This window comes from Motilimonas sp. 1_MG-2023, from assembly GCF_030547455.1.
Classification (GTDB): Bacteria; Pseudomonadota; Gammaproteobacteria; order Enterobacterales; family CBDFNC01; genus Motilimonas.
Window position 1 is genome coordinate 1 of sequence record NZ_JAUOPX010000011.1, and the last position, 115,343, is coordinate 115,343.

106 protein-coding genes, 2 pseudogenes and 1 riboswitch are annotated in these 115,343 nt (G+C 44.0%); of the genes and pseudogenes, 55 read left to right on the top strand and 53 right to left on the bottom strand.

The annotated features are described in order from the left end of the window. Positions 1-240 (top strand): annotated as a pseudogene (locus Q4519_RS07680) (IS66 family transposase); the annotation flags it as partial. Between the two features lie 29 nt (positions 241-269). Here the strand turns inward: Q4519_RS07680 and Q4519_RS07685 are convergent. The 3 genes and pseudogenes from Q4519_RS07685 to Q4519_RS07695 all read right to left on the bottom strand — a co-directional run. Continuing rightward, positions 270-710: pseudogene (locus tag Q4519_RS07685) on the bottom strand (ISAs1 family transposase); the annotation flags it as partial. A gap of 213 nt (positions 711-923) precedes the next feature. Next, positions 924-2,357: a hypothetical protein gene (locus Q4519_RS07690; RefSeq protein ID WP_303511347.1), complete on the bottom strand. Its 1,434-nt coding sequence runs from the start codon at positions 2,355-2,357 to the stop codon at positions 924-926. 221 nt (positions 2,358-2,578) lie between these two features. After that, positions 2,579-2,797, bottom strand: a complete 219-nt coding sequence (locus Q4519_RS07695) for a hypothetical protein (protein ID WP_303511349.1) — start codon at positions 2,795-2,797, stop codon at positions 2,579-2,581. Positions 2,798-3,547: 750 nt separating this feature from the next. Between Q4519_RS07695 and Q4519_RS07700 the strand changes: the two genes are divergently transcribed. After that, on the top strand, positions 3,548-4,717 hold the full coding sequence (locus Q4519_RS07700; RefSeq protein WP_303511351.1) for an MFS transporter: 1,170 nt from the start codon (positions 3,548-3,550) through the stop codon (positions 4,715-4,717). 97 nt (positions 4,718-4,814) lie between these two features. Continuing rightward, a complete protein-coding gene (locus tag Q4519_RS07705; protein WP_303511352.1) occupies positions 4,815-6,020 on the top strand; it encodes an SAM-dependent methyltransferase in 1,206 nt (401 codons plus the stop codon). Between the two features lie 86 nt (positions 6,021-6,106). Here the strand turns inward: Q4519_RS07705 and Q4519_RS07710 are convergent, their stop codons facing one another. The 4 genes from Q4519_RS07710 to Q4519_RS07725 all read right to left on the bottom strand — a co-directional run bounded on the left by Q4519_RS07710 (position 6,107) and on the right by Q4519_RS07725 (position 9,600). After that, a complete protein-coding gene (locus Q4519_RS07710) occupies positions 6,107-7,243 on the bottom strand; it encodes a hypothetical protein (RefSeq protein WP_303511353.1) in 1,137 nt (378 codons plus the stop codon). Between the two features lie 286 nt (positions 7,244-7,529). After that, a complete protein-coding gene (locus Q4519_RS07715; RefSeq protein ID WP_303511354.1) occupies positions 7,530-8,327 on the bottom strand; it encodes a hypothetical protein in 798 nt (265 codons plus the stop codon). Between the two features lie 88 nt (positions 8,328-8,415). Further along, the gene (locus Q4519_RS07720) at positions 8,416-9,012 is read right to left on the bottom strand and encodes an alpha-ketoglutarate-dependent dioxygenase AlkB (protein ID WP_303511355.1); all 597 of its coding nucleotides are present in this window, start codon (positions 9,010-9,012) and stop codon (positions 8,416-8,418) included. 66 nt (positions 9,013-9,078) lie between these two features. Then, positions 9,079-9,600 (bottom strand): hypothetical protein, encoded by a 522-nt coding sequence (locus tag Q4519_RS07725; protein ID WP_303511356.1) that lies wholly within the window; start codon positions 9,598-9,600, stop codon positions 9,079-9,081. Positions 9,601-10,059: 459 nt separating this feature from the next. On the opposite strand from Q4519_RS07725, the gene Q4519_RS07730 reads away from it, so the two are divergent. The 5 genes from Q4519_RS07730 (at position 10,060) to Q4519_RS07750 (ending at position 21,228) form a co-directional block, all read left to right on the top strand. Then, positions 10,060-11,298, top strand: a complete 1,239-nt coding sequence (locus tag Q4519_RS07730; RefSeq protein WP_303511357.1) for a hypothetical protein — start codon at positions 10,060-10,062, stop codon at positions 11,296-11,298. Positions 11,299-11,307: 9 nt separating this feature from the next. Further along, the gene (locus Q4519_RS07735; protein WP_303511358.1) at positions 11,308-12,255 is read left to right on the top strand and encodes a methionyl-tRNA formyltransferase; all 948 of its coding nucleotides are present in this window, start codon (positions 11,308-11,310) and stop codon (positions 12,253-12,255) included. A 149-nt stretch (positions 12,256-12,404) separates the two neighbouring features. Beyond that, positions 12,405-12,881, top strand: coding sequence for a hypothetical protein (locus tag Q4519_RS07740; RefSeq protein WP_303511360.1), 477 nt, complete (start codon positions 12,405-12,407; stop codon positions 12,879-12,881). Positions 12,882-13,028: 147 nt separating this feature from the next. Continuing rightward, on the top strand, positions 13,029-13,646 hold the full coding sequence (locus Q4519_RS07745; protein WP_303511361.1) for a phage tail protein: 618 nt from the start codon (positions 13,029-13,031) through the stop codon (positions 13,644-13,646). 226 nt (positions 13,647-13,872) lie between these two features. Further along, positions 13,873-21,228, top strand: coding sequence for an Ig-like domain-containing protein (locus Q4519_RS07750; RefSeq protein WP_303511363.1), 7,356 nt, complete (start codon positions 13,873-13,875; stop codon positions 21,226-21,228). 66 nt (positions 21,229-21,294) lie between these two features. On the opposite strand, the gene oppF is transcribed toward Q4519_RS07750, so the two are convergent. The 13 genes from oppF to Q4519_RS07815 form a co-directional block, all read right to left on the bottom strand. After that, entirely contained in the window at positions 21,295-22,293 is a 999-nt protein-coding gene (gene oppF, locus Q4519_RS07755) for a murein tripeptide/oligopeptide ABC transporter ATP binding protein OppF (RefSeq protein ID WP_303511365.1), read from the bottom strand. Continuing rightward, complete coding sequence (locus Q4519_RS07760; protein WP_303511366.1) at positions 22,290-23,279, bottom strand: ABC transporter ATP-binding protein; 990 nt, start codon at positions 23,277-23,279, stop codon at positions 22,290-22,292. Before Q4519_RS07760 ends, oppF begins: the two co-directional genes overlap by 4 nt. 9 nt (positions 23,280-23,288) lie before the next feature. Further along, positions 23,289-24,197, bottom strand: a complete 909-nt coding sequence (gene oppC / locus Q4519_RS07765) for an oligopeptide ABC transporter permease OppC (RefSeq protein ID WP_232802383.1) — start codon at positions 24,195-24,197, stop codon at positions 23,289-23,291. Between the two features lie 15 nt (positions 24,198-24,212). Continuing rightward, entirely contained in the window at positions 24,213-25,133 is a 921-nt protein-coding gene (gene oppB, locus Q4519_RS07770; RefSeq protein ID WP_232802381.1) for an oligopeptide ABC transporter permease OppB, read from the bottom strand. Between the two features lie 76 nt (positions 25,134-25,209). Continuing rightward, positions 25,210-26,829 (bottom strand): ABC transporter substrate-binding protein, encoded by a 1,620-nt coding sequence (locus Q4519_RS07775; protein ID WP_303511370.1) that lies wholly within the window; start codon positions 26,827-26,829, stop codon positions 25,210-25,212. Between the two features lie 1,051 nt (positions 26,830-27,880). Further along, on the bottom strand, positions 27,881-28,546 hold the full coding sequence (locus Q4519_RS07780; RefSeq protein ID WP_303511372.1) for an HAD family phosphatase: 666 nt from the start codon (positions 28,544-28,546) through the stop codon (positions 27,881-27,883). 1 nt (position 28,547) lies between these two features. Beyond that, positions 28,548-29,567: an ABC transporter ATP-binding protein gene (locus tag Q4519_RS07785; RefSeq protein WP_303511373.1), complete on the bottom strand. Its 1,020-nt coding sequence runs from the start codon at positions 29,565-29,567 to the stop codon at positions 28,548-28,550. 10 nt (positions 29,568-29,577) lie between these two features. After that, a complete protein-coding gene (locus Q4519_RS07790) occupies positions 29,578-30,393 on the bottom strand; it encodes an ABC transporter permease (RefSeq protein ID WP_303511375.1) in 816 nt (271 codons plus the stop codon). After that, the gene (locus Q4519_RS07795) at positions 30,380-30,544 is read right to left on the bottom strand and encodes a hypothetical protein (RefSeq protein WP_303511377.1); all 165 of its coding nucleotides are present in this window, start codon (positions 30,542-30,544) and stop codon (positions 30,380-30,382) included. The genes Q4519_RS07790 and Q4519_RS07795 overlap by 14 nt, the downstream gene beginning before the upstream one ends. After that, positions 30,531-31,418 (bottom strand): ABC transporter permease subunit, encoded by an 888-nt coding sequence (locus tag Q4519_RS07800; protein ID WP_303511379.1) that lies wholly within the window; start codon positions 31,416-31,418, stop codon positions 30,531-30,533. The genes Q4519_RS07795 and Q4519_RS07800 overlap by 14 nt, the downstream gene beginning before the upstream one ends. After that, complete coding sequence (locus Q4519_RS07805) at positions 31,411-32,232, bottom strand: alkaline phosphatase family protein (RefSeq protein ID WP_303511381.1); 822 nt, start codon at positions 32,230-32,232, stop codon at positions 31,411-31,413. The genes Q4519_RS07800 and Q4519_RS07805 overlap by 8 nt, the downstream gene beginning before the upstream one ends. After that, on the bottom strand, positions 32,229-32,375 hold the full coding sequence (locus Q4519_RS07810; protein WP_303511383.1) for a hypothetical protein: 147 nt from the start codon (positions 32,373-32,375) through the stop codon (positions 32,229-32,231). Before Q4519_RS07810 ends, Q4519_RS07805 begins: the two co-directional genes overlap by 4 nt. Positions 32,376-32,494: 119 nt before the next feature. Then, entirely contained in the window at positions 32,495-33,550 is a 1,056-nt protein-coding gene (locus Q4519_RS07815; protein ID WP_303511384.1) for an ABC transporter substrate-binding protein, read from the bottom strand. 261 nt (positions 33,551-33,811) lie between these two features. On the opposite strand from Q4519_RS07815, the gene Q4519_RS07820 reads away from it, so the two are divergent. Continuing rightward, positions 33,812-34,519, top strand: coding sequence for a UTRA domain-containing protein (locus Q4519_RS07820; protein ID WP_232802343.1), 708 nt, complete (start codon positions 33,812-33,814; stop codon positions 34,517-34,519). Here Q4519_RS07820 and Q4519_RS07825 read toward each other — a convergent pair. Beyond that, the gene (locus Q4519_RS07825; RefSeq protein ID WP_303511387.1) at positions 34,516-35,214 is read right to left on the bottom strand and encodes a DNA alkylation repair protein; all 699 of its coding nucleotides are present in this window, start codon (positions 35,212-35,214) and stop codon (positions 34,516-34,518) included. The two genes, Q4519_RS07820 and Q4519_RS07825, sit on opposite strands and share 4 nt — an antisense overlap. Positions 35,215-35,490: 276 nt before the next feature. Between Q4519_RS07825 and Q4519_RS07830 the strand changes: the two genes are divergently transcribed. From Q4519_RS07830 to Q4519_RS07860, 7 genes are all read left to right on the top strand, one after another. Continuing rightward, positions 35,491-37,827 (top strand): carbohydrate-binding family V/XII, encoded by a 2,337-nt coding sequence (locus Q4519_RS07830; RefSeq protein ID WP_303511389.1) that lies wholly within the window; start codon positions 35,491-35,493, stop codon positions 37,825-37,827. A 199-nt stretch (positions 37,828-38,026) separates the two neighbouring features. After that, a complete protein-coding gene (locus tag Q4519_RS07835; RefSeq protein ID WP_303511391.1) occupies positions 38,027-38,962 on the top strand; it encodes an STM4015 family protein in 936 nt (311 codons plus the stop codon). Then, the gene (locus Q4519_RS07840) at positions 38,962-40,098 is read left to right on the top strand and encodes an STM4014 family protein (protein ID WP_303511392.1); all 1,137 of its coding nucleotides are present in this window, start codon (positions 38,962-38,964) and stop codon (positions 40,096-40,098) included. The genes Q4519_RS07835 and Q4519_RS07840 overlap by 1 nt, the downstream gene beginning before the upstream one ends. Beyond that, the gene (locus Q4519_RS07845; RefSeq protein ID WP_303511393.1) at positions 40,089-40,715 is read left to right on the top strand and encodes an HAD family hydrolase; all 627 of its coding nucleotides are present in this window, start codon (positions 40,089-40,091) and stop codon (positions 40,713-40,715) included. Before Q4519_RS07840 ends, Q4519_RS07845 begins: the two co-directional genes overlap by 10 nt. Further along, on the top strand, positions 40,715-41,578 hold the full coding sequence (locus Q4519_RS07850) for an STM4013/SEN3800 family hydrolase (RefSeq protein WP_303511509.1): 864 nt from the start codon (positions 40,715-40,717) through the stop codon (positions 41,576-41,578). The genes Q4519_RS07845 and Q4519_RS07850 overlap by 1 nt, the downstream gene beginning before the upstream one ends. Before the next feature lie 48 nt (positions 41,579-41,626). Further along, entirely contained in the window at positions 41,627-43,003 is a 1,377-nt protein-coding gene (locus Q4519_RS07855) for an STM4012 family radical SAM protein (protein WP_303511394.1), read from the top strand. Then, entirely contained in the window at positions 43,000-43,857 is an 858-nt protein-coding gene (locus tag Q4519_RS07860; RefSeq protein ID WP_303511395.1) for an STM4011 family radical SAM protein, read from the top strand. Before Q4519_RS07855 ends, Q4519_RS07860 begins: the two co-directional genes overlap by 4 nt. Positions 43,858-43,982: 125 nt before the next feature. Here the strand turns inward: Q4519_RS07860 and Q4519_RS07865 are convergent, their stop codons facing one another. The 4 genes from Q4519_RS07865 to Q4519_RS07880 all read right to left on the bottom strand — a co-directional run bounded on the left by Q4519_RS07865 (position 43,983) and on the right by Q4519_RS07880 (position 46,166). Next, positions 43,983-44,306 (bottom strand): hypothetical protein, encoded by a 324-nt coding sequence (locus Q4519_RS07865; RefSeq protein WP_303511397.1) that lies wholly within the window; start codon positions 44,304-44,306, stop codon positions 43,983-43,985. Between the two features lie 5 nt (positions 44,307-44,311). Further along, positions 44,312-44,956, bottom strand: a complete 645-nt coding sequence (locus Q4519_RS07870) for a hypothetical protein (RefSeq protein WP_303511399.1) — start codon at positions 44,954-44,956, stop codon at positions 44,312-44,314. A 90-nt stretch (positions 44,957-45,046) separates the two neighbouring features. Further along, on the bottom strand, positions 45,047-45,733 hold the full coding sequence (locus Q4519_RS07875; protein ID WP_232802295.1) for a PspA/IM30 family protein: 687 nt from the start codon (positions 45,731-45,733) through the stop codon (positions 45,047-45,049). 19 nt (positions 45,734-45,752) lie between these two features. Then, positions 45,753-46,166, bottom strand: coding sequence for a YjfI family protein (locus tag Q4519_RS07880; RefSeq protein ID WP_232802293.1), 414 nt, complete (start codon positions 46,164-46,166; stop codon positions 45,753-45,755). 238 nt (positions 46,167-46,404) lie between these two features. Between Q4519_RS07880 and glnE the strand changes: the two genes are divergently transcribed. Both glnE and Q4519_RS07890 read left to right on the top strand, forming a co-directional pair. After that, positions 46,405-49,266 carry a bifunctional [glutamate--ammonia ligase]-adenylyl-L-tyrosine phosphorylase/[glutamate--ammonia-ligase] adenylyltransferase gene (gene glnE / locus Q4519_RS07885; protein ID WP_303511403.1) on the top strand — a complete coding sequence of 954 codons (2,862 nt, stop codon included), beginning with the start codon at positions 46,405-46,407 and terminating at the stop codon, positions 49,264-49,266. A gap of 49 nt (positions 49,267-49,315) precedes the next feature. Further along, on the top strand, positions 49,316-49,576 hold the full coding sequence (locus Q4519_RS07890) for a hypothetical protein (protein ID WP_232802283.1): 261 nt from the start codon (positions 49,316-49,318) through the stop codon (positions 49,574-49,576). Between the two features lie 113 nt (positions 49,577-49,689). Here Q4519_RS07890 and lpxL read toward each other — a convergent pair whose 3' ends face one another. Beyond that, on the bottom strand, positions 49,690-50,613 hold the full coding sequence (gene lpxL, locus Q4519_RS07895) for an LpxL/LpxP family Kdo(2)-lipid IV(A) lauroyl/palmitoleoyl acyltransferase (protein WP_303511406.1): 924 nt from the start codon (positions 50,611-50,613) through the stop codon (positions 49,690-49,692). Positions 50,614-50,826: 213 nt separating this feature from the next. Between lpxL and hldE the strand changes: the two genes are divergently transcribed. Continuing rightward, entirely contained in the window at positions 50,827-52,257 is a 1,431-nt protein-coding gene (gene hldE, locus Q4519_RS07900) for a bifunctional D-glycero-beta-D-manno-heptose-7-phosphate kinase/D-glycero-beta-D-manno-heptose 1-phosphate adenylyltransferase HldE (RefSeq protein ID WP_303511408.1), read from the top strand. A gap of 165 nt (positions 52,258-52,422) precedes the next feature. On the opposite strand, the gene tolC is transcribed toward hldE, so the two are convergent. Beyond that, positions 52,423-53,745: an outer membrane channel protein TolC gene (gene tolC, locus Q4519_RS07905; RefSeq protein WP_303511410.1), complete on the bottom strand. Its 1,323-nt coding sequence runs from the start codon at positions 53,743-53,745 to the stop codon at positions 52,423-52,425. Between the two features lie 198 nt (positions 53,746-53,943). Between tolC and nudF the strand changes: the two genes are divergently transcribed. The 21 genes from nudF (at position 53,944) to Q4519_RS08010 (ending at position 75,226) form a co-directional block, all read left to right on the top strand. Continuing rightward, the gene (nudF, locus tag Q4519_RS07910) at positions 53,944-54,576 is read left to right on the top strand and encodes an ADP-ribose diphosphatase (protein WP_303511412.1); all 633 of its coding nucleotides are present in this window, start codon (positions 53,944-53,946) and stop codon (positions 54,574-54,576) included. Continuing rightward, the gene (locus tag Q4519_RS07915) at positions 54,577-55,032 is read left to right on the top strand and encodes a DUF1249 domain-containing protein (protein ID WP_232802257.1); all 456 of its coding nucleotides are present in this window, start codon (positions 54,577-54,579) and stop codon (positions 55,030-55,032) included. Next, a complete protein-coding gene (gene cpdA / locus Q4519_RS07920; RefSeq protein ID WP_303511414.1) occupies positions 55,019-55,846 on the top strand; it encodes a 3',5'-cyclic-AMP phosphodiesterase in 828 nt (275 codons plus the stop codon). Before Q4519_RS07915 ends, cpdA begins: the two co-directional genes overlap by 14 nt. After that, on the top strand, positions 55,846-56,424 hold the full coding sequence (gene yqiA / locus Q4519_RS07925; RefSeq protein WP_232802252.1) for an esterase YqiA: 579 nt from the start codon (positions 55,846-55,848) through the stop codon (positions 56,422-56,424). The genes cpdA and yqiA overlap by 1 nt, the downstream gene beginning before the upstream one ends. 10 nt (positions 56,425-56,434) lie before the next feature. After that, the gene (parE, locus tag Q4519_RS07930) at positions 56,435-58,333 is read left to right on the top strand and encodes a DNA topoisomerase IV subunit B (protein WP_232802250.1); all 1,899 of its coding nucleotides are present in this window, start codon (positions 56,435-56,437) and stop codon (positions 58,331-58,333) included. 328 nt (positions 58,334-58,661) lie between these two features. Then, positions 58,662-61,037 carry a bifunctional diguanylate cyclase/phosphodiesterase gene (locus Q4519_RS07935; RefSeq protein WP_303511416.1) on the top strand — a complete coding sequence of 792 codons (2,376 nt, stop codon included), beginning with the start codon at positions 58,662-58,664 and terminating at the stop codon, positions 61,035-61,037. 46 nt (positions 61,038-61,083) lie between these two features. After that, a complete protein-coding gene (gene parC, locus Q4519_RS07940) occupies positions 61,084-63,390 on the top strand; it encodes a DNA topoisomerase IV subunit A (protein ID WP_232802247.1) in 2,307 nt (768 codons plus the stop codon). Positions 63,391-63,405: 15 nt separating this feature from the next. Then, positions 63,406-64,155 (top strand): 1-acylglycerol-3-phosphate O-acyltransferase, encoded by a 750-nt coding sequence (locus tag Q4519_RS07945; protein ID WP_232802245.1) that lies wholly within the window; start codon positions 63,406-63,408, stop codon positions 64,153-64,155. Continuing rightward, a complete protein-coding gene (gene rraB / locus Q4519_RS07950; RefSeq protein ID WP_303511419.1) occupies positions 64,152-64,523 on the top strand; it encodes a ribonuclease E inhibitor RraB in 372 nt (123 codons plus the stop codon). The genes Q4519_RS07945 and rraB overlap by 4 nt, the downstream gene beginning before the upstream one ends. A gap of 310 nt (positions 64,524-64,833) precedes the next feature. Then, the gene (locus tag Q4519_RS07955) at positions 64,834-65,343 is read left to right on the top strand and encodes a hypothetical protein (RefSeq protein ID WP_303511421.1); all 510 of its coding nucleotides are present in this window, start codon (positions 64,834-64,836) and stop codon (positions 65,341-65,343) included. Positions 65,344-65,367: 24 nt separating this feature from the next. Beyond that, the gene (locus Q4519_RS07960) at positions 65,368-65,991 is read left to right on the top strand and encodes a superoxide dismutase (protein WP_303511423.1); all 624 of its coding nucleotides are present in this window, start codon (positions 65,368-65,370) and stop codon (positions 65,989-65,991) included. Between the two features lie 502 nt (positions 65,992-66,493). Continuing rightward, the gene (glyA, locus tag Q4519_RS07965) at positions 66,494-67,747 is read left to right on the top strand and encodes a serine hydroxymethyltransferase (protein WP_303511425.1); all 1,254 of its coding nucleotides are present in this window, start codon (positions 66,494-66,496) and stop codon (positions 67,745-67,747) included. Between the two features lie 122 nt (positions 67,748-67,869). Then, positions 67,870-68,319, top strand: a complete 450-nt coding sequence (nrdR, locus tag Q4519_RS07970) for a transcriptional regulator NrdR (RefSeq protein WP_232802219.1) — start codon at positions 67,870-67,872, stop codon at positions 68,317-68,319. After that, positions 68,291-69,418: a bifunctional diaminohydroxyphosphoribosylaminopyrimidine deaminase/5-amino-6-(5-phosphoribosylamino)uracil reductase RibD gene (ribD, locus tag Q4519_RS07975; protein WP_303511427.1), complete on the top strand. Its 1,128-nt coding sequence runs from the start codon at positions 68,291-68,293 to the stop codon at positions 69,416-69,418. The genes nrdR and ribD overlap by 29 nt, the downstream gene beginning before the upstream one ends. A 47-nt stretch (positions 69,419-69,465) precedes the next feature. Then, a complete protein-coding gene (locus Q4519_RS07980; protein ID WP_303511429.1) occupies positions 69,466-70,125 on the top strand; it encodes a riboflavin synthase in 660 nt (219 codons plus the stop codon). Between the two features lie 12 nt (positions 70,126-70,137). Continuing rightward, complete coding sequence (ribBA, locus tag Q4519_RS07985) at positions 70,138-71,247, top strand: bifunctional 3,4-dihydroxy-2-butanone-4-phosphate synthase/GTP cyclohydrolase II (protein ID WP_303511431.1); 1,110 nt, start codon at positions 70,138-70,140, stop codon at positions 71,245-71,247. 143 nt (positions 71,248-71,390) lie between these two features. Then, the gene (gene ribE / locus Q4519_RS07990; RefSeq protein ID WP_232802204.1) at positions 71,391-71,858 is read left to right on the top strand and encodes a 6,7-dimethyl-8-ribityllumazine synthase; all 468 of its coding nucleotides are present in this window, start codon (positions 71,391-71,393) and stop codon (positions 71,856-71,858) included. Positions 71,859-71,869: 11 nt separating this feature from the next. Next, complete coding sequence (nusB, locus tag Q4519_RS07995; protein WP_232802202.1) at positions 71,870-72,295, top strand: transcription antitermination factor NusB; 426 nt, start codon at positions 71,870-71,872, stop codon at positions 72,293-72,295. Between the two features lie 59 nt (positions 72,296-72,354). After that, a complete protein-coding gene (gene thiL / locus Q4519_RS08000; RefSeq protein WP_303511434.1) occupies positions 72,355-73,332 on the top strand; it encodes a thiamine-phosphate kinase in 978 nt (325 codons plus the stop codon). Continuing rightward, on the top strand, positions 73,310-73,807 hold the full coding sequence (locus Q4519_RS08005; protein ID WP_232802474.1) for a phosphatidylglycerophosphatase A: 498 nt from the start codon (positions 73,310-73,312) through the stop codon (positions 73,805-73,807). The genes thiL and Q4519_RS08005 overlap by 23 nt, the downstream gene beginning before the upstream one ends. Positions 73,808-73,951: 144 nt before the next feature. Next, positions 73,952-75,226, top strand: coding sequence for a sodium:proton antiporter (locus tag Q4519_RS08010; protein WP_303511436.1), 1,275 nt, complete (start codon positions 73,952-73,954; stop codon positions 75,224-75,226). A gap of 65 nt (positions 75,227-75,291) precedes the next feature. On the opposite strand, the gene Q4519_RS08015 is transcribed toward Q4519_RS08010, so the two are convergent. The 3 genes from Q4519_RS08015 to Q4519_RS08025 all read right to left on the bottom strand — a co-directional run bounded on the left by Q4519_RS08015 (position 75,292) and on the right by Q4519_RS08025 (position 78,831). Beyond that, positions 75,292-75,891 (bottom strand): membrane integrity-associated transporter subunit PqiC, encoded by a 600-nt coding sequence (locus Q4519_RS08015; protein WP_303511437.1) that lies wholly within the window; start codon positions 75,889-75,891, stop codon positions 75,292-75,294. Beyond that, positions 75,891-77,495 (bottom strand): intermembrane transport protein PqiB, encoded by a 1,605-nt coding sequence (gene pqiB, locus Q4519_RS08020; protein ID WP_303511439.1) that lies wholly within the window; start codon positions 77,493-77,495, stop codon positions 75,891-75,893. The genes Q4519_RS08015 and pqiB overlap by 1 nt, the downstream gene beginning before the upstream one ends. A gap of 76 nt (positions 77,496-77,571) precedes the next feature. Then, positions 77,572-78,831: a paraquat-inducible protein A gene (locus tag Q4519_RS08025; protein WP_303511441.1), complete on the bottom strand. Its 1,260-nt coding sequence runs from the start codon at positions 78,829-78,831 to the stop codon at positions 77,572-77,574. A 233-nt stretch (positions 78,832-79,064) separates the two neighbouring features. Here Q4519_RS08025 and Q4519_RS08030 point away from each other — a divergent pair, with 233 nt between their 5' ends. Further along, positions 79,065-79,643 carry a hypothetical protein gene (locus Q4519_RS08030; RefSeq protein WP_232802186.1) on the top strand — a complete coding sequence of 193 codons (579 nt, stop codon included), beginning with the start codon at positions 79,065-79,067 and terminating at the stop codon, positions 79,641-79,643. Positions 79,644-79,707: 64 nt separating this feature from the next. Beyond that, the gene (locus Q4519_RS08035; protein WP_303511443.1) at positions 79,708-81,309 is read left to right on the top strand and encodes an ABC transporter substrate-binding protein; all 1,602 of its coding nucleotides are present in this window, start codon (positions 79,708-79,710) and stop codon (positions 81,307-81,309) included. 47 nt (positions 81,310-81,356) lie between these two features. On the opposite strand, the gene dxs is transcribed toward Q4519_RS08035, so the two are convergent. The 3 genes from dxs to xseB are packed head-to-tail and all read right to left on the bottom strand — an operon-like array spanning position 81,357 to position 84,380. After that, positions 81,357-83,240 carry a 1-deoxy-D-xylulose-5-phosphate synthase gene (dxs, locus tag Q4519_RS08040; protein WP_303511445.1) on the bottom strand — a complete coding sequence of 628 codons (1,884 nt, stop codon included), beginning with the start codon at positions 83,238-83,240 and terminating at the stop codon, positions 81,357-81,359. Between the two features lie 6 nt (positions 83,241-83,246). Then, positions 83,247-84,137 carry a (2E,6E)-farnesyl diphosphate synthase gene (ispA, locus tag Q4519_RS08045; RefSeq protein ID WP_303511447.1) on the bottom strand — a complete coding sequence of 297 codons (891 nt, stop codon included), beginning with the start codon at positions 84,135-84,137 and terminating at the stop codon, positions 83,247-83,249. Between the two features lie 3 nt (positions 84,138-84,140). Then, positions 84,141-84,380: an exodeoxyribonuclease VII small subunit gene (gene xseB / locus Q4519_RS08050; protein WP_232802177.1), complete on the bottom strand. Its 240-nt coding sequence runs from the start codon at positions 84,378-84,380 to the stop codon at positions 84,141-84,143. 215 nt (positions 84,381-84,595) lie between these two features. Here xseB and pomA point away from each other — a divergent pair, with 215 nt between their 5' ends. The 9 genes from pomA (at position 84,596) to Q4519_RS08095 (ending at position 92,059) form a co-directional block, all read left to right on the top strand. Continuing rightward, positions 84,596-85,357, top strand: a complete 762-nt coding sequence (gene pomA, locus Q4519_RS08055; protein WP_303511449.1) for a flagellar motor protein PomA — start codon at positions 84,596-84,598, stop codon at positions 85,355-85,357. A gap of 11 nt (positions 85,358-85,368) precedes the next feature. Continuing rightward, a complete protein-coding gene (locus Q4519_RS08060; RefSeq protein WP_303511452.1) occupies positions 85,369-86,277 on the top strand; it encodes a flagellar motor protein MotB in 909 nt (302 codons plus the stop codon). A 115-nt stretch (positions 86,278-86,392) separates the two neighbouring features. Then, positions 86,393-87,847, top strand: coding sequence for a tRNA uracil 4-sulfurtransferase ThiI (gene thiI, locus Q4519_RS08065; protein ID WP_232802161.1), 1,455 nt, complete (start codon positions 86,393-86,395; stop codon positions 87,845-87,847). Positions 87,848-87,946: 99 nt separating this feature from the next. Next, positions 87,947-88,072: a hypothetical protein gene (locus tag Q4519_RS08070; RefSeq protein ID WP_282561146.1), complete on the top strand. Its 126-nt coding sequence runs from the start codon at positions 87,947-87,949 to the stop codon at positions 88,070-88,072. A gap of 68 nt (positions 88,073-88,140) precedes the next feature. Continuing rightward, a riboswitch (cobalamin riboswitch) is annotated at positions 88,141-88,344 on the top strand. A gap of 65 nt (positions 88,345-88,409) precedes the next feature. Beyond that, on the top strand, positions 88,410-89,210 hold the full coding sequence (locus Q4519_RS08075) for an ABC transporter ATP-binding protein (protein ID WP_232802160.1): 801 nt from the start codon (positions 88,410-88,412) through the stop codon (positions 89,208-89,210). Between the two features lie 8 nt (positions 89,211-89,218). Further along, positions 89,219-90,154, top strand: coding sequence for an ABC transporter substrate-binding protein (locus tag Q4519_RS08080; protein WP_303511457.1), 936 nt, complete (start codon positions 89,219-89,221; stop codon positions 90,152-90,154). A gap of 7 nt (positions 90,155-90,161) precedes the next feature. Then, complete coding sequence (locus tag Q4519_RS08085) at positions 90,162-91,196, top strand: iron ABC transporter permease (protein ID WP_303511459.1); 1,035 nt, start codon at positions 90,162-90,164, stop codon at positions 91,194-91,196. Positions 91,197-91,298: 102 nt separating this feature from the next. After that, positions 91,299-91,625 (top strand): hypothetical protein, encoded by a 327-nt coding sequence (locus tag Q4519_RS08090; protein ID WP_303511462.1) that lies wholly within the window; start codon positions 91,299-91,301, stop codon positions 91,623-91,625. Between the two features lie 74 nt (positions 91,626-91,699). Then, positions 91,700-92,059 carry a hypothetical protein gene (locus Q4519_RS08095; protein ID WP_303511464.1) on the top strand — a complete coding sequence of 120 codons (360 nt, stop codon included), beginning with the start codon at positions 91,700-91,702 and terminating at the stop codon, positions 92,057-92,059. Positions 92,060-92,721: 662 nt separating this feature from the next. Here Q4519_RS08095 and arsJ read toward each other — a convergent pair. The 9 genes from arsJ to Q4519_RS08140 all read right to left on the bottom strand — a co-directional run bounded on the left by arsJ (position 92,722) and on the right by Q4519_RS08140 (position 100,276). Next, complete coding sequence (arsJ, locus tag Q4519_RS08100) at positions 92,722-93,939, bottom strand: organoarsenical effux MFS transporter ArsJ (protein WP_303511466.1); 1,218 nt, start codon at positions 93,937-93,939, stop codon at positions 92,722-92,724. A gap of 9 nt (positions 93,940-93,948) precedes the next feature. Beyond that, positions 93,949-94,959 (bottom strand): ArsJ-associated glyceraldehyde-3-phosphate dehydrogenase, encoded by a 1,011-nt coding sequence (locus Q4519_RS08105; RefSeq protein ID WP_303511468.1) that lies wholly within the window; start codon positions 94,957-94,959, stop codon positions 93,949-93,951. A 2-nt stretch (positions 94,960-94,961) separates the two neighbouring features. Continuing rightward, positions 94,962-95,462 (bottom strand): dual specificity protein phosphatase family protein, encoded by a 501-nt coding sequence (locus Q4519_RS08110; RefSeq protein WP_303511469.1) that lies wholly within the window; start codon positions 95,460-95,462, stop codon positions 94,962-94,964. Continuing rightward, a complete protein-coding gene (locus tag Q4519_RS08115) occupies positions 95,459-95,704 on the bottom strand; it encodes a thioredoxin family protein (RefSeq protein ID WP_287554684.1) in 246 nt (81 codons plus the stop codon). Before Q4519_RS08115 ends, Q4519_RS08110 begins: the two co-directional genes overlap by 4 nt. Before the next feature lie 8 nt (positions 95,705-95,712). Next, positions 95,713-96,708 carry a permease gene (locus Q4519_RS08120; RefSeq protein WP_303511474.1) on the bottom strand — a complete coding sequence of 332 codons (996 nt, stop codon included), beginning with the start codon at positions 96,706-96,708 and terminating at the stop codon, positions 95,713-95,715. Continuing rightward, positions 96,708-97,733: an ACR3 family arsenite efflux transporter gene (gene arsB / locus Q4519_RS08125; RefSeq protein ID WP_303511476.1), complete on the bottom strand. Its 1,026-nt coding sequence runs from the start codon at positions 97,731-97,733 to the stop codon at positions 96,708-96,710. Before arsB ends, Q4519_RS08120 begins: the two co-directional genes overlap by 1 nt. 2 nt (positions 97,734-97,735) lie before the next feature. Then, positions 97,736-98,506, bottom strand: coding sequence for a metalloregulator ArsR/SmtB family transcription factor (locus Q4519_RS08130; RefSeq protein WP_303511478.1), 771 nt, complete (start codon positions 98,504-98,506; stop codon positions 97,736-97,738). A 511-nt stretch (positions 98,507-99,017) separates the two neighbouring features. Next, on the bottom strand, positions 99,018-99,902 hold the full coding sequence (locus Q4519_RS08135; protein WP_303511480.1) for a ketopantoate reductase family protein: 885 nt from the start codon (positions 99,900-99,902) through the stop codon (positions 99,018-99,020). Next, positions 99,899-100,276 carry a VanZ family protein gene (locus Q4519_RS08140; protein WP_303511482.1) on the bottom strand — a complete coding sequence of 126 codons (378 nt, stop codon included), beginning with the start codon at positions 100,274-100,276 and terminating at the stop codon, positions 99,899-99,901. The genes Q4519_RS08135 and Q4519_RS08140 overlap by 4 nt, the downstream gene beginning before the upstream one ends. A 105-nt stretch (positions 100,277-100,381) precedes the next feature. Between Q4519_RS08140 and Q4519_RS08145 the strand changes: the two genes are divergently transcribed. Then, entirely contained in the window at positions 100,382-100,864 is a 483-nt protein-coding gene (locus tag Q4519_RS08145) for a YajQ family cyclic di-GMP-binding protein (RefSeq protein WP_232802154.1), read from the top strand. Between the two features lie 82 nt (positions 100,865-100,946). On the opposite strand, the gene Q4519_RS08150 is transcribed toward Q4519_RS08145, so the two are convergent. The 3 genes from Q4519_RS08150 to tal form a co-directional block, all read right to left on the bottom strand. After that, positions 100,947-101,987 carry a carbohydrate-binding protein gene (locus tag Q4519_RS08150; RefSeq protein WP_303511486.1) on the bottom strand — a complete coding sequence of 347 codons (1,041 nt, stop codon included), beginning with the start codon at positions 101,985-101,987 and terminating at the stop codon, positions 100,947-100,949. Positions 101,988-102,126: 139 nt separating this feature from the next. Then, the gene (locus Q4519_RS08155; protein WP_232802152.1) at positions 102,127-102,300 is read right to left on the bottom strand and encodes a DUF3545 family protein; all 174 of its coding nucleotides are present in this window, start codon (positions 102,298-102,300) and stop codon (positions 102,127-102,129) included. Positions 102,301-102,441: 141 nt separating this feature from the next. Beyond that, complete coding sequence (tal, locus tag Q4519_RS08160; protein WP_303511488.1) at positions 102,442-103,395, bottom strand: transaldolase; 954 nt, start codon at positions 103,393-103,395, stop codon at positions 102,442-102,444. Positions 103,396-103,660: 265 nt separating this feature from the next. Here tal and Q4519_RS08165 point away from each other — a divergent pair, with 265 nt between their 5' ends. Further along, complete coding sequence (locus Q4519_RS08165; protein ID WP_232802150.1) at positions 103,661-105,076, top strand: sodium:alanine symporter family protein; 1,416 nt, start codon at positions 103,661-103,663, stop codon at positions 105,074-105,076. Between the two features lie 237 nt (positions 105,077-105,313). Beyond that, positions 105,314-106,096: an OmpA family protein gene (locus tag Q4519_RS08170; RefSeq protein WP_303511491.1), complete on the top strand. Its 783-nt coding sequence runs from the start codon at positions 105,314-105,316 to the stop codon at positions 106,094-106,096. 85 nt (positions 106,097-106,181) lie between these two features. On the opposite strand, the gene ruvX is transcribed toward Q4519_RS08170, so the two are convergent. The 8 genes from ruvX to Q4519_RS08210 form a co-directional block, all read right to left on the bottom strand. Continuing rightward, positions 106,182-106,604 carry a Holliday junction resolvase RuvX gene (ruvX, locus tag Q4519_RS08175; protein ID WP_232802148.1) on the bottom strand — a complete coding sequence of 141 codons (423 nt, stop codon included), beginning with the start codon at positions 106,602-106,604 and terminating at the stop codon, positions 106,182-106,184. 58 nt (positions 106,605-106,662) lie between these two features. Further along, the gene (locus Q4519_RS08180; RefSeq protein WP_303511511.1) at positions 106,663-107,223 is read right to left on the bottom strand and encodes a YqgE/AlgH family protein; all 561 of its coding nucleotides are present in this window, start codon (positions 107,221-107,223) and stop codon (positions 106,663-106,665) included. Positions 107,224-107,321: 98 nt separating this feature from the next. After that, entirely contained in the window at positions 107,322-108,272 is a 951-nt protein-coding gene (gene gshB, locus Q4519_RS08185; protein WP_232802147.1) for a glutathione synthase, read from the bottom strand. 3 nt (positions 108,273-108,275) lie between these two features. Beyond that, a complete protein-coding gene (rsmE, locus tag Q4519_RS08190; protein WP_303511495.1) occupies positions 108,276-109,013 on the bottom strand; it encodes a 16S rRNA (uracil(1498)-N(3))-methyltransferase in 738 nt (245 codons plus the stop codon). A 40-nt stretch (positions 109,014-109,053) separates the two neighbouring features. Further along, positions 109,054-109,755, bottom strand: coding sequence for an endonuclease (locus Q4519_RS08195; RefSeq protein ID WP_303511497.1), 702 nt, complete (start codon positions 109,753-109,755; stop codon positions 109,054-109,056). Positions 109,756-109,843: 88 nt separating this feature from the next. Continuing rightward, positions 109,844-110,359: a SprT family zinc-dependent metalloprotease gene (locus Q4519_RS08200; protein WP_303511499.1), complete on the bottom strand. Its 516-nt coding sequence runs from the start codon at positions 110,357-110,359 to the stop codon at positions 109,844-109,846. 18 nt (positions 110,360-110,377) lie between these two features. After that, positions 110,378-111,532 carry a methionine adenosyltransferase gene (metK, locus tag Q4519_RS08205; protein ID WP_303511501.1) on the bottom strand — a complete coding sequence of 385 codons (1,155 nt, stop codon included), beginning with the start codon at positions 111,530-111,532 and terminating at the stop codon, positions 110,378-110,380. A gap of 226 nt (positions 111,533-111,758) precedes the next feature. Further along, positions 111,759-113,018, bottom strand: a complete 1,260-nt coding sequence (locus tag Q4519_RS08210; protein ID WP_232802142.1) for a chloride channel protein — start codon at positions 113,016-113,018, stop codon at positions 111,759-111,761. A 304-nt stretch (positions 113,019-113,322) separates the two neighbouring features. Between Q4519_RS08210 and tkt the strand changes: the two genes are divergently transcribed. Beyond that, positions 113,323-115,314 (top strand): transketolase, encoded by a 1,992-nt coding sequence (gene tkt / locus Q4519_RS08215; RefSeq protein ID WP_232802141.1) that lies wholly within the window; start codon positions 113,323-113,325, stop codon positions 115,312-115,314. The last annotated feature ends 29 nt before the right edge of the window (positions 115,315-115,343 follow it).

Genomic DNA, 115,343 nt, shown 5'->3' on the forward strand with positions numbered 1-115,343 from the left:
CGCGGTACGCCGCTGACAAACAATGAAGCCGAGCGGTGCCTGCGCGGCAGCGTTATCATGCGTAAAATTTGCTACGGCACAAACTCAGATCGTGGCGATAAGTTCCGTTCACGCTTGCTATCCGTAATAGAAACGAGCAAGAAGCGGGGTTTAAATGCCCTCAAAATGATTGAAGCGATAGTCACCGCAGTGATGACAAAAGATGAATACCCAGATGTGTTTGGGTTGATATTTGATTAGTCAAGCTGGGGCTGGTGAAAGGTTACGACTTCCTTACCCTTGCTCTTATCTGCTTGTTGATAAAGCATTAAGCCGCTTTCGACATCATAAGCATTAACGACATGGAGAAAACTTTTGCTGCCATCCGTTTTGGTTCCTCGGAGGGTTTTACCATCAATTGCTAGAACCGATTTTTCCGCACGACTGCGTTCTACATTAAGCCATTCAAATAAGGCTTCAAGTAATGCATCGCTATCTAACATACTGATTATATTTGCAATGCAATGACGCTTCGGGATGCCGTTTTCAAACTGCCGGTATTGTCTTAGCCAGTCCAGTTGACTATCACCGAATTCTTGGATAGATTTTCATCCTGTTGCGCCACTAAGTACCGCAGAAAAGACAAGAAAAACAACATCCACTAAATCGTGTTTAACATTAATATCAACACGAGGATCAGGTATGCGGCTTAGGCGTTCAAAAAGAGTCATAGAGTTTACTCAAGAATACAAATAGTGAAGATCAGAGCACTGAAAATAGAGTTAGTTCAATCTATTATAATGATTTGTATTAACGTGAAAAATGTACTCAAAAAACGCTCATCAAGTACAAATTAGCAACGATTAAACCCTACAGTTTGTATTAGATCTCGCCCTGACCCTGGGGTACTTCATAGTGGCATCCATGCGGTAAAGCTTTATTTATTAACGCTTAATCAATACTGCTGTTTTTATTGAATTAAAAGTTTCTTCTGTCTCTATTTCAATATTGCTACATTTTTCAAATAAAGAGTCAATAATGATTTGATGCCCTTCGTGAGAAAATAAAATGGCTTTTCCTTTATCTTTAATTAGTTTACAAATTTCTTCTTCATTATCATTCGGGTTTAATGGATTTATCCTTGCTATAGTTTTTTTCTCGTTATAGTAGTCAAGGTAAACTCTGTAATATGATGTGTTCGCTTTCCAAGTAGTGATTACTGGTATGTCATTTCCCATCTCATGAGTAACCCAAAGTGCCGCATTTTTATAATCCTCATAATTAGGCTCTCTCTCATTGAAATTTTCTAAAAAAGTGATTAGGCAAATTACCAGAGGAAGTGAAAGTAATTTAAATCTTATGGTTATTTCAGATATTGAAATGGCGATTATGAAAAGTAATATACTGGTTGAGAATAGAATGTGTCGATAATGACCGATTCCACTTTTGTAAGATATTAAAAAGCATAGAATGCTTGACATAATGTAAAGAAATAAAAGTTGATTTGTTTTCTTGTTGCTAAACTTGTCTAGAAATAAAATTATAGCAATAGAAGGTAAAGAAATAATTAAAAAAATAGCGGGGAAAATATCCGATGGGAACATCGATTCAGTAAATAAGTTTTGGCTTTCCGCCCAAGCTACTCCTCCTTTTGAAGTTGAGAGTATAGAATGATAGGTCAGAAATAGCCATGGCAGGTAGAGTGTTGGAACTAAAGATAGTTTTAGAAGTTCCTTTCGGTTATTGCGGCAATAATATACCTTCATTAACCAGTACACCCCGCCAACAACCGCGGCATAATAATTAGTAAACCATAGGGCTAATATGACTACGAGTTCAATTTTATTAACTTTTTCTTTTAATAGATAACCATTGTGAATGAATAATGCAACAAATACTGAAAACGTTATACCTAAACTATAGTTTCTTCCTTCTTGTGCATAATCTATATATCTTCCGGCAAAGGCGCATAAAAATATGAAAATAACTCCATGGAATCTGTAATTTTCTCTCCGGTAGAAGTATACGGCTGTAACGATTAGTAATAATGTGCTAGCGATAAGGCTCTGTAGTCTAGACCTTAATTCAGGCTCTTCCAACCAAGAAAAAAGTTTACCTATTAGTTCAAATAACGGTGGATGTTGTTCTGCAGACTTTGCAGTATAAAAACTATCCTCTGGGCTTATTTGTGTTACTAATTTCCTCTCAAAAGAAAAATCTAGCATCGAATGGTAGTCAATCAATCCAATTGAAAATAACTCATCACTCCAAAGAGGCTCTTCAGATATAGTTGAATACTTTATATATGTTGAAGTACTTATCACTAGAATTGTGAATGTTAGGTATAAATAGGAGCTATACCTTTTAAATAATAACATTTTAATATTTTTCCCTGGGTTTAAAGGGAGTATTTTATCGTACAATATTAAATTTTTGTAGTCTTTTAATAGAGCATTTACGAATTGAAAAACTCGCGGAATGTTTAATTTTTTAGCCTTATTTTTTATTAGGAACAACATCAGGGTCGGATCGTACTTTGTTAACAGCTTGTTTTTGAGCTAAATGAGAGTCGAAGTGTGCTCTTGATTAGTTCATGCTCTCACCCTAGGGTCTGTTGATCTTTGATGGTTAATTTTTGTTCGAGAGGGGACACCTTGTCTAAAAGCGTTTTGAGCAAGGCGAGCAGTGTGTAGTTTAGCATTCTAAGTAAATACTGCTTAACGATGGGTAAAACGCTTTTAGCCGAATCCGTAGGACAGCGTTTGTTGGTCATTTCTACTGCGTTAGCGCCTTTTTCGCGTAGTTCACTATGCCACAAAGGTGCTGGCCACAACGAACGTTTTGTATAAATCCCCAACAAATCGCTGAAAAAACCAGCACAAAAGATCAACAGACCCTAGGTTTACGCTGATTTTTTTACTAACGGAATGATAAATAATGAGTTTTATTGTGTTGTGATTAGTGGTATTTCCATTAGTATTTAGTTTTGGGCCTGCCTATATGGTTTTTGCCACATCAGGTGCGAAGGTTGGCGCGCGATGTTCGCAGCCGTTAATGTGCGGCATTGATCTTGTATTTATTACGCAATCAATCCTTGCGTGGCTATTAGTTTTTTGCGCAGTGGGTCATAGCAAGCTCAAGATGCTGAAAAGGTGTTAGGTTTTCAGGATGGAGTTGCTATTCAATTACCTGATGCTAAAGGTAGTGTTGAAGTATTTATTATTTACTAGAGTCGGCTGTGGCAACATTTGGTAGTGCCGCTATTTATGGGCGATTTTATTATTCGCCTTCCTTAATATTTCTACGCATGTGGTTTGGATAAAGACCGGGCAACTGGCCACTCAGCTGGTACTTCAGCACGTAACCAGAAAATTAATAATAGAAGTTATTTTGTTAGCTTACTGTTAGTGTCGTTATGGTTAGTAGTGGGTGATTCATTTTGGTCATAATTTATTGTTTGAATATGCGAAGGTTGAGCGGCATGATAGCGACTATTAGAACTATTAATCGAAGGCTTTTATTTTAGCCAAGATTGAATATACGCCTTTAGGCTGCTGGAGTTTAGTGAATGAATCTTAACATAATGTTGCTGGTACTAGTGCAAGTATTGTTTATGATTGGCAACATGATGTTTGTCGCTTTAGCACCAGTATTAGGCAAAGCACTAGCGGGCAGCATGAGCCTTGCTACTTTGCCGTTGGCGATAAGCATATTAACCATGTTGATCTGCTCTTTTCCCTTGAGCATGGCCATGGGGCGATTTGGCCGTAAGCCGGTTTTTGCCTTTGGCATCGTTGCGAATTTAGCAGCTGGGGTGATTTTTTTCACCGCGGTGAAATTGCAGTTATTTTCACTGTTTTTGCTCGGCAGTGTTGCCTTTGGTCTCTCTATGGCCAGTGCCAATTTTTATCGTTTTGCAGCGATGGAGCTAGTAGAAAAACATCGTCAAGCCTTGGCTATTTCGGCGGTGATGGCCGCTGGCGTGGTTGCTGCTGTGGTGGGGCCAAACCTTGGCGCAGTGACACAACATCTATTCTTTGAGCAAGCATTTGCTAGCTCGGTGCTGCTTTATATTCCTATTTCTATTATTGCGATGGCGTTGCTGCTATTTATTCAATGGCCGCAGTTACAAGCCTCTTCCACCAAGGTCGACTTGCCGTTAGATCTCAAAGGTGAAATTTGGCAGCCAATGTTCACCGCCGCCGTTGCTTATGGTGTCATGGTATTGATCATGAGCGCCACGCCGCTGCATATGTCCCATCATCATTATGATTTTTCAGATACCGCTTGGGTGATCCAGTGGCATTTAATTGGCATGTTTGCGCCGTCATTTTTTGTCAGTGGATTGGTTAAACGCCTTGGCTTAAAAGGCCTGTTGTTACTTGGTGCGCTAGTGCTTGTCGCCTCTTTGTTGGTCAATCTAATTGCACAAAGCCGCACCTTGCTTACCCTTGGTTTATTGTTGCTCGGCATAGGTTGGAACTTTTTATTTTTAGGTGCCAGTCAATGGCTAATGAAGCTATCAGAACATAAAAACGGCGCAAAAGTACAAGGGGTTAACGAGGTGCTAGTGTTCGGCTTCGCCGCTATTGCAACTTTTAGCTCGGGTTGGCTGCTGGCTGAGTTTGGCTGGATCATACTCAACTTAGCGTCATTACCTTTATTGGCGCTACTGCTGGTGGTATTACTAAAGAGTCATGGCTTAAAACCAAATCTGACCGCGGTGGTGAGTGATTAGCGAGCGTGGCAAGTTGACTAATTTACTGCGAGGCAAGATCTTCAAGTGTTAGATCGTGTAGAATGCGCTGTCCAATTTTGATGTAAACGAGATCCCCATGTCGAACGTGAATACTGCTGAGCTTCATCCCTTTGTACAAGAATGTGCCAATGCGATGGCTAACAATCAACTGCAACGCTTGGTGTTTTCAAAATATCGCGGCGACAATAAAGAGCTTAAGCGTATTGCTTTACGGCCTATTGAGCTAAAAAGTCAGCGATTGGTGTCTTGTTTATATGAATATCGCACTAACCACATCACCAAAAATGTTGCGCCAGATGAGGCCATCAGTCTTTGCCAGCAATGGCTAGAAAGCGAATTTTCTAATGCCCACTTGATCACCGATGAATGGGAAATTCAGTTAAGCATTAGCAAAAAGGGCAAAGTGCTGCAAAACAAATACCGCAATAAAAATAGCGCCAAAGTGGGCGCCGTGAGCGAAGCCAATCTAGAAACGTCTCATAACCGCGCGAAGAAACGCTTTGTTGAACAAACTCGCCCCTATTTAAAAGAGTTAGGCATTACCGATGCCAGTGGTGAGATTATTCCGGCCATGTCGCGCAAGTGGAAACAAATCAATAAGTTTATTGAAGTGCTGTCGCGCGCTATTGATAACACTGGCCTCGCCAAGCGTAGCGAAGTACACATTGCTGACTTTGGCTCAGGTAAAGCCTATTTAACCTTTGCCGTGCATGATTACTTTATAGATAAACTGCAAGTACCAACTCAAGTAACGGGGGTTGAGCTGCGTCAAGGCTTAGTGGACTTATGTAATAAAACCGCACAAAAGCTCGATTTAACCGGCATTAAGTTTGAACAAGGCGATGTGCAGCATTTTAAAGCGCAAGGCATCAACATTATGATTGCGCTGCATGCCTGTGACATCGCCACCGATTACGCGTTGCACATGGGCATTCGCACCGGCGCGGAAATCATCATGTGCTCGCCATGTTGTCATAAGCAAATTCGCCCGCAAATGAAGAGTCCACAAACCCTAGCGCCATTATTGCAACATGGTATTCATATGGGCCAAGAAGCAGAAATGGTCACCGATGGCCTGCGTGCGTTGCTACTTGAAGCTCATGGTTATGATACTCAAGTGTTTGAATTTATTTCCCTTGAACACACCAGTAAAAACAAAATGATTCTGGCGCAAAAGCGCAAACAGCCGCGCGATAACACGGCGATATTGCAGCAAATTGCTGACATCAAAGCCTTCTATGGCATTGAAGAACAGTGCCTTGAGAGCTTGTTAAATAATTAGCTTACTTTTTAATGATTTGGTTCGAAATGCGTGGGCCCTTTAGACAAGCAATGTAGTTTGTCTAAAGAGCTGAGATTCGAAGGCGTTTATGCCTTTAATCTTGCGTACAATTTACTCAACCTACTGGTAGCATATTTTTTTATTTTGTCTGTTCGAGAAAGGAAGTTTTCTTCGTTTTCACCGGGGATGATGTTTGAAAGCCCCCTTGCGTGCCTGAACATTTTTTCAGTCGCAGGATCACGGCTTTCTAGTTTAATTTTACCTTTGCCAATGAATCCTTTTGCTTCTTTTTTTAGAGTATTGTAAGCATCAATGATTGATTTTTGCCTAGCTAGCTTAGGTGGCGTTGGCTCTGTACCTCTAAACTTGTGATATCTCGCGACTAAATTCCCTGTCTTGTGCGCCAGCATGGTGGGTGGAGGTGGGATTACATCAACAACATTGAGAAAATTGAACACATGGCCATACATTGGATTGCAAACAATGTAGGAGGCGAGAATGGGTATTTCCATCATGTGGCCTTTAAGCCAAGCGCTAAATTCTTCATCATTATTGAATGTTTCACTTGAGCATGATTTAGCAAATGAAGTGAATTTTTCTTCCATTACCCAAGTATCAAATAAATTTGTAAAAAAGTTAAAAACTGCGATCCCGGCTTTTACCAGTGTTGCTATTGCTCCGCCAACTCCTGCGGTTGCTAGGGTAAGAACAATAGCCCCTGTCGAGCCAAGTGCTATCACACTGTTTTCTTTAACAACATTTAGTAGCTCTTGCCTAATGATGTATATTGCATCTCCCGCTGTGATGCAGGTTGCACTTTGCTGTACTTTCAACGTTGAGTTGTAAGTTATGTATTTAGTTAACGCGGTTTTTATTCCGAGTAAGGCATTTTTTATGTCGCCAGCGGCGGGAGCAAGATCACTTAAGATGCTTTTGACGACTTCGGGCAGCATAGTTAAAATTTTATCAGCTAAATTAACAAAGCTATTGCCAACACTTTGCCCAAAATATGCCTTTAATTTTTCTGCAATGGTTGCGATAAATTCGTTAGCGCTGGTATCAAAATCTTGGTTTACCGTTACTGGCTTGTTTACAGCCTTGTCGGCAAGTTTATATGATGCTTCAATGTATTTTTTGGTTTTATTTAGACCGTCCACGCTCTGTTTAACTTGATCTATTTTTGTAACCCCAACAATTTCCGTTGTTGCAAAGCTACATAGCATATGGCGATACATGGGTGATAGGTTTGGGTTGATACTTTTTTGCTTAAGCTCTAACTCTTGCAGTAAGCCCATTATACGAATCCTTGTAGTCTAGGTGTAATAACAATGATGATTAATTGTTAATATTTACTTGTATGAATCTAGATGAGGACTGCTTATAACTCAACAGAAAGGCGAGAGCATAAATTTTTTTTGAGCAATTTTTTGGTTATGAGCCATAAGCACCGATTTCGGCATCCGCTTTGTGGCTTCCCCATTAATGATAATTGAATATTAACAACTTTACTTATACCGTTTTGGGCAATGAACTATAGGCTATGACCGCCGCATCGCGTTTTGCGACATCGGTGTGATGGCCTTTGCTGACGTATTGCTCGCAGTACTTAACGGGATCGCCCTGATTGACGAGAAACGGATTACTTGAATGAGGCGATAGTACTTGTTGCCAACGCTTTGCGATGTGCGCTGGTGGATTAGGCATCTCTATTAAGGTGACTTTCGACTCTTCAAAGCGGCTGTTAATGGCCACATTTATCATGTCATCATTAGCGGCTGCTAGCCAGCTGGCGCCGTTTTTACCCACGCACAGCAATGGCATATAGGGCGCGAGGGCTGGGCAAACCGTATTGCGATATAACTCAACTTGCCAATAAGAGCGTGCTATTTTGGCAAACTGACTAAAGCTCTTAATCGCAGTAAATTGCGATGAGGCGAGCGGTAATATTTCTACCCTAGGTTTACTCGGATTCACCGTATCGTTGGCGACATCTATGTACCACTTGCCTAGAATGAACGCATTTTGAAAATACTCATCGCGCAGCGACCCCCATGCTTTTTTTAGATCAACACCTTGATTGATATGCTCTCTTAATAGGCTCAACCTGGGTTTAGTGGTGGTGAATATTTCTTGTTGCAATAAGCGGAAAACCTCATCTCTGATTTCTCGACAGCGACCAATGGGATAGGGCTTTTCAGCAAAAAAGGGAAATTGCGGCGCGAGGTTTAAATCCGCGATTAACCGCACTTGTGCTAAGTCTTGGCACAATAGATTAAGTTGCTCTTGAGTCAGTTCGTTATTCGGCATTGGGGTTACTCGTTAATGGATATTCATTCCAGATTATTGAAATAAGATCTTTTTATTCATTATTTTAGGTGAGCTAGTCCCTATCAGGCTAACTAAATTGCCGGAATGAGATGTTAAACCTAGGTCTAGTTGCACCAATACAAGTTGCTTTGTTTCCTTTAGCCAGAGCGTGCTCATAATTATCTTGAAACCCCTGGCCCATTACCAATAGTGAGCCATTTTTAAGGTTTATCTCATATTGCTTTTCGATATCATCTTGGCTGCGAATCAAAAACGCTCGCTCCGCCCCTAAGCTGATAGAAGCAATGACATCGGTGGCACCAAAGGCGGGTAAATCGCTATGAAAACCCAAACTTTCTTCACCATCTGGGTAGTACAAGCACACCGCAACAGAAAACGTGATGCCTGTCAGTTCAGCTATCTGTTGTTGCAGTTGGGTCAGTAAAGAAAACCAAGTGGCGCATCGGCCATGTTGTGAAGGAAAAAGTTGAGATTGCGCTAATTGTGGATCTAAGAAAATCATCCGCCAAGGCAAAATGTGTGTTTCCTTGCCATTGGGTAGCTGAATAACTTCAGGTTGGTTAAGGTCAAGATTTGCTACTAACCAATTAAACAGCGCGCTACTTTGTTTGGGGGACATAAACTGTGAATAGTACTGGGCGTTGCATTTTAAAGGTAACTTCACTGATGACTCCCTTTAAACCAAGATAAAAATTCTTTAAAACTAGAGGGGATAAGCTGTTATGTCCGTCTATGTCGTTGGTAGCTCATGTATCCAGCGATGTTCTCTGATCCATTTTTTCATGATTGGGAAGCCATGTTCAGAACTGGTCATTTCCCATACATCTAGTAAAGGTTGCCCAAAAATCCCCCCATTATCAAAAGCATTGATTAAAGAGTGTGAAGCGCCTTTATAGCCATCATCATGAAAAATAGTTTTCATAGGTAAGTTTAACCGCTTCACCGCTGCGACTGACCAAGCAATTGCCGCTATCTCTTCACCATGCATGGCTTGCTTTTGTCGTCCATTCCTGAGGCCATTTTTATACACATCACCTTGTAATTGAGCTCGGTATATAGGTTCGCAAACCGCGATATGACCGGCTTCGTGAAGAATATCACCAGCATACTTAAGTTTGTCTATATCAATTTGTAAAGCGCCCTGATTAAGGCTCACACCAGGTAAGAATGATTCATTCTCAATGGACGTTAGGGAGAATGGTAAGTTGATCGCGTGCAAAAAATCACAAATCTGAGTTATGGTTTCATTCATCCACTTATCCTTAAATGATTAGGCTGGCGATAAACCAGTGAGCTATAGCCCTATGAGTGAATATCACTTGGTTGTGCTAGTCATGTTTTAGTAAAAGTCTTATCAATGTAGCAAAGTTTCGCCAACACCCTACGATTAGTTGTTTGAAATGCGCTTGCCCACGCGCTTTGGTAGGTGAATAGGTGTTTGATGAAAATTGTTATGAATATGTAAAATTAACTCCACTTTGCTAAATATCACAGCAAATAGTGTTTTCATCATCTATAGCGATAATGGTGTAAATATGATGGCTATCGAAACGTTATGAAATAGAAAAATGATTAGTGTGATTTTATTTTGGTTTTTGTCAATTAAATATTGAGTTATTGTCTTTTTGAACTAGGTTCTTAGTTTTAGTCATCATAAAAGTGACGGCGCTGTTTGGTGCGAATCAAAATGAGTTCTTAAGGATATTTAACCATGGAAGCACAACATCTACAGGTTACTTCGGGGCTGTCGTTCGCAGAGCCTGAAGTTGACGCCTTGCTTAAGCACTCAGTCCGAACGCAGCTTGAATCTTTGTTAACGCAGAAGCTCACAGTTGAACAACGGGTGCAGCAATTACAACAAAGTTTTATTGATGCAACGACATTAGTGCTAAGTGATACAGAAACGCAGCATCAAGTGCTAGTTAAAGCCTTTGAAGCTATGTACGACCAAGCCGTGCAATCAATGGCATTAGCTGGGTTGAGCCAAGCACAGTTAACACGGCAATATGTATCGGCATCGGGTTTAATCATGTCTCCCCACAATTGTAAGCATACCATCAAGGATGTTTATCGCATTAAAGGGTATGCCCGAGGCATTGACCAAGCAATACAAAGTAAATTAAAACATGTGTCTTCAATTACCGTTCTCTATCCCGCATGTGGCCCTTTTGCCCCTTTACTATTGCCTTTATTAAGTTATTACAAAGATAGCCAAAAATTCACTGGACAGCAGATCCAAGTTATTTTGGCTGATGTTCACCCTGGCGCCATTCTGGCACTCACACAATTAGTTAAAGACTTACAACTGGATGAGTACATTCTTTGTATCGAAGAGGTTGACGCCACTGAATATAAACCCAAAGAGTCGATTGATTTACTGGTGTTAGAAGCGATGCAACATGGCTTTACCAAGGAAGGACAGCTCAGTATTGCCAAGCACTTGGTGCAATTTCTGAAAATAGATGGTTGGATGATCCCGCAGAATATTTCGATCCGAGGCATGATGGTCATAGGTGAAACGGAATTTAATCAGCAATGGAAAGAAGTGGAATATAGTCACTCGCTAAATACCGATGCCGATGCACAGCAAGATAGGATCGAACTTGGCGAGCTAATGAGTATAAACAAATCGACGCTGCTCAACATGCAAGAGTTGGAACTGCAAGACGGCGTCAAGGTTATTCCGGCAAGCCAAGTTACCTTGCCCGTTGGCGTTGACGATATGGATAAGCGTATTCTAGCGGTTTATGCTCATATTGATACTTTTGCACAGGAGGGAGTTGGGCAATATGACTCAGGGATCACCCACCCCAGGCCCGATATGACGTTTTATATTGATACCAAGCCTCGTGATGTTGAGCATATTCACTTTGTAGCAAACAGTGGTGATACGGTGCAGTTCTATTATCAGTTAACGGGCTTACCGGGTTTTGTGCCGGTAAAAATATAGGAGCTGATGATGCAAAGATATGCTGTTTTTAGCGGAAGTTGCCAAAGTTTACCCGCCATTCAATACTTGCTGCAAACAAGCCAACTGGCCTGTGTGGTGTTGGTTGATGCTGAGCCGAATCCTGATTTAGTGCAGTTACAACAATGGCTGCAGCATCATCAAGTTACAACACTATCATACAATAAAACCGAAGATTCAGTGCTGGTTGCGCAGCTGGATAGATTGGCAGTTAACCGTGGTTTGATTTACTTATTTCGCCACATCATAAGATCGCCTTTGCTCCAATATTTTAATGATGGACTAGTAAATATACATCCAAGTCCTTTGCCTGAATACAGAGGGCCGCAACCACTATATTGGCAGATAAGAAATGGCGAAACTTTCACAAAACTAACGTTACACAAAGTCTCGGAAGAAGTAGATTGTGGTGATATTGCACTGGATGTTGATATAGAAATACATCCCTTTGATACGACTCACTGCTTATATCAAAAAACAGCTCAAGCCCTACCTTATTTGATTTCACAGTTCTGTCAATTGGATCAAGAAAACAAAATAGAGTGGCGTAAACAAGATCAAGAAGGTTTAAAACAAGCCCCCGCATTACTGCAATCCGATTTATTCATTGACTGGTACACAACCTGTGCTAGTGACATTGTTAATATGGCTAGAGCGGGTAATTTTGATAGTTTGTGTGCGTATTTTCAATTTCGTCAAAGCACATTTCAATTACTGCAAGCCACTAAAGTTGACTGTTCATTGAAAGGGGTTCGTCCCGGTACCATTGTGGAGCTTGATAGTAGCCGGGGCTTAATTGTAAAAACCCATGACGGTGGCGTTAAATTAGATATTGTAGGGTCTTCGCAAGGTTGTTTTGATGGTTATCGATTTGCGCTTTTATTTGGCTTAGAGCCTGGGCAGGTAATTGAAAATATCAACGCTTGTGATGATGCTTAGGCGCTAAGCAGGAGAATGTTAATCCTGATTTATTGGTTTTTTATGGTGGCTTAGTTGAGAAAGATACGATAAATGGTTAAGGCCATTGTAGTTTATCAATTCTGCAGTCTAACTATGCTCTGAACTTAACTTTCAGAAGCGAGATAGATATGAATATTAAGATAGGTTTAACCAACCGTTATGTATATGAGCTGATAGCTTACCCTTTTAACGGTGGTGCATATCCTGACAATGGAGAAAAAATAGCACCACTTGAGGGAAAAGGGGAGCTCACTATAGTCTCTGGAGAAAATGCAATCATTGATGTGCCAGGTATGGGGTCTTTGTTAGTACAATTTTTGGGTGAACAAAAATTAGAGAACTTTCATGATAGAGCTTGTGAAAACCCCAGTGAGTTTGATCAGTATGAACAAATGGCATTACTACGTTACAAAACAACTGAACTTTATTGGCGATTTCCAAGCAGTGACGATGCACAACTTGAGCTAAGCGTGAATGATATTGGTACCGTGTGCTTAGATAAAGTGCTATCAGGAGAAGCTCGGCGTGTTTCACTACCAGAGTTTTTTATACCACCGGTATTTTTGCCTAGTGGCGTTGATGAACAAGAGTCACAGGCAGAGTAGGCGGCTTACATTGTGAATTTGAGTTGTATGTAAGCACACATCGCGATTAGTTCGCGACAGGGTTATGACTGAGAACGAAACTACATTACACACTCTGTTTGTGTTGTTTTGCAACAAGAGTATCAAACAAATTATGAGGAATTAAATATGGCGACTGAACCATTTATTGGCACACTTACTGCTTTCGGCGGTACTTTTACCATTGAAAATTGGGGCATATGCTGGGGGCAGATGCAGGCAATTAGCGAGAACACGGCTTTGTTTTCATTGTTTGGGTCGATGTATGGTGGTGATGCTCGTACTACCTTTGCTTTGCCAGACTTACGAGGTCGTAGCCCCGTTGGTATGGGGCAGATGCCAGGGGGGTATGATTATCGACAGGGAATAAGGATGGGGACAGAGCGTATAAGCTTGGCTACAAGCCAGATGCCAGCGCATTCACATACCGCGGTTTTTACGCCAACAGGTGGTGGGAGTCCTATTGCAGCAAAACTTGAGGTTGCAACTGATAAAGGTACATCGGCAACGCCAAGCACAAGCACTTACCTAGCAGCGGGTAGTGCTAGTAATAACTATGTGGCACCTGGATTAGCTGGGGTTGACTTAGTAGATATACCGGGTCTTACAGTAACTGGTGGTGGCAGTGAGGGTGGAACCGTGACTGTAGGCACAACGGGAGGTTCCGAACCAATTGGAATAATTAATCCCTTGTTACCTCTTAACTGGTTAGTAGCTCTGCAGGGGATTTACCCATCAAGAAGTTAGCACTCACTTTAGTTAAGTTATTAACTAAGGTGCTATTAATAGCGCTAGTAGCAACCATTAACCTGCAATTAGTTTCAGTGAGAAAGTATATCATCGGCATTAGTGGCGATGATATACGTTCAACAGCCTGAACTTTCGCTAAAAGTAAGCACAAATTTTAGGGTCGCCAGTTAGAGTTATGTATGGCAGTCACTAAATGAATGAGTAGATACCGAGGATTTAAACAATGCACTTTGATTTCGCATTTCCCAAGTATGTTAACCCACAGAGTATGTGTGTTAACTATCATAAAATGACAAAACTAGCCTTGTTTATGTCCATCATTTATAGCACTCATGCTGCTGCAGGGACATATAATTTTAGTTCAGTATCCGGTGACGGAACAGCAACGTTAACGACAACGGTAGACGGTATTACATTAACCGCAACACAAGAAGACGGCAATAATATAAATGTTACTTCAGGTTTTTTAGACCCAAGCGCAGCTATTGCAGAGAAAATTTGGACCATTGCCTTTAACTCGCCAGTGAATATCACCCAGTTTCAAATGGGTGAATTTTCTAATCTATCGGTGGGGACTTATATCTTCACACCTGATAGTGGTACAGCGGTCAGTATTGATGCGGATGATCCGGCTATTGTAGGTGCTATTGCTACTTTAACTCCAGGTGATTGGGCATCGGTTAATTCTGTAACAATGAGTTATATCAATCCAGACAACGCAATGGATACTTTTCGTGTAGGACTGGATAATATTCAATTTACTGCTGCCCCAACTGATTCGACTGATCCCACTTTTGATAGTGGCAATTCAACCCCTAATGACGATGCCACAGGTGTGTCTGTCAGTAATAACATTGTTATTGATTTTGATGAGGATATTGCACTGGGTACGGGTAATATTACGGTGCGCGATGTCACAGGTAGCAGTGATACAGAAGTGTTTAATGTGGCCACAGAAAGTGACGGTGCAAATAGCAGCCCTGGCGCGGGGCGTATTGGTATTGTAAACGATAAAGTATATTTAAACCCAACGAGTGACTTAACTGGAAACCGTAATTATGCTATTCGAGTTGATGCAACTGCGATTGATGATACATCGGGTAACAGTTTTGCCGGGATTAGTGACGATACTACATTTAATTTCTCTACAGCCAATACTATTCCAGATGTGGATTTGAACTCAGGCACTGGCGGTAAGGATAATAGCGTGTCGTTTACTGAGGGCAGTGGTGCTTTAAATATCGCTCCAAGTGCTACGGTCACAGAGGCTGATGGCGATACAATAACGACCATTACGGTGAGTTTGACCAATGACCAAGATGGTGCGTCGGAAGGGCTAAATGTAACCGCTGCAGTGCAAGACGCGTTAACGGGTATTTCGGGTTCGTCAGACATTACATTACAAGATACCATCTCTGTGAGTGGGGCAACGGCATCGGCTGCTGAAGTACAGACTTTCTTACAGAACATTAGCTATAACAACACATCTAGCTCACCTAACGAGACAGCGAGAACAGTAACGGTTGTGATAAACGACGGTACTGCAAATAGCACTAGTCGCACGGCGACGATTAGCGTTAGTAATGTTACTTCTGCCAATAGCACCGGCGCTGGCTTTAACACCACAAACGGTACTAATTTATCACCTGCGATTACCTTTACCGACGACAACGAAACATTGGCTATTACTAATACAAGCCATGCTACAGGGTCAACAGCGGATGGTGGAAATGGTACAGACACATTATTTGCTGTGGATAATGTTGATTTGACTGGCCTGACAAGTTTGACTAATTTTGAGACGCTCACACCAGACAACGATGGTGCATTAACGTTAAGCGAATCACAGCATGAAAGCTTTAGTACTATTAATGGCACGGGCGACAACCAATTTACTATAGCTAGTGCGAATGGCGATCAATCGCTAACAGGTGATGCCGATATTGAAACCTATGTGCTTGGCGCAGCGATGACATTTAACGCGGCCACGGCAGCACAAAATGTGACCGGTAGTAGCGGTGACGACACCGTGAATATCGCAGCCTTGACCGCAACGGGTACCTTAAGTGGCGGCACTGGCACGGATACATTGCAACTAAGTAATGGTGCAAATATTAGCGGCGCGACGGTTGCAGCCTTTGAGGCCTTAACGCTTGCCAATGACGCAAGCGTTACAATGACAGAAACGCAGCATGATGGTTTTTCAACGATAACTGCGCCTGGCGCAGAAACGATTACGATCAGTTCAGCAACAGATGGCTTAACCGGCAATAGCGCCATTGAAACCTATGTGTTAGCGACGGCCAATACTTTTACCCTTGGCAGTACCGGGCAGAACTTAACCGGCAGTGGCGGTGATGATACGGTGAATGTCGGCGCCTTAAGCGCAACCGGGACCTTAGCGGGCGGTGTTGGTACCGACACGCTATCGATTGATAATGGCGCTAGCATTGCAGGCGCAACCGTTAGTGGTTTTGAAAACTTGGCGGTGGCCAGCGGTGGTGCGGCGAGCATTGATGCCGCGCAGTTATCTGCCTTCAGTGGCACGATTTCTGGGGCCGGCAGTGAAACCTTAACCATTGCCGGTGATGGCGATATCACCACGGTTTCGGCAATAGAAAGCTACACCTTGGCGGATGACAGCACCAATACGAGAACGGTGACAGTCAGTAATAGCAGCCATTCAGTCACGGGCACATCCACGAGTGATGCAGTGACCTTTGATTTAGGGGCGCTCACTTATACTGGCACCATCAGCGGTGAAAATACGACGTCAGATACACTTTCTCTTAGCTCCGGCGCTGATATTACCGGAGCAACGATTAACAGTGTTGCTAATTTAACCTTGGCTTCGGGCGCATCGGTAGCCATGACTTTAGCTCAGCACGGAAACTTTACCGGTACCCTAACCGCTGCTGGCGTAGAAACTATCAGCTTAAGTGGGGATGGTAATGTCACCACCTTAGCAGCTATTGAAAATTACAATTTGGCTGATGACAGCAGTAATACCCGAACCATTACTGTTGCAAGTGATACAACCAGTGTCACCGCTAACTCAGCTAGCGATGCCGTTACCTTCGCCATTGGTGGCAGCACATTTACCGGCACACTAAGCGGTGAAAATACAGTGGCTGATCGGGTGCAAGTGTCTGATGGCGCTGATATTACAGGGGGAAGCTTTTTTAACATAGGCACCCTTTCTTTGAATAGCGGTGCAACAGTTGCCATTGATTCAGCCAATATTGGTGACTTTACTAGCGCCATAACCGGTGCGAGTGGCAGTGAAACCCTTAAGCTAATGGATGGTGGGACATTTAACTTCTCAGCTACCTCTGTTTCTGCCATAGACGCTATCGCGTTGGGGACGAATAGCGCATCAACCATCACCTTGACAGACAATTTTAATGCCGATGGGCAAACCGTTGCCATTACTAATACCACTGGCAGTGCTATCACCAATGACTTGTCAATTAATGCCTCAGCATTTGTTGGTGATGTACTGTCAATCACTGCCACAGATTTAGGCGGTGACGATACCTTTGTTGGCGGCAGCGGGGCCGATATTATTCGTCCCGGTGCTGGCACCGATACGATGACGGGTAATGCCGGTGGTGATAACTTTATCGGAAGCGCGTCTGATTTATCTGGCGATACTATCGCGGACTTAGCCATTGGCGATCAAATAACCATTACAGGCGTGACTGGACTATCGAGTGCAAATGTACGTTTTAACGGTAGCAGCACATTGGAGGTGGATACCGATGCAACTGATTTTAATATCTCAGAGCTTTCCTTATCTTTAACCAATGCGCCAGCAGCCAGTTTGGCTTATACCGTTGCCGACAGTGGCAGTGATACCGTCATTACCTTTATTGCACCAAATGAGGCGCCCGTATTTAGTAGCTTAAATGGCGGCGCTACCTTTGTTGAAAATGGCTCTGCCGTTAGCATTGATAACGATATGACGGTTGCTGATACTGAATTAGATGCCCTTAATGGCGGCAATGGTAACTATGATGGCGCAACAGTAACCTTAGCGCGCTCTGGTGGGGCGAATAGTCAGGATGTGTTTAGCCATACCGGGCTATTGGGCAGCTTAGTACAAGGCAATACCTTTACATACAATGCAAGCTCGGTAGGAACGGTAACGACAAATTCAGGCGGCACCTTGGTGCTTACCTTTAACAGCAATGCTACCTCAGCCATCGTTGATGGTGTATTACAGTCGATAGGCTATCGTAACAGCTCTGAAGATCCTGCCTCATCCGTTACGCTTAATTTCACCTTTAATGATGGCACCATTGATAGCACGGGCAGTAACCAAGCCGTTGTTAATATTACGGCGCAAAATGAATCGCCAAATGGCCAGAGTCAGACGGTATTGGGGCTAGAGGACGCGCCTGTGAGTTTCCAATTAACTGGCTCGGATGCAGAGCAACAAAGTTTGACGTTTGCAGTAAGCACCCAACCACAACACGGCACTGTGACCTTAAGTGGTAATCAAGGGGTTTACCAGGGGGAGCAAGATTACTTTGGCACTGATAGTTTTACTTATACGGTGAATGATGGTCAATTAAGTTCGAATCCGGCTAAAGTTACGATAAACCTCAGCTCTGTTAACGATGCGCCGACTATTAGCGGAAAGCCAACCCTCGAGATTGATGTTGGTAAGGCTTATAAGTTTGTCCCTGTCGGTTCAGATGTCGATGGAGATAAGTTAACTTTTAGTATCTCAGATCTGCCTAAGTGGGCGAGTTTTGACAGTGTATCAGGTGCTTTAAGTGGTACGCCGAGTCTGGCTAATGTCGGTAAGTATGATGCAATTACCATCAGTGTATCAGATGGCAGCGAGCGAGTTTCACTGCCTGCGTTCGCTATTCGGGTCAACTTTGTTAATAGCGCGCCTATTGCGCGCGACATGCTTTTAACAGCTAAAGAAGATGAAACCATGACGGCGCTTGCGGATGTACAAGATGCTGATGGGCAATCCCTGAGTATTGAAATAGTGCAACCGCCAACAGCGGGCAGTGTCGAGGTTCAAGGTAACTCCTTTGTTTACAAGCCTAATGCAAATGTCTTTGGTCAAGATGGTTTTACCTATCAGGTCAGTGACGGCATTGCAGTAAGTCAGCCTGCCACAGTACGCATTAACGTGTTATCGGTAAACGACCTGCCTCAAGCAAATAACGATGTATTTGAGCTAAATCATGATGACAGCTTACGTTATGAGCTGGATGTACTTGCCAATGATACCGATGCTGATGGTGAGCCGCTCACTATCACTTCTGCGCAAGCGTCAGTAGGTAGCGTTGCGATCGCTAATGGTAAGCTCATTTACCAAGCTAAGGCGAGTACGCAGGGCGAGGTTAAATTGACTTACCGTATTCAAGACAAGGCGCAAGCCAGCAGTCAAGGAACGGTCAGTTTACGCTTTCTCGGTGGCGCTAATGCCGCGCCTACTATTGAGATACCTCAAGATGTACGGGTTAATGCAACGGGATTATTTACCAAAGTCGACTTAGGCGTTGCCAAGGCGACCGACGCGCAAGGCAATGTACTGCCTGTTTCGTTAGTTAATAACACCACCTTGTTTGCCCCCGGTAAGCATTTAGTGCATTGGCAAGCAACGGATAATCAAGGTAGGCAAGTCATTGCGACCCAAGTGGTTGAGGTTGACCCGTTGATTTCCCTGCAAAAAGATACACAAGTGATTGAAGGGGCGAGTATTACCGTTAAGGTTCACTTAAATGGTCTCGCGCCGAGCTACCCTGTGACAGTGCCTTATACCGTGTTGGGCAGCGCTGATAGTGGCGACCATGATTTAAGCGACGGTGAAATCATCATCACGCAAGGATTGGTAGGCGAGGTAACCTTTAATGTGTTTGACGACGCTGTCGCAGAGGGCACCGAGACCATTCAACTGCAATTACTTGATGGCATTAACCTTGGCGCGAAGTCGACGATGACGATCAGCATTGTTGAAGAAAATGTGGCGCCGAAACTACAAGTGGCGGTCACACAAGATGGTCAAACACGACACTTAGTGGTTGCCAACGATCAGTTAGTGACGTTGACCGCGACGGCAACGGACATCAATATTGCTGACCGTGTGGCATTAGATTTCACAGCTAATGGGCCGATCACGCTTATCCCTACCAATGAAGACAGTATTATTACTTTCTCTCCTGCGCAGTTACCGGTTGGCGTTTATAAAATAGCGGTGACTGCAACGGATGATGGTACTCCGAGCTTGATCTCTCGAAGTGATGTTTATATTGAAGTGTTCAGCAGTTTAGTTGCATTGACTGAACAAGATACAGATGGCGACCTGATCCCTGATGATAAAGAGGGCTATGGTGATACCGACAAAGATGGTATTCCTGATTATCTCGATTCGATTAATGAATGTAATGTGTTGCAAGAGCAGGTTGGTGATGCAACGCAATTCTTAGTTGAAGGTGAACCTGGGGGCTGTTTAAGAAAAGGTGCAACGGTGGCGCAAAACCAAACAGGCGGAGCGCAATTACTCGCAAGTGAAACGCCAGTTGATGAAGCCGCGCAGAACACGGGTGGTATATTCGACTTTATCATCACTGAGCTGCCACAAGCGGGAGATGCGATGAGAGTGGTATTGCCGCAACGATTGCCTATCCCAGCCAATGCGGTTTACCGTAAGTATCTCTCTGGCCAGTGGCGCGATTTTGTGAGCACCGCTGAAGATCGGGTGTTTTCATCGCCAGGTGAGGCTGGCTATTGTCCACCTCCGGGTGATGCGGCTTGGGCCGAAGGGTTGACCGAAGGCCATTGGTGTGTGCAATTGCAAATTGTTGATGGTGGCCCTAATGATGATGACGGGGTGATTAACAGCACTATTGTTGACCCCGGTGGCGTGGCGATTATGAGAACAAGTAATAACCTGCCACTGGCGCAAGCCGATGCCGTCAACGTCGCAGCGGGCAATTCCATCACCATTAATGTGTTGGCAAATGATTCGGATGCCGATGGTGATGCGTTAGTCATCACCAGTGCCACCGTTGATTTTGGCTCGGTAAGCATTGTGAGTAATCAGCTACTTTATGTTCCTGCAACCAATTTTGTTGGCCGAGCCACCATTCAATATGGCATCTCAGATCAACAAGGCGGCACGGCGAGCAATACCGTTACAGTTGATGTGGTGGTTAATAATCCGCCTGTAGCCAATGCCGATAGTGCCACCACGACCGATCAAGTCAGTATTGTGATTAATGTGCTGAGTAACGACAGTGATGCCGAAGGTGGTGTGTTGTCAGTGTTGAGCGTTTCAGCGGTGCAAGGGCAAGTAAGTGTGGGCGCTGATGGTACACTGACTTACAGTCCTAAACTGGGTTTTGAAGGTGTCGATATTATTACTTACATCATTCAAGATGAACTTGGCGCAAGGGCTCAGGGAGAGGTGAAAGTATCAGTAACGGTGTATCAAAAGGGAACGGATGGAGGTAAGTCTTCAGGAGGCAGTATAGGGTTTGTCTTCGTGGGGTTAATGCTAGCAGCAGTGGTTATACGCCGTAAGAAACCGTTATGGCCCGTTGATGAGCGATAAACGCTCGCTCTTAGGTCGTAGATAAATAACAGGCGCTAGCAAGTTATCGTTAGCGCCTGTTTTATATTAGCTCACCAACAAACACGCCACTTGGTGTTGTTCATTCCCTTTTAATTGCGGCTTCAACTCACTGCATTGCGGCTGGGCCTGTGGGCAGCGGGTACGAAATACACAGCCTGATGGCGGGTTGATTGGCGAGGGTAAATCGCCCGGCAATAATGCGATGGTTTTATTGCGCTCTTTATCGGGGTCGGGCAGGGGCACGGCCGACATGAGCGCGTGAGTATAGGGATGTTTAGGGTTATTAAACAGCTCATCTGAGGTGGCCAGCTCCACTTCATTGCCTAAATACATCACCAACACGCGATCGGAAATATGTTTCACCACCGATAAATCATGGGCAATAAAGATTAACGATAAACCCATTTCTTTTTGCAACGACTTGAGTAGGTTAACCACTTGCGCCTGAATCGAGACATCCAGTGCCGACACTGGCTCATCACAAATCACCAGCTTTGGCTCTAAGATCAGCGCTCGTGCAATGCCGATACGTTGACACTGACCACCAGAAAACTCATGAGGATAGCGGTTAATTACGTTAGGTAATAAGCATACCTTGTCCATCATCAATTTCACTTTGGCGCGCACTTCTGTTTTGCTTAGCTGCGGAAAGAAAGTTTGCAATGGCTCGGCAATGATATCGCCGACTGTCATGCGTGGGTTAAGGGAAGCCAGAGGATCTTGGAAGATCATTTGAATATCTTGGCGCACTGCGCGCAGCTCTGATTCACTATGACTGGTGAGATCTTGTCCCATCCAAACGATGCTGCCAGCACAAGACTTCACTAAGCCGATAATGGCGCGGGCAAAGGTAGATTTGCCGCAGCCTGACTCGCCAACCACGCCTAAGGTTTCGCCTTGGTAAAGCTTAATGGAAACACCATCAACAGCCTTTAACTGTGCTGGTGGTGTCCAAGGCCAGCCGCCTTTTTGCTTTATTTCAAACTGTACTTTTAAATTTTCTATTTCTAGGATGGCGTTTGCCGCTTCGTTAACTTGTTTCATGCTTCACTCCCAGGAATTGTGGCAATCACTGCTGGTGGATTAAAACAGGCACGTTGGCGACCTGTTGCAAATTCCGTTAAATCGGGTGCGCTTTGCTGACATTGTTCGCTGACAAATTCACAGCGTTGTTGGAACGGGCAGCCCATTGGTAAGCGCAATAAGTTAGGTGGGTTGCCTGGGATGGTTGGCAATATTTCACCTTCAGTATCCAGGCGCGGAATGGCTTTGAGCAAACCTTGAGTGTAAGGGTGGGTTGGGCGATAGAAAATATCGCGCACGCTGCCGTATTCCATGGTGCGCCCAGCGTACATCACTAATACTGAGTCACAAATACCTGCCACCACGCCTAAGTCATGAGTGATCATGATAATAGAAGTGCCAAAGTCGTCTTTTAACTCGTTCAGCAGTGACATTATTTGCGCCTGTACCGTTACATCAAGTGCGGTGGTCGGCTCATCGGCAATCAGCAATTTAGGCTGACATAGCAACGCCATGGCAATCATTACGCGCTGGCGCATACCGCCAGAAAACTCATGAGGATACATTGCCATGCGTTTGTGTGCTTCCGGCATTTTAACCGCATCGAGCATGCGCACGCTGTGATTAAAGGCATCTTGTTTACTCATGCCTTTATGCTTGATCAGCACTTCCATTAGCTGAGTACCCACTTTCATGTAGGGGTTCAGTGAGGTCATGGGATCTTGGAAGATCATCGCAATTTGCTCGGCGCGAATGTTGTTGAGCTGTTTTTCTGGCAAGTTAAGAACTTCTTGGCCTTCAAATTTGGCACTGCCGCTGATTGTGCCATTTTTCGCCAATAAGCCCATTAAGGCAAACGCGGTTTGGCTTTTACCTGAGCCAGACTCACCAACGATACCTAAGGTTTGGCCTTTATCTAGGCTAAAGTTGAGTTTGTTTACCGCGACGACGCTGCCTTCAGGGGTGGCAAATTGTACTTCTAAGTCTTTTACATCTAACAGTTTCATGCTGGCTCCTTAGCGGTCTTTCGGGTCTAAGGCGTCACGTAAACCGTCGCCGACAAAGTTAAAGCAGAACAAGGTAGTGACCATGAATCCTGCGGGAAACAGCAGTTGCCATAAAGCAATTTCCATGGATTGTGAGCCTTCGTTGAGTAGCGCGCCCCAGCTGGTCATGGGCTCTTGTACACCAAGGCCAAGGAAGCTTAAGAAAGATTCAAATAAGATCATACTTGGAACCAGTAAGGTAGCGTAAACCACCACTATTCCTAATACATTGGGTACAATATGACGGGTGATGATCTTCCATTTACTGACGCCACACACATGGGCTGCTTCAATAAACTCTTTGCGTTTTAAACTTAAGGTTTGGCCGCGCACGATACGCGCCATATCGAGCCAAGATACCGCGCCAATGGCAAGGAAAATCAGTAAGATATTACGACCAAAAAAGGTCACCAATAAGATCACAAAAAACATAAACGGAAATGAGTATAAAATTTCCAGCACGCGCATCATTAACTGATCAACGCGGCCACCAATAAAGCCTGAAGTTGCGCCATAGAGGGTGCCGATGATCATGGCAACGACCGCACCAAGTAGGCCGACCATTAAGGATATTTGTCCACCCATCAAGGTGCGCACAAAAAGATCTCGACCCAAGCTATCGGTGCCAAAGTAATGGCCGTTTTCAATACTTGGCCCAACATGCATGGCTGACCAGTCTGTATCATCAAAGGCATATGCACTTAAATGTGGGCCAATAATTACCAGCAGGGTAATACAGGTTAAGATAATCAGACTGACCACTGCTGCTTTGTTACGAAAAAAGCGGCGACGGGCATCTTGCCACAGGCTGCGTCCTTCTATTTCTAAGCTTTCCGCCGCACTTTCAATCGCCTGGCGTTTCTCTTTGGTAACGAACATATTAATACTCCAAGGCTAGTAACGAATTTTCGGATCTATCACTGCGTACAGGATATCGACGATAGCGTTAAAGGTAATGGTTAATGCGCCAACCAAAATGGTTAAGCCAAGTACCATGGAGTAATCACGATTCAGTGCGCCGTTAACAAATAGCTGGCCGATGCCGGGTAAGCCAAATATGGTTTCAATCACCACAGAGCCGGTAATAATACCAACAAACGCAGGGCCTAAATAAGACACCACGGGTAAGATGGAAGGGCGCAGGGCATGGTGAATAACGATGTAGGACATGGACAAACCTTTAGCGCGCGCAGTGCGGATAAAGTTAGAGCTCATCACTTCAATCATGCTGCCGCGCATAATGCGGGCAATTGATGAAATGTAATGCATCATCATGCCAATCACTGGCAGCACCATAAATTGCAATGCGCCACCGTTCCAGCCACCTGCGGGTAGCCATTTTAAACTGATGGAAAACACCAGTACCAACACTGGCGCAAGCACAAAGGAAGGGATAACCACCCCAACCATAGCCCCTGACATCAGAAAGTAGTCAAGCCATGTGTTTTGCTTTAAGGCGGCGAGCGTACCTAAGCTAACACCAAAAAACACCGCTAGCACAAATGCGGTGGCGCCAATTTTGGCTGACACGGGCAGTGCTTGTGCCACTAGCTCGTTGACCGAATAATCTTTATATTTGAACGAAGGGCCTAAGTCACCTTGTACTAGGTTCTTAAGGTAGTTGAAATACTGCTCAATTACTGGTTTGTCGAGGCCGTATTTGGCTTCGATGTTAGCCTTTACTTTAGGTGGGAGTGAGCGCTCACTTGAAAACGGGTTACCCGGTGCAAAGCGCATCAAAAAGAATGACACGGTAATAAGCACCAATAGGGTCGGGATCGCTTCCAGTAAACGTTTAAAAATAAACTTAGTCATCGGATGGCTTCCATTGCTGACACTCAAAAAACCACTCAAGTGAACTTGAGTGGTTTTGTTCCATAGGAGTTAATGGTTATTGTTTGATTAGGTACATATCTTTGCTGTACAGGTTATCCAGTGGGTTGTTTGGGTAACCGCCTAAGTAAGGTTTGACTAAACGGGCGGTAACATACTGGTAGATAGGCGCCACTGGCATGTCTTTACTTAAGATAGTTTCAGCTTGCTGGTAGTAATTAGCACGCTCAGCAGGATCGGTGGTAATACGGCTGTTTGCCATTAACTTGTCGTAGGCTGGACTATTGTATTTACCGTCGTTATTGCCGTTGTCACTTTCCAGCAAACTCAACATTGACGAGGCTTCATTGTAATCGGCAATCCAACCGGCACGAGCAACGCTGAAATTACCTTGTTTTCTTGAATCGAGGTAGGTTTTCCACTCTTGATTTTCAAGTTTGGCTTCAACGCCGAGGCCTTTTTTCCACATTGATGACACTGCAATAGCGACTTTCTTGTGGTTCTCACTGGTGTTGTAGAGCAGTGAGAACTTCAGCGGATTATCCTTGTTGTATCCGGCTTCGGCTAATAATGCTTTCGCTTTAGCATCACGCTCCTTTTGGCTTAACCCTGCCCATTCTTGTGGTGCTGGCTCAAAGCCATCGACTATTTTAGGGGTAAACGAATATGCAGGTGTTTGCCCTTGACCTAACACAAAGTTGGCGATGGCTTCGCGGTTAATGGTGTAAGACAGTGCGGTGCGCACGCGAACATCATCAAACGGCTTTTGCTTGGTGTTAAACTGGTAGTAATAGGTGCCTACATAGCCTGTTACTCGAATTGACTCAGGGTATTCTTTTTTCAGACGCTTGAAGTGCTCTATCGGCATTTCGTAAGTCATGTGAATTTCATCAGCTAAAAAGCGATTCATTTCCGCGTTTTGTGATTGTAGCGGCAGGTAACTTACCTTGTTGATTACGGTGTTGGCATTGTCCCAATATTGTTCATTACGTGACAAGACAATACGCTCGTTCACGGTCCAAGTATCGAGTTTGTAAGCGCCATTACTGACCATATTACCTGGACGGGTCCACTTATCGCCTAACTTTTCTACACTTGCCTTGTGTACTGGATTGGTAGAAGTGTGGTAAAGCATAGAAACAAAGTATGGCAAAGGCTTGTCTAGTTCAATAATCAAGGTGTTATCATCTTTTGCCTTAACCCCAAGCTGCTCTGCTGCTTGGGTGCCCGCGATGATAGCTTTGGCATTTTTAATGGTGGCTTTTTCGAAATACCAAGAATAGGGTGAAGCGGTTGCTGGATTAACAGCGCGCTTAAACGCATATTCAAAATCGTGTGCGGTTACTGGGTCTCCATTTGACCATTTTGCGCCTTGGCGCATGTGGAAAATGTACGTTTTATTATCTGCTGTTTCCCAACTTTCAGCAGCGGCGGGCAGGGTTTCACCATTAGGGCCTGAAGTGACTAAGCCTTCAAATAAATCACGTAACACGTTAGCCTCAGGCACACCTTCTGCTTTATGTGGATCAAGAGTCGCGACTTCTGCGCCATTGCCTTTTACCAGTTCTTGTACGGCTGCGAGTTCAGTTCCTGCTGGTACATCGGCTGCGAGTGCTTGAGAGCTTAAGGCGAATGCTGTTATCACTGAAAATGCGATGAGGGACTGTTTCCGTTTCATGATTATCTCCATATGCTTAGGTTTTTAAGCAATTATTGATATTTGTAAAAATATTATAGGTGATTGCTTAAAATGAATAATTATCTAGTTATGATTGTTTTTGAAAGGTAAATATAGTGATAAACCCTTTCTTTGTAAGTCAATTTACAAAGCATATGGGGTGGAACACAAATATTATTAGAATAAATGATAGCTTGAATGATCAGGATCAAGCTGGCATTGGCGGGGTAATAGCCCCTAGTCGTGGTTAAAGAGTTGGTAAGTGGTTACTAATTAAGGATATGATATTTAATCTAAATTTTGTTTGTAGTAAGAATTTTTTTGTCGCTTAACCGGAAAATATAATGCTGAATTAGGTGGTTTTGCTGACAATTACTTTTATAAATTATTATTCTCTTTGTGATCTCTACTCAATTGGTTTAAGGCATTTTCCTGCGAGCTCTAGTCAGAATGCGAGTTGTTAAGTAAACAGATGTAACGCTCTAAAATTAACTCAATGTCCTGCATCTAGTCGTCTTTGTTAAATAACTATGCTGCTGTGCTCTATAGGTTTAATCGAATTATTGTTGTGCTTTCGGTGGTCGTAATGAAGGCGATTTTTATTAAAATCACCTTGCTTAAGAGCCGACCGGTAGCAAAATATTGGCATAATTTAAGTCGATATTGGTGGCTTAGGCTATGACACTTGAGATAGTGATACAGGGTCGGTTGGTTTTGAGCCTGGTATGCAGTTTATGTATGCCCTGAATTCACCTTGACTGCTGCACCTGCTTCCTTCACTAGTCTGCAGCAATGGAAAGATAACTGCAGTCCAGCGCAAGAGCGCAGTAGTGTCATATCTGGAGAGCTATTTGTGTGGTACGCCAAAGGCTCAACTCGAAGCTCTGATTAAGTAGATAAAAAGCTATATCACCAATATTGATTTGCCTTAATGGCAGAATAATTCCCAAACCCGTTCTTTTTGAGTCAAAAACCGCCTGAGTCATAGGCGGTTTTTACTTATTTGTCTGGGCGGGAGTGACCTCCCTAAGTTGCGTTTTACTAAGAGGATTTAAATGTTTCCCCAATTTAAAATTGGCCATTGCGTGCGCCGGGCATGCTCGGTTAGTTGTTGGCAAGGGTTGACTAAATAGGTTTGATCAGCGTATTCGCACAAGGGTAAATCATTAATCGAGTCGGTAAAGAAATGCACTTCGCCATGGTGTTCCGGCCTGTTGGCTAGCCATTCTTTGATGCGCGTCACTTTGCCTTCTCTGAAACTGGGGATCCCTTGAATTTCGTGGGTATACCTTTGATTGACCACTTTTAGTTCAATACCCATGGCTTGAGAGATACCAATTTCTTGTGCCACCGCCTGCACGATAAAATCGACCGAGGCGGAAATAATTAAGGTGGCGATATTATCGCGGTGCAAATTTTCAATCAGACGCTGAGCCTCGGGGTAGAGCTTAGGCAGCACCCTTTCCTGTACACAGCGCTCGGCAAGCTGATGAACTTGCGCCACGGGCACATCTTTTAATGGCACCATGACAAATTCAAGGTATTGCGCCATATCAAGCGTGCCATTAGCGTATTGACTCATCAGGGCGCGATCGTTGGCGACAAAGTCGGGATCAGTAGCAATGCCGTTATCGGCCAAAAACTCACTCCAAATCATGGCGCAGTCACCATTGATTAAGGTGTCGTCTAAATCAAATACATAGAGTGGCTGAGTCATTTTAGGCGCTCACTGGTTGAATTTCATTAAGGTTAAACAGTAGCTCAAGTTGACTGCCGTTGGCGAGCAATCGCTCTGAAGATCGATTGAGTAAGTCGACTGACAACTCACAATCGTGTACTTCAACTTGATAACGAATAACATTACCCAGTAATTGATGCTGCTTGATCACCCCAAGTTGTGGTGAAGAGATATGGGGCTCGTAGTGGCGACCGGCTTCTTTCACGTAAATGGATTCTGGGCGAATGGCGACCTTATGAGGCGTGTCTAAATTGAACAATTGCTTAGCCGCACTGGCTGACACTAGATTAGTGTTACCCATAAATTGCGCGACAAACTCATTAGCAGGTTGCGTGTAGATTTGCTCTGGTGAGCCTTGTTGCACAATTTTCCCTTGATTCATCAAAAAGATCCGGTCCGATAGGATCATCGCTTCTTCTTGATCGTGAGTGACAAATATTGTGGTGAGGTTGAGCTCGGTTTGAATGTCTCTAATTTGTTGGCGTAAATGCTTACGAATTTTCGCGTCGAGTGCTGATAATGGCTCATCAAGTAATAAAATACGTGGTTTAACCACTAAGGCGCGCGCTAAGGCAACACGCTGGCGCTGGCCACCGGAAAGTTGGTGTGGGTAGTGTTTTTCTTTGCCTTTTAATGCCACTAACTCAATAACCTGCTGCACTTGGCTTTGTATTTCTTGCAGCCCCATGCCTTTCATTTTCAAGCCAAAAGCAATGTTTTCGGCGGTGGTCATATTGGGAAACAAGGCATAAGACTGAAACACCATGCCAATGCCACGCAGCTGCGGCGAATGATGGGTAATGTTTTCACCATTCACCCAAATTTCGCCGCCGTCAACCGGATTTAGCCCGGCCAAGCTGCGCAGCAAGGTGGATTTACCACAGCCACTGGGGCCTAGTAGGGTAACAAACTCGCCTTGCTCGATAGTGAAATGGATATCGTTAAATACGGTATTGTCAGCAAAGTGTTTGGTGAGTTGGGTAACGTTTACGTAGCTCATAGTATTAGGCTCATTCTGAAATGGCGGCTGGTTTGGCGCTGAATCGACTGGCCAACCAAGTGAGAAGAAATACAAACAAGAAATAGGTCATGACTAACGCAGAAGTAAAGTGACCACTGGTTTGACGCATGTTGTATAAGTAAATTTGTAAGGTTTCATAGCGCGTGCCTACCAGTAGGTTGGCAAACACAAACTCGCCGAGTAAAAAAGAGAAGGACAAAAACAGCGAAGCCAATAAGCCTTTTTTAAGGTTCGGCAGTACGATCAACCAAAATGCCTGAAATGTGCTGGCGCCCAGTAAGTGAGCCGCGTCCATTAAATCGTTTAAATGAATAGCACTAAAGCTATTGGCTATCGCGCGATACATAAAGGGCAGGGCAATCGTGAAGTAAGTGCCAATTAAGATCCAAGGCGTGCCGACAATCGGCCAAGCGCTGTCTGCATATAGTTGTAATAACCCCACTGACGACACCACAGGCGGCACAGCAAAGGGCAGCAAAATGAGCAGGTTCATGAGTTTGTCGAGTTTAGGAAAGTAGTAAAACACGACAAAAATGGCAGGGATCACCAAAATAGCACTGAGCGCGAGTGAGGCACTGCAAATTAATAGCGAGCGACCAAACGCGGCTAAAAAGCGTGGATCACTGAGTAATTGGCCATACCAGTTAAAGGTGAACCCATCAGGTAAAATTGTCGCGCCCCAGCTTGATGAAAGGGAATAGACTAAGGTAGCCAAGATAGGCAGTAACATCACGCCGACAATACCGTACACCACGGTTTTATGCCAAATAGCACTGTGATTAGAGTTAACGTTAGCTTTTGGCATGGTAGCTCCTTGCGATTAACCATTGGTTAATAAGGGTAAAAGAAAAAGCGAGGAGCGGCAGTACCGTCACGCCTACCGTGTCGATGCCATAAACCACGGTTTTATGCCACCAAATAGCACTGTGATTAGAATTAACGTTAGCTTTTGGCATGGTAACTCCTTGCGATTAGCCATTGGTTAATAAGGGTAATGAAGGCGAGGATTAACATCAGTACCACGGATATGGCGGCAGCTAAATTCGGCTCAAGAAATAAATCACCTGATACCAAGCTGGCGATGCGCACGGTGACCACGTTGTAATTACCTGATGTTAGCGCGTAAACACTGGCATAAGCGCCAATGGCATTGGCAATTAATATGATCAAGGTACCTAGCAAAGCAGGAGATAGTACGGGCAGTGCGACGCGGCGCCAATATTGCCAGCTGCTTGCGCCAAGTAATGCGGCGGCGTCTTGCCAATCGTCCTTTAGGGCATCAAATGCGGGGTATAGCAGTAGCACTGCCAGTGGTATTTGAAAATACACATACATGGCCAGCAGGCCCCATTGTCCATACAGGTTAAAGCTATCAATCAAGCCATATTGTTTTAATAACAGAGTCAGTGCGCCATTGACTCCCAGAATAATGATAAAGGCGAAGGCCAGTGGCACGCCGGCAAAGTTACTACTCATATTGGTAAAGGCGATCACGCCATCGCGTATTTTGCTGTTGATTCGGCGCAGTGACGACACCAGTAACACCGCGATGGCTAGGCCAATTACGCTCGACCATGTCGCTAACCACAAACTGTTGCGAAAGCCTTGTTGAATAAAAGATGAATTAAAGATTTCGTGGTAATGATCCAGCGACCAACTTTGCTCTACTAAAAAGCTGTTCACTACCACCCACAACATAGGGGCAAGTTGGAATAGGTAAAAGAACACCGCAAAAGGCAGTAAACATAAGCCGGGTTTGAGCAGCTTAAGCCATTTAACTTTAGTTTGTTGGCGTAATCGGGGTTGAGTATTAATGACGCAGCTAGTCATAACGCAAGCTCTCTTTTGGGTAAGGTTTTTGATGGTCAAGGCCGAGTAACTCGCAGCATAAACCGCAAATATCGGTTTGCTTGATATGTGCGCCGTGGTGAGCAAATGCTGAGCCGATCATAAATAAGGGCACTTCGCGCTCTTCGGGGAGTGTTCCGCCGTGGCTGCGGTCATTGTTCATGCCGTGATCACTGGTAACCAGTACTTGATAGCCATCTGCTAGCCAAAGATCAATAAAGTGCGACAACAGTACATCGGCATGGCGTGCACTGTTGCGATATTGCGACGAGTCTAAACCAAATTTGTGGCCGGCATCGTCGATATTCATCGGGTGGATCAACAAAAAGTTTGGCTGATGGCTAAGGCGTAACTGTTCGGCATCTAAAAATACCGCTTCATCAGGGTAATGATCCCATTGGTAAAAGCAGCCGTGTTGGATATTGAGAGTTTCGTCTTGGGTAAAGCGATCGCGAACGGCTTGATAAGGTGCGCGATTGTATAACTCACTGACCCAATGATAGGCCGCTGCGGCAGTGCGCAGGCCTTGGTTTTTAGCCAAACTGAATATGGAGTCGTGTTTAGAGCGTCGAACGATATGATTGCTGACAATGCCGCTGTCAATGGGGCGCACCCCAGTTAACAAGCATTCATATAGTGGCCGTGAGAGTGACGGCAATTCACTTTGAATGGGTGATAGACTAGCGCGCTGTTGCTCAATTAAGCCATTCAAATAACCCATGCAATCATGAGCGACTTGGTAATTGAGTCCATCAAGCACCACTAAGATCACTTTATTGTTCATCTTGTTGTTCATAATTGCTTTCTACTGCTGACGATGTGGCTGATGACAAATTCAATTAAGCCGTTTAAATAGCCAATAATACAATCATGAGCGACTTGGTAATTGAGTCCATCAAGCACGACTAAGATCACTTTATTGCTAATATTATTGTTCATATTGTTATTCATAATTGCATTTCTAATGCGGGCGATGTGACTGATGACGAATGTGTAAAAACAAAAAATTGGCTGCGAGCTGATTGAGCTGCGCAGCCTAGCGTTAGCTGATGGTCACCTTATTGCTGGTGGATCAACACGCTTTCTTGCCATTGACGTGGCAGTTTACGCGCTGACTTTTCCCATGCGCTGAAATCAGATACCGGGTGGACATTGGTGTATTGATTGCTGGCAATTAATTTGTCTTGGATTTCTTTCGGTAAGGTGACATTGTTGCGGATTGGGCGAGCGTAACCTTGAGCGAGGTTAATTTGACCTTGGTCGCTGAAAATGTATTCGCGCGCAAGCTTCGCTGCGTTCGGATTTTTCGCGTATTTATTGATGATAGTGGTGTAACCAGAGATCACTGAGCCATCTTGTGGGATGGTCACGCTAAAGCGGCTGCGGTCAATTTGGTCGCGGTAGTTTAGGGCATTAAAGTCCCATAATACTGCCACTTCTACTTCGCCTTTTTCTAAGTTAGCAATACTTGGGTCGGTGTAAGATAAGCGCCCTTGCTTGGCTAGCTTGGCAAAAAAATCGATAGCAGGATCAAGGTTTGTTTCGTCACCGCCATTGGCAAAAGCAGCCGCTAATACTGCATTGTTAGCTTGCGCAGCAACGCCAACATCACCAATACTGATTTTGTACTTACCAGTTAGTAAGTCGTTCCAAGTGGTTGGCGCTTTTTCGACTAAATTATTATTAGTGATGAAAGAGATGGTGCCAGTGTAAGCCAGTGCCCAGTGGCCATCTTGGTCTTTAGCCCAATCAGGAATCTCGTCCCAAGTACTAGGCTTGTAAGCTTGGGTGACGCCTTTTTTCACTGCGACGCGAGCAAATGCAAAGCCTACATCACCGATATCTGCCGTAGCATTATTTTTTTCGGCTTCGAATTTGGCAATTTCTTGCGCAGAGCTCATATCCGTATCTTGATGCTTAATTGCGTGCATTGCTTCAAGATCGCGCCAAGTGTCTTTCCAGTTCGCCCAGCTGTCAGGCATACCAACGCTGTAAAGTTGCCCTTCTTGTTGTGCTGCTTTGATTAACGCTTCAATTTTTGTATTACTGTCAGCGAATACCGATGTAGATAAAGTGGCCGCCAATAGGGTGGCGCCCGTTAGCAAGGTTTTCATTGTTACATCCTTCTGGACTAGGTCAGTGAGTTCAAAGTTATGCTAAGCATCCAATATGAAAATTTGGTGTAATAAAGTTGACAGTTAGGGTGTTTTTTTATGTCATTTTTATTGCGCTAGTGTGGTTGTTTACAAAGACCATTGTTGTCATTAATTTGTTATCTTAGTGAGTTAGGTTGTCATTTTTGTTTGTTAGATTGGAATAGACCAAACGTGACTTCGATAAATGTTTCTTACTCTCGGAGTGAGAAGACAGATTCCATGCCAGTGACTCAGCTGAGTAAAATAAAGGGATCTTTACGTGAACAAATTACCGCTGGAGAATTAACCGCTCAGCATAAATTGCCTTCGGAGCGAGCGTTAAGCGAATTGTTTTCAACTACCCGGATCACAGTGAAAGACGCCTTAGTCGCCCTTGAAACGGAAGGGGTTATTTATCGAGAAGAACGCCGCGGCTGGTTTGTCTCGCCACCTCGCATTCAATACAACCCGCTTTCGCGTAGTCATTTTCATCAAATGATCCAGCAGCAAAATCGTATTGCGCAAACCCAATTGCTATCAGTACGCAGTGTGATGGCGTCGCAACAATATGCGGTAGCCCTAGAGGTGGATAGGTTAACGCCGATCCATATTGTTGAGCGACTACGCTCAATCGATGGTCGGGCGGTATTGTTTGTGGAAAACTGCTTAATTGCGCGATTATTTCCTGATGTGTTAGAGCAAGACTTGACGGGCTCGCTCACTTATTTATACCAAGAAAAATTCAATTATGTGACTACGCGTTCGCGCTTTGATGTCGTGCCCAGCGCCGCCCCTAGCCATGTTGCTAAGGCGCTTAATTTAGCGGCGGGGCAGCAAGTGCTGAAAATATGCCGAGTGAATTATAAACAAGATGGCGAGCTAATGGATTGTGAGTTTGAATATTGGCGTCCCGATGCGGTGCAAATTTCAATAGATAGCCACGGTTAACGCGTCCCCTTTAAATAGGCTTGTCGTAGTGGTTCATCAAATTTTTCAATAGCGTAGCGCAGCATAGTGCGCGGCATGTTTGTGTAGTGCTGATCTAAAAAAGCTAGCTCAGTTGCTAAATCGCGCTTACCGATTTCACGCAGCATCCAGCCGATGGCTTTATGCATTAAATCATGGGGATGTTGCAATAAGTGCGCGGCTAGGTCTAAGGTGAGCTGATATCGACCTTGTTTGATAAAAGCAAAGCTGCTCATCACGGCAATACGCTGTGACCAAAGCTGCTCACTGTTAGCCAGCGTCCAAAGTAATTGCGTATCTTTATCTAATAGCCAAGTGCCGAGTAAATAGGGCGCTGAGCCATCAACTAGATCCCAGTTATTAACTCCAGCCAAATGCGTTAAATAGAAATCGATGATGGCGTGTTGTGTATCAGTATCGCCTTTTTCAAATTGTAACCGCAGGATGAATAGGGCTAATAAACGTTGCTCATGGATGGGAGACGTAATAAGTATTTCAACTTTATTTAAAGGTAGCTGACGATACTTTTTAGCTAATTGGCGCAGTGGTGGTACGCGAATGCCCCAAAACTGGTCGCCTTCCCCATACCCGCCAGGGAATGCTTTAAAGAACTGCGGAAAAAATGCAGCTTTATCTGGCTCAATATGTTGTTTTAGTTCATTTAATAATACTTTCATTTTACGCCTATCATTCGCACTATTTTGGAGACTTAATATTATTGTGGTTGAATCTGAGTTTGACCACGGTTTGATTATTATTTTTATTATTTGTTGTTTGTTTGTTAATCTTGATCTTAGTTGTCTCGTTACTTGTTACAAGCTCTAAATGGCGAATGAAATGAGCGGATACTGGTGGACATTTCTGACAGTTCAATTATGTAAAGAGCAGTAGCGAGTGATTTTTTCTCATTCCCTCTTTTATGAGTGACATAAAATAATAGATAAGGACTCGCTATGCCAGTTCCACTAAAACCCATACCCAGCAGCTTTCGATATTGTTTAAATATGATGCTCGCTACTTGGTTTTATCTAGCTTCATTTCAAGTGCTAGCTATTGATTGGCCGCAAGACATTAGCGCCGATGAAGGCACGATTGTTGTGTACCAGCCTCAACCGGAAACCTTGACCGGTAATGTGTTACAAGGCCGTGCGGCCATGTCGCTGGAGCTAAATAGTAGTGATGAGCCGATTTTTGGTGCATTTTGGTTTACGGCAAAAATCGACACCGATAGTGACAATGATTTAGCGAACATTCGTGACGTTGAGGTAACGAAGGTCAGCTGGCCTGACTCTCAAGAGAAAGATGAAGCTCGCTTTAGCCAAATTGTTGAGCAATCTGTGGCGCAATCTCAGTTTGACATTTCTTTGTCACGCTTATCGGCCAGCTTGCAAGATGCTGAGCAAGTGAAGAGCAGCTTAGAGCAAATTAAAAATGATGCGCCCAATATTATTTTTAAAGAGCAATTAGCGGTGCTATTGGTGTATGACGGTGAACCTAAGTTTACGCCAATTGAAAATACGTCTTACGAGCGAGTGGTTAATACGCCATTTGCTGTGGCTAAAGATAAATCCAGCAATAAAGTTTATTTGAGTAGCGGTGCCCTTTGGTACGAGGCAGATAATGCATTAGGCCCTTGGCAGCAAACGACCAATCCGCCAGCTGATTTAGTGAAATTAGCGCCTAAATCAGATGAAGCGCCGCCAGTCACTGTACCTGAAATTATTGCGGTTACGTCACCTACCGAGTTGGTCGCAACGCAAGGAAAACCCGATTGGCAAAGCCTTGTGGGTGGTGAATTACTTTACGTGAAAAACACTGAAACAGCTTGGCTGCGAGAGCTTAGTGAAGGGCAGATGTATGTTTTGCTTTCTGGGCGTTGGTATCGCGCTAAATCCAAGGAAGGCCCGTGGACCTTTGTTAGAGCGGATCAATTGCCGAAAAGCTTTCAATCTATTCCTCCTGATTCTGATATTGGCGGCTTACGTGTGTCGGTAGCGGGGACGGAAGAAGCTGATCAAGCTGTGCTTGAAGCACAAGTGCCACAAACCGCAGCGATAAAACGTGCCGATACCACACTAACCGTTGAATACGATGGCAAGCCAAAGTTTGAAGCGATCAAGGGTACTAACGTGGCTTATGCGGTTAACACTGGCGCGCAAGTACTTAAAATTAAAAACCGTTATTACGCGGTTGATAATGGTGTTTGGTTTGTTGCTGATACTGCAACTGGGCCTTGGCAAGTTGCCGATGATATTCCTAATGAGGAAATCGCTCAAATACCACCTAGCTCCCCCGTTTATAACACTACTTATGTGCAAATCTACGACTCCACGCCTGATATTGTGTATGTTGGCTATACCCCTGGCTATCTCTGGTCATTCCCTTATTACGGAGTGCCAGTTTATGGTAGTGGCTGGTACTACCAACCTCACTGGGGAGGAATGTATTACCCAAGACCGCCTACTTGGGGGTTCCATGTCGGTTATAATCCTTGGACAGGCTGGAATTTTGGCGTCACTTGGAGCCGTGGTTTCTTTAGCTTTGGTGCCAGTTGGAGTGCCGGTTGGGGTAATCACTATAGCCCTTGGGGATGTTGTGGTGGCTGGTATGGCGGAGGATATCGTCGTCCACCAGTGGTAATTAATACTGGTAATATTAACATCGGCAATAATATTAATATTGGTAACCGGACTAAAATTAGTAATACGATTGCTAAGGATAAACGCTTTACAAAAAATCGGATTGGCCAAACTAACTTGTACAATCGTGATGCAAACCGAGTGCGCAATGCTGCACCGGCACAAGTTAGTCGTGACTTGAAAAAAGCCCGAGCGAACCGCAGTCGTGAAAATAACGTATTTGCTGATGCCAACGGAAATATAGCCCGGGTGAAGGATAATAAGTGGCAAGATCGTACTAATGGTAGCTGGAAAGAACAGGCGAAAGATTTCGATAAATCTAAATTAGAGAACGTGCAAAAACCGGTGTTAAACGATGCACAAAAATCTAAGCTAGATAATATTGAAAAGCCTCAGCTAAGTAGTGAGCAAAAGGCAAAACTTGATAATCTGCAAAAAACGCAACTGAGTAACGAGCAAAAAATGCAGGTTAAGCAAAAAGTACAGCAACATGATGTGATTGCGCCAGCTGTGCGTGACAAGGTGCAGAATCGAGCACAAACCCGTCCCGCAGTAAATAAGCGCCCAGCGGTTAACCATCAAAGCATGCAACGTGCTAATCGTGCGCGCCAGCAAGGTGTTCATCGAGAAAGGATCCGCCGTCGCCAGTAACCGCCGATATTGAATAAACAAAAACGCCGCTAGAGACAGCGGCGTTTTTTATAGTCTATTACATCTTATTTTTATGGCATCTTAGTTTCATCATTTTTGCTCTCTTTACTGCTTTTCTGACCCAAAATATGTATCTTAGTGTTCTATCAACTCATTGTGTATTTTTTATCTCAAACATATATTTATTTGGAGTGTAACCATGACTATCTCTTCTCATATTGAACGTTTTTATGATTTGCCAATTGAGCCGTTTGACGCCGACAAAGGGGTGCAAAATGCAAATGCTGCGATACGCCTTGAAGTAGATTACGATGCCGCGGAAGATGGCGCTGAAATGATTGATGTACTAGCGCGTTTGATTAACGATCCAAAAGTGAATCAAATCCAAGCTTTGATACTTGGCTGTTGGGAAGAGGCTTATGAAAATGATGCTGGTATATACGTGGACTTTTTGGTTGAGCACGCCGCGGCTTTAAGTGGCTTAAAGGCCATCTTTATTGGTGAAATGACTTATGAAGAAAATGAAATATCCTGGATTAACCAAGGTAACTACAGCCGCTTTTGGGCGGCATTCCCAGCGCTTGAACATTTGCAAATTCGTGGCGCAGAAGGATTAGAATTAGGTGACATCGCCCATTCAAACTTAAAAACCTTGATCATTGAAAGTGGTGGTTTAGGCAGTGATGTGATCGCTGCCGTGGCTAATGCGAAGCTACCCGCACTGGAAACGTTAGGTTTATGGCTCGGTGATGAAAGCTATGGTTGGGATGGTGATATCAGCACGGTGACGCCGCTGATATCGCAACAACTTTTTCCTAAGCTAACCAGTCTTGCATTAAAAAATAGTGAAATTCAAAATGAAATAGTGGCTGAGTTAGTTAAGAGTGACTTATTAGGCCAATTAACCGACATCGACTTGTCGATGGGGATCATGCTCGATGCTGGCGCTGAGCTATTGATAGCGAATCAAGGCTTATTGGCAGGTAAAAAAATAGACGTGTCGGAAAACTTCCTCTCTGCTGAAGTGGTTGAAAAGCTGTTGGCTTCAGGCTTGGATATTCAAGTTAATGATCAAAAAGAAGCTGACGATGATGGTGACGGTGATGTTTACCGCTACGTGTCTGTTGCTGAATAATGTCAACGGCTAAACCACTTTGGATATTAATTTGTAATCCAGAGAACCGTAGGCAGCATTTGTTTCAACAAGCGCTGCCTAACGATGCCGATTATTTGCTGTTAAGCTATTTGGAATTATTACAAACGCCTCATTTACCTTTATTTTTATCGCAGCGATTAAGGTCTTTTTTGGGACGGCCATGGTTGGTGAAAATCGACTCAGCGGGGGAAAATTTCGCGGTTGAAAAGGCGTTATTACAGCGCATTAATCCCAATCAATTTGCTCAACTTGCCAACGACAAGGGGCGTTTTCATCATGTTGATAAGTGGTTTTTAGGTTTTAAAAGCTTACTGACTGAAGTTGCCCATGCCATTGAGCAAATAGCGGATGATGTGAATTCGCGATTACAATATCTGAACTCCCCTCGGGCTATTTTAGCGATGGCGGATAAATGGGAGTGCCAGCAGTATTTACGTCAGCATCAGGTGCCGACGCCTTTGTTGTTTGAGCCAATCAATAACTTACCTGAATTGGTGCAACAAATGCGACAGCGGCGCTGCTATCAAGTGTTTGTAAAAAGCCGTTATGGCTCTTCAGCGTCAGGAGTCATGGCATTAAGGCTAAACCCGAAAACAGGTGATTTAATTGCTAAAACCAGTTTAGAGCGGGTGGTTGATGGTGTTCACTCTCACTTTTATAACTCCCTTAAGGTAAAAACGTATCGCGAGCCAGAACAAATTGCCGAGCTTTTGCAGCAAATTGTTTTGCAGCAAGCTTATGTCGAGGCTTGGGTTCCTAAGCCGCAAATTAATGGGCGCCAGTTTGATTTACGTATCTTGTTGCTTAATGGTAAGGCGGGGCATTACGTGACACGTACCAGCTTAACTCCGATGACTAATTTGCATTTAGGCAATCAACGCGGTGACATATTGGCCCATCATGATGGTGAGCGCATGTTACAGCAAGCATTTGCAGTGGCCGAACAAGCGGCAAGTATTTTTCCTGAAGCGGGTTGCATTGGCGCAGATGTGATTTGTGGTAAGTCGAAGGCGAGGGTGGTTGAAATAAATGGATTTGGTGATTTACTCCCTCGCGTGAGTTATCAAGGGCTCAGTAGTTATCAGGCGCAAGTGAAGGCAATGCAATGTTATTAATTTTTGATTTAGACAATACGCTAATTGATCGTGATAGCGCATTTCAGCAATGCTTAACCGAACTATTTACGACCTTGGGTATTACGCTGGATGAGTCACAGTGGCAAGGAATGTTGCAGCAAGATAATTCGGGTCGCACGCCGCGCGCTGAATTTTGTCAGTATTTGATGGACACTTTTCCAGACTTGCCACAGCAATACGAACAACTTTGGCGTTACTTTGAAATGCTACCCCAATACATCCAGCCAGACTCATCCCTTCAGTCATTATTGGCTTCATTGGGGCAACGCCACTCCTTACATTTGTTAACTAATGGCTCAAGCTTGATGCAACGGGAAAAAATAGCCCAAGCACAGCTAGCGCCTTATTTTAGCAAAATATTTGTTTCGGCTGAGGTGGGCTTACATAAACCCGATCCTGAGGTGTTTCGTCAATGTATGGCTGGTTTTCATGCTCGTGATTGCGTGATGATTGGTGATGATTTTGCGCGGGATATGATCCCAGCGAAAAAATTAGGAATGAAAACTGTGTGGGTTAATGCAGCAGGGCAGGGTGAATCAGATATCGTCGATTATCACCTCTCCCATGTCCTTCAACTAGCAGAGGTGTTTAAGTGATGTACAGTCGCCGTCACGAACAAACGAGTCAGGTAGATGAACCAACGTCATTGAACATGAATCAGATTGTGGGCAGCCACGATATTGTGTTGTTGACCTTAGATACCTTGCGCTTTGATGTGGCGCAAACGTTATTAACTCAAGGCGATCTGCCAGTGTTAGGCCAGTTTATTAGCGCATGGCAACCTAGGCACAGTCCTGGCAGCTTCACTTACGCGGCTCATCACGCTATTTTTAGTGGTTTTTTTCCTACCCCGATAGATGATCCTCTGGCACCAAGGTTAATGGCGGTAGATTTTCACGGTAGCCGCTCTATTGATAAAAACACACAAGTGTTTCAGCAGGCGACAATCGTGGAAGGTTTAGCCGAGCAAGGTTATCAAACGTTGTGCATTGGCGGCGTTGGCTTTTTTAATAAATTGACGCCCCTTGGTCAAACCTTGCCGAATTTGTTTCAGCATAGCTATTGGTCGGAGCAAACAGGAGTAACGGCACCTGACTCAACCGAGCGGCAAATTGATCAAGCCATACATTTGCTCGAACAAGCGCCCGTGGCACAAAAGGCGTTTTTATTCATTAACATTTCGGCGATTCATCAGCCTAATTATTTTTACAGTGCTTGGCATCTTGAACAAGGCTGCAAGGAGGATGATCTGCGCTCTCATGGCGCAGCTTTGTGTTATGTTGATAGCCAGTTACAACGGCTGTTTGATTATTTTAAATCGCGCCGCGACACCTTATTTATATTGTGCTCAGATCACGGTACCTGCTATGGCGAGCAGGGCTATAGCGGCCACCGGCTCGCTCATGAAACTGTATGGACTGTACCTTATGCGCAGTTTATTCAGCGCGCCGCGCAATAAGTATTTTTATTGGGATTATTCCCACGCATTTTATAGGCTTTGAGATTTATGAAGAGTAACCCTGTAACGGCGCAGCCAAGTAGTGCAGCGGCAACTGATTTAGCCCAAATATTAGATGGCCCCGTTTATCAAGCTTATGCCTATTCTTATCCCCATAAAACGGCATATCGCCCGTTTGAAGAGCGGGTGGCGTTAGCTCCTTTATGGCAACAAGAGAAATTAGATGCGCTATTTTTATATGTGCACATTCCTTTTTGTAGTATGCGTTGCGGCTTTTGTAACTTGTTTACCTTAGTTAAGCCTGAAAAAACCTTACCCGATTTATACCTAGATGCGCTTGAGCGGCAAATTAAAGCGTTAACGCCGGTAATAGAGCAAGCGCAGTTTGCTCGCTATGCCATCGGCGGCGGCACGCCAACTTTTTTAACTGAATTACAGTTAGCGCGTTTATTTGATTTAACCGACTTTGCTGGGATGCAGGCCAATACTCCCATTGGGATAGAGACTTCACCTGAAACCATTACGGCGGGTAAAATTCAGCTGCTAACAGAGCGTAACGTTAGCCGTATTAGTATGGGGATCCAATCATTCACTGATCTGGAAGTGAAAAACTTAGCGCGTAAGCAAAATAAGCAAGAGGTGTTTAAGGCGATTGAAACAATACGTCAGTACAGTCAGGCGGATTTGAACCTTGATTTGATCTATGGCATTGCTGGACAAACGGTGAGCTCTTGGCTGCATTCCCTTGAGCAAGCGTTGCAATTTAATCCTGAAGAGCTTTATTTGTATCCGTTATACGTAAGAGAAGCAACGGGCCTTGGCAAGGTGAAGCAGCAAGCGCGTTTTACGCCGGACTTGGCTGATACGGATATGCTGGCTTTGTATCGAACTGGGCGTGACTTTTTGCTCGCTCATGGCTATCAACAAGTGTCGATGCGCATGTTTAGACGTGCCGATCTGACTGAGTTAGATCTGCCTCATTACTCTTGCCAAGAAGACGGCATGCTAGGGTTGGGAGCCGGTGCTCGCTCATATACTCAAACCTTACACTATTCATCGGAATATGCCGTTGGGCGCCATGGCGTTAAAGATATTATTGGGCATTTTACTCAGCAAACCGAGGCAGACTTTAGCCATGCTCACTACGGCATTAAGTTAACGCTTGATGAACGTAAGCGTCGCTTTGTGATGCAATCGTTATTGATTGCTGATGGGTTAAACCTAAGGGAATATGAGCAACGTTTTAAGCGCAGTGCCTTGGTTGATTTTCCAGCATTAACGACATTAATTAATGCTGGCTTAGTGCAGCAGGCTGGGGCATTACTATTGCTTACCGTGGCGGGGTTTGAGCGAGCTGATAGCATTGGCCCTTGGTTTGCTTCACAACAAGTAAAACAAGCCATGAGCGAGTATCAATTGCAATGAGGCTAGATATTACCTATCGCGGCCCGTTAGCCAGTTGCAATTACGATTGTGACTACTGTCCTTTTGCCAAAACGTTTGATGACGCCGCTACTCGGGCGAAAGACAAGTTGGCAATTGAGCGGTTTGTTGCTTGGGTTAGTTCGCGACAAGCTAAGGATAGTTTTAGGCTATTATTTACCCCCTGGGGGGAGGCATTAGTACGCAGTTGGTATCGTCAAGCCTTGGTGACACTGTCGCATCTGGAACATGTTGAAAAAGTAGTGATTCAAACCAATATGAGCGTGGCGATAGATTGGTTAAAGCAGGCTAACCTGAACAAGTTAGCCTTGTGGATCACCTATCACCCTAGTGAAATTAGCTTGGCTGATTTTGTCATGAAAACCCAACAACTTGATCGGTTAGGGGTGAGTTATAGTGTCGGTATAGTTGGCACTAAAGAAAATATACCTAAGGCTAAAGCGCTGCGCGAACAACTGCATCCAGAAGTGTATTTATGGGTGAATGCTTTTAAAGATCAGCTCGATTATTATCTGCCAGATGAACGTGATTTTTATGCCCAGTTGGATCCTTGGTTTCATCTTAATCAGCAAAATTATCCCAGTTTAAATCGTGAATGTCGTGCCAGTGTGACCAGCTTATCCATGGATGGTGAAGGCTATATTCAGCCGTGCCATTTTGTTAAGCAAAGTTTGGGTAATGTTTACCAACAAGAGTTGCATAGTTTATTGAATCAACATTACTTATGTCCGAATCAAAGCTGTGATTGTTACATTGGCTATCGCCACTTGCCGCACCTGAAGCTAGAAAAAGTATACGGCGACGGGTTGTTGGAGCGGATACCAATAAAGGGATAACCACTACTAAAATTATTCTTTGGGAAGGGCGCGAGGTTAGCGTCTTGTTTATTGAAGTATAAAACCAGCGTAGTAAGTAAAATTTTAGCATCCCAGTTAAGCCAAATAAGCATCAAGGTTGATGCTTATTTGTTTGAAAAGGCTGCTAACTCTTCCATTACGCGGCGCTTTATTTCGAGTTGTTGCTCTGCGGCTAAGCCGTAACGTTTACCAAGCTGCTCATAATCTTCTGCGCTAAGAGAAACCGTTAAGCGCGGACGTTTCGGTTTGCGGGTGACGGGTAAATCTAATATATGGCGAATTTGATCTGATGGGCTAATGCCTTCATCTAACGCACTTTTACGGATGCTGTATTGCACTTTTTCATCCATATCAAAAGCCACTTGTACGGCTTTGGCGGCTTTGGCTGATTTTGCCCATTTTTCGGGTAATTTTCTATCTGTCGTCATAATAATTAGTCTTTAGGCCAGAGTTCTGCGATGTCGGTTAAAGGACGTTTTATTGAAAGATATATGTCTGTGTCGCCATTTTCAAATACATATATTTCAATCCAGCGCTGCTCTTGCTCGCCAAACAAAGAAAAGTACTCAAATTGCCGGCCGTGAGATTGGTCTGTATAGGCGGGTGGTTTCGTGCCACGATAATCTTGCTGGTGGTAGTAGCCAACCGTAGCGAAGTCTTGTTGCACATAATTGTTGGCTAAAAAGGCTTGCCATGGGCTGGTTTGAGTTAGTGGCGTAAGACGTGCTTTGCCGGGCTCATCGAAAATTTCGGAAAAGGCATCCATATCAAATAAGGACTCAACATCCGCACGGCGTAATAGTGTGCTGAGAGTGATATGCTGCTGGTCTTTTTCGTCGATGAGTATAAATACCGGCTCGCGGGCTGCACCTTGGCAAATCAATTGCGCTTGCTGGCGATATTGAAACTCTTGGGTATGAACTTCGCGCACTTCAAATTGCTGGTTACGAAATGATTCAGCCAAACCAAAGCTATCACTCATTTTTAGTAAATCACCCACTTGCAGTTGGTGAGGGCGAATCAGTTCACGCCCTACTTTTTCAGCAGGCTTGCCAAATAATTTTTTAAAAATATTCATGTTGTCCTCGCGATCACGTCTGTGCGGCAATACCGCCTAGCATAAACAAAAACAGGCGGCCTAAGCCACCTGTTTTACCGGCTGGTATTATTAGCCTTTATTTTTGAGTCTTTCCAACACAGCGTTAGCGCTGCTTTGTTGCTGACCAATGCCGGCTTCTTTCAGCTTGTCTTTAAGTGACTGGTCACCAGACTCAGCTTGTAGTTGCTCCGCAGCCGCCAACTTGTCATCAAACATCGCTTGCTTTTGCTTAATGCGCTCAAGTGACTCTTTTGCACTTAGTAGGCTAGAGTTGCTTGAAGTAAAGCTGTCGGTGATGGCTGCAGTGGCTTTTTGCACACTGTCGGTGGTTTTCACCATGCTCAATTGACGTTGATAATCAGCCAATTGACGCTCGCTCTTCTTGATTAAATCTTTCAAGCGTAAAGCCGCTTTTTCATAGCTACTGTGAGATGTTGTTTGCTCTTGTAGCTCAACTTCAAGTTGTGCAATTTTTTCAGCCACTTCAAGCGCTAGCGCTTCGTTATTTTGGCTAAGCGCTTGTGCAACATAACCTTCATGCTCTTTAATTTCGCCTTTAACACGCTCTAGCTCACGGCTTGCTTGCATTTGTTTAGCCATGACTTCAGTTAAATCACGTTTTGCTTTGGTGAGGTGGTTTTCCGCATCACGAATTTCTTGTTCAAAAATACGCGTTGAGTTAGCGTCAATAATCTCTTCTCCAACCTCACGTGCGCCACCACGAACGGCAGTAATAATTTTCTTTAAAATACTCATTTGTCACTCCTTCAAGCGTTTATTTGAGGTAGTCAGCCATTTCGGTAATGACTTCCAAACTGTTATCACTCAGTACACTAACTTCATGTTCGATGTCAGCTAATGTTGAGTGCTCTGACAATGCTCCGAAGATCACATATTTGTGTTCAATTCGGGCGAAAGAAGAAAGCGGCATTGGAATATTCATTTCAAGCATGGCTTCCATCATTTCGGCTTTTTTACCTTCGATGACTTCGTCTTCGCCCCATAAGTAGGAAATGCAAAGAATTTGATCACCGGTTACTGATACGAACACCGGAATTTCTTCACGGCCTTGAATGTCCACTCGCAATACATCAACTTCGCCTGCGATGGGAACACAATCAAAAATTAATCCAGTATCAGACTGATCGGTTAATCCATTTAAGTATGTGGCTATCTTATGAATATTCATACGTCTCCTGTGTGACATAATATGTCTGATGAAGTTAACTTTAGAACGCTAGACATAATATGTCAAGCGTCTTGGTGAGTTTTTATTCAAATCAATAAATAATCAATTATGAGCTCACGCTAAAATATCTGTGCCGCTGTGTCAATTTAATTGATTTAACAGCAAATAGCTGGCGATATCTAGCTGAATTGGTAGAGTGAAGAGATTATGCCAAGGTGAAGAAGCAGAGAAGGATTATATGGATCATTTGACACAAGCCGCTGACAACCATCTACAACGTTTAGGAGAGTTGATTGACCTAAATACATTAACCTCGGAGCAAACCTCGCAACTTAGACAAGCCTTTGGCTTAAGCGACTTTATTGCTAGCAGTATTTATAAACAGCCGGAATTACTAGTAGAGTGTTTCGACGGTGGTTTATTCGAGCAAAATAGTCGCTGTGGCAGCATTGCAACGGAGTTAAGTGAACAGTTAGCGGCGTGTCAGGATGAAGCCAAGTTACATACCTTATTAAGGCAGTTTCGTCGTAAGCACATGTTGGTTATCGCTTGGAGAGAATTGCTGGGTAAATCTGATTTATCAGAAAGCTTAGAGCATACCTCTTGCTTAGCTGATGAGCTGATTAGTCAAAGTAGTTTATGGCTTTATAACAAGCAATGTAGCGAATTAGGCGAGCCTAGAAGTGAAGACGATGTGGTGCAGCCTTTTTATATTTTGGCGATGGGTAAGCTGGGTGGTAAGGAGTTAAATTTCTCTTCTGATATCGACCTGATTTTTACTTTTCCCGAGAATGGCGAAACTCATGGCGGTCGCCGAGAACTATCCAATCAGCAATTTTTTATTCGCTTAGGACAACGAGTTATTGCAGCCCTAAACCAAGCGACGGTTGATGGCTTTGTGTTTCGGGTGGATATGCGTTTGCGTCCTTTTGGCGAATCTGGTCCTTTGGTGATGAGTTTTGCCGCGTTTGAAGATTACTATCAAACTCAAGGGCGAGACTGGGAGCGTTATGCCATGGTAAAAGCGCGCGTATTAGGCCCACAAACGCCTTATAAAGACGAGCTTGAAACCATGTTGCGCCCTTTTGTATTTCGCCGTTACATTGATTTCAGCGCGATCCAATCACTGCGTCAAATGAAAGCTATGATCAGTGCCGAGGTGCGCCGTAAAGGCCTTAAAGACAATATTAAATTGGGCGCGGGTGGTATTCGTGAGATCGAGTTTGTGGCCCAAGCGTTTCAGTTGATCCGCGGCGGTCGAGAGCCGTTACTGCAACAAAAGGGATTAAGGCAAACCTTGCGTGCATTAATTACCTTAGATGTGATGCCAGAGGCGCGAGTAAACACGCTACTGGAAAGCTATGATTTTTTACGTCGCACCGAAAATGTGTTGCAACAAATTGATGATAAGCAAACTCAAACGTTACCCGATGATGAGCTCGACAAGCAGCGGTTGATCACTGCACTAGGGTATAAAAATTGGGAGGTTTTCTACCAAGATTTGAATCAGGTGATGAAGCAGGTCAACCAAGAATTTGATTGGGTGGTGGGTGAAAGCGAACAACAAGACTCCGATTTAGACAGCGATATTACTGAGCTGTGGTTACATGATTTAGAAGAAGAAGAAGCATTAACGGTATTGGAAAAATTTGCTCTAAGCGAAGCAGATGCACGAAAATTCTACCGCATTGTGATTGACTTTAAAAAAGAAACACAGCGCCGTGCGGTGGGTCCAAGAGGCCGTGAAAATCTTAAAAAGCTGATGCCTTTACTCACTTGTAAGGCGCTAGCAAAAGATGCGCCAGTGGCATTAATTGAGCGCTTAGTTGAGTTACTTGCTAATGTGATGACACGTACCGCATACCTTGAGCTACTTAATGAAAACCATGGTGCACTGAAACAATTAGTGCGCTTGTGCGATGCCAGTCCACGAATTGCCGCGCAGCTAGCGCGCCACCCGATATTGCTTGATGAGCTGCTTGATCCGCAGCATTTGTATAATCCAACCCCGTTTTTAGAATACAAAAGTGATTTACGCCAATACATGTTGCGCATCCCTGAAGAGGACATGGAGCAACAAATGGAAGGGCTGCGTCAATATAAGCAAATTCAACGCTTGCGTATTTCTGCTGCCGATATAGCTGGGGCGTTACCCTTGATGAAAGTGAGCGATCACTTAACGTACCTTGGCGAAGCCATTATGGAATACGTGGTTAATATTGCTTGGCAGCAAATGATCGAAAAATACGGCGAACCTTCTAATGTTAAAGGGGCTGATCGCCGTGGCTTTGCGGTGATAGGTTACGGTAAGTTAGGTGGCATTGAACTTGGATATGGCTCTGATTTAGATGTGGTGTTCTTACATGATACTGAAGTGTCGGGCTATACCAATGGTAAAAAAGAGATAGATAACAAGCAGTTTTATTTACGCCTTGGTCAGCGCATTTTGCATTTATTCAGTACCCGCACTTCATCCGGTATTTTATATGAAGTGGACATGCGCTTACGTCCTCAAGGTGATTCTGGTTTATTAGTTAGCTCAATGGCAGCATTTGAGCAATACCTAAAACAAAATGCATGGACATGGGAGCATCAAGCCCTCGTGCGCGCGCGTTGTGTGTATGGTGATGCAGAAATAGCCCAAGCCTTTACCGATACGCGGTTGGCTATTTTATCTCAATCTCGTGATGTGACAGCTTTAGCCAAGGATGTGGTGGATATGCGCAATAAAATGCGTGCTCATCTATTGCGCGCCGATGAAACGCAGTTTGATTTAAAACAGTCACCTGGTGGCATGGTTGATATTGAATTTATTGCGCAATTCTTGGTGCTAGCAAACACCCAGCGGCTACCTGAGTTAGCCCATTGGTCTGATAATATCCGTATTTTTGAGACCTGTGTTGAGCAAGGTTTGTTGACCCCGGCACAAGGTGAATTATTGTCGGAAAGCTATTGTCATATTCGTGACGCCGCGCATCGTTTAACTTTGAACCAGCAAACGCGGATTGTGTCAGCCGAGCGCTACAGAGATGATCGCGCTGAGGTTATCGCCTTGTGGGATAGTTTGGTGGCTTGCCATTATCCCACTGATGCCGAATAAATAAATTTAAGTTTGAAGTTATTCACGAAGTAAATATAAGGAAAGTTTAATGCCAAATTATGTGGTCTTATGTAAAGAAGAAGTACTGGTCACGGTAGAGTGCGGGACACAAGATGCGCAGGAGGAGTTTCAGGCGTTGACCGAGCAAGGCTTTCATATTAGCAGTCAGGTGATTGCTGCTGATTCGACAAAAGAAGCATTGTATTTCTATGAAAACGATCCACAACTTTATGCGATTGACCCAAGCAGTAATGTGGTTGTTGATAGTGTTATCGCAGCGTTGGTGTCGCTTGGTGTGCAAGCTATCTAAGTAAGCCAAATTTTGCTGTGAAACATACACTATTCGGCTACGACAGTTTAAGCAGAACTAACCTTAGATAGTGACGATGCACGCTCAAATATGGGCGTGCATACGACTAAAAGCTACTTTTTATATAAAGATGCCTCGCCTTCGGGACGAGTCTTAAAACGGCGGTGTAGCCACATATATTGCTCTGGCGCGCTGCGCACCATGTCTTCAATCACTTTGTTAGTTGTTGCTGCATCGGCAATATCATCCCCCGTCGGGTAATTTTCTAGTGGCGCTTTAAAAATCATTTTATAGCCTTGTCCTTTTGGCAAGCGCTGCGCAAATGATGGGATCACCACAGTGTTTTTAGTGCGAGCAAGAGCTGATGTTCCAGTGACCGTAGCGGCTTTCTCCACAGCAAAAAATGGCACAAAGGCGCAGCGACGATTGCCGTAGTCATGATCGGGTGCGTACCAAATCACTTCACCTTGGCGCAAAGCGCGCACCATGCCGCGAAAGTCACTGCGATCAAGTAAGTTCTTTAAGGCGCGGGTGCGTCCCCAATAGAACCAAAAGTCCTGCAACGGATTATTGTGCTTACGGTAAATACCAATGCCTGGGTGTACCATGCCACCAATACGGCCATTCATTTCTAAGGTTAAAAAATGTGCACCAATGAGAATCACGCCCTTGCCGCCATTAAGAGCATTAAACAAGTGTTCTTTGCCTTCTACGATAAAATGGCGACGCACACGCCAGTCTGGCCAAAACCAAGCCATGCAAATTTCAAATAGCGCGATGCCGGTATTTTCAAAATTTTGCTTTAGCATGTCGGCGCGCACGGCATCGGATAATTCAGGAAAGCATAAAGCGAGATTTTGCTGCGCCACTTTACGGCGAGACTTCATCAGCTTCATGGCTAAACGGCCAAGTTTCGCGCCCAGCCAAAGTTGCAGACGATACGGCAGCAGTGATAAACAAAACATCGCGCTAATGCCAAGCCATACGCCCCAGTATCTAGGGTGGGCAAAGCGAGACTCAAGTTGGGGTTTACTCATATAATCAACTTTATCGGTTTAATGGATCGGCAAAAATAACGCCTTAGTTTAACGAATAATCCCATTTACTTACACGGAATCTTGTTAGTGGGGCCATTGTCGTTTTAGTATTTTGTGGTGTTTTAATGCTCTGAATCTGCTTGTTAGGGGGTGGTGTTAGTTTTTTACTGCCTTATGATACACTTATGGCAGCTAATAGAATGAGAACAAGCAATGAAAATTACGCTCCCTGATTTTGATAACGCCAATGTATTGATTGTTGGTGATGTAATGTTAGATCGCTACTGGCATGGACCAACAGCGCGCATTTCTCCTGAAGCGCCTGTGCCCATCGTTAAGGTTGAGCAAATCGAAGATAGACCAGGTGGTGCGGCTAACGTGGCATTAAACGTGGCAGCATTAGGTGGTAAAGCTAAATTAATCGGTTTAACAGGGCAAGATGAAGCGGCTGAAACCTTAGCCAGAAAATTAGAGAGTATGCACATTAGTGCGGATTTTGAGCGCTTAGCAGGCTTTCCGACTATTACCAAATTACGAGTGATCAGTCGCCACCAACAGTTGATCCGCTTAGACTTTGAAGAAGAATTTCACGAAACGGATCCCAAGCCATTACTTGAGCGTGTGGCACAAAATATTAACTATGCGCCTGTGGTAGTGTTTTCTGATTATGCTAAAGGTGCTTTAGTTGAAGTGGCGCAAATGATTAAAGCGGCTAAAGGCGTGGGCGCGCAAATTCTAGTTGATCCAAAAGGATCTGACTTTGAGAAGTACCGCGGCGCGACACTATTAACGCCTAACTTCTCAGAGTTTGAAGCCGTGGTTGGTCGTTGTAAAACTGACGAACAAATTGTAGAGAAAGGCCTAGCATTGCTAGCCAAGTTCGAGATTAAAGCGATATTAGTTACTCGCAGTGAGCACGGCATGACCTTGATTAAAGATGATCAAACTGTGCTTCATTTACCTGCGCAAGCCAAAGAAGTGTTTGATGTAACAGGTGCTGGGGATACCGTGATTTCGGTGTTGGCTTCTGCGTTGTCGTCTGGCGCAACGATTGAAACCTCTTGTGCCCTTGCTAATGCAGCGGCAGGCGTTGTAGTGGGTAAACTTGGTACTTCAACGGTGAGTTTAATTGAGCTAGCCAATGCTGTTTATAGCCAACAAGAGACAGGCTTTGGTGTGTTATCTGAGCCACAGCTAAAATTGGCAGTGGCCGCCGCGAAAAGTCGTGGTGAAAAAGTGGTGATGACCAATGGTTGTTTTGACATTATTCATGCTGGTCATGTCTCATACTTAAACAGCGCTCGCGAATTGGGCGCACGCTTAATCGTTGCTGTAAACACAGATGAATCAGTACGGGCATTAAAAGGAGAGGGGCGTCCGGTTAATCCCGTTGATCGCCGCATGGCTGTACTTGCAGGCCTTGGCGCAGTTGATTGGGTAGTGCCGTTCAGTGAAGACACGCCGCAGCGTTTAATTGGTGAGGTATTGCCGGATATTTTAGTAAAAGGTGGCGATTATAAAATAGAACAAATTGCGGGCGGTGCCGAAGTATTAGCTAATGGTGGTGAGGTAAAAGTACTGCAATTTGAAGATGGTTGCTCAACCACTGAAATAATCAAAACTATTCGTAACGAGCGAGGCTAAAATTGGTCATTGTAATCGTTGAAGATAGTTGCTCAACCACTGAAATCATCAAAACTATTCGTAACGAGCGAGGCTAAAATTTTTCAATGATTAAAACTAATAGCCATTGAAGGCACACCAATAAAAAACCCGCCGCGGCGGGTTTTTTGTTTCTGACGAACTAACTTAGTTGCTTGTTGGCGACTGCAGGCCAGAATTGATGGTCGCGATATCTATTTCAGATAAATCACCCGCTGCAAATTTAAGGTTAAGCATACTTAGAATGTAATCGTAGCGAGCGTTTGATAATAAGTCTTTCGATTCATAAAGCTTACGAGTGGCATCGAGGACATCAACAATGGTACGAGTGCCCACTTCAAAACCAGCTTCCGTTGCTTTTAATGCACTTTCTGAAGAAACAACTGTTTGTTCATAAGCTTTGATTGTACTGATTGCTGCGCCTACGTTGTTGTAGTTACTGCGAATTTCAGTTTGAACGTTACGGTAAATACGTTCTAACTCTTCGCTCGCAGCAACATAGCTAAATTGCGCTTGTTTGACACGAGACGTTACTGCGCCACCAGTGTAAAGTGGCATATTGAAGTTAACGCCTATGTTGCCGCTACTTAATGAGCCGTCGCTTGGGTTGTTGTTTTTGTAGTTTGAGTTATTTACCCCCACGCCAGCAACAAAATCAACCGTCGGAGAGTTACCCGTTTCAGCTAACTCAATTTGTGTTTTAGCTATGTCTTTGGCAATACGCTGAGTGTGCAGTTGTAAGTTTTCGTTTTCGGCTTTGGTTAGCCAGAGTGCAGAGTTACCTTCTGGCATAATCGGGCTAAAACGCTCGATATTTAGTTCGTTGATTTCACGTACTTCAACTCCCGTTAGCTCACGCAGTGCTTCATAGCTGTTGGTAAGAGCATTGCGCGCTTGAATTTCATTGGCTAAGGTGCGGTCATGCTCCGCTTGCGCTTCATGTACGTCGGTAATTGCAGTTAGGCCAACCTCAAAGCGTTGCTTAGTTTGTTCTAGTTGACGAGCAACAGCACGCTTGTTTGCTTCAACCGCAGATAAAGCGTCTTTTGCACGCAGTACATCAAAGTACGCTTTTGAGGTACGTAGAATCAGTTGCTGTGCTTGGCTGCCGTAAATGGTATCGGCTTGAGTAGCGGCTTTTTCGGTTAAGGTTAATGTGGTCCAGTAATCTTCACGGTAAAGCGCCTGACTTAGTTGAACTTGGCCACCAAGGTCACTTTTGGTGCCGGCATCATTTTTGTTCGTTACAGTGTAACCTGCACTAAGACCTAAACCTATTTGCGGTAATAAGCTGGCGCGGCTTTCGTTTATTTTCTCAAATGCAGAATCGCGGTTGGCCAGTGCTTGTAAGATCAAGGGGTCTTTAGTTTTAGCTTGTTCATAAATTTGTTGAATGTCATCGGCAAGGGCTAAACTACTTAGGCTATATAAACCCACTAAAGTAGCGATACTGAGTAAGGTTCGTTTCATTTCAACTTTTCCTATTTATATCTGAGATAATTAAATGGCCACTGGCTACGATGAATGAAGTGCATGGATGAACCGCTAAACGTTTATCAATGACTTCTCATAGATGCCTGGTCTAAAGCACTATGATAGCGTATCGTTTTGGCTTTAATGTAAGAATTTATTGTTAACAATATCAAGCTTTTCGGGATTAAGTAAATCATGAGTGATAATAATCAGCAAAAAAACACATTTAATCGTAATGATGTGGAGGTTTTAAGCCAAAAAAGCCTATATAAAGGCTTTTTTAAAGCCAATAGCTACCGCTTTAAGCATCGCTTATTTGCCGGAGGTTGGAGTGCTGAAATTGAGCGGGAAGTTTTTGAGCGTGGCCATGCTGCGGCAGTGCTGTTATATGATTTACCTCGTGATAAGTTGGTGTTGGTTGAACAATTTCGTTTTGGCGCATTGGAGACTTGTGACAATCCTTGGCTATTGGAAATGGTGGCGGGCATTATCGAGCCTGGTGAGGCACCGGATGAAGTAGTGCGCAGAGAGGCGGTAGAGGAAGCGGGGGTGACGCCTGGAAGAATGATGCCGATGCTAAGTTATTTAGCTAGCCCAGGTGGTTCAACTGAGCGGCTAGAGTTGTTTTTAGCTGAGGTGGATTCAAGTCAAGCCAGTGGTTTGCATGGCCTTGCTGATGAAGGCGAGGATATTCGGGTGCAAGTGATATCTCGCAGCGGTGCAATGAAACTGTTGCAACAAGGCGTTATAAATAATGCGGCAACTGTGATAGCTTTACAGTGGTTAGCACTAAATTTTGATCAAGTAACAGCAGAATGGGGGTCGTGAGTGGGCATAGTGGTTAAAAAATACACGCCTGATTTATCACGCTTTATGCGCTTATGTGAAACGAATTACCTGCAATTAATTAAACTATTGCCGGCAAGTTTTGCGCGCCGCCAATGTTATTCCTTTTCAGCAGGACAAAATATTGACTATCAGATCGATGTTTTGGAACAAAGCCCTTACACCAGCTTGTTAAGGATGCGTCAGTCATGTGAAAATCAGCCTGATTTTATGACCCCGATCGTCCGTATACGACTTTATCACGATGCAAAACTCGCCGAAGTGTGTGCTAGTCAGCATATTTTTCATTTACAGCCGAAATATGATTACCCGAATGATAAAATGCATCACAAGGATGAAAAGCTTCAAGTGAATTTGTTTTTGGCAGATTGGTTGAAGTTTTGTATTGAACATGGCTATTGCCGCCAACAAATATTCAAAGCTAATGACTCAAAATAAAACCCAGTTAGACGTTGATGCCGATGGGGTATTAACTTTTTTACAAATTACTGATACCCACCTTTTCGGGAAGCCTGAAGGCGAGTTATTAGGTGTGAATACTCGTGACAGCTTTTTAGCTGTAATGGGTGAAGTGGCTGCGCAAAAAAAATCGATTCAGGCGGTATTGGCAACGGGAGACATTTCTCAAGACCACAGCTCTGAATCTTATGCGCTGTTTGCTGAGCAGATGCAAAACCTTTCTGAGCCCTGTTTTTGGTTACCGGGTAACCATGACTTTCAACCAGCGATGATGTCGGCATTTGACCAAGCGGGCATTGCTCCTGCTAAGCAGCTAGTCTCTGAATATTGGCAAGTGATTTTGTTGGATACCCAGGTAATGGGTGTGCCACATGGCCAATTAAGCACCGCGCAGCTAGAAATGTTAAAAACGGCCTTGGACGAATATCCAGAAAAATATGCGTTAGTTTTATTGCATCACCATGCAATACCCGCAGGTTGTGCTTGGCTGGATCAACATGATTTGAAAAATGCCGACGAACTGTTTGATCTATTAGGTCAATACCAACAAGTAAAAGGATTGCTTTGTGGTCATATTCATCAAGAGATGGACCAGCAATACGATCAATTACGTTTGTTGGCCACGCCGTCAACCTGCATTCAATTTAAGCCTAATTCAGATGAGTTTGCTTTAGACAAGCAAGGGCCTGGTTGGCGTTACCTTGCTTTATTGCCAAATGGCAATATTGACACTCAGGTACACAGATTAAATGGTGCTTTTTATTCAGGCGATGCTGACGCCACAGGCTATTAATGCTGGCGCCAGTACTCATCTACATTCACGGCTTTCATAGTTCACCATTGTCGCAGAAAGTGCAACAGATGAAGCAATATGTTGCGCAGCAGCGGCCGGACATTATTTTTGAATGTCCACAAATGCCTTGCTTCCCGCTTCAAGCTTGGGCTCTGATTGAATCCATTGTGGCGCGTTACCCCGGTCATAAGTTAGGCTTCATTGGCAGTTCTTTGGGAGGGTATTTAGTCACTAAAGCGAGCGCTGAGTTTGGCGCTAATGCGGTACTGATTAACCCTGCGGTACGGCCATATGAATTATTAGTGGATTATTTAGGTGAAAATACCCACCCGTACACCGAACAAGTTTATACTCTGACTATTGAACACATGGCAGACCTTAAATCCCTTGAGGTGGAGCCTGTAACGCATCCCGAGCGGCTTTGGCTATTAACGCAGATGGGAGATGAGATACTCGATTATCGGCAAGCTGTGAATAAACATCAACTAAGTAAAACAACCATAGAGCAAGGCGGGGACCATTCTTTTATTGGTTTCGAACGCTATTTGGATCCTGTCCTTCGATTTTTAGATTTGTAACGGAAATTCAATGAGTAATCAGTATAACTCCGAAGCCATAGAAGTATTAAATGGCCTTGAGCCTGTTCGTCGCCGTCCCGGCATGTACACCGACACCCAACGACCGAACCACTTAGGCCAAGAGGTCATTGATAACAGTGTCGATGAAGCTTTAGCGGGTCATGCCAGCAGTATCACGGTGATATTACATGACGATCATTCATTAGAAGTCATCGATGATGGCCGCGGCATGCCAGTGGACATTCACCCAGAAGAGGGGATTTCAGGGGTAGAGTTAATATTTTGTAAACTTCATGCTGGCGGCAAATTTTCGGGGAAAAACTATCAGTTTTCGGGTGGTTTACACGGTGTGGGTATATCTGTTGTTAACGCTCTATCAAAGCGGGTTGAGGTAGCGATACGTCGTGATGGGCAAGTGTATGAAATAGCTTTTGAGAATGGTAACAAAGTTGAAGAGTTAACCATCACCGGCACTTGCGGTAAACGCAATACGGGCACCAGTGTGCATTTTTGGCCAGATGTGAGCTATTTTGATTCCGGAAAGTTCTCCGTTTCGCGTTTACGACATAACTTAAAAGCTAAAGCTGTTTTGTGTCCAGGTTTAAACATTAAGTTTAAGGATAAAGTTAACAAAGACGAGCATGAATGGTGCTACCAAGATGGTTTAACTGATTACTTAATTGAAGCGGTAAAGGAGTGGCCAAGCTTACCAGATACACCATTTGTAGGCGCTTTTTCAGCCAATAGTGAGGCTGCAGACTGGGCTTTGTGTTGGTTGCCGGAAGGCGGTGATTTAATCACAGAAAGCTATGTCAATTTGATCCCTACAGCTCAGGGTGGTACCCACGTTAATGGGTTACGCCAAGGCTTGCTAGAGGCGATGCGTGAGTTTTGTGAATTTAGAAATCTAGTACCACGGGGAGTGAAGCTAACTGCCGATGATATTTGGGATCGGTGTGCTTACATCTTATCCGTTAAGATCCAAGACCCACAGTTTGCTGGCCAAACCAAAGAGCGTTTATCCTCACGTCAATGTGCGGCATTTGTTTCTGGTGTAGTAAAAGACGCATTTAGCTTATGGTTAAACAGCAATACCGATATTGCAGAACAATTAGCGGAAGTGTGCATTAACAACGCGCAGCGCCGTTTACGCCAAAGCAAAAAAATCGCACGTAAAAAAGTCACCCAAGGCCCAGCCTTGCCGGGCAAACTGACTGATTGTTCAAGTCAAGACCCGATGCGCGGTGAGTTATTTTTAGTGGAAGGGGACTCAGCTGGCGGCAGTGCAAAACAAGCTCGGGATCGTGACATTCAAGCCATCATGCCGCTGCGGGGTAAAATTCTTAATACTTGGGAAGTTGAAGCTGGCCAAGTGCTTGCCTCTCAAGAAGTTCATGACATCTCGGTAGCAATCGGTCTCGATCCTGACTCTGAGGATTTATCTGGATTACGCTATGGCAAAATATGTATTTTGGCCGATGCAGACTCAGATGGGCTGCATATTGCAACCTTGCTGTGTGCCTTATTTGTTCGTCATTTTCGCGCGTTGGTTAATGCTGGGCATGTTTATGTTGCCATGCCGCCACTGTATCGTATCGATGTCGGTAAAGACGTGTATTACGCTTTAGATGAAGATGAAAAAAATGGCATATTAGATCGCATTGAAGCCGAGAAAAAGCGAGGCAAAGTCAACGTGCAACGCTTTAAAGGCTTGGGTGAAATGAACCCATTGCAATTGCGTGAAACGACCATGGATCCAAATACTCGTCGTTTAGTGCAATTAACGGTTGATGACGCTGAAGCAACCATGCAATTAATGGATATGCTATTGGCGAAAAAACGTTCCTCTGACCGCCGTGATTGGTTAGAAACTAAAGGTGATATGGCTTCTGCTATTTTTGAGGATTAACAGCTTTTTACCTAACATTCTCTAAATCATAAGAAGGGGAATTCATTCCCCTTTACTTCCCTCCCACGCTATTTTTATCAATTAAAATATCATTAAAAGAACAATTTGCTCAAAACAAATACAAAATAATCAATCACATCATATTATCTTTGTCATTATGGCTAATTCTGTGATTTTGTAGCTATGCAAAGCGTATTGATGTAGCTAGAATTTTTCTATGGTCTGGATTTATTCAACTTGTTTGCCTGCGTATTTCTATGACATTGACAGTCATGATTCTCGTTGCTTATTTCTGGCGAAACATTTATGTGCTTAATAGGGATTGGTTTTGAAGAAAAGCTATAGCTTAGGCTTGGGCAGTAAAGTAATGGGAGTGACCTTTTTGCTCTTATTGCTTATTTTCAGCGGCTACACCTACCTTAATTTAACCAACTTGACTAATTTCTTTCAGTTGGAGCGTCGTGTTGTTTTCAGCTACCAGCAGCATCAAATTTCTACCTACTACGAAGAGCTATATAGCCGAGTCGATTCAGTCGCCAACCAAATAAAATCCAGTAACCGCCTACGAGCAGTAAGACTTGCTAATAATGTTGAACTTAAAGAGATAGTAAAAGAGGTCAGTGGACGTAAATCGTTGCCTATATCGGCATTATTGTTAGTGGATATTGAGGGACAAGTAACGGCCAGCTCAAATGAGATGTTATTAGATGATAAAACCCGAAGTTGGATCGCATTGGCGCAAGTTGAGGATGCCGACAATTGGTTTGTTTATTGCCGTAATTCGTGTCAGCTGTTGGTACGCAGTGAAACTCAATTTGGCTTTGGTGAAAGCCTTATTTTTGTTTTTCCTTATCATCAAATGACGCCGATATCTAAATCAGATGTGCGCAGCTTTCAAATATTGTTAGAAGAAAAGTCTGACCAAGCGCTTAATTTGGTATTCAGTCGACGTATCCGCAATTTTGACTTCAACCAGCTAACTCCTCATTTAAATGTGCCCGATATTCTACAAGGAAAGGGGGATATCAATATAAACGGTAGGATCTACGAGTTTCGTGGTTACCCAATTGAAAATACAAACCTATCTGGTCAAGCTTATTTACTCATTGTTAATGATATAAATGAATTAGCTAATTTGCTACGTAGTGCAACTTACAATAACGTTATTTACGGCTTTGGCGCACTGGTTCTGGCTATCGTTTTATTACTTTATTTGTTGCGTAAACCCTTAAAGCGGATCCGTACTGTTATTCAATCATTGCCTTTATTGGCGACTTCTCGTCATCATGACTTTCGTCATATCGTTGAAGAGCAAGGTAAGCAAGAGCAGTTTGCTGATGAGTCTGACGAGTTAGGTGAAGCTAGTATTTCTTTATCTCACCAATTAGAAACTTTGGAAAGTCAGCTCACTCAACGTGCTAATGAGTTAGAGTGGTTAGTTAATCATGACCCTCTCACTGAACTGCCGAATCGTCGTATGTTTAACACCGAAATAGCTAAGCGACTAAGTAATAATGCCAATGGTTGCTTGTTATTTATGGACTTAGATAATTTTAAATACGTTAACGACATCAGTGGTCATAAAGCGGGCGATACCATGCTCACTCAAGTATCGACCACGTTAGAGCGCTTACTGCCAAGTAACGTATTACTTGCTCGAGTCAGTGGGGATGAGTTTGCGGTATTTTTAAATGATATTGATTTAGCTGCGGCGGAAGTTGTCGGTCAACGTATTTTGCAATTAATTGGTGAAGTGTGCGTGGCTGGGCGTAAAGAAATTCACAAAGCCTCTGCCAGCATAGGTATTGTTGCTTCTCCTGAGCATGGCTCGGATATTTCAGAACTGCTATCCAAAGCAGATATTGCCATGTATCAAGCTAAAGATTTGGGTAAAAACCGTTTAGCGATTTATCACAGCGAAAATGTCGGCACTAAAGTTAACAACGATTGGTACTGGTTGGCGAAAGCGCAGCGCGCCATTGAAGAGCAGTTGCTTACCCTGTATTTTCAACCGTTATTTGATAATCAACGCGAAGAGGTGCGTCACTGGGAAGTATTGCTACGAGTGCGTGACGAAGAAGGCATATTGCGCTCTCCTTATCAGTTGATCTTAGCAGCTGAGAAAAATGGTTATATTTCACAGCTGGATTTGTGGGTGATTAATGCGGCGTTGGACCAACTCATGATTAATCAAGAGCGAGGCATTGAACAGCGGCTCGCCATTAACTTATCAGCCAAGTCATTCAGTGATGAAGCTGTGATCGCGCAAATAAAACAGGCAATGCAAAGGCGTGGTGTACAAGGCAGTCAAATTATTTTTGAAATAACGGAAACAGCGGCATTGTCTAACTTAGTGCAAGCTGTTGAACACATTAATGTTCTTAAGGGATTAGGCTGTGAAATCGCCCTTGATGATTTTGGGGTTGGTTATTCTTCGTTTCATTCGTTAAAATCCCTGCCTTTGGATTACATTAAAATTGACGGCTCGTTTGTTAAAGATTGTCCGAAGCGACCTGATGATCAAGTGTTTATCAAAGCCTTGATTAACATTGCTCACAATTTTGGCCATAAAACGGTTGCCGAGTTTGTAGAAAATAAAGAAATTCATGACATGATGGTTTCCTTCGGAGTGGATTATTCCCAAGGGTATTATATCGGTAAGCCGGTGCCGCCTGACATGGCTTGGCCTGAGCAAGTAAATTAGTTCTTCATCATGCTCTTGCAGTAGTAATTATCTTAAGGAATTCAATATGACTGATGCCGTTGACATGAGTTTAGATGGCGTCGAGCAACTGCCGTTGCGGCAGTTCACCGAACAAGCCTACCTAAACTATTCCATGTACGTCATTATGGACCGCGCATTGCCTCATATTGGCGATGGTTTAAAACCAGTACAACGACGTATTATTTACGCCATGAGCGAACTGGGTCTGTCGGCCAATGCCAAATATAAAAAATCAGCTCGTACTGTGGGTGACGTATTAGGTAAATACCATCCCCATGGTGACAGCGCTTGTTACGAAGCCATGGTACTGATGGCGCAGCCGTTTTCGTACCGCTATCCATTAGTTGATGGACAAGGCAACTGGGGTGCACCTGACGATCCTAAATCGTTTGCAGCAATGCGTTACACCGAAGCGAAATTATCTAAGTTTTCGGAAGTGCTACTGTCAGAGTTAGGTTCGGGTACCTGTGATTGGTCGCCTAACTTTGATGGCACCATGAAAGAGCCTAAGGTTTTACCTGCGCGTTTACCCCATATATTACTCAATGGCATTACTGGTATAGCAGTGGGGATGGCGACTGATATTCCACCTCATAATGTACGGGAGTTAACTCAAGCTTGTTGTGTGTTATTGGAAAACCCAAAAGCCGATATCAACGAGCTAATGACTCATGTGAAAGGGCCTGATTATCCAACCGAAGCGGAAATTATTACGCCGACCCGAGATATTCAAAAAATCTACGAAAGCGGTCGTGGCAGCATTAAAATGCGTGCGGTTTACAGCTATGAGCAAGGTGAGATAATCATTACTGCATTACCTCACCAATGTTCCGGTGGCAAGGTTTTAGAGCAAATTGCAGCGCAAATGCAGGCGAAGAAGCTGCCGATGGTGGCGGATTTACGCGATGAATCGGATCATGAAAACCCAACTCGTTTAGTGATTATCCCACGCTCCAATCGTGTTGATGTTGAGCAATTGATGCAACACCTTTTTGCATCAACGGATTTAGAAAAAAATTACCGCGTTAATTTAAACATGCTGGGCCTAGATAACCGCCCACAAGTGAAAGGTCTGCGCCAGATATTGAGTGAGTGGCTGGTTTATCGCCGAGAAGTAGTGCGCCGTCGCTTGCAACATCGTTTAGATAAAATTTTAGCGCGCTTACACATTTTAGATGGCTTGTTGATTGCTTATCTTAACATTGACGAAGTGATAGAGATCATCCGTAATTTTGATGATCCTAAAGCTGAGTTGATCCGCCGCTTTGGCTTGTCGCCTACTCAAGCCGAATCGATTTTAGAGATAAAATTACGTCAGTTAGCCAAGCTTGAAGAAATTAAGATCCGTGGTGAGCAAGACGAACTTAATATAGAGCGAGAAAAACTGGAACTAACGCTAGGCTCTGAGCGTCGTATGTCAACGCTGCTGAAAAAAGAGTTACTGGCTGATGCGAAAACTTATGGTGATGACCGACGTTCCCCAATCATTGAGCGTCAAGAAGCGAAAGCCCTGTCTGAAAAAGAATTAATGCCAAGTGAAGCGGTCACCGTTGTATTATCAGAAAAAGGCTGGGTGCGCTGTGCTAAAGGCCATGATGTTGACGCCAATGGTTTAAGTTATAAAGCGGGTGATGAATTTTTAGCGCAGGCTAAAGGTCGCAGTAATCAACCTTGTGTCTTCCTTGATAGTGAGGGGCGGGCATTTGCCCTTGAACCTCACACGCTGCCGTCGGCGCGCTCTCAAGGTGAGCCGTTAACGGGGCGTTTTAATTTAAATCCGGGGGCGCACTTTGTTAGTACCTTGATGGCCAATGATCAGGCCCATTATCTTATTTGCTCTGATGCAGGCTATGGTTTTGTCGGCCAGTTTAGTGATATGGTCAGCCGCAATAAAAATGGTAAAGCCTTACTCAACTTGCCTAAAGGGGCCAAAGTGATGGTGCCGTATCCGGTCAATGATTTAGCCAGTGATAGCTGTTTAGCCATTACCAATGAAGGGCGAATGTTGCTCTTCCCGGTAAGCAGTTTACCGCAATTAAGTAAAGGAAAGGGCAATAAGATTATTAGCATTCCAAGTGCTCGGGTATTATCAAGAGAAGAATTTGTCACTCAAATTGCGATAGTGCCACAAGGTGCCAATGTGACCATGTTTGCAGGTAAACGTAAGTTAACCTTAAAACCTAACGATCTTGAGCACTATGCAGGCGAAAGGGGGCGTCGAGGTAACAAGTTGCCACGTGGCTTACAGCGCGTAGACAGTATTGTGATTGAAGCCATTCCTGATGTTGCCGCAGGTGACGCTGGCGTATCGACTAATGAAAGCAATGAATAGGTTATTGGGGTATTTATGTTATTAATTTTAAGAGGTATTTTTTTAAGCCTCTTTTTTATCTTAGTGTCAATTTTTGGCTCGCTGTGGTCGCTATTGCGACCGCGCAACCCAAAGAATTGTTATCGTATTGCAAACTTACTCGCTAAGTCATCTCGCTTTATGGGGATTAACCTCGTTGTACGCATGCCAGAAAATGCCGAAAAAATTGGCCCTGCAGTGCATATAGCTAATCATCAAAATAACTACGACATGGTGACACTCACTGCGGCGGTGCTGCCTAATGTGGTGTCGATCGGCAAAAAGAGTTTAGTTTGGATCCCGTTCTTTGGCCCACTATACTGGCTAACGGGGAATATTTTATTAGATCGAGATAACCGTGGCCGTGCCGTTAATACTATCAATACTGTGGCCAATAAGATTAAACAGGGCCACTTGTCGGTGATGATGTTCCCAGAAGGTACGCGTAGCCGTGGTCGTGGCTTAATGAAGTTTAAAACGGGCGCGTTTCATACTGCCATTCAAGCCGGTGTGCCGATTGTACCCACTGTAGTGTCAGATACCCATGATCAGGTAAAGTGGAATCGCTGGAATAACGGTGAAGTGATTGTTGAAATGCTTGAGCCAATCGATACGACTGGTTATAACAAAGAAAATGTCCGTGAGTTGATGGCTCTTTGCCAGCAGCGTATGGAAGAAAAATACCAAGAAATCAGCGCCGAAGCTCACCGTCATGGTGACGGCGCAATTAAAAGGGATCTCGCATGAGCAGCTTTGAAGAGTTATTAAAAGAGTTTGAATTAGAAAGCCTTGAAACCATCAATGACCTGCTAGAAGATGGCAGTGATCCTGATGCGGAATATATGATAGAGCACCATGTTGCATCCACTGATTTCGATGTGCTGGAAAAAGTGGCTATTGCCTGTTTTAAGAAAGGCTACGAAGTTACTGATCCAGAAGAAGTTGAAACCGAAGATGGCGAAACTATCTTCAGCTTTGACGTGATAGTGGAAATGGAATTGTCACCAGAGGCAATCATGGAAGATGTCAGCGCAATTTTAGCTATCTGTGAATCATTTGACGTGACTTATGATGGCTGGGGCACTTACTTTGAGGGTGATGAAGATCAAAAATAAATTTCTATTCCGCTGAACATTAAAGAACCACGCTTTGAGCGTGGTTTTTTTATGGGTTATCTTATTTCAGTATTAAGTAACCTCAGCTCTGTTAAGCCTAGCGTAGCCAAATAAAGTATGTTTTACAGCAAAATTTCGTTTTCAGGGATGAAAACGCAAAACTTATAGTGACATATAAGCAGCGTTTTTGCAGGAAAGCGTAGTATTTCCCTCATCCAAGACTTGGTTTAAATAAAATGCAAATCTAAATTGTTCTCATTTTCATTAGGGTGTGATACCTTTAGCCTACTTGTCTACTCAGGTGTGAATTATGTCCAGTAAACTATTTTTGCAACAGTCCGCTCGTTATTTTGCTTCGGTGAATGTTGAACAAAGTATTTTGTCGCATTGGCAGCAGGTGATAGTGCAAGGTAATCAAGCCTTCCAAGCCACTCAGTATCAACAAGCCTTGAGCGAATACCAACACGCAGAAAAGCTATCAGCACAAGGTATGACCTTGTTATTACAAACCGAGTTAGCTAAAAATGATCAGAATGAATTTGCTGATTTATTAGCAGCTTGGGTGGTTACGATGCATAACATTGCCGATTGCTTTGTGGCGCAAAATCTTTATCAGCAAGCGGCTTGCCAGCTTTATGCTGCGTATGAAGCAATGTTACGTTTAGCACATCACCACAATATTTTTATTAGTAATACCGCCGCGCGTCATGGTCAAAAATGTTACCAACAATGGCTGATGTTGGAGCCATATGTCATGGTCAAACAACATCATGACCCAGCAATATCATCACTACTGATGGGACAAGTTACACTTCATTAACCTCGCTTAATTTAAGGATTCATAATGGCGTATTTATTACCCGAGCTTGGCTATTCGTATGATGCATTGGAGCCCCATATTGATGCGCGAACTATGGAAATTCATCATACTTTGCATCACCATACTTATGTAAATAATATTAATGCGGCCTTAGCAGACACTGCGTTGGCTGATAAAACCATTGAGGAGGTGTTGTCTCAGTATGAGCAATTGCCACAGGCGCTTAAGCCTGTCGTGCGTGATCACGGCGGTGGTCATGCTAACCACTCCCTGTTTTGGCAAGTGATGTCACCACAAGGTGGTGGTGAACCTGACGGGGAGTTAGCACAAGCAATGGTCGCTGATTTAGGCGGGTTTGATGCTTTCAAAGAGGCTTTTACTCAAGCTGCACTGAAACGCTTTGGCAGTGGTTGGGCATGGCTTTGCGTGACGTCAACGGGACAGTTGTTGGTGGAAAGCTCTCCAAACCAAGATAGCCCACTGATGTGGGGCAATCAGCCTATTTTAGCGTTAGATGTTTGGGAGCATGCGTATTACCTTAAGTATCAAAACCGCCGTCCTGAATATATTAATGCTTTTTATAACGTGGTTGATTGGCCACAGGTTAATCAGCGGTACCTTGCTGCGCGATATACCCACGTTACCTGAAGATACTTGTCCAACGAAAATTTGTGGGCGGTTAGGCAGGGCGCTGATTTGAGGTGTAGTTATTCTAGGTTGAAAATCAGCAACCAAGTTAACAGTCTACAAAATTAGCTATTTGTAAGCTGTTCCTTATGTTCATTTTTTGTTAAAAAGCCTCGCAAGAGACTCAGCCCGACTTCGTTTTTTGCCTCAAACTAAACAGAATGAGAGGCTCTGAATCCTGCATATTGAGGTAGCTTGGGTATAGGTCATAAAGCCCCTTGGGGTGCTTTTTGTTTTAAGCATCACACCACCTTAAAAGTCACTTTCTTTCTGAGTTGTACCTACATAAATTCTCATCGTGAGCACTCTATTAATTCAATTCATTTTTTTGATGAGATTTATTCAACATTTGGGGCTGGGAAATGTGAGCCAGTGCAGGTAAAATACGCAGCTTCAAAACTGAACAAAGTTGTAAACATCGTTGTCAACTCAGTTGTAATTTGCATTTAGTCAGGAGATACGGATGCTTAAGCGTGATATGAACATAGCCGATTATGATCCAGAGTTATGGGAATCCATGACCAATGAAGTGGTTCGTCAAGAAGAACACATTGAATTAATCGCGTCAGAAAACTATACCAGCCCACGTGTAATGGAAGCGCAAGGCAGCCAACTGACTAACAAATACGCTGAAGGTTACCCTTACAAGCGTTACTACGGTGGTTGTGAATATGTTGATATCGCTGAACAATTAGCGATTGACCGTGCTAAAGAGCTGTTTGGTGCTGATTACGCTAACGTGCAGCCGCACGCAGGCTCTCAAGCAAACGCTGCTGTTTACCAAGCGCTGCTTAACCCAGGCGACACTATTTTAGGCATGAGCCTAGCACACGGTGGTCACTTGACTCACGGTGCATCAGTAAGCTCTTCAGGTAAAATCTACAACGCTGTTCAATACGGCATTGACCCTGTAACGGGCAAACTAGATTACGACGAAATCGAGCGCCTAGCGGTTGAGCATAAGCCAAAAATGGTTGTTGCTGGTTTCTCTGCATACTCAGGCATTGTTGATTGGCAACGTTTTCGCGATATCGCAGACAAAGTAGGTGCTTACCTATTTGTTGATATGGCACACGTAGCAGGTCTAGTGGCGGCGGGTCTTTACCCTAACCCAGTGCAAATTGCTGACGTAACCACAACCACAACGCATAAAACATTAGCGGGTCCACGTGGTGGTCTTATCCTTGCTAAAGCTAACGAAGAAATTGAGAAGAAACTAAACTCAGCAGTATTCCCTGGCGGTCAAGGTGGTCCTTTAATGCACGTTATCGCGGCAAAAGCGGTTGCATTTAAAGAAGCGATGGAGCCAGAATTTAAAGCTTACCAGCAAGGCGTTCTAGACAACGCTAAAGCCATGGTTGAAGTATTTAAAGCACGTGGTTTTAAAATTGTTTCTGACGGCACTGACAACCACTTATTCCTTGTTGACCTAATCGACAAAGAATACACAGGTAAAGATGCGGATGCAGCCCTAGGCCGCGCGAACATCACTGTAAACAAAAACTCAGTACCAAACGATCCTCGCTCACCGTTCGTGACTTCTGGTCTACGTATTGGTACACCAGCACTAACACGTCGTGGCGTTAAAGTTGACGACGCGAAAGCATTAGCGGGTTGGATGTGTGACGTACTAGACAACATCAATGACGAGTCGGTTATTGAAGCGGTTAAAGGTAAAGTGGTTGCGCTTTGTAAAGCGAACCCTGTTTACGCTTAATTAATCCAAGATTAGTTTCGCATTATGACTGCAATAGAGGCTGCCCCAAGGGCAGCCTTTTTTTTTATGCAGTAAGTGGTAAACTGAACGCCTGTTTGCTTACTGATTATTAGGGATTTTTGATGCATTGCCCTTTTTGTGGTGTTCAAGACACCAAAGTGATTGATTCCCGCTTGGTGTCTGATGGTCATCAGGTTCGTCGTCGTCGCGAATGTAATCAGTGTAAAGAGCGCTTTACTACCTTTGAATCAGCCGAGTTGGTGATGCCAAGGATCATTAAATCCGATGGCAGCCGCGAGCCGTTTAACGAAGATAAGTTAATGGGTGGCGTGCATCGCGCATTAGAAAAACGTCCCGTTTCTACCGAAGCTGTCGATAAAGCAGTGAATCAAATAATGTCGCAATTACGCGCGACAGGTGAGCGAGAAGTGCCATCAAAAATGCTTGGTGAGCTAGTCATGGAAGCGTTGAAAAATTTAGATAAAGTGGCTTATGTACGCTTTGCTTCTGTGTATCGCTCATTTAAAGACGTGAAAGAATTTGGTGAAGAAATCGCCAAGCTGGAAAAATAACACCTTGTCTGACACTTCTAACCAGACCTTAGAGCGCCGTTTAATGGCGCAAGCCATTGAGCTTGCAGCGACGGGCATTTATACCACAGCTCCTGCGGCTAACTTTGCCGGGGTGTTTACCTTCGCTGGTAACGTGGTCGCAAGCAGCGCCCGAAAAACCTCAATAGAGCCCTGTGCTATTTGCCAGCAAGCACAAGCTTTGCTGCGCTCTGAACAAGATTGCGATACGGTTTATTTAACCTCTGAGCCCAGTCATGAACTAGCACAAATCCTAGTGACGTTAGGCATTAAACAGTTGCAGCTGGCTTGTTTACTTGAGCCTGAGCAAACTGAATGGCGCAACGTATGTGAACAAGGCAATATTGCCGTTGCAATCGGCCTACTTGAATCAGAAGCAAAGGCGCTTAATCATGATTTATGGTTTCGCCGCCAACACGGGCGCCCCTTTGTAAGGCTAAAATTAGCCGCTAGCTTAGATGGTCGCACTGCGTTAAAAAATGGTCAAAGTAAATGGATAACCAGCAGTGAAGCGCGTGCTGATGTGCAGCTGTTTCGCGCCAAAAGCGATGTGATTTTATCGGGCTCAGGCACTGTGGTTGCAGATAATCCCTCATTGAATGTGCGTTGGTCAGAGCTTACCCCACTGCATTCGATAATTAGTCAAGATCAGCTGCGCCAGCCTGCGCGGGTGGTCATTGATAATCGCCAGCAGCTTGATCAGCACTATCAACTATTTGGCTTGCCGGGGGATACTTTTCTGGTGGCCAGTAGCGAGCATAAAAATACCCAAGCCAAGACCCTTGTGATTGCAGAGCAAAATGGCCATGTTTGTTTATCACAATTGATGCTAAAGCTAGCCAAGCTATCATTTAACAGTGTTTGGGTCGAAGCTGGGCAAACATTAGCGGGCGCGCTATTGGCTGAAAATCTGGTTGATGAGTTTATTTTGTATCAAGCGCCGAAACTAATGGGCTCGAGTAGCCGAGGTTTAGTAGACTTACCCGAATATACGCAAATGAGCCAAGTACCAGAGTTAAGCCTTAAGCAAGTTGATTTAATTGGTCCAGACTTAAGATTAATTTGCGTACCCAAACAATAACGAATAGGTGTCGCTACAAGCGGCAATCATTGAAAGACAGGTGAAACATGTTTACTGGAATCGTGGCGGCAGTGGGAAGCATAAGTAAAATTAAACCCACAGGTAAAGACATTAGTTTAACGGTCAATACTGGCAAGCTGGATTTATCAGACGTGCAATTGGGTGACAGTATCGCCACGAATGGTGTGTGTTTAACGGTCACCGACCTTGGGGCAAATAGCTTTAGTGCTGATTTAAGTGTGGAAACCCTTAAATTAAGTAGCTTTGCCCATGCCAAAGTAGGCAGCTTGGTGAACCTAGAAAAAGCCATGATGCCGCAATCTCGTTTTGGTGGCCATATTGTTAGCGGCCATGTTGATGGCGTGGCAACAGTTATTTCTCGGCATGACTTAGGCCGTGCCACAGAGTTTTGGTTAAGCTGTCCACCTGAGTTGGCTAAATATATTGCCCACAAAGGCTCCATTACCGTTGATGGCATTAGCTTAACGGTAAATGAGGTTAATGGTTGTGAGTTTAAGTTGACTATCGTGCCTCACACCAGCGGTGAAACTACTATTACCCATTTTAAAGCGGGCACTCAAGTGAACCTTGAAGTTGACTTAATTGCACGTTATTTAGAGCGTTTATTATTAGGCGATAAAGCCGCAGAAAAGGCACCGTCAGGTGTTACCATGAGTTTGTTAGCAGAGTCAGGTTTCTTAAAATAAGGGAAAGTCGTCATGGCACTTAATACAATAGAAGAAATAATTGAAGACCTTCGCGCCGGTAAAATGGTCATTTTAATGGATGATGAAGACCGTGAAAATGAAGGCGATTTGATCATGGCGGCTGATGCTGTGACCCCAGAAGCCATCAATTTTATGGCGACCTATGGCCGTGGTTTAGTCTGCTTAACTTTGACCGAAGAGCGCTGTGCGCAACTAAAGCTGCCATTAATGGTTGATCACAATAGCGCTGCATTTTCAACTAATTTTACTGTGTCGATTGAAGCAGCTGAGGGCGTAACAACCGGTATCAGTGCTGCCGATCGCGCGGTGACTGTACAAGCCGCAGTGGCACCCAATGCCACTCCTAATGATATTGTTATGCCAGGCCATATTTTCCCACTAAAAGCGCAAAATGGCGGTGTGTTAACCCGCGCGGGTCACACTGAAGCAGGCTGTGATTTAGCGCGCTTAGCCGGCTTTTCGCCAGCGGGTGTCATTGTTGAAATCCTAAATGAAGATGGCACCATGGCGCGTCGTCCTGATCTAGAAGCGTTTGCGAAAAAGCATGACTTAAAATTAGGCACAGTGGCTGACTTAATTGAATACCGTAATAATAACGAAACCACCATAGAGCGCGTAGCACAATGTAAATTGCCGACAGCATATGGCGAGTTTGATTTAGTGACTTACCAAGACACTATCGACAATCAAGCCCACTTTGCATTAGTTAAGGGTGATATTAATGCTAGCGACCCAACGCTGGTTCGCGTGCATTTGCAGAGCGTGATGGGCGATGTGTTATTGTCAGACCGCCAAGCGCCACAAACTTGGCCCTTGGCGCAAGCCATGGCGCGCATCGCCAAAGAAGGTGGTGTACTGGTGGTGCTAGGTAACGAAGAAAGCTCAGCGCAGCTGATTGAGCGTATGAAGCATTACCAAGCTGAAGATGCCGGTGAAACACGTGCTGTCGCTAAACCTCAAGGTGCGAGTCGCCGTGTTGGTGTAGGTTCGCAAATCTTAGCCGATTTGGGCGTGAATAAAATGCGTTTGTTGAGCTCACCGAAAAAATACCACGCGCTTTCAGGCTTTGGTTTAGAAGTGGTGGAATACATTAGCGAGTAAACTAAGCAAAATACTATACCGGTTTCACTTGAGCCTGTTGGCTTGGGTGATTATTTTTATTGAGTAGACGTTTTATGTCTGAAATCTGCGTTTGATCTATGCTAGAATCGCGCCGATTTATAAGTTAAGAAACAGGATCTGAAATGAATGTGATTGAAGGTGTGATTGCGGCGCCAAATGCAAAGGTTGCCATTGTAATTTCTCGCTTTAATAGCTTTATTAATGAAAGCTTACTAGCTGGCGCTCTGGATACGCTTAAGCGTTCAGGTCAAGTGAAAGATGAAAACATCACCGTTGTACGCGTACCGGGTGCAGTTGAATTGCCACTGGCCACTAAACGCGTAGCGGCAAGTAAAAAATACGATGCTATTATTGCATTAGGCTGTGTGATCCGTGGCGGTACCCCGCATTTTGATTTTGTGGCTGGTGAATGTAATAAAGGTTTGGCACAGGTATCAATGGACTATGATGTGCCAGTGGCTTTTGGTGTGTTAACCACTGACACCATTGAACAAGCCATTGAGCGTGCTGGTACCAAGGCGGGTAACAAAGGCAGCGAAGCTGCTTTAGGCGCGTTAGAAATGGTTAATGTTTTAGCTCAGCTAGATTAAGGAATTGCCCTGTGAAACCCGCTGAAAGACGCCGTGCGCGCCAGTTTGCTGTACAAGCTATTTATCAATGGCAAATGACGCAAGCCAACGTAGCCAATATCATTGACCAGTTTTTGATTGATCAAGATTTGGCCAAAACAGATTTAGATTACTTCCGCGATTTAGTGTCGGGTGTAATACAACACTGTGAAGAACTGGATAAAATACTTGCTCCTTATTTAGCGCGAAAGCTAAACGATATGGATCAGGTTGACAAAGCTATATTGCGTTTAGCTATGTTTGAGTTAACCAAGCGTAGTGATATCCCATACAAAGTAGTTATTAACGAAGCGATTGAATTAGCTAAAGATTTTGCTACTGATGAAAGCCATAAATACGTCAATGGTGTATTAGATAAGTACGCAGTTAGTCAAAAAATGCGTCAATCAGACAAATAAGCTGAGCAAAAACAGCTCAATAACAGCCAGCATTTTGCTGGCTTTTTTATGTGGTAGCTATGAGCGAATTTGATTTAATCGATAAGTATTTCTTTCAGCAAGTGACTCAGCGCAAAGATGTGGTACTTGGTATTGGTGATGATTGCGCCTTACTCTGTATGCCGGCAAAGGCACAACTTGCAGTGAGCACTGACACCTTAGTATCGGGCGTACATTTTTTTGCTGACGTCGATCCGCGGGCCTTAGGGCACAAAGCGTTAGCTGTTAATATCAGTGATTTAGCGGCAATGGGCGCGACGCCTGCTTGGGTTTCTTTAGCCATTACCTTACCTGAGTTAGACGAGGCTTGGCTAAGTGAATTTGCGCAGGGCTTTCTAGCCCTAGCTGAGTATTACGGTATGCAGTTAGTTGGCGGCGATACCACTAAAGGACCGTTAAGTATTACCGTCACCGTACACGGCCATGTGCCTGAAGGTACTGCTTTAACGCGTCACCAAGCCAAAGCGGGTGACTGGATCTATGTATCAGGCCAACCCGGCGAAGCGTCGTTAGGCTTGCTGTTGCTACAAGGGTTAGCTGCCAATGGCTTGTCAAAAGACACGCAACAACATTGTATTGATCGCTTACAGCAACCTACGCCAAGGGTGGTCATTGGCACCGCGCTGCGTGGATTAGCATCAGCATGTATTGATATTTCTGATGGCTTGGCACAGGACTTAGGTCATATATTGACCGCTTCTCACTGCGGTGCTGACATTCATCTAGAAAAGTTGCCTCTTAACATCGATATTGTGAACGCCCTTTCATTTGAAGCAGCTTGTCAGCGCTGTTTAGCCGGCGGTGACGATTACGAATTACTGTTTACTGTGCCCGAAGAGCAAAAAAGCCAAATTGAAGTAATCGCGGGTAATGCTGGCGTTCCCCTTACTTGTATCGGGCGTTTAGTGGCAGGGAAGCCTGAGCTAACGCTTAAATTGGACAATCAAAATTACCAGCTACCACTTGCTGGTTGGGATCATTTTAGTGATAAAAAATAGAGCCGATTTGGTAGGGTTGAAACTGAGCAATCCATTACACTTGCTGGCGGTTGGTTTTGGCAGTGGCCTTGCGCCTAAAGCCCCCGGCACTTTTGGCACATTGGCTGCTATTCCTTTTTATTTAGTATTGGCTCAGCTGAGCGTGTCGGTTTATGTGGGTGTGTTGGTGACGGCAACGCTACTGGGTTTTTGGTGTTGCCATCAAACTAGCCGCGACATGGGGGTGCACGATCATAAAGCGATTGTGTGGGATGAGTTTGTTGGCTTTTGGATCACTATGTTGGCTGCGCCAGCAGGTTGGGTTTGGCTGGTTATTGGTTTTGTTTTGTTTCGTTTTTTTGATGTACTTAAACCTTGGCCCATTAGCTGGCTTGATAAACATGTGCATGGTGGTCTTGGAATTATGTTAGATGATGTTTTAGCAGGGGTTGCCGCACTCGCCAGTATGCAGCTATTAGCGATGTATTTAGCATAAAATTTTACAAAGCGCCCTTTTTTCAGGCAGTGATTTAGTTGACAATAGTATTAACTTAATTGAACACAAAATTTACTAGATCTTAACTGCCTCACCCCTTATATTTTGACACCCAGTTAACCATTAATTCACCTGAGGGTGAGTATGCCTATTTATAATACCTTATGTTACTTCGGGCTTGTGGCGATATTGATTGCGTTTGTTAACCATAAAATTGGTAAAATGCAGACCACGATTGCGATCACTGCGGGCTCAATTTTACTGTCACTGATTATTGTTATCGCAGGTCAAAATAGTTGGTTTCATCTCGAGGATGTGGCCGCACAAGTTATTACCGACATTGATTTCGAGAGTTTCCTACTTAAAGGGATTTTAGGTTTCCTACTCTTTGCTGGTGGTTTAGGTATTGAGTTATCCCATATGCGAGACCAAAAATGGGAGATCACAGTACTGGCCCTCGTGGCGACATTAGTGTCGACCTTCTTTATTGGCATTGTGCTTTATTTTGGTTGCCAAGCCATAGGTATTCCGCTTAGTTTTATTTATTGCTTGCTGTTTGGTGCGCTTATTTCACCTACCGATCCCATCGCCGTGCTGGCTATCGTGAAGAAGATGAATGCGCCACAACGAATCTCAACTCAAATTGAAGGTGAGTCACTCTTTAATGATGGTTTTGGCTTAGTTATTTTTGTGACCTTATTTACCATTGCGTTTGGCACTGAAGTGCCAACGGTTAGCAGTGTAGCGGCTTTGTTTGCTCAAGAAGCATTAGGCGGCATTGCTTATGGCTTTGTGCTCGGTTTAATTTTCCACTATTTAATCAGTGCGACTAATGATCACTCAATGGAACTGTTACTGACATTTTGTATTCCAACGGCAGGTTATGTTATTGCCGACCAGCTGCACGTTTCAGGCCCACTAGCGATGGTGGTGGTCGGCATTATTATTGGTAACTGGACCCGTGAAACTGGCTTTTCAAAGGAAAGCCAAGATCATCTAGATCATTTTTGGGAACTGGTAGACGAATTTTTAAACGGGGTGCTATTTCTGTTGATTGGTTTAACGATGCTGACTTTCTCATTCCATAGTGAAGATTGGGTCTTAATGGCACTTGCCATCCCATTGGTGTTAATTGCACGTTATTTAAGTGTTCGTTTTTGCTATTTAGGCTTTAATCGCTTTCGTACTTATAATTCTTTATCGGTAAAAATTCTAACTTGGGGCGGGCTACGTGGCGGTCTGGCGTTAGCCATGGCCATGGCGATACCTGCTGGTGTGATGGTGTTACCCGAAAAAGGCATTGATGTTAGAGAGATTATTTTGGTTATGACCTACTCAGTTGTAGTATTTTCTATCTTAGTCCAAGGCTCCACCATCACTGGTATGATAGAGCGCGCCAAAGTACTGGAAAAATCTTAACTAATCTAAATAATATGAACTAATCAATAACAAAACAGGGCATTTAAGATGCCCTGTTTTTTTAGCTATTGAGCCGCTTGATTGAGTTGTATGGCAATATCACGATTTAATGTTAGCCAGTTCGTTTTTAGTTTTTCAACAATGCCTGGGTAGTCTTTACTGGGTACATCAAGCTGATAATTAAAGCGCTCGTCTTTAATTACTTTGCCATTGGGAGCCACTAAATTCCACTGTCCCGAGGCTACTGCGACCCCTTGTAAGCGGCCTTGAAAGCGATTAACTGAAATCGACAGGATCCAATATTGCTGGTCTGATTCGGGGTAAAACTCTGCACTTTCCACCACACTCCACTGCGGTAAATACAAAGCCATCGCTTCATTGCTCAGTCGATCTAATTGCTGATTTAATGCGCCTGCCCATAAGTGCTGCTCGGCAATATGAACTTGGTTGTCATCGAGCTGCATAACCACGCCATTACTGTTTAAATAATCGGGCAGCTCAACTGGCTTGAGTACCAAGGTACCCTGGCTAGCTGGCGTGACAGCCGCAACCGACAAATCATCAGCGCCTAAGGCATAGTAATGACTCGGTAGCGCTGGTGTTTGACTACATCCTATTAAACTGGCACTAATAATAGTTATGGTGGCTAGATTTAACTTCTTCATTATTTATTCTCCAAGCGAGGGTCGCGTTGGGGTTTTCCATCAAAAATAATAGCGTTAGGTTTGGCACTAATTTTACGTAAGAAGGGTTGTAGCTCACGCAATGATTGCTCTAGGGCACGTACCGTTTGACTGAGATCTTTATGTAATTGTGAATCTTTAGAGTAGCTGCGTAAAGTTTCGTTAGCTTGCACTAAGGTATTATTAAACTCTTTTGGTAGGCTTTGGGTTTCTTCGTTAGTCATCATCCGATCAATGGCACGCATTGATTGTTCGGTTGTTTTTAACAAGGCGTTGGCATTATGGATAGTTGTCTCAATCTCAAGGTTATTAATTTTATCGAGTAATTGGCTTACTTTTTGCTCTAGTTGGTCAAAACCGCCTTTCATGGTTGGAATGATCTTAACCTTTAGCTGCTGGGCTAACTTGAGTTGATTGGGATCGCTGACCGCGTCCTCTTGTACCGAAAGATCGATAAGCCTTGCTCCCGTAAGCAGGTTTGCTGTTTTTAAACGGGCATGAAGACCGCGATTAAGCATCCTATCTATTACTTTATGCCAGTACTCCACGTTGCCATTATTAGTGGTGCGCCAACGATCCAGCTCAATTCTAATTAATACTGGGATCATGTCTTGGAATTCATATTGATAATTGGGCGCCAACTTAAGGTAAGGAATCTCCTTAACTTGTCCGACTTGAATGCCTTTAAATTGCACGGGTGAGCCAACATTTAGGCCAGCAATAGATTCGTCAAAAAACAGTACATATTCAATATAGTTATCGTAAGACTCAGTTAAAATAGTGGCTTCATCGGTGAACAGATAAAATTGACTGTTTTCACTAATGGTTTCGCCAGGCTCCCAACCTGCAGGTAAACCAAATGTGATGCCACCGGTAATCACACTTTCAAGTGAGTCCATTTCAAACTGAATACCTTTAGCATCAAGGTTTAGGGAAACCCCTGGTTTCATCCAAAAACGAGTGTTACTGGTGATTAAGGCATCATAAGGAGAAAAAATAAAAATATCGTATTGAGTCTGGCGACTTTCAATATCATAAGAGACGGTTTCAATTCGCCCCACTTCAAAACCGCGAAAGTTGATAGGCGCGCCATCTGATAATGCTTTATTGGCATTATTGGTTAAACGTAAGCGTAGCCCTTTCGTATCAGAACTGATTAAAGGTGGGTTCTCCATGACCTGGAATTTGCTGATTCGTTTGCTATTACTGCCCGGTTTGAGCTCTAAATAAGCGCCAGAGAACAAGGTACCTAAACCAGATACGCCTGTGGTACCTACTCGTGGTTTAACTACCCAGAATACAGAATCTTCTACCAACATTTTTTCTGCGTGAGGGTCAATTCTTACACTTAAAATGGCTTTGCTGTAATCATCACTTAGCTCAATGGCCTCAACTAAACCAATCTCAACACTGAGGGATTTAACCTTGGTTTTTCCTGCTTCGAGGCCTTCAGCATTGCTGATTTCTAAGTGAATCAAGGAACCTTGACTGGAAATGTGTTGATACAACATCCATCCGCCAATCATCAGCGCCAGTAATGGCACTAGCCAAACTTTAGACATGCGTTCAGGTTTATTTTCTAACACGATTTTTGCTCCACAGAAGAGAATGGGCTTCCGATAAACCGAGGGCAAACGTTAGAGGTTATCTCAAGTTGATTGTTTAACACGATTTTTGCTCCGAAGTGGGTGAGGGATCCCAAATGATGCGAGGATCAAATGAAAGGGCTGATAGCATAGTAAGGCCAACAACCATGGCAAAGGATAAAGCAGCATTGCCTGGATACACTACGACCAAACCATCGAGGTGCACTAAAGCAACTAAAATAGCGACAACGAAAACGTCAATCATTGACCAGCGGCCAATGGTTTCAGTAATACGATATACTTTAAGTTGCATACTGGCGTGTTCTGGCTTGTTTCGTGTTGCAGTACAACATAACCAAGCAATCGCTAGCATTTTAGCTATTGGGATCATAACACTAGCTAAAAATATCACCAATGCTACCGGGTAAGAGCCAAGTTGCCAAAGTAAGATAACGCCGCCGATAATAGTGGAAGGTTCGCTTTGACCTAAAAAGCGCGTATCCATAATAGGAAATACATTAGCTGGAATATAAAATACCGCGGCGGCAATAAGTAATGCTACGGTTTTTTGAATGCTATGTTGAGTTCGAATGGACAATATTGAATGGCATCGGCGACAGCGTGAATCAGCAGTTGGATGAAGTTCTCCGCAATGGTGACAACGTGCTAAGTTGGCATCTTTGGCGGTGGCAGCGCTTTGCTCAATAGTATGTTGGCTAAGGGGGCCGGCATGTTGGTGCCAAAGCCAGTGCATATCAATGCTGAGTAAGGTTTTTAGAAAAGCTAAAGTAAACAAACAAAACGCCCAAAAAGATAAACCAAAGCCAACCTCAGCCATAGACATAATTTTAATCAGAGCAACTAGAATCCCGACTAAAAATACATCTACCATGACCCATGGTTTAATTATCTTTAGCATTTTTAAGCGCCTTATAGCCGCTCTATTAGGAGTGTTTCGCTCCATATTTAGGTGTAATGAAATAATCAGTATTAAGCAAACGAGGGGGAGTAGGGTAAGAGACAAAAATAAAAAAATCGCGATGGGAGTAAAGCCGTTATCGGCTAATGAACTCATTGCTTGATAAAAATAGATTTGCTTGGTCACGCCAGAAGCACTAAAACTCATAAAAGGAAAGCAGTAGGCCAAGGCGAGCATTAATATACTGGTTAGCGCAAAGGCTAAAGGCTGCTCTACTGGCTGTTTCGGTCGACTAGAGACAGTATGATGACAGCGTTGGCATGACAAGCTAGTACCACTATGAATATAAGTGTCAGAGAGTAGAGAATCACATTCTTCGCAAGCTGTTTCGATTTTTTTGATTGGTCTTTCCTTCATCGCGCGCTGTGATTGGTTCTAGTTGTTGATTAGACACAGTATATACCCAAGCAACTTAAATAAGCGAGATTCAACATCAGTGCAGGGTGCTTAGCATAAGATGAATAGCCGTACTCGTGCTCATAGCGCCGATAGCGCCGAGCCCAGCTTATTAAATAAATGATATTGTTTTCTTTGATAGTGAAATGTTATGTATGATAGTTACTTAGGATAGCTTGATTGGAGGGAGGTAAATGACAGAGCAAAAAGCGAGACTACGTACGCGATTAAAGCATGTTAACAATCAAGACTTACTTAATACAGGCTTTTGGATCACCAATGTTTGCATGATAGTCGCGACTATTATTGGCGTTTTTTTAGCATCAAATGAGGGCTTTCGCCAAGCGATGACATTTGATGATATTAATACGACAGAAGCGAATTATTATCTACGCCGTTCAATGTTACTGGAATTAGAAGATAATTTGGTTTTGGTGCAGCAGCGGGTTGATATTTTGCAGCAAGCCCAATACAAGCGATATGATCCCAGTCGAGATGATTTAACCCTCGATCACTATGTTTGGAAGAGTATGCAATACTCGGCAAATACCATGGAAGTGCCTTCGCATTTATTAGCTGGCGTACGACGGTATTATCGCCAAATAGAGCGTATTTGGCGTAAGATGGCGGCGCATCAATTGAGTACGCAACAAGGTCTAGAGCAAGTCATCGCGGCCAACAATGAGGTTGAGCAACATTTAATCCCTGGTATACGCGCTGATTTGAAACAACTAAAGCAAGATTTAGCTGATTATAAGGTTCAGGTTAAGTAGTTCTCATTCCGCTTAAAATATGAATTACAAAGATATGCGAAACAGTTGGAAATAGGAATTGGTAGTGAAAAAATATATTTCCATTATTGGATTGATAAGCTTAATGCTCAGTTATTCGGTGTTTGCCTACGATGCAGAAATCACGTTTGGCGTGAGTCATGATCCTGTTTCATTAGATATTCACGAAAGCTTATCTGAAGATATCGTTCAGTTTTCTCATTTAGTCTTTGATCCGCTCATTCGGCGTAATCAAAAACTGCAGTATGTGCCTCGTTTGGCAGAGAAATGGCGGCGAATTGATCCCTTAACTGTGCGCTTTACATTAAGGTCTAACGTTAAGTTTCATTCAGGTAACCCACTTACTAGCCACGATGTGAAGTGGACCTTAGTGCGTTTAAAAAGCAGTGCTGATTACAAAGGATTATTTGAGCGAGTCGATCATATTAAAATTATTGATGGACTCACTTTTGATTTGATCACAAAAACGCCCTATCCCTTAGTTAATCAACTTGCCAGTTATTTGTTTGTGCTTGATTCCGATTTTTATACCGGTGTTGATGAAAATGGCTTTGATAAGAGCCGAATTGTGAAACAAGGAAATACCTTCGCTGCCACTCATGTATCGGGAACAGGACCTTACCAAGTAGCGCTGCGAGAAAAAGGGATGCAACTTAGATTAGTCCGGTTTCAGGATTATTGGGACCATGAATCATTAGGGAACATAACTAAGTTAACCTTGATCCCGATTAGAGAGCCGGCTACGCGACTTGCAGCCTTACTTTCGGGTGATGTTGACATGATTAGCCCTGTAGCACCAAAGGAGTATATCAGTCTATTAGAGCAACCTAGGTTTACCGCGTTAACTTGGCCTGGAACGACCTTAATTTCTTTACAGTTGAATCAATCGCAAAATGCAGCGTTAAAAGATCGGCGCGTCCGTCAAGCCATTATTTATGCCATTAACAACCAAGGTATCGCCGAACAGCTGATGCAAGGTTTCGCCACATCCGCTTCCCAGCAAAGCCCACCTGGCTATGTAGGCCATAACCCTTATCTCAGTGTACGTTATGACTTAGCCAAAGCACGTCAGTTGATGAAACAAGCTGGTTATGAAAAAGGTCTAAATCTCGCCATGATTGCACCGCAAGGGCGCTATATAAATGATGTAAAAGTCGCGCAGGCTGTGGTGGCAATGCTGCAAAAAATTAATATTAAGGTAACCCTAAACACTTTCCCCATTAATGAGTATTGGCCGGAGTTTGATCGCTGTAATGCCGATATTTTAATGATAGGTTGGCAGTCCGATACCAGAGATAGCGCCAACTTCAGTGAATACCTAACCATGACTCGAAACATTGATACGGGGCGGGGGCAATACAACTGTGGCCATTATTCAAATCCTAAAGTAGATGAGTATGTAATAAAGGCCAACCGTGAAATTGATCCTATGCTAAGGGGACAGCTATTGCGTGAAGTTGAACTCATGCTTTATGAAGATGCCGCATTTGTGCCGTTACATTGGGAAAGGCTAGGTTGGGCAGCAAAGAAAAATATTCGCTTAAAGGATGTGGTTAATCCTGATAACACGCCGTATCTCGGCGATATACAAGTGGATGAGTTTGAAAACCCACCTTCTTTGCCTTTACTGCGATCGAGAAGACAATAAAAAGCCCATTGATTTCAATGGGCTAATCTATGGCAGAGCAAATAAGGCTAAACTAAAGTGTGTGATTTGCCATTAACGAAATTTAAAATACGCGCTAATATCCCTGCGCTATCTAGGCCTAGTTGCTGATAAATTTGCGCTTGAGTGCCTTGCTCAACAAAATAATCAGGAATCCCTAAGTTAAGTACAGGCTTAAGAATTTGCTGTTGTGCCAAGAAAGTAAGCACTGCACTGCCAGATCCGCCTAAAATTGCATTTTCTTCTAAGGTGACAAGGTAGTCATGCTGCGCAGCTAATTCAGTGATTAGCTCTTTATCAAGGGGCTTAACAAAACGCATATCCACTAATGTGGCATCAAGCTCTTCCGCCACACTAATGGCTGAATTGAGTAAAGTACCAAAACATAATATTGCGACTTTTTTACCTTGGCGTTTCACCACCCCTTTGCCTAGGGCTAGGGCCTTCATTTCTAACGTTGCTGTCACGCCAGAGCCACTGCCTCTCGGGTAACGAACCATTGCCGGTTGGTTTAGTTGATAACCGGTGTAAAGCATTTGGCGGCATTCATTCTCGTCACTTGGCGTCATCACTACCATATTGGGAATGGTTTGAATAAAGCTGATGTCAAACGCGCCTTGGTGAGTGGGGCCATCGGCGCCAACGATGCCGGCGCGATCGACAGCAAACAGCACTGGCAAGTTTTGGATAGCAACATCGTGGATCACTTGATCGTAAGCGCGTTGCAAGAAGCTGGAGTAAATAGCGACCACCGGTTTTAAGCCTGCAATAGCGAGGCCAGCCGCTAGGGTTGTCGCATGTTGTTCGGCAATGGCGACATCAAAATATTGCTCTGGAAAACGTTTAGAAAACGCGACCATGCCTGAGCCTTCACGCATCGCTGGGGTAATTCCCATTAATTTGTCATCTTGGGCTGCCATGTCACATAGCCAATCACCAAAAATATGCGAAAAGGTCGGGAGGGCTCCTTTGCTTTTTGGTAATTGGCTTTGGCTAAGGTCAAACTTAGGCACCGCATGGTAACCAATAGGATCTTGTTCCGCTGGGGCGTAACCTTTGCCTTTTTTAGTCATGATATGAAGAAATTGTGGCCCTTTTAAATTGCGCATATTACGCAGGGTTTCCACTAAGCCATTCACATCGTGACCATCAATCGGACCAATGTAATTAAAGCCAAATTCTTCAAATAAGGTGCCCGGCACCACCATGCCTTTAAGGTGCTCTTCAGCGCGTCTTGCTAATTCTTTTATTGGAGGCAGGCCTGAAAGTACTTTTTTACCACCTTCGCGAATGCTGGTGTAAAGCTCACCTGATAATAGCTGTGCGAGATGATTGTTTAATGCGCCCACGTTTTCAGAAATGGACATCTCGTTATCATTTAAGATTACTAGCATATCGTTGTGCAGTGCACCGGCATGATTTAATGCCTCAAATGCCATTCCCGCAGTGAGCGCGCCATCACCAATCACAGAGACAACGCGGCGACCTTTGCCTTCTTTTTCGGCAGCAATGGCAAGGCCTGTTGCTGCGCCAATTGAGGTGGAAGAGTGACCGACACTTAATACGTCATATTCACTTTCTTCACGCCAAGGGAAAGGATGCAAGCCTTTATACTGACGAATGGTATGTAGCTTATCGCGACGACCCGTTAGTATTTTATGGGGGTAGGCTTGATGGCCTACATCCCAAATTAGGTGGTCAAATGGCGTGTTGTAAACGTAATGCAAGGCGACAGTCAGTTCAACCACCCCTAAACCAGACGCAAAGTGGCCACTGCTTTTACTGATTGAGCTCAGTAAAAATTGGCGTAATTCATCGCACAGATCAACTAACTTATCTTTGTGCAATAAGCGTAAGTCTTCTGGGTAATTGGCCATGGCCAATGTTGGGTAATGTTTCAAATCCAGGCTCATAAATGCTTATTTATTTCGTTCAATAATGTAATGCGCGAACAGCTCTAGTAATTCGGTATTGTAATCTAACTTGGCCAAGGCTTGTAGCGACTCTTGGTAAAGAGCTTGGGCTTTTTCTTTTGCGCCGGCTAACCCAAGCAAAGCTGGGTAGGTAGATTTGTTCAGAGCTTGATCTGAGCCTTGTGGCTTGCCTAATGTTTGGGTGTCACTGGTAATGTCTAAAATGTCATCTTGTACTTGAAACGCTAGACCGATGGCTTGAGCAAATTGGTCTAATAAAGCTAGCTCTTGTTGTGTGACATCGGCGTAACTCAGCGCGCCTAACGTGACCGCCGCGCGAATTAATGCACCTGTTTTACCGCTGTGTATACGCTCTAATGCCGCTAAGTCAATTTTCTTGTTTTCTGCTTCCAGATCAAGGGCTTGACCTCCACACATACCACTTAAGCCAGAGGCGTTAGCCAGTACTCTCACCATCGCTAATTGCTGCGCGGGAGTAAAGTTCTCATCGACTTCGGCAATTAATTCAAATGCTAAGGTTTGCAGGGCATCTCCGGCTAAAATAGCGGTGGCTTCATCAAACGCGATATGGCACGTGGGTTGGCCGCGGCGTAACTCATCGTCATCCATGGCAGGTAAATCGTCATGAATAAGAGAGTAGGCATGGATACATTCAATGGCTGCGGCGAGTTTGTCGAGCTTTTCGGGGGCGATATTAAAAATGTTACCCGTGGCATAAACCAAAAAAGGCCGAATGCGTTTGCCACCCTGCATGGTGCCGTAGACCATCGCTTGCTGAAGTGTTTCACTAAGCACTTCACGTTGCTCAAGGGCTCGGGCTAAGCTTGTGTCAACACGGGCTCTATAGCTTGAATTATATTGTTCGAGCAGGTTCATGAATTAGGCATCTTCCTGAAAGGGAGCAAGTGTTTGCTCACCGTCTTGATCAAGTAATATCTGCACTTGCTGCTCGGCTGACTGTAGCTTAGTTGAACTTATACGCGCCAAAGTTATGCCGCGTTCAAATTGTTTTAATGCATCTTCGAGTGCGAGTTCACCTAATTCTAATTTCTTTACTATCAGCTCCAGTTCACCCAGTGACTCTTCAAAGCTCATGTTTTCAGGTTTTTTTGCGGCCATTGTCTATTCTCCCAATTCGCGCCAAGATTACCTGTGAGACTGTGATGGGTCAAATAAGCTGACTATAAATATTTAACAAATGTTGCCGATACCATATAAGTTACAATTGCCAGTTTCTTTAACTTGCTGTTAATTGGCTGATATACGAAAATGAGATAAACAGGCTCAAGTCGAAACGGCATTTTGTTTTGCTTTAAAAATTGAGGGTATAAAGCGTGGATTTAGCAACTCTGATCGGCATCATAGGTGCATTTGTGTTTGTTGTCATGGCGATGTTGATGGGCGGTGAGCTCTCAACCTTTATTGACGTTCCCTCTATTTTAATTGTATTTGTTGGCTCAATGTTTGTGGTATTGATGAAGTACAATTTAGGACAATTTTTAGGCGCGGCTAAGATAGGCATGAAAGCCTTTATGTTCAAGCTAGAAAAGCCAGAAGATTTGATCACCAAATCAGTAGAAATGGCAGATGCCGCGCGTAAAGGTGGTTTTTTAGCATTAGAAGAAGCAGAAATATCCAATGCTTTTATGCAAAAAGGTATCGATATGCTGGTAGACGGGCACGACGCCGACGTAGTGCGTGCTACTCTAGAGAAAGACATTTCCCTCACTTCCGAACGGCATTTAATGGGCGCGGGTATCTTTAAGAGCATTGGTGATGTTGCGCCCGCGATGGGTATGATAGGTACCTTAATTGGTCTGGTTGCCATGCTGTCTAACATGGATGATCCAAAATCCATCGGCCCTTCGATGGCTGTTGCGCTGCTAACAACTCTGTATGGTGCCATACTTTCTAACATGGTGGCCTTGCCTATGAGCGAGAAATTAGTATTACGCGCCGAAGAAGAAAAGCTCAACCGCGTGTTGATCATGGATGCAGTATTAGGTATTCAAGATGGCCAGAATCCACGGGTTATTGAAGGTTTATTGAAAAACTATCTGGCAGAATCTAAACGAGAAGTAAGCACCACCGAGTAGAGGAGGCGATAATGGAAGAACCTTGTAAATGTCCTCCTGAGGGACTACCCGCTTGGATGGGCACTTTTGCCGACTTAATGTCACTGCTTATGTGTTTCTTTGTGTTGCTGCTGGCATTTTCTGAAATGGACGTGCTCAAGTTCAAGCAAATTGCTGGTTCGATGAAGTATGCTTTTGGGGTGCAAAATTTGCTTGAAGTGAAAGATATTCCGAAAGGGACATCTGTAATAGCACAAGAGTTCAGCCCTGGCCGACCTGAGCCAACGCCAATTGAAACCATCATGCAACAAACCATTGATATGACCCAAGCTAAGTTAGACTTTCAAGATGGTGAAGCGGCAGAAGTCGGTGGTCAAAAACAAGATGAAGGTGATAAAGACGGTGGCATGACCGCGTCACAAGCCATTCAAAGCCAAATGGAAGCGCAACAGCAAGCGGCACAAAATCAACTGGCGAAAACCATAGCACAAAAGATGAAAGATCAAATTGAAGATGGCGCTATTGAAATTGAAGCCCTCGGGCAGCAACTGATTATTCGGGTTCGTGAAAAAGGCGCATTTCCGTCTGGATCGGCTTTTTTACAGCCTAAATTTCGTCCTGTGATCACGCGAGTAGCGGAAATTTTAAAAGATGTCCCTGGCGAAATTACGGTATCTGGACATACTGACGATGAAGCCATCAAGTCTGAGCTTTATCGCTCTAACTGGGACTTGTCAACACAGCGCGCGGTATCGGTTGCCCATGAAATGATCAAGGTAAAAGGTTTTGATCAACAGCGTTTAATGGTGGTGGGTTATGCCGATACTAAGCCTCTTTACGACAATACCGATCAATCTAATCGTCGTAAAAACCGCCGCGTTGAAATTTCAGTGATGCAAGGTAAAGCACAAGAGTCAGACGAAATAAACGTCACGCAATAAGTCTCCATTACCCCGCCCTGTAAGTGGCAAACTTGCAGGGCAAAAAACCACCACTTTAAGTCCTCACATTCTCAGGGTATAATCCGCACCCTAATTTTTACCCTAAGTGAAGCCGATGAAATTTGTCGTTAAGTTTTTCCCTGAAATCCTGATGAAGAGCAGGTCTGTTCGTAAGCGTTTTTGCAAAATGTTACAGGGCAACATCCGTAATGTATTAAGACGCTATGACGATGACGTGAAAGTCATTTTAGAGTGGGATCATATCATCGTTAAAACGGTCAACGACACTGACAAAAATCGCGCCAAGCTGATTGAACTGTTGTCGAGCACGCCGGGGGTGGCGTTCTTTTTAGAAGTGCAGCAATCGCCATTTGAAGATTTACATGATATTTACGAACAAGTACTGCCGTTAGTTGCGGATAAACTAGCGGGTAAAACTTTTTGTGTACGCGTGAAACGTCGCGGTAAACATGACTTTAGTTCAACAGAAGTTGAACGTTATGTTGGCGGTGGTCTAAACCAACACACTGACGCAGTTGGTGTGCAATTAAGAAAGCCTGATGTCACAGTGCAACTTGAAATTGACCATCAAGATTTATTCATTGTTAAGCAGCGCCATGAAGGACTCGGCGGTTTCCCTATGGGCTCACAAGAAGGTGTCTTGTCGCTGATTTCAGGCGGTTTTGACTCAGGTGTTTCTAGCTACATCATGATGAAACGCGGTATGCGCGTGCATTACTGCTTCTTCAACTTAGGTGGCGCCGCTCATGAAATTGGCGTTAAACAAGTCGCTCATCACTTATGGGATCGCTTTAGTTCATCTCATCGCGTGAAGTTTTTAGCGGTGCCGTTTGAGCCAGTTGTTGCAGAGATCCTTGAAAAGGTCGAAGACGGCCAAATGGGTGTGATCTTAAAGCGTATGATGATGCGCACCGGCGCTAAATTAGCCGAGCGCTTAGCGCTAGATGCCATGGTAACGGGTGAAGCGGTGGGCCAAGTATCGAGTCAAACGTTGCGTAACTTATCGGTGATTGATAAATCGACCGATACCTTAATTTTACGCCCCCTGATTGCGATGGATAAGCAAGATATCATCAACACGGCGCGTCAAATTGGTACGGCAGAGTTTTCAGAGACCATTCCCGAGTATTGCGGCGTGATCTCCAATAAGCCTACCGTGAAAGCGGTAATGAGCAAGATTGAAGAGCAAGAAGCCAAGTTTGATATGGCGCTGATTGATAAAGTGGTGGAAGCCACCATGACGCTGGATATTCGCGATATCGGCGAACAAACCGATGCTGAGATCACTGAGGTGGAAACCACGGCGCAATTTGCGCCAAATGAAGTGGTGTTAGATATCCGCTCTGACGATGAGCGTGAAGACAAGCCGCTAAAAGTTGAAGGCGCCACCGTTGAAAGCATGGTGTTCTTTAAACTGGGTACTCAGTTTGACACCTTAGATCAAAGCAAAACGTATTTGCTTTACTGCGACCGTGGCGTGATGAGTAAACTACAAGCCTTGTACTTAAAAGAAGCCGGCTTTACTAATGTGAAAGTGTATCGCCCTTAGTTTTCGAGCTGAGTGTGAACTAAAAACAAGCAGCCTCGGCTGCTTGTTTTGTTTCTGCCATGTATTTCACGAGCCAATGAATCCGAAGAGGAATGTACTTTGAAGATTGGTATCGTACAAATGCCGATGTCGTGGCAATTAGCCACTAATATGGATTTTATTTGCCAAACCATTGAGGATTTTGCTCATCTCTTTATCGACCGTGATGGGCTTCAGCAAAGCTGAGGTTAACTATTGTTTCTATTAATAATAGTTTTAGCTTAAATCCCGATATAAATTGATGTTTGCTGTGCTAAAATCCTCCGCGTTATGGTGACCAGTTTGGTCATAATATGGGAACACGGTTTAAGCCGTGGCTGCCCCCGCAACTGTAAACGAGTAGTTTTTTGTCTGCGCTGCAATGCCAATTCAGCGAAACCACTGGTCCATGGACTGGGAAGGTCACAAAAAATGATGAGACGTGAGCCAGGAGACCTGCCATAACCTAAACAAAATTCGGGACGGGGTGTGCCCTACAGGAGTGGTATGTTTTTGTTATCTCAACGTGAGTTTAAGGGTGCTTATGCACCTTAAAATTCGCGATCTTAGTTGGTTTGTGGCCAATAAAGCCGTGTTACAGCAGATTAACTTGCAGATAAACCAAGGACAATTTGTTGGCTTAATCGGTCAAAATGGCTCGGGTAAATCGTCGTTACTCAGGTGCGTCTATCGTCAGCATCGGCCTTGCTGTGGCCAAGTGTTATTGGCGGGGCAGGATGTGCATCAGTTGTCAGCCAAGGCGTTCGCGCGGCAAGTGGCGGTGGTGTTGCAAGAGTTTCCAGCGGAGTTTGGTTTTACCGTTGAAGAAGTAGTACGTATGGGCTTAACCGCGCATGTGTCATTGCTCAGTGGCTTTCGCCGTTATCGCCAACAAGTTGATCAAGTATTAGCAACGGTGGGTTTATTGGATTTGCGTGCGGCTAACTTTGATAGCTTGTCGGGCGGTGAAAAGCAGCGCTGTTTATTGGCGCGGGCGCTGATCCAGCAACCTAAGCTGCTGATCTTAGACGAGCCAACCAATCATTTAGATATTCACTATCAATTTCAGCTACTTGATTTAATTAAATCATTAGGCGTTACTGTGCTGTGCAGCTTGCATGATCTTAATATTGCTGCGCGTTACTGTGATTATTTATACCTGCTTAATGACGGCATTATTCAACAGCATGGCAGCCCAGCACAGGTGTTAACCGAACAGCATTTGGCGGAGCAGTTTTTAATGCGCACCCATGTAGATCAGCAAGTGCATCACACTATTCCCCGGATTAACTATTTGTCGGTGATCCCATCATCGAATACTCCATTCAATAACGCATTAAATTAAGGAAAGTGATGAAATCAATTGTGGTGGCTTTAGGTTTGTTAACGGGCGTAGTACAAGCTCATGTTGCTATTGATGTGTGCGGCGAAGTGGTGGAATTTAAGCAAGTGCCGAAACGCGCTATTGCCAATGACATCAATATGCTCAAGATCATGTTGGCATTGGACTTAACCGCCAATATGGCGGGGTATTCTGGCGTATCGGCACACCATAAAATGCCCGATGAGTTGGCGTTAACAGTAAAAGACTTACCTGAGATCGCGCCGAAATATCCGAGCATGGAAAATTTACTTAATGCCGATGCCGATTTTTATTTTGCCGGTTGGAATTACGGCATGGAAGTAGGTGGCGCCGTGACGCCAAGTACGCTAGCTAAATATGATATCCCGACTTATGCGATTAAAGAGTCGTGCGCCCATGTGCAAACGCGCCCTCATATCAGCTTAGAAGATACCTTTTATGACATTGACAGCATAGGCGCTATTTTTAATGTTTCTGGGCGGGCTAAAGTACTCAATGATGGCTTTAAGCAAAGGTTAGCTGAGGTTGAATTACGATTAGCTGGCGTACCAAGTAAATCGGTCTTTGTTTATGACAGTGGCCAAGATAAGCCCTTTACCGCTGGCGCCTTGGCGGTGCCTCACGCGATCATTGCCGCGGCTGGCGGCCATAATGTAATGGCGAACGTTAAGCAAAGTTGGACCCGAGTCAGTTGGGAAGCCGTGGTTGAAACCGACCCAGAGCATATAGTGATCATTGATTACGGTCAGCCTAGCGCTGCGGAAAAAATTGCATTTTTAAAACGTTTTCCTGCCACGCAAGGGGTGAAAGCAGTAGTGAATGATAGTTTTACTATTTTAAGTTACGCCGCTGCCACGCCGGGCATTGAAAACATTGATGCGGTTGAGCAGTTGGCGAAAGACTTATATCCGCAGCGATTTAAGTAATGAAACCATGTTGACTCAAATAACACGTACAACGGCGCTGCTGATTGGCCTGAGTCTCGTTTTAATCTGCTCGGCGTTAGTCTCAATCACCTTGGGCGCGGCTAGCTTATCTCTTGCTGAAGTGAGCAGCATCTTAGGGCATAAGTTACTGCCAAGTTGGGCGCAGGTGACAGAGACGAGCGAGGGGATCAGCAAAGCCAAACAAGCGATTATTTGGGATATACGGTTACCGCGAATTTTACTCGCGGTATTGGTGGGCGCAGGGCTGGCGTTAGTCGGCACTTGCTTGCAAGCCATTACCCGCAACTCAATGGCTGATCCTTACTTGTTTGGCGCCTCGGCAGGAGGCTCGCTGGGCGCGGTGATTGTTATTTTACATGTCGGCCTGTTCATTGGCCCTTATAGCTTGCCGTTAGCGGCTTTTATTGGCGCTCTTTGCTCTATGTTATTGGTGGTGTTTATTGCCCAGCAAGGGCATGGCTTATCGCAACAAAAATTGCTGCTGACGGGGGTAGCAGTGCATTTTATCTTGATGTCACTGACTAACTTTTTAATTTTTGCTGGCGAACAAAAAGCCGCCGGCTCAGCGATGTTTTGGATGCTTGGCGGCTTAGGCATGGCGCAATGGTCGCATTTGGTCTTTCCTGCTGTGGTGTTGGGTTTGGCATTGCTGTTGATGATGCTACGGTCTGGGCGCTTAAATGCCATGATGGCGGGGGATGAAACGGCGGCTACTTTAGGTATCAATGTTAATCGCATGCGAATGGCGGTGCTGGTGGTCTCAGCCTTGGTCACGGGGGTAATGGTGGCGTTTAGTGGCGCGATTGGTTTTATTGGTTTAATGGTGCCGCATTTAACGCGAATGCTGGTGGGGGCGGATAACCGCAAAGTGCTGCCTGTTAGCGCGTTACTCGGCGCGCTGCTATTGGTGTGGGCAGATGCAGGCGCACGAGTGCTGATTGCGCCGCAAGATTTACCTGTGGGCATTATCACCGCGATGCTGGGTGGTAGCTTCTTTATTTATTTAATGGCAAGAAAGTAACTTACTCAACAGCTCCTAAATTGAAATTAAATGGCCTAGATGGTTTTGATTTTAAATTGATGGTAGCTTGTTAGGCCGTTTAGCTAACTTGCGAATATCACCATGAAAAAATTACATATCGCCCTTTCAACCAATCAAATTGCAGCCACTATTGCTGACTATTCTGTTCGTCTTGGCGCGGCGCCTTGCTCATATATTGAAAATGAATATGCCTTATGGCGCACCGAATCGTTAAATCTATCGGTGCGCCAAGATCCTTCTTGTCCGCCTGGAGAGCTGCGCCATTTAGGCTGGGAAGATGCTAGCGCCACTGAATTTAGCGAAGAGTTAGACGTGAACGGCATAAAATGGGAGCGCTTTAATGCCCAGCAGCAAGCGGATGAAATTAATGAAATTTGGCCGCAAGCGGATTATCGACCTGAAAATTAATCTATTACTCGACTCGATTTTTTTAGCGAAAACTATCAATACTGAAGCTTATAGTTGGGCTTATTTGTATCTTAGTGTGGCTGCTAGCCTTTTGGGCCGGTTATACCCATGAGCAGCATGCCCCTTTGATAAGAGTGATTATCTACTTGTTTGCGATGGGGATGTTGGTCTCTGGGGGATATCTAGCGGGTTATGTGGATTATCGCTATTTAGATCAGCAAAAGCAGCAGCTGATCCGCACAAAAGGTTTGTGGCTGGCGCGCTGGTATTCGTATTACCCGTTTGCTGATATAAAAGCGGTGGATGTGCGAATGGCGTCAGCAATCGTACATAAAGACGACAGTTTACAATCTAACTCAGCCCGCGTTTCGTATTCGGCGGTGATTAAATTAAAGGGCGATGAGGTTTATTTTACTGGCTCGAGTGACAAGTAGGAAACCATCCAACATGCGCAGCAACTGGCAGAAAGTATCGGCAAGCCAGTGCGCATTAAAACCCATGGCCGAACTAAAAATCGCTCAAAGACTACGAAGTGAGCATGGCTCGGATGGGCTTATTATTGCTACTTATCCTTGCTTTGATGGCGGGAACCTATGCCCTGAATATGGTTGATATTAAAACTTACTGAGTCTGAATGCAGCCTAGCAGCTGCGTTTTTCCGATATGACTAGCACTGACAGGTTGTCCTTAAATCGGTTCTGCCTCAAAGTGAGTTAACGTAAATACCCTAAGGTCGGTTTTGAGCGATTAAGAGACGTTCACATCATTTGTCGTTATTTAATTAACCTCAGTTCTGTTTAAGTCTAATACAGTAAAATAAAGTATGTTTTACAGCAAAATTTCGTTTTCAGGGATGAAAACGCAAAGCTTATAGGGATATATTCACAGCGTTTTTGCAGAAAAACATACTATATTCGCTTATCCAAGATTCGGGTTAATAGTTACTATAAAGCGGATAATCAGCTAACTAATTCCTGCAAAAGAATCAGTCGTTATCGTTAAAAATTGGAATAGTTAAGTTATCACAGATATATAAAATAAATGAATACATTTCCCCTGACTCTGAGGCGTCGGGGGAAGGAATAAACCAGACTGCTTACTTGCTCGCTGTCGTAGCTGGTAACTTAGTAGAAATCAGTCCAGCTAAAGCAACAAAAGCAAAGGAAATGGCTAGGCAAGCCGCCAATCCGTAAAGTTGGAAAACCCAGCCTGACAGCATCGTACCAATCAAACGTCCCATTGCATTAGCCATGTAGTAAAAGCCTACATCTAACGAAACCCCATCGGCATCAGCCATGCTAACAATCAAGTAACTGTGCAGTGATGAGTTAATGGCGAACAGTACGCCAAATATCATTAAGCCGGTAATGAGTACCGTTTTAACTTCCCAGCTAAAATATAATGATAAGGCGATACCTAATGTCACTGATGCCAACAAACTTGCCCATTTTACGGTTTCTGTTGCCGGAGATAAGTTGTCTTTGAAGTTGATTAACTTAGGAGCCATTGATTGCACAATGCCGTAACCAATCACCCAAAGCGCCAGGAAGCCACCTACAGTCCAATGGTCCCAATTAAATGCTTGCGATAAAAATACAGGCAGTGCGACGACAAACCAGACGTCACGTGCACCAAATAAGAATAATCGTGCAGCCGACAAGATGTTAATTGAGCGACTCTTTGAAAAAATATCGGTAAACTTAGGCTTGTTCTTTGCTTTTCCTAAGTCACTTTTTAAGGCGTAAAGGCTGTAACACCATACAAGTGTTAATACACCTGCCATTAGCAACATTGCACCCTTGAAGGATAACAAAGTTAATAGTAAGCCACCTAAGAAAAAGCCAACGCCTTTTAGGGCATTTTTGGAGCCTGTTAATAGCGCAACCCATTTAAACAGCGTACCTTCTTGTCCTTTGGCAACCAACGCCTTAATCGAGCTTTTCGCGCTCATTTTGTTTAAGTCTTTGGCAATGCCTGAAAGCGCTTGTGCAATCATCACATACACAACGGTTAACCATTCAGCCGGAACAGCTAGCATGAGTAAGGCAATAACCTGAATGGCTAAGCCAATGTTCATGGTTTTATTGAGCCCTAAACGAGCACCTAAGAAGCCGCCAACCAAGTTGGTGACAACGCCAAAGATTTCATAAAACAAGAACAACATCGCAATGCTAAGCGGACTATAGCCTAACGCATGGAAATGAAGCACGACTAACATGCGAAGTGCGCCATCTGTTAAGGTAAATGCCCAGTAGTTACCTGTGACAATAAGGTACTGCTTTATATCGTCTGATAATGATGCCAAGCGCTTCATAGTATTACATTATCCTTTAATTGATAGGCCAACTTTACGAGCAAGCTCAGCCGTTCTGTTGGCGTATCCCCATTCGTTGTCATACCATGTATACAGCTTCACTTGAGTGCCGTTGACCACCATTGTTGAAAGTGCATCGACAATGCTAGATCGTGGGTCAGTTTTATAATCTATTGATACAAGTGGTTTTTCTTCATAGCCAAGAATGCCTTTTAATTCCCCTTCCGCAGCTTCTTTCATCCAAGCATTAATTTCGGCTTCAGTGGTTGAACGCGCAACTTCAAATACACAATCGGTAATTGATGCGTTCGCTAGTGGTACACGTACTGCATGACCATTCAGCTTACCTTTCAACTCTGGGAAAATATGGGTAATAGCTGTTGCAGAGCCAGTGGTGGTTGGAATAAGGCTCATGCCACAGGCTCGCGCTCTACGTAAATCTTTATGCGGAGCATCTAAAATGGTTTGAGTATTGGTAATATCATGGATGGTTGTCATTGAGCCATGTTTGATGCCGATTTTATCCTGTAAAACCTTCACGACTGGAGCTAAGCAGTTGGTTGTGCAAGACGCTGCCGTAACGATGGCGTGTTGCTTAACATCGTACAGATGGTCGTTAACACCCATAACCACATTGAGCACGCCTTCTTCTTTGACTGGTGCAGTGACCACTACTTTCTTAACACCTTGATCTAAATAGGCTTGCAGTAACTCGGTTTTCTTCATCTTGCCTGATGCTTCAATGACTAAATCACATTCAGACCAATCGGTATCGCTAATCGCTTTGTTTTGCGTTACACGAATAGCTTGACCGTCGATTTTCACATTATTTTCATCATGAGTTACATCATGTGACCAGGTGCCATGTACAGAATCATACTTTAACAAATGAGCTAGTGTTTCTGCGTTGCCAGCAGGGTCGTTGATTTGGACAAATTCTACGTCTTGCCAGCCAAAAGCGGCTCTAAGTGTTAATCGCCCCATGCGGCCAAACCCGTTAATACCAATTTTAATTGCCATTTTTAAGCCCCTACTTTTTGAAACGCATTGAAAAAAGAAAGTTGAACTGGATGTGAAAGCGCCTTAGGGCGTACTTTCTGTACTTGGTTAATAATCTCTGTTTTGTCGTAGCCTAGTTCATACATGAGTAGTCCAATAACTAAGCCGGTGCGACCAGAGCCGCCTTTGCAATGGACTGCAACCGTGCCTTGATTGCGCAAAATAGATAGCAAGTCATCAAGGTGACATTTGAACGCCGTTGCAAAATCTTCATTCGGTGCATCGTCATCTAAAATAGGTAACTGAAACCATTTTATGCCTTGTTCGTTACACGCATTGGGAAGTGTTTCTGCTTCGTTTTTCTTCATTTCTGCGTCATACATCAGAGTAACAATCGCTTGTGCACCTGCATTTTTTAATTGCTTTACAGACGTTGTTAAATCAACGTCCTTGGTTCCGGGACATGGTGTAAAGATAAAGCTAGCGCCATTATCAAGTTTGAGCAGATCAAAAGGATGAGTCATGAAGATTGCTCCTGTAGCCATTCTTTGATTTGTGCTGAGTGCGGCATAGAGCCTGAATGGACTAATTGCTCATCAATCACAACTGCGGGTGTGCTCATAACGCCATAGGACATGATTATCTCGGGCGATGTTTCTTTTGACACATTGACAGAGACATTGATTTCACTGGCTATTTTTTCAATCAGTTCTGCGGTTTTTACACATTTAGTGCAGCCGCTACCGAGTACTTTTATTTGTTTCATAAATCACCTCATAAAAAAGAAGAAAATGCGTTAAATAACCACCCAACAAGGGTAAATGACACCAACAACATGGCAAATACCATCGCCAGTAAACGCCATTGCATTACTTGTTTTAGTAAAATAAATTCAGGGAAACTGGCAGCTACCGTACTCATACAGAACGCGAGGGTCGTGCCAATGGGTAAGCCATTGACAATCAGGCTTTCCATCACCGGAATGACGCCGGTGGCATTTGAATACAGTGGAATTCCTACTAGTACCGCCACCGGAACCGACCACCATTGACCATCACCTAAATGCTGTTCAATCCATCCGTCGGGCACAAATCCGTGTAATGCGGCCCCTAAGCCAACGCCGATAATGACCCATTTCCAGACGCGGCCAAATATTTCTAGCGTTTCCGTTTTGGCGAAATCATGACGTTCGACAAAGGTCATTTTTATTGTGTAGGGATTGGTTGGAGTGCTTTTGTGCTGTGCCTGACCTTTTGCCAGTGCCTTTGCCGCAAAGGATTGCAACCAGCGTTCGGCTTTAATGGTGTCTAAAAACAAGCCCCCTAAAATACCCACTGCCATACCAATCACCACATAAAGTAAGGTGAATTTCCAGCCCAGCAAACTCATTAATAGCAGAACGGCCACTTCATTTATCAGTGGGGAAGTGAGCAGAAATGCCATGGTAATACCAACGGGAATACCTGCTGAGGTAAAGCCTAAGAACACAGGAATACTAGAGCATGAACAAAAAGGAGTGATCGCACCGAAGCTGGAGCCTAAGAGGTAACCGATTCCACGATTTTTACCTGCAAGATAATCCCTAACACGTTCGACATTAAGCGATGCACGCAGCAAGGCAATGATATAAATCATGACGAGTAGCAGTGCGAATATCTTGCTGACATCTTCGATAAAAAAGTGTGTCGCATCACCTAATTTCGTATCTGCTGAAAGTGCGAGTAAGGAAAAAGTGACCCAATCGGCAAACAGAGTAAAAATCTCCAACATTAGACTTCTCCAAACCAATGCCGAGTGCGGTTGACAAACCAAACCAAACTTAACATAACGGGAACCTCAACAAGTACGCCAACGACTGTAGCCAGTGCTGCGCCTGAATGTAAGCCGAAAAGGGAGATTGCCACTGCTACCGCTAGTTCAAAGAAGTTTGATGTGCCAATCAAACAGGAGGGGGCAGCAATGTTGTGTTTAAGCTTGAGTTTTACCGCAATAAAGTAGGCAAAAATGAAAATGCCATAAGTTTGAATAACCAGCGGAATCGCGATTAACAAGATATTGAGTGGTTGATCTAAAATGGTGTTCGCTTGAAAGCCAAAAAGTAGTACTACTGTCGCTAACAAGCCAATGACTGAAAAAGGTTTTAGCTTTTCTAATAATGAGATAATTGCAGTTTCATCACGACCTGAGCGGTTTAAACTTCTTCTGCTAAGTACCCCTGCGACTAAGGGTAGAAATACGTATAAGACGACAGAAATAAACAAAGTCCCCCAAGGTACATAAATATCAGTCACTCCCAGCAATAACCCTGCAATTGGGGCAAAGGCAAAAATCATGATGATGTCGTTAACCGAAACTTGAACTAACGTGTAGTTTGCATCGCCTTTAGTTAGTTGTGACCAGACAAATACCATTGCCGTACACGGAGCTACGCCAAGTAAAATCATTCCTGCGATATATTCTTGCGCGGTTTCTGGTGAAACAAAATCGGCAAATAAGCCTTCGAAAAACAGCCAACCTAATGCCGCCATTGAAAACGGTTTGATAAGCCAGTTAATCACTAAGGTTAATACAAGCCCTTGCGGGTTTTTGCCAACCTCTTTAATTGTTGTGAAATCTATTTGAACCATCATGGGGTAGATCATTACCCAGATGAAAATGGCAACGACTATATTGACATGCGCGACTTCCAGCTTTGCTATCGCTTCAAAAATCGGAGGATATATAATGCCTAATGTCACACCTGCGATAATAGATATCGCTACCCAAACAGATAAATAGCGTTCAAAAATGCCCATATTTAATTTCCTTCATCGCAGCAGCTAGCCACTCGGGTCGGCCGATCACCCATAGCATTTAATCGAGTTAACTCTTGTTCGATGAAAATCGGCTCATTAACTACTGTTGATGTGATCATTTGTTTCATCCAAGCAGGTAGTGTTGGATTAATTGAATAAAATACCCATTGCTGGTGTTTTCTGTCAGATAGAATGCCTGACTTTCTGAGTTGTGCGAGATGACGAGACACTTTGGGTTGGCTTTCTTCATCCAGCGCAATCATTAATTCACAAACGCACACTTCTTTTTCCACTGCAATAATTAACAGTGTTTTCAGGCGAATTTCATCAGCTAAGGCTTTGTAAAAAGTAGTAGGTGTAATAGGCGAGGGTTTTTGCTTTTGTTGTATAAGCAAAAACATTTTTATGCGTTCATTGAGCTCTTGTAGCGTTTTTTCAAATGGATTGGCTCCTTTGCGCGACCGAGGCTCAGAAAAATCCCAAGCTAGGCAATTAGTGCCTTTTACTCGGTTGTCGCATTCTATTGCGGCCTTATCACATAGTGTAATGACGAAATCGAAATTGATATTGGAAACTTCATCGAGGTGCTTTGAGTTTAAGCCATCGGTACTTAATCCAAAGTGTTCAATGGCTGACAGAGTTCGATTATCAACACTATGTGGCTCAGTCCCCGCGCTGTAGACTTCGTAGTCACCTTTACCATGATGTTTTAACAATGCTTCGGCCATAATAGATCTGGCTGAATTTTCAGTGCATAAGAATAAAACCTTCATATCACTCTCCATAATTAATTTGTTATATAATTAATTAATTATGCAATTGCAGCAACACATTTTTTGAAACTGAAAGTTATGACTAATCCTTTGTGCCAAGATAACAGTTTCTCTAGCGCATTTTTGTTCAGAACTTTCACAGTTGCATTTTGTGACGAAGAAATGTCTAGGGTCTGTTGATCTTTGCTGGTTGATTTTTGTTCGAGAGGGGACACCTTGTCTAAAAGCGTTTTGAGCAAGGCGAGCAGTGTGTCGCTTAGCATTCTAAGTCAATACTGCCCAACGCTGGGCAAAACGCTTTTAGCCGAATCCGTAGGACAGCGTTTGTTGGGCATTTCTACTGCGTTAGCGTCTTTCGCGTAGTTCACTATGCCACAAAGGTGCTGGCCACAACGAACGTTTTGTATAAATACCCAACAAATCGCTGCAAAATAATCACGAAAGATCAACAGAGACCCTAGGTTGATTATATTTTGTACGTTCATGCGCTGGCCCTGATGAGTTACTACATTTAAACGCTTAATCGCTGTACTTGTTGATATACCTGCTGGCATTGCGGCAGTTTGAGCTGATGTTGCGCAGCGCATTGTAGTAAATAACCTAATATTGCGTCATTTTCGCTGCGGCGGCCATGGTGAATATCTCGATTCATTGATGAGTAATTATCCGCTGTGGCCTGCGCTACTTGCCGTACTTGTTGTAATAATTCCTCAGCGTTAAATAGCCATCCTTGCCGTGTCGCAACGTGACAAAACTCCTGACAAATTTGTGCCAACATGGGTTGAAATTGCGGCTGTAATAGCGCGCCATTTTTAACTTGATGAATGGCAGTTAACGGATTGATGGCGCAGTTTATTGCCAGCTTTAACCAGAGTTTTTGCGTGATGTTATCGCTCCAATTGGCGCTCGGCAGGGCGTGATTTAGCTGCGCCGCAATGACTTGACCAAGTGCTTTATCTTTCTCGTTACCGCCGATGATGGTATAGCCTGTGCCAGTATGAGTCACGCTAAAAGGCGCGGTGAGTAGTGCGCCGTGGGTGGTGGTGGCGCTGAAAATGGTTTGTTCTGGCAATAGCTTGGTTAATGGCTCAAGGGTGCCCATGCCGTTGTGCATCAGTACTAAGCTAGTGGTGCTGGGCAAGGAGTCAGTGAGGGCGGTGATGGCTGGTAACACTTGAAAGGCTTTTAGGCATATTAATAGCACTTGGGTGTCGTCTTGCACTTGAGTGAAGGCATTTAAGCTGCAAGTGTACGTGCTGCCGTCTTGCTTGGTGAGGCAGAGAGGTTGCCTTAGTTGCTGCGTTTTGGTAAGCAAGGTTACCTGTTGCCCTTGTTGGGCAAGGTGACTGGCAAATAAGCTACCGATGGCACCCGCGCCTAAAATTTGCCAATTCATTTATTCACCTTAGCCAGTGGCGCAAAGTAATCAAGCTTAGCTAACCAAGGTTGGATCAGGCGGTAACACACCAGCCCTATTATAATACCTAACATATCCGCGAGAAGGTCAAGGCCACTGGCAAAGCGATTCGGAATCTGTGATTGAACCAGTTCGATTAATGCGCCGAAGCCTGTGAGTAAGCCAAATAACCAGCCAGCATGAAAATTGAAGGCGCAGCGGCCAACTAAAGCAAGACTAGCAAAGGCGGCAAGATGGTTGATTTTATCCATGTTATTAAACTGTATTTGCACCGGGGCCGGTGAAAATGCAAGGTAGCTGATCACGACTAGAAGGCTAACAAAACTGATTTTGGCTGCGGTAGTTAATAACATTGGTGCCTCTTAGGGAAAAGTGACGCTGATAATAGGCATATCTGCGTGAGATCTGGTAAATTATGCCAATTATTTTATCCCATGACCATGACATAGGAATTTAACATGCCTTCATTTGATATTGTTTCAGAAGTAGATGCGGTAGAACTGAGTAACGCTACCGATAATGCAATTCGTGAATTATCGACACGCTTTGACTTTCGTGGCGTAGAAGCAAGCTTTGTTAAGAAAGAGTTAACCGTAAAAATGTCGGCTGAAAACGATTTTCAGTTAAAACAAATGGCTGATATTTTACGTAATAGCCTAGCCAAGCGTAATGTAGACCCGCGGGCAATGGAAATTGGTAAGGGGATCCACTCGGGTAAAACATTCACCCAAGAAGTAACCTTTAAGCAGGGGATTGAAACCCTGATCGCGAAAAAGCTAGTGAAGCTCATCAAAGACAGCAAACTGAAGGTGCAAGTGGCTATTCAAGGTGAGTCTGTGCGCGTGACAGGTAAAAAGCGTGATGATTTACAAGCTGCGATGCGCGTAGCGAAGGAAGCTGATCTAGGTCAACCATTTCAGTTTAACAACTTCCGTGACTAATTCCTGTTACGATTAATTCGTTGTCTAAAAAGCCGCTTAAGTCTTACTTAAGCGGCTTTTTTGTTCCGAGGTTTATCTTTACTTACTCAACGGGTACCGATTGAGCAGGTACCGCTAACCAGTCTTGCGCTTGTTGTGGTTGTTGGCTTTGGCTCCACCATTGCGCTTGCCATAATTGGTCTTTATAACTCACCACGTCGCCAGTTAGGTAAACTAAGTTAGCTTGCCATGCCTGAGGCTCTGCGCTGTTGATGCGCCAACCGTCTTGACGGCTTTTACCCGGAGCTTGGCTGCTGTAGTAAAGAGCTTGATAAAGTGAGCCAAGGTAACTGACTTGGTCATTTTGCGTGTAAGCTGTGCCAGCTTGCCACAGTTCATTCTGCTTAAAGTTGAGGTAAGCAAACTTAGTCGGCTGGTGGAAGCCAAACGACCCCATTGGGCTCCAGGCTAACCATGCATTCGCTTCCCATTGTGGGCTATTAGTACTGTAATCGGCGCGATGGAAGTTAAAACGCCATTGTGATGGATTGCTGCCTTCGTCCTGACCTGAGTAGTTCAATGACGCCAGTGGAATTTTAAGCTCTACTGTCATGCCTTGGTCAACATCGGTGTTATCGTTAAGCGTACCGTTAACCTGAATATCGTATTCAAGGCCTTCAATATCCCAAGGCACGTCATCTTGCCATGGCTCAGGCGAGTTAATCACACTGTCGTAGTAGGTCAACGCGCTAATGCCGATCTCGTAGTAATTTTTGCCTTGGCCGGTTGGGTCGAGAAAAATTTCTAGTGTGTCATCATATTCATAAGTGGGATCATCCTGTTGCCCTAGTGTGGCAGCGATATCATGATCTTGAGAGTTAAAGGCGACATATAAATATTGTTCATCATAGGCGAGTTTGGCCCACGTTTGTTGCTCTGCAACGCTGTTGTCATTGTGGTTAACAAATATTTCACTGGCTGCAATACTTTGCCATACGCTGTCGTCAAGCTTACCGTCTAACACTGGGGCTTGAGTTGTTTTATATGCTGAGTATTGATAAGGCGCTTGCTGTGCGTAAAGTTGTACTGCAGAGGTGGTTGCTAAGGCTGTAATAATCAGTTTCGATAAAAATTTTAGTTTCATTTGCACTTGTCTTCCTGAATAAGTGAGCCTTACTTATATCAGAAAATAGTACTATATGAATATGATTATTATGGTACTTTTAACTGAATCAAAAAAACCGCAATAAGCTGCGGTTTTTGATCTATTACAGAAGTTTTAGTTAATAGTTATACTCAACCAATTCGTCAAAAATAGGGTTGATATCCATAAGCTCTTTACGCAACCTTTGTTCTTCTTTGATTGCTTCGATCTCACGCCAGCGGCGTTTTTCTTTAGTTTTACCACGTTGAGGGGCATCTGAGTTAGGTGCAATGTTAAAGTCAAGCTCGTCCATACCGATTTCCTCTTACTGATTAACATGTTTTTAGTATCACAGGCCTTATCAAAGTAAAATTTAATTGTTTCATTTATGTTAACTGAGTTTGTTTTTTATCAATTTTACATAAATATTTTTGCCGCTGATCTCTAGTTTTATTTAACTAATTGATAGAAGTAATGTTTCTAATTTTTCCTGATCTTGTGCAAAAGCACGTATTCCTTGTGCTAATTTTTCTACGGCCATCGGGTCTTGGTGGAATAGCCAAAGAAACTCGCTTTCACTTAATGGTGCAGGGGCGGGAGTCGTTGTAACATTTGCTTGTAACTGGCGGATCAGCTCACCTTGTTGCTGACTTAACTGCTCTAACAAATCTGGGCCTATTGTCAGTTTGTCACAACCGGCAAGAGCGATAATTTCATCGGTATTTCTAAAACTGGCACCCATCACTATGGTGTTGTAGCCGTGCTGTTTGTAGTAGTGATAGATATTGCTGACCGAGATCACGCCAGGATCATTGTCGCCAGAAAAGTCTTGCTCAGGTTGGTTGGCTTTATGCCAGTCTAATATACGACCAACGAAAGGAGAAATTAGAAAAACACCGGCTTCGGCACAAGCGCGTGCTTGGGCAAAGTTAAATAGTAAAGTGAGGTTACAATTGATACCTTGCTGTTGCAGCTTTTCTGCGGCGCGGATCCCTTGCCAAGTAGCGGCAATTTTAATCAATATACGCGACTTATCTATACCAGCTTGCTGATATAAGCTGATTAATTTTTCGGCTTTTTCGATAGTTTTGGTGCTATCAAATGAGAGTCTGGCATCTACTTCGGTAGACACTTTACCTGGAATAACGGCTAAAATTTCAGCGCCAATTTTCACTGCCAATCGATCACTGGCTTCAATTACCTGTTGTTTTGGGTCATCAGTAAGGCTTTTTGCCTCCTCTATCGCACTTTTTATATGATTTTGATACTGAGGCAGCTGAGCAGCTTTTAGTAACAAAGAAGGATTCGTGGTCGCGTCTTCGGGTTGGTGTTGTTTAATGGCTTCAAAATCGCCAGTGTCAGCTACGACTGAAGTCATCTTTTTTAGTTGTGTCAGCAGGTTAGTCATGTGTAAACCTTGTTATTGATGAGTTAATTGTTTTTATTTTTCGCATATTTGTCATCAATTCACAATCAAAAATGCAATATTAATTTTATCAAATCCTTATTACTTCCTTTGGCTTATTTGCCTCGATATCTTGAATTATTCAGCCATCCTCTCGAACTAACTTGGATGTATGGTGCGGTTTTGTGGTTTAATTTTAGAGTTAATTTAATGTTTAAGGTTTATTTTTGGTTTATATAACTAAATAGAAAGTATTTCGAGGATGTAAATGCTAGATATAGTCAACAGTATCGGTGGCCTGTTATGGGGCTACATTTTAATTGCCGTATTGGTCGGCACCGGCATCTATTTCACGGTGCGGCTCAGATTTATTCAATTTGGTCATTTCGGCCATATGTTTTCGGTGTTAAAGAATAGCCGAAAGTCAGATAGCTCAGGCATATCACCGTTTCAAGCACTAGCGACGAGCCTAGCAGCCCGCGTTGGAGTGGGTAACATGGGCGGTGTCGCTGTGGCTATTTACTTAGGTGGGGCGGGTGCTGTTTTTTGGATGTGGTTAATTGCATTGATTGGCATGGCGACAAGCTTTGCGGAAAGTTCGTTAGCGCAGCTATATAAAGTTAAAGATGACGACGGCAACTATCGCGGTGGCCCTGCCTATTATATGGAAAAAGGCTTAGGTCAGCGTTGGATGGGCGTGTTGTTTTCTATTTGTTTGATTATTGCCTTTGGGCTGGTATTTAATGCCGTGCAAGCGGGCGCAATCACAGACTCGATGCACACTGCTTTTGGTGTGCCTAAACTGGTGGTTGGCTTAGTGTTAGTGGGCATCTCGGCAGCCATTATTTTTGGCGGCATCCGCACAATAGCCAAGTTCGCTGAGCTAGTGGTTCCCGCAATGGCGCTGATTTACCTCTCAATTGCGGCTTATGTTGTGATCATCAATATCAGTGAAATTCCGGCAATGTTTGTGCATATCTTTGAGTCAGCGTTTGGCTTGCAAGAAGCCGGAGCGGGAGCGTTAGGCGCGGCCATAATGAATGGCGTAAAACGTGGCATGTTCTCTAATGAAGCGGGCATGGGTAGTGCACCCAATGCGGCTGCGAGTGCATCGCCTTATCCGCCACACCCAGCGTCGCAAGGCTATGTACAAATGTTGGGCGTGTTTATTGATACCATAGTGATTTGTACCGCAACGGCTGCAATTATTATTCTTTCTGGCCAGCTAGAGCCTGGCTCTGGGGTTACTAATATTGAGCTGACGCAATTAGCATTAACCTCGCAAGTGGGTGAATGGGGCGGTATCTTTATTGCCATTGCTATCTTCTTCTTTGCGTTTACGTCGATTGTGGCGAACTACTCTTACGCTGAAACGAACCTTATCTTTCTTGAACATAATCATAAGATGGGTATTAACATCTTTCGTTGTGTGGTACTGGTCATGGTGATGTTTGGTGCATTAGCTGAATCGCCATTAGTGTGGGCGATGGCTGATGTTTCGATGGGATTAATGGCACTCATTAACCTTGTGGCCATTTTAATGCTGTCAAATGTGGTGGTTAAGCTAGCGAAGGACTACAACGCGCAGCGGGCGCAAAACAAGCTGCCTACTTTTGATGCCAGTCAATATCCTGAGCTTGAAAAAAATATTGAGCCGGGCATTTGGAATGCAAAAGTGGATTAGCTTACGTAACGTGTTTTTATCGTGATAAATAGTGTCTAACTGTGCAAAATTGAGCAGTAAGTACAGTGGTTAAGGTCTTTGCTATGTACTCAAAGATATAAAAATGCGATGATTTAGCCACGATCGCGCAGTTAGATTCTTTCTAAAATCTGACTAAAATTAACAGCAGCAAGCATTTCATTTTTCGAAATGCTTTTTGCCTTGTATAGTTAGCCCAGTTTTGCAGAGAAAAATAATATGAAATTAGGTGCTCAGTATGGTGCATTAATGTTAGCAAGTAGTTTGCTATTAGGATGCAGTGCATCATTTAGCCCAGATTTTGACCGCGATGGTGTGGTTAATGGCTTAGATGAATGTTCAGATACAACTTCAGGTAGTGTTGTTGACGCACAAGGTTGCGCTTTACCTAACACGGTACAGACGGAGCAAGATCAGGCTGAAATGCCGCGTTATTTGGCTCCTATTGTGGATACGGTACATATAAAAGTGCGCCAACCTATGCTGCAAGAAGACCCATTTGAACCGATTGTTGAGACCTTAGTTGACATTAGCGACGAATGTGCCCCCTTTGTAGATGTGATTGACTTTAAAGTGGTAGGTCTTAAACCTATTCGTTTTGCTACCAATGAATGGAAACTTGATAAAGCTCTGATTGATCAACTTGACTGTATTGCAGCGGCCACTAATGAAAGTGGTTTAAGCTTAGAAATTCAAGGCAATACTGATACAGTGGGCAGTGCCGCTTACAATAAAGAGTTGTCAGCAAAGCGTGCTAAATCTGCTGTAGAATATTTGGTTTCGAAAGGTGTTGATGCCACTATATTAGAGCCAGTCGCTAATGGTTTTGATAATCCAGTTGCTGACAATGACACGGAAGCACAGCGTAGCCAAAATCGTCGGGTTGACTTTGTGATTAAAAATCAAACCTCGCCAGCGATGCCAAAAACAGCACCAGTAGCAGTTGAATCGACTGATGAGTTGTTTGATGAATTAAGTGACGATGAGGCATCAGGCTGGTAAAACGCAGTTCAGCTTGTACAAAAAAGCCGATGGATTTCTATCGGCTTTTTTGTTTAAAAATATTTTTACTTAAACTTTCAACTCTTTACTCGCCGTATTGTGCTTCAAACCAGCCTTCAATAATTAAGCAGGCTGAAATCCCGTCCACTTTATCTTTAGAGAGGGCTTTACTACCGCCTCGACTAAAAATCTCTGCGCGCGCATCAACCGTGGTTAAGCGCTCGTCTTGAAGGTGTGATGGCTTATTGAAACGGTTGTTGAGCCGGTTGGCAAACTTTTTAGCACCGTAACTCACATCTTGCATGGTGCCATCCATATTAAGGGGCAAACCCACCACAAAAGCATCCGGTTGCCACTGCTTTACTAATTCAGCTATTTCATCCCAATTAGGAATACCATCGCGTGCTTTAAGGGATTTGAGCGGGTTGGCACAACCGGTGATAGATTGGCCTACGGCCACTCCAATACTTTTAGTTCCAAAATCAAAGCCTAGTATTGTTTGTGTCATGGGAAGCCTTATAGGTAAACAGGTTGGTAAAAGCCAAGGGTTGTGTTAATGATAAACTCTATGCATGGCCAGCTTGGCTAGAAAGTTGCCAAACATCAATCCCCAGCGTGTTAGCAGCTTCTTCCCAGCGGCGATGAATTGGTGTATCAAATATGATTTTGCTGTTGGCTGGGACGATAAGCCAGCCATTATTGATAATCTCTTGCTCTAATTGCCCTGCTTCCCAACCGGCGTAACCCAAAGCCATTAAAAACTGTTTTGGCTCATTATCAGTGCCGAGTGTTTGCAAAATGTCTTTTGATGTAGTGACCATGATGTCGTCTGACATTTTCAAACTACTGGAAAATCCTTCAATAGGTGAGTGGATCACAAAGCCGCGATCGACTGCGACTGGGCCGCCTTGCATGACTGGCTTAGCTAAAGATTTTTGGTGTGCGGGATCTGGAACTATCTCAAGCTGATCCAGTAGCTCGCCTAGCTTAAGATTAATGGCCAGATTAACGACTAGCCCCATGGCACCTTCTTCATTATGGTCGCATAAATACACCACCGAGCGCTCAAAATACGGGCCTTCTAGGTTCGGCATCGCAATTAAAAAGTGATTTTTTAAACTTTGCATCTCCAGCATAAAATATTCTTCGTTTAGCAAGGTGTTAGAAATAAGTATGGTAGATAGCCCTAAAATAATAAGGGCTAACAATGAAAGAGTTTACTAAATTAGCGGCCTAAACGTACTTCAATGGCGTCCATTAACATGCCGGTTATAGACACATCAAAGGTGCTTTCAATTTCTTGAATACAGGTTGGGCTGGTTACATTTATTTCGGTCAGTTTATCACCGATAACATCTAAGCCAACGAATATTAAGCCTTTTTCTTTTAGTTTTGGACCAATGGTACGAGCTATTGCCCAGTCACTCTCGGTGAGAGGACGCGCTTCACCGCGACCGCCTGCTGCTAAATTACCACGTGTTTCGCCTTTCGCTGGGATGCGCGCAAGGCAATAAGGCACGGGTTCGCCATCAACCACTAATATACGTTTGTCACCGTCGCTAATTTGCGAGATAAACCCTTGAGCCATACAATAGTTTTGACCGTGATTAGTTAAGGTTTCGATGATCACGGCTAGGTTAGGATCATTCGGTTTAACTCGGAATATGGAAGCGCCGCCCATGCCATCAAGGGGCTTTAAGATGATGTCTTGATGTTTGGCGTAGAATGCCCGGATTTTAGCAGCATCACTACTGACTAAGGTTTCTGGCGTAAATTCACTAAACCATGAGGTAAATAACTTTTCGTTAGCATCTCGAAGGCTTTGTGGTTTATTAACGATAAGACAGCCTTCGTCCTCAGCGCGCTCTAAAATGTAAGTGGCGTAGATATATTCGGTATCAAAGGGTGGATCTTTGCGCATTAAAATGACATCAAGATCGGATAAGGCGATGGTTTCTTGCTCGGCGAGTTCAAACCAGTTTTTCGGATCTCGTTGAACTTTAAGTTGTTTCGTTGTGGCAAAGGCGCGGCCATTGTCTAAATATAAATCAGACATTTCTAGATAATAAAGTTCATAGCCTCGTTGCTGCGCTTCGAGTAGCATCGCAAAGCTAGAGTCTTTATGAATTTTTATGTCGGTGATGGGATCCATCACGATGCCGAGTTTTATGGTCATAACTTATCCTAAATCGCCAAAGCGACATTGTAATGCAGTAATTGCCGTCAGAGCGGCGGTTTCAGTGCGTAAAATTCTTGGCCCGAGCAAGGTTTCGATAAATCCGGCTTGCTCGCTTAAATTCACTTCATCGTCGGTGAATCCCCCTTCAGGACCGATTAATAAACGAATTTGTCTCACCTTGGGCTCTGGCAAGGTATTAATGCGATAGCTAGCTCTTGGGTGTAGAGTTAATTTAACGGCTTCGTCTTGTTGGTTGATCCAATCATTAAAGGCGATAGGTTGATGGATTGCCGGAACGCGATTTCGGCCTGATTGTTCACAGGCAGCAATGGCTATTTTTTGCCATTGCTGACGTTTTTTTTCTAACCTCTCACCACTCAGCTTGACGCCACAACGTTCGCTGAAAATAGGGGTGATGGCTGCCACGCCGAGTTCAACCGATTTTTGAATCACAAAATCCATGCGATCGCCGCGTGAGATAGCTTGGCCAAGGTGAATGTTAAGTGGGCTTTCGTTGGCCGTTGTTTGACATTCAATAATTTCAACTTGTACGTGCTTTTTGCTGCTCTGCACGATATTGGCTAAATATTGATTTTCATCCTCACCATTAAATAGCCAAATTTGATCGCCCACATTTAAACGTAATACCCGGCCGACATGATTTGCGGCGTCATCGTTCAAGTCTAACTGTGCGTTTAGGCTCAGCGCTTGCGGCTCATATATTCTAGGTACACGCATTTATTTATTCTCAATCTGTTGTTGCTGAAAGCCATGCCGACTATTGCGTAAAAGTGGCATTTGCACATGCATTGGTTACGTAAGGGTTATTATTCCCTTGCTGTTTGGCAATCAGTCTATCACGTTGGCACTCCCAAGCTGTAACGGGATATAGTTTGTCCCATGCTTGGTAAAGCTGCTTTTGTTGACGTGAAATTCGCACGCCATATTGATCTTGCATATAAAAGTAGATGCGGGCGATAGCACCTTTTTGCAAGTCTGGAGGGGTCGCTTTTTTGTTTTTAAAATCGATAACCATCTGGCATTGACCGTATTGAAACGGTTGTTGCCGTGATTCTGCAAATTGATAGTTGGAGCGATCACCGTTTACCTCGCCAATCGCAGGCACTAAATTATGCATGTCACCTTCCATTAACTTAAAGGTGTTGTCATTTTTGGTGCAGTTTTTACGACCGCCATTTTGCCAGCATTGGCGTTGATGGCCCATTTCCCATGCTGGCATTACGTGCTCCCACTCAATGCGAGCGGCACGTGTTTTTTGTTTACGTACTTGGTAGCCGCAAGAATGGTGATCCGGTATGAGCTTTTTACCTTGTTGGTTAATGTCACAGCCGCAGTAAAAACTAATGGGATGCTGTTGATAGATAATGCTGATGGCTTTTTTGGCTTGGCGAAAGGATTTTATTTCTGCTGAGCTAGGTAAGCTGATGAATAAAAGTAATAAAGTAATACAAAGGCGCATGGTCGAACATCGTTGGTTAAAATTGCGCTAAGAGTATCATGCTTGAAAAATAACAAAACACAGGCCTTTCTAATAATAAAAAGCATTATTACAGATTAATATTTAACCTTAGTTTGTTAGGGTTAAGGGGCTGTAATGGCTTTTTACATGCGGTGCATAGATAGATCGTGCCCTTACTGGCTTTGTTATGACGACGAATACTGAGTTGATGTTGTTGACACTGGCATTGATAGGCGAAAGTTTTGCCTTGCACTGAACTGATATCAAACTGGTGAGTTCGTTCTGGTGAGCGCTGCATTACCTTGTTCATCATCATTTGCCATTCCAGTCCGTGCGGTGCAGTGCGACCATGAATTTGATAAACCAGTAAGTGGGCCACTTCGTGTGGTACTACATCGGTAAGAAAAGCCTGTTGGTTTTCTTGATACAGGATGGGGTGAAACTTTAATAAGTTCTTTTGTAGGTGTGCAGTACCTGCAATTTTGCCGCGCTGGGTAAACAGTACGCTGGGACGAGGAAAGGCGCGATCAAAAAAGCACTCGGCTTGTTGATAACAGGCTTCCACCTGCTGCTCGAGTGCTTTTTTTTGGCTAGTGGTTAACACTTTAAAAGATGGAAGTGTTTACTTTAGGCCTGCTGCATCGCGTAATTGCTCTGCTTTATCGGTTTTTTCCCATGGGAATTCATCACGACCAAAGTGACCGTAAGCCGCTGTTGCTTGGTAAATTGGGCGCTCTAAATCTAGCATTTTTAAAATGCCATATGGGCGTAAATCGAAGTTATCACGCACTAGCTGTGTCAGTTTGTCTTCATCAATTTTAGCGGTGCCAAAGCTTTCAACGCTGATAGATGTCGGCTCTGCCACACCGATAGCGTAAGACACTTGAATTTCACAACGATCGGCTAAGCCTGCTGCCACGATATTTTTCGCCACGTAACGACCAGCGTAGGCTGCGCTGCGGTCAACTTTAGATGGATCTTTACCTGAGAATGCACCGCCACCGTGACGTGCCATGCCACCGTAGGTATCTACGATGATTTTACGACCAGTTAAACCACAATCACCTACTGGGCCTCCGATAACAAAACGGCCCGTTGGGTTAATGTGAAATTGCGTGTCTTTATTTAACCACTGAGCGGGTAATACCGGCTTGATAATTTCTTCCATTACCGCTTCTCGTAAATCTGCGGTAGTCACACAGTCTTTATGTTGCGTTGAAAGTACCACTGCGTCGATACCGGTAATAATGCCGTTATCGTATTGAAAAGTGACTTGTGATTTTGCATCGGGACGTAGCCAATCTAGCTTACCGCTTTTACGTACCTCGGCTTGTTTTTTCACAAGGCGGTGCGCATAAGTAATCGCTGCAGGCATTAACACGTCGGTTTCGTTTGACGCGTAACCGAACATTAGGCCTTGGTCACCCGCGCCTTGATCTTCTGGGCGGCTGCGGTCAACACCTTGATTAATGTCAGGCGATTGCTTACCAATTGTGTTCAATACCGCACAAGAGTCAGCATCAAAGCCCATGTCTGAGCTGGTATAACCAATTTCACGTACTGTTTTACGCGTAATTTCTTCAATATCAACCCACGCAGAGGTGGTGACTTCGCCACCAACCATCACCATACCGGTTTTAACATAAGTTTCACATGCTACACGTGCTTTTGGGTCTTGCTCTAGGATCGCATCTAGCACAGCATCGGAAATTTGGTCTGCAATTTTGTCTGGGTGACCTTCAGATACGGATTCAGAAGTAAATAAATGTCTGGCCATGATACGGTGGCTCCTTTAAATAAATGAAAACTTTTGGATGTATTACCATCTGGACGTCTATTCTATTCATAGTTGAGAATAATTCCAGATTTTTTTCAAGTTCTGATACGTAATTATGAGTCAACAGGATGAAAGTGTCGGTAATCTCTTTGAAAAATGGTGTTATCTAGCGGTTTAATATTAAAAGTTAGCCTAATTAACTATTTTGTAATGTTCTCATTGCCAATTATGGGGGATTTTTGTTTTTAGCTAAAAGACTAGGGCTATTCTTTAAAAGGATATTTTGCCTAGCCAGTAGTAGCTCTATCAGGTTCGTTTGCTTGAGGAGGCGAGTTTGCACTAAATGCGCGGTCACTGAGCCAACTAAACAGGGTAAGGCGAGGTTGAAGTTAGTCGTAGTTTCTACTACCAATAAAGTAGCTGAAATGGGGCTTTTTAGCACCGCACCAAAAAAAGCGGCCATGCCGACCAAAACAAACACTTGCGGAGTCTCATTAGGCAGTAGGTAGGCGAGCCAGTGCCCCGTTAGTGCGCCAAGTAATAAACTTGGGCCTAGGGCTCCCCCTGGAATGGCGGCACCGATAGCGATAGTGCTAATTAAAAAACGCACGATTAGCCAAGTTAATACCAGCTGTGAGCCGATATCGGCATAAAGCAATACTTCCAGCAATTGATTCCCGAGACCAAGGACTTCCGTACCAAACAAACTGGCTAGGGAGGTAACTGATGCAGCTAATAAGAATTTGCCCCAATAAGATAACATCACATTATCTGCTGTTAAGCGGATTAATTTAAGCATTAAGGTGGCAAGCGTACCGCAGACAGCACCCACTACGATGAGTTCAGGGATCAGTGTTAATTGATAGCTAAAGCTTTGGGTGTCGATATGAAACTCAAATGCCCCCAGCTGTCGAGCAATCCAAGCCGAAAAGAACGCGCAAATAGTGACTAAGAAGCAAGTTTGCCAATTAAAACGGCGCACGATGGTTTCTTGCACAAAAAAGATGGCGGTAATAGGTGTGTGAAACAACGCAGCCATGGCACTGGCTGCGCCACAAGCCGTTAATTGTCTTAATCGTGTTTCGTTAAGATGAAAATATTGCCCCAACAAGTTCATACTTGCCGCGCCAACGTGAAGGGCAGGGCCGACTGCACCAACCGCAAAGCCTGAGACCAAGGCTATTATCGCTGCGACATATTGAAACACCGCATTGCCCAACTGAAACTTACCATCGCCAAAATGATACCCCATCACGACTACCGGTAAGCCTGATTTGGCGTAGCGGTTGAAATAACGGAAAAGTAAGGCTAGGAATATGGCGCCAATAAAAGGGATGGCGAGATACAGCCAAGAGTATTGCAAGATAAAACTAATCAGTTCAATTTTTGACAGGTGGCTAAAGATGAGGATTAAACCGACACAGAGCATGCTACCTATGATGGTAATTAATAATGTGCGTTTTATCCCGATGCTAGCATTCTGCATTATTACTCTTATTTAACAATCTGATAGGTTCTTTAAAGCGGGTATATTTTAGGCTAAATGATAGTTGATTAATAGGCTTCGCTGACAACAGCATAGGTTAAGAATGTTTGACAGTTTCGTTATTTTGCTAAATTGCTTATTTTTTTTACAAAAGAAGATTGCACTAGCTCAGGCATCTTGGGAGAATACGACCCCTCTATATTGGTTCGAAAATACAGGTCTTACTTTTTCAATCTAAGTAAAGCTTGTTTATCAACCAGAAACCCCAAATCCAAGCAACACTTAGATTAATGCAGGAGATCTCATGCCTTCTCGTAATGAACTAGCAAATGCCATTCGTGCTCTTAGTATGGATGCAGTTCAAAAGGCCAATTCTGGTCACCCTGGCGCCCCTATGGGGATGGCCGACATAGCAGAAGTGCTATGGCGTGACTTTTTAAAGCACAACCCAACTAACCCTAACTGGGCGGATCGTGACCGTTTCGTGTTATCAAATGGCCATGGCTCTATGCTGCTTTATTCTCTATTGCATCTATCAGGTTATGACCTATCTATTGATGATCTGAAGAATTTCCGTCAGCTACACTCAAAAACACCGGGGCACCCAGAATACGGCTATGCACCAGGCGTTGAAACCACGACTGGTCCACTCGGCCAAGGTATCACTAATGCTGTTGGTATGGCTTTAGCGGAAAAAGCACTGGCTGCTCAGTTTAACCGTGATAATTTCGATGTGGTTGACCATTACACTTACGCTTTCATGGGCGACGGTTGTTTAATGGAAGGTATCTCTCATGAAGCTTGTTCACTAGCCGGTACATTAGGTCTAGGCAAGTTGATTGGTTTTTGGGATGACAACGGTATTTCAATCGACGGTGACGTAGAAGGCTGGTTTACTGACGATACGCCGAAGCGTTTCGAAGCTTACGGCTGGCATGTTATTGCAGGTGTTGATGGCCATGATGCAACGGCGATTAAAGCGGCGATCGAAGCGGCTCAAGCTGAAACTAAGCGTCCTACATTAATCTGTTGTAAAACGATTATTGGTTATGGTTCACCAAACAAACAAGGTGGTCACGATTGTCACGGCGCTCCATTAGGCGCAGATGAAATTAAAGCTGCGCGTGAATTCCTAGGTTGGAAGCACGAAGCATTTGATATTCCAGCTGATGTTTATGGTGAATGGGATAACAAAGATTCAGGCACGGCTGCAGAAGCAGCTTGGAATGAAAAATTTGCAGCTTACAAAGCGGCCTACCCTGAGCTAGCTGTTGAATTTGAACGTCGTGTTAACAATCAACTACCTAGTGACTGGGAAGAGAAGTCAACAGCTTACATCGCTGCACTACAGGCTGACCAGCCAAACGTAGCAACACGTAAAGCATCGCAAAACTGTTTAGAAGCATTTGGTGCATTGTTGCCTGAAATCATGGGTGGCTCTGCTGACCTTGCACCTTCTAACCTAACTATGTGGTCGGGTTCAAAAGCGTTAGAAGCAACAGATGCTAGTGGTAACTACATTCATTATGGCGTACGTGAATTTGGTATGTCTGCCATTATGAACGGTATTGCTCTGCACGGTGGTTTTGTGACTTACGGTGCAACATTCCTGATGTTTATGGAATATGCGCGTAACGCGCTGCGTATGGCTGCATTAATGAAGCAACGCGCTATCCACGTTTACACTCATGACTCTATTGGTCTTGGCGAAGATGGCCCAACCCACCAACCGGTTGAGCAAATTGCTAGCTTACGTTTAACTCCTAATATGAGCACTTGGCGCCCATGTGACTCGGTTGAATCTGCTATTGCTTGGAAATACGCGATTGAGCGTGTTGATGGCCCAACTGCATTGATCTTCAGTCGTCAAAACCTTGCGCCACAAGCGCGTGATGCACAGCAACTTGCTGATGCAGCAAAAGGTGGCTACGTATTAGTTGATTGTGATGGCCAAGCGGACATTATCCTGATTGCAACGGGCTCAGAGGTTGAGCTAGCGGTAGCTGCTGCGAAAGAGTTAACGGCTCAAGGTAAAGCGGTTCGTGTGGTATCTATGCCTTGTACTGACGTTTTTGATGCGCAAAGCGCAGCATACAAAGAGTCTGTATTACCATCAGCAGTAACACAACGTGTGGCTGTGGAAGCTGGTATTGCAGATTACTGGTACAAGTACGTTGGTCTGAACGGCAAGATTGTCGGTATGACTACCTTTGGTGAATCAGCTCCTGCTGGCGAACTATTTAAGATGTTTGGCTTCACCGTTGAAAATGTAGTGGAGCAGGCGTTAAGCCTTTAAGCTGCTATTACTAGTTTAATAAAAGGCCG

Bases quoted from the DNA above. Each gene is read 5' to 3' on its own strand.
- Q4519_RS08010 (WP_303511436.1), top strand. From the start codon at position 73,952: ATGCCTATTTATAATACCTTATGTTACTTCGGGCTTGTGGCGATATTG.
- cpdA (WP_303511414.1), top strand. From the start codon at position 55,019: ATGACTCAAAATAAAACCCAGTTAGACGTTGATGCCGATGGGGTATTA.
- Q4519_RS08110 (WP_303511469.1), bottom strand. From the start codon at position 95,462: ATGACTCATCCTTTTGATCTGCTCAAACTTGATAATGGCGCTAGCTTT.
- nudF (WP_303511412.1), top strand. From the start codon at position 53,944: ATGAGTGATAATAATCAGCAAAAAAACACATTTAATCGTAATGATGTG.
- Q4519_RS07715 (WP_303511354.1), bottom strand. From the start codon at position 8,327: ATGCCGAATAACGAACTGACTCAAGAGCAACTTAATCTATTGTGCCAA.
- ribE (WP_232802204.1), top strand. From the start codon at position 71,391: ATGAATGTGATTGAAGGTGTGATTGCGGCGCCAAATGCAAAGGTTGCC.
- thiI (WP_232802161.1), top strand. From the start codon at position 86,393: ATGAAATTTGTCGTTAAGTTTTTCCCTGAAATCCTGATGAAGAGCAGG.
- Q4519_RS07875 (WP_232802295.1), bottom strand. From the start codon at position 45,733: ATGAGTATTTTAAAGAAAATTATTACTGCCGTTCGTGGTGGCGCACGT.
- Q4519_RS07710 (WP_303511353.1), bottom strand. From the start codon at position 7,243: ATGCTATGTAGCTTTGCAACAACGGAAATTGTTGGGGTTACAAAAATA.
- Q4519_RS07830 (WP_303511389.1), top strand. From the start codon at position 35,491: ATGCCAGTTCCACTAAAACCCATACCCAGCAGCTTTCGATATTGTTTA.
- Q4519_RS08130 (WP_303511478.1), bottom strand. From the start codon at position 98,506: ATGAAGGTTTTATTCTTATGCACTGAAAATTCAGCCAGATCTATTATG.
- oppF (WP_303511365.1), bottom strand. From the start codon at position 22,293: ATGAAACAAGTTAACGAAGCGGCAAACGCCATCCTAGAAATAGAAAAT.
- Q4519_RS07890 (WP_232802283.1), top strand. From the start codon at position 49,316: ATGCCAAATTATGTGGTCTTATGTAAAGAAGAAGTACTGGTCACGGTA.
- glyA (WP_303511425.1), top strand. From the start codon at position 66,494: ATGCTTAAGCGTGATATGAACATAGCCGATTATGATCCAGAGTTATGG.
- Q4519_RS07820 (WP_232802343.1), top strand. From the start codon at position 33,812: ATGCCAGTGACTCAGCTGAGTAAAATAAAGGGATCTTTACGTGAACAA.
- hldE (WP_303511408.1), top strand. From the start codon at position 50,827: ATGAAAATTACGCTCCCTGATTTTGATAACGCCAATGTATTGATTGTT.
- Q4519_RS07760 (WP_303511366.1), bottom strand. From the start codon at position 23,279: ATGAAACTGTTAGATGTAAAAGACTTAGAAGTACAATTTGCCACCCCT.
- thiL (WP_303511434.1), top strand. From the start codon at position 72,355: ATGAGCGAATTTGATTTAATCGATAAGTATTTCTTTCAGCAAGTGACT.
- ispA (WP_303511447.1), bottom strand. From the start codon at position 84,137: ATGAACCTGCTCGAACAATATAATTCAAGCTATAGAGCCCGTGTTGAC.
- Q4519_RS08150 (WP_303511486.1), bottom strand. From the start codon at position 101,987: ATGAAACTAAAATTTTTATCGAAACTGATTATTACAGCCTTAGCAACC.
- rsmE (WP_303511495.1), bottom strand. From the start codon at position 109,013: ATGCGTGTACCTAGAATATATGAGCCGCAAGCGCTGAGCCTAAACGCA.
- Q4519_RS08075 (WP_232802160.1), top strand. From the start codon at position 88,410: ATGCACCTTAAAATTCGCGATCTTAGTTGGTTTGTGGCCAATAAAGCC.
- tolC (WP_303511410.1), bottom strand. From the start codon at position 53,745: ATGAAACGAACCTTACTCAGTATCGCTACTTTAGTGGGTTTATATAGC.
- Q4519_RS07835 (WP_303511391.1), top strand. From the start codon at position 38,027: ATGACTATCTCTTCTCATATTGAACGTTTTTATGATTTGCCAATTGAG.
- ruvX (WP_232802148.1), bottom strand. From the start codon at position 106,604: ATGACACAAACAATACTAGGCTTTGATTTTGGAACTAAAAGTATTGGA.
- Q4519_RS08195 (WP_303511497.1), bottom strand. From the start codon at position 109,755: ATGCGCCTTTGTATTACTTTATTACTTTTATTCATCAGCTTACCTAGC.
- Q4519_RS08105 (WP_303511468.1), bottom strand. From the start codon at position 94,959: ATGGCAATTAAAATTGGTATTAACGGGTTTGGCCGCATGGGGCGATTA.
- Q4519_RS07855 (WP_303511394.1), top strand. From the start codon at position 41,627: ATGAAGAGTAACCCTGTAACGGCGCAGCCAAGTAGTGCAGCGGCAACT.
- Q4519_RS07860 (WP_303511395.1), top strand. From the start codon at position 43,000: ATGAGGCTAGATATTACCTATCGCGGCCCGTTAGCCAGTTGCAATTAC.
- Q4519_RS07955 (WP_303511421.1), top strand. From the start codon at position 64,834: ATGTCCAGTAAACTATTTTTGCAACAGTCCGCTCGTTATTTTGCTTCG.
- arsJ (WP_303511466.1), bottom strand. From the start codon at position 93,939: ATGAAGCGCTTGGCATCATTATCAGACGATATAAAGCAGTACCTTATT.
- ribBA (WP_303511431.1), top strand. From the start codon at position 70,138: ATGGCACTTAATACAATAGAAGAAATAATTGAAGACCTTCGCGCCGGT.
- Q4519_RS07800 (WP_303511379.1), bottom strand. From the start codon at position 31,418: ATGACTAGCTGCGTCATTAATACTCAACCCCGATTACGCCAACAAACT.
- Q4519_RS07945 (WP_232802245.1), top strand. From the start codon at position 63,406: ATGTTATTAATTTTAAGAGGTATTTTTTTAAGCCTCTTTTTTATCTTA.
- Q4519_RS07690 (WP_303511347.1), bottom strand. From the start codon at position 2,357: ATGTTATTATTTAAAAGGTATAGCTCCTATTTATACCTAACATTCACA.
- nrdR (WP_232802219.1), top strand. From the start codon at position 67,870: ATGCATTGCCCTTTTTGTGGTGTTCAAGACACCAAAGTGATTGATTCC.
- Q4519_RS08210 (WP_232802142.1), bottom strand. From the start codon at position 113,018: ATGCAGAATGCTAGCATCGGGATAAAACGCACATTATTAATTACCATC.
- rraB (WP_303511419.1), top strand. From the start codon at position 64,152: ATGAGCAGCTTTGAAGAGTTATTAAAAGAGTTTGAATTAGAAAGCCTT.
- lpxL (WP_303511406.1), bottom strand. From the start codon at position 50,613: ATGAGTAAACCCCAACTTGAGTCTCGCTTTGCCCACCCTAGATACTGG.
- Q4519_RS08025 (WP_303511441.1), bottom strand. From the start codon at position 78,831: ATGAAGGAAAGACCAATCAAAAAAATCGAAACAGCTTGCGAAGAATGT.
- Q4519_RS08060 (WP_303511452.1), top strand. From the start codon at position 85,369: ATGGAAGAACCTTGTAAATGTCCTCCTGAGGGACTACCCGCTTGGATG.
- Q4519_RS07805 (WP_303511381.1), bottom strand. From the start codon at position 32,232: ATGAACAACAAGATGAACAATAAAGTGATCTTAGTGGTGCTTGATGGA.
- Q4519_RS07880 (WP_232802293.1), bottom strand. From the start codon at position 46,166: ATGAATATTCATAAGATAGCCACATACTTAAATGGATTAACCGATCAG.
- Q4519_RS07845 (WP_303511393.1), top strand. From the start codon at position 40,089: ATGTTATTAATTTTTGATTTAGACAATACGCTAATTGATCGTGATAGC.
- metK (WP_303511501.1), bottom strand. From the start codon at position 111,532: ATGGCCAGACATTTATTTACTTCTGAATCCGTATCTGAAGGTCACCCA.
- Q4519_RS08115 (WP_287554684.1), bottom strand. From the start codon at position 95,704: ATGAAACAAATAAAAGTACTCGGTAGCGGCTGCACTAAATGTGTAAAA.
- Q4519_RS07775 (WP_303511370.1), bottom strand. From the start codon at position 26,829: ATGAAACGGAAACAGTCCCTCATCGCATTTTCAGTGATAACAGCATTC.
- Q4519_RS08085 (WP_303511459.1), top strand. From the start codon at position 90,162: ATGTTGACTCAAATAACACGTACAACGGCGCTGCTGATTGGCCTGAGT.
- dxs (WP_303511445.1), bottom strand. From the start codon at position 83,240: ATGAGCCTGGATTTGAAACATTACCCAACATTGGCCATGGCCAATTAC.
- Q4519_RS08155 (WP_232802152.1), bottom strand. From the start codon at position 102,300: ATGGACGAGCTTGACTTTAACATTGCACCTAACTCAGATGCCCCTCAA.
- Q4519_RS07735 (WP_303511358.1), top strand. From the start codon at position 11,308: ATGCAAAGATATGCTGTTTTTAGCGGAAGTTGCCAAAGTTTACCCGCC.
- parE (WP_232802250.1), top strand. From the start codon at position 56,435: ATGAGTAATCAGTATAACTCCGAAGCCATAGAAGTATTAAATGGCCTT.
- Q4519_RS08165 (WP_232802150.1), top strand. From the start codon at position 103,661: ATGCTAGATATAGTCAACAGTATCGGTGGCCTGTTATGGGGCTACATT.
- Q4519_RS07825 (WP_303511387.1), bottom strand. From the start codon at position 35,214: ATGAAAGTATTATTAAATGAACTAAAACAACATATTGAGCCAGATAAA.
- Q4519_RS07960 (WP_303511423.1), top strand. From the start codon at position 65,368: ATGGCGTATTTATTACCCGAGCTTGGCTATTCGTATGATGCATTGGAG.
- glnE (WP_303511403.1), top strand. From the start codon at position 46,405: ATGGATCATTTGACACAAGCCGCTGACAACCATCTACAACGTTTAGGA.
- Q4519_RS08140 (WP_303511482.1), bottom strand. From the start codon at position 100,276: ATGTTATTAACTACCGCAGCCAAAATCAGTTTTGTTAGCCTTCTAGTC.
- Q4519_RS07815 (WP_303511384.1), bottom strand. From the start codon at position 33,550: ATGAAAACCTTGCTAACGGGCGCCACCCTATTGGCGGCCACTTTATCT.
- gshB (WP_232802147.1), bottom strand. From the start codon at position 108,272: ATGACCATAAAACTCGGCATCGTGATGGATCCCATCACCGACATAAAA.
- Q4519_RS08090 (WP_303511462.1), top strand. From the start codon at position 91,299: ATGAAAAAATTACATATCGCCCTTTCAACCAATCAAATTGCAGCCACT.
- Q4519_RS08080 (WP_303511457.1), top strand. From the start codon at position 89,219: ATGAAATCAATTGTGGTGGCTTTAGGTTTGTTAACGGGCGTAGTACAA.
- Q4519_RS07870 (WP_303511399.1), bottom strand. From the start codon at position 44,956: ATGAATATTTTTAAAAAATTATTTGGCAAGCCTGCTGAAAAAGTAGGG.
- Q4519_RS07750 (WP_303511363.1), top strand. From the start codon at position 13,873: ATGCACTTTGATTTCGCATTTCCCAAGTATGTTAACCCACAGAGTATG.
- Q4519_RS08015 (WP_303511437.1), bottom strand. From the start codon at position 75,891: ATGAAGAAGTTAAATCTAGCCACCATAACTATTATTAGTGCCAGTTTA.
- Q4519_RS07740 (WP_303511360.1), top strand. From the start codon at position 12,405: ATGAATATTAAGATAGGTTTAACCAACCGTTATGTATATGAGCTGATA.
- Q4519_RS07725 (WP_303511356.1), bottom strand. From the start codon at position 9,600: ATGAATGAAACCATAACTCAGATTTGTGATTTTTTGCACGCGATCAAC.
- Q4519_RS08120 (WP_303511474.1), bottom strand. From the start codon at position 96,708: ATGTTGGAGATTTTTACTCTGTTTGCCGATTGGGTCACTTTTTCCTTA.
- Q4519_RS08145 (WP_232802154.1), top strand. From the start codon at position 100,382: ATGCCTTCATTTGATATTGTTTCAGAAGTAGATGCGGTAGAACTGAGT.
- Q4519_RS07785 (WP_303511373.1), bottom strand. From the start codon at position 29,567: ATGAGCTACGTAAACGTTACCCAACTCACCAAACACTTTGCTGACAAT.
- Q4519_RS08180 (WP_303511511.1), bottom strand. From the start codon at position 107,223: ATGCAAAGTTTAAAAAATCACTTTTTAATTGCGATGCCGAACCTAGAA.
- oppC (WP_232802383.1), bottom strand. From the start codon at position 24,197: ATGTTCGTTACCAAAGAGAAACGCCAGGCGATTGAAAGTGCGGCGGAA.
- Q4519_RS08135 (WP_303511480.1), bottom strand. From the start codon at position 99,902: ATGAATTGGCAAATTTTAGGCGCGGGTGCCATCGGTAGCTTATTTGCC.
- Q4519_RS07730 (WP_303511357.1), top strand. From the start codon at position 10,060: ATGGAAGCACAACATCTACAGGTTACTTCGGGGCTGTCGTTCGCAGAG.
- arsB (WP_303511476.1), bottom strand. From the start codon at position 97,733: ATGGGCATTTTTGAACGCTATTTATCTGTTTGGGTAGCGATATCTATT.
- Q4519_RS07705 (WP_303511352.1), top strand. From the start codon at position 4,815: ATGTCGAACGTGAATACTGCTGAGCTTCATCCCTTTGTACAAGAATGT.
- Q4519_RS07810 (WP_303511383.1), bottom strand. From the start codon at position 32,375: ATGAACAATAATATTAGCAATAAAGTGATCTTAGTCGTGCTTGATGGA.
- Q4519_RS07790 (WP_303511375.1), bottom strand. From the start codon at position 30,393: ATGCCAAAAGCTAACGTTAACTCTAATCACAGTGCTATTTGGCATAAA.
- xseB (WP_232802177.1), bottom strand. From the start codon at position 84,380: ATGGCCGCAAAAAAACCTGAAAACATGAGCTTTGAAGAGTCACTGGGT.
- Q4519_RS07980 (WP_303511429.1), top strand. From the start codon at position 69,466: ATGTTTACTGGAATCGTGGCGGCAGTGGGAAGCATAAGTAAAATTAAA.
- yqiA (WP_232802252.1), top strand. From the start codon at position 55,846: ATGCTGGCGCCAGTACTCATCTACATTCACGGCTTTCATAGTTCACCA.
- Q4519_RS07795 (WP_303511377.1), bottom strand. From the start codon at position 30,544: ATGCCAAAAGCTAACGTTAATTCTAATCACAGTGCTATTTGGTGGCAT.
- Q4519_RS07745 (WP_303511361.1), top strand. From the start codon at position 13,029: ATGGCGACTGAACCATTTATTGGCACACTTACTGCTTTCGGCGGTACT.
- Q4519_RS07840 (WP_303511392.1), top strand. From the start codon at position 38,962: ATGTCAACGGCTAAACCACTTTGGATATTAATTTGTAATCCAGAGAAC.
- Q4519_RS08030 (WP_232802186.1), top strand. From the start codon at position 79,065: ATGACAGAGCAAAAAGCGAGACTACGTACGCGATTAAAGCATGTTAAC.
- tkt (WP_232802141.1), top strand. From the start codon at position 113,323: ATGCCTTCTCGTAATGAACTAGCAAATGCCATTCGTGCTCTTAGTATG.
- Q4519_RS07850 (WP_303511509.1), top strand. From the start codon at position 40,715: ATGTACAGTCGCCGTCACGAACAAACGAGTCAGGTAGATGAACCAACG.
- Q4519_RS07700 (WP_303511351.1), top strand. From the start codon at position 3,548: ATGAATCTTAACATAATGTTGCTGGTACTAGTGCAAGTATTGTTTATG.
- parC (WP_232802247.1), top strand. From the start codon at position 61,084: ATGACTGATGCCGTTGACATGAGTTTAGATGGCGTCGAGCAACTGCCG.
- Q4519_RS07865 (WP_303511397.1), bottom strand. From the start codon at position 44,306: ATGACGACAGATAGAAAATTACCCGAAAAATGGGCAAAATCAGCCAAA.
- Q4519_RS07780 (WP_303511372.1), bottom strand. From the start codon at position 28,546: ATGACTCAGCCACTCTATGTATTTGATTTAGACGACACCTTAATCAAT.
- Q4519_RS08170 (WP_303511491.1), top strand. From the start codon at position 105,314: ATGAAATTAGGTGCTCAGTATGGTGCATTAATGTTAGCAAGTAGTTTG.
- oppB (WP_232802381.1), bottom strand. From the start codon at position 25,133: ATGACTAAGTTTATTTTTAAACGTTTACTGGAAGCGATCCCGACCCTA.
- tal (WP_303511488.1), bottom strand. From the start codon at position 103,395: ATGACTAACCTGCTGACACAACTAAAAAAGATGACTTCAGTCGTAGCT.